The following is a 115,343-nucleotide window of genomic DNA, read 5'->3' on the forward strand; positions in this document are numbered from 1 at the left end:
GTGTAGAAGGTGTTAGCCCTTACATCAATTTTACGGGGTTACTTGAACGTGGTGCAAATTTAAAAGCAATTCAAGTCATGGGGGTTTCACGAGAAACTCAGCCACAAGTCAGTGCGTTACCTCAGTTCATTCTCAATGATGCTTGGCAACATTTTGATGCAGGCAAACAATCAATTATTTTAGGCCAAGGTGTGGCGGATGCATTGAATGTGAAGGTTGGGGACTGGGTAACAATCATGATCCCAAATACCGATGCTAGCTTGAAAATTCAGCAGCCTAAGCGTATTCGTGTACAGGTGACGGGTATTTTTAAACTTAGTGGTTTGCTCGATCACCAGTTAGCACTCGTTCCACTCGCAGATGCACAGGAATATCTCGACTATGGGGATGGTGTGACAGGGTTTGAAATCAAAGCAACAGACCCATTTATTGCCGATCAAGTCGTTTATGATGCAGGCTTGAAAACAATGCATCATGTCGTCGTAAAAAGTTGGATAGGCGATTATGGCTATATGTATAATGATATTCAAATGGTTAGAAGTATCATGTACTTAGCTATGATATTGGTGATTGGCGTTGCGTGTTTTAATATTGTTTCTACCCTTGTTATGGCAGTTAAAGATAAAAGTAGTGATATCGCTGTATTGCGCACCTTAGGGGCAAAAGATAGGCAAATTCGTGCTATTTTCTTATGGTATGGTTTGTTGGGCGGCCTTGTTGGTTCATTGATTGGCGTTGTGCTTGGGGTCGTCATATCATTAAATCTAACACCCATGATTAAGGTGGTAGAGGCTATTGTTGGCCATCCAATTTTATCGGGTGATGTTTATTTTATTGACTTTTTACCTTCTGAATTGCATGTCATGGATGTGGTTTATGTTTTAATTACAACCATTGTATTGAGCTTACTAGCTAGTTGGTATCCTGCTCGTAGGGCAAGCAAATTAGACCCTGCACGTATTCTTAGCGGGCAGTAGCTATTAGTAGGGTTATAGGGTTAGAGAGCCAATGGTTTTTAGGAGACGATTCTAAAAACTTATTGGCTCTTCCTATGATTACTGCGCAGCTAAAAACATCTGCTTATAACTACGAGTTTCCACCATTTCTTCTGTAAACCCATATTGCTTGGCGGTCGCCATCAATTTTTGATATAGAGCTTCAAGTAAATCCTGCTCATCTGTCATAATGGCAAATTCAGCAAACCAGCCGATCCCACTAAGGTGGTCAATTGTAATGTGGATGTCATTCAGGAAATAAATGCTTCTTATTTTAGTTGTGGTTAAGTAGCAATGATATCCCAGTGTCGTTAACATGTTTTGTACATGGCGGCAGTCATCAATATTAATGGCTTTGCATTCAGAAGCCCCAGGCCCTTTAACTATCCATAATTTTATGCCTGATGGCACCATTTCACGTACACACATACTGACGCCATTGTCAGCTAGTGGTAGATGCGGGTTTTCATAGAAACAATCTGTTTCTGTATTATTTTCCGTAAAGGGTTCAGCCAAGTCGGCTTTTATTTTATGCAGAAAAGTATCCGGGTCCGGTAAATGAAATTTAATTTCAGCTTCATATTTACCGACAAAATGTTGGCTCATGTAAAGTTCCTTGGTACTAACCTTCAGGATAATGATGGTAACACAAAGCGGAAATCGACGAGGGAGATAAAGATGAGATTAGCGAATAGGTAAGTGCCTAGGTATTTAAATTAGGCACTTTTAGCATAAATTCTACTGGTTATTTTTTTGTCATTTTATCTAGATAACCCATAACGAATGCAGATAATACAAAGGTTAAATGGATAACGACATACCACATCAACTTGTCATTTGAGACACTTTTCAAGTCCATGAAGATTTTTAATAGGTGAATGGAGGAAATAGCAACAATGGAAGCCGCGACTTTATTTTTTAATGATGAAGCATCCATTTTACCTAGCCAGCCTAGTTTTTCACTGCTGTCAGGGATATCCATTTGGGAGACAAAGTTCTCATAACCAGAAAACATCACCATCACCAATAACCCACCGACTAATGCCATATCAATCAATGATAATAGCGTTAAAATTAAGTCAGCTTCAGGAATTGAAAGGATATTTGGCAAAATATGGTATAGCTCTTGAAAGAACTTAATGGTTAAAGCCAATAGTGTCAGTGAAAGCCCAAAATAAATAGGCGCTAAAATCCAACGTGAAGCATACATCGCTCTTTCAAAAAACTTTTCCATGAAACCCCTTTTAGTGGTGAATTAGCAACACAGTAAAATCTGCGAGGCGTATTTTAACTGCACGGAGAGTGAACGAGAAAGGTTTTTTTATTGTTTTACAGTTACGAACGTTTTATGGCGAATTTATGAAATATTAGTGTCATTTTTATGAATAAAAAGTGACAAAATCGATGCCTTTGATATTTTTATTTGCATTCAGCAAGATGATGCGTTTTAGTATGTTAACATTTAGATAATGTCATCAGTGCTGGTAAGGAAATAGTTAGTATGCCAATAAAGTATATACTTGGAGCTTGATTATTTTAAAAATTTCAAACAATCAGCGTTTATAAGTTTGTGTCGTAATGACATGATAAAAACAATTAATATTTAACATGATATAAGTTTATTGGTTATATGGATGAAAGGAAGCTTTGATGTTGCGATTTCGTTATAGGTTGAAAAAAGCTCGTAAGAATAAATGTATACGCCGTCAGCGACTTCGTAACCGGTCTTTTTATATAGATAATAGATTGGGTAATATGAAAAATGTCAATATTGTCGTTTTAACAGGAGCAGGTATTTCAGCCGAATCTGGGATCCAAACATTCCGTTCTGCGGATGGTTTATGGGAAGAGCATCGCGTTGAAGATGTGGCAACTCCTGAAGGTTTCGAACGTAACCCTAAATTAGTACAACGTTTTTATAATGAGCGACGTCGGCAGTTACAGCAAGAAAATATTAAACCTAATGCTGCTCACTATGCACTTGCACAGCTTGAAGAGATTTTTGGTGACCGTTTTTTGTTAATTACACAAAATATAGACAATTTACATGAAAGAGCGGGAAGCCAGAGGGTTATCCATATGCATGGTGAACTATTAAAAGTTCGCTGTAATTGGTCAAATCAAGTATTGGAGTGGAAAGGGGATTTATCGGTCGATGACCGCTGTCATTGTTGCCAATTCCCTCAGCCGCTGAGGCCCCATATTGTTTGGTTTGGTGAAATGCCAATTGGAATGGATTATATTTATCAATCCCTTGAATCTGCGACCATTTTTATCTCTATTGGAACCTCTGGCCATGTGTACCCTGCTGCAGGCTTTGTTCATGAAGCTAAATTACATGGGGCACATACGGTCGAACTGAATTTAGAGCCTAGCCAAGTGGAAAGTGAGTTCGATGAAAAACACTATGGTTTAGCCAGCAAAGTCGTTGTTGAATATATCAATAAGCTTATTACTGAGTTACAGGTTAAAAATACCGCGCAATAAGCTTTCAATACATAACATTATAAGGGGAAACGTATTGTTTCCTCTTATAGGTTAGACGTTTGTATCCATCATGGCTGGCATCGTAATCTCTTTGACGCAGGTTGCATTGCTCGTATTGGCGATGAAGCGTACGGCATTGACAACGTCTTGTAATGGGATCAATTGCCCATGACTTTTTTCAATGACTTCGTCAACTGGGGTAGTGAGTGGATACTCAGTCGCTAAATAACCTAAATTTATAACCGATATTGCTATTTTATCTTCCCGTAATGTTTCTCTTAACGATTGAGCTATTCCCCTGATGGCATATTTGGTAGCAGAAAAGGTGACTTCCTTGCCATTATGATTATCTAAACCCCATGTGGAACCAATCAATATAATCTTGCTATTTTTCGCTAAACGCAAATTGGGTAACAGTGCTTTTAAGTTCAATAAACAGGCGCTGATATTAGTCTGAACCATATTCAGCAGCTCTATGTCATCAGTCGATTCAAATTGGTACTCTTCACTAAAAGCGAGTTTCTCCCATATACCCACATTATAAATTAAGGTATGAATAGGTTGACTCTGAATAACAGACTTAATGGAATTCGCGCTATTAATGTCATTTAAATCAGCAGGGATCCACGTAAAATTAGTTTGCTCAAAAGGAGGTTTTGAGCGAGAAACACCGTAAATATGGTCTGTATTTTCAGGGAATCCTTCGACTAATGCCTTACCTAATCCTTTGCTAACACCATAAATTAAACATGTTTTTGACATGAATTTTCCTATAAACGAGTAAAATTTTGTTTTGTTTATTATTAGCTAGTAAATAAAATAATAAGGCTTCATATATAGCATACTATTTCAATTTAATGATTGATGATTAGTGTAGTGGATGAATGATATTTAACCAAATGGTGTGCTTTTAGGTAACAAATAAATAATAATCGAATAATTAATACAATTTGATTATTACCCTTATTTATTATAGGTATTGATTGCTGCTGTAATAGTAAACCGGTAAAAAATAGGCTAAAAAATAAATTTCATTAAAGATTTATCATAAAAAATAGTGAGCATTAACAGGAAAGCTGATTTGAGACAATAATTGAATCTGTGATCTTTCCCATAATATAGGCATTGATATTTTAGGGGGAAGGGTATGGACAAACTCTTAGAGCGGTTTTTTGAATATACCGCTTTCGATACACAATCAAAGCTAAACGCAAAAACAGTACCCAGCAGTGCAGGACAGTTAAAGTTCGCTCGTGCATTAGTTAATGAACTGAATGAGTTAGGTTTTGAAAAAATAACGCTAAGCGATCAAGGTTGCGTGATGGCTTATTTACCGTCAAACGTTGATTGGGATGTTCCTACTATTGGTTTTATTTCACATTTAGACACAGCGCCTGATTTTTCAGGTAAAAATGTGAGTCCACAAGTCCTCGAAAATTATCGAGGAGGGGATATTGCGTTAGGTATTGGTGATGAAGTGCTATCCCCTGTGATGTTTCCGGTACTCCATGAAATGATTGGTAAAACGCTGATTATGACAGATGGTAAAACTTTACTGGGTGCCGATGATAAAGCGGGTATTGCAGAAATAATCACAGCTCTCGTACGTTTAAAGGAAAAGAATATTCCTCATGGTAAAATTTGTCTTGCATTTACCCCTGATGAAGAGATAGGACGCGGGGCTCGCCATATCGATTTTAAACAATTTGATGCATTGTGGGCCTATACCGTCGATGGTGGTGGAGTTGGTGAATTAGAGTATGAAAATTTTAATGCGGCCAATGTTTCCATTAAAATTGTTGGCAATAACACTCATCCCGGTACAGCCAAAGGGGTGATGGTTAATGCATTAGGGTTAGCGAATCGAATTCATTCGATGTTACCTCCTGATGAAACACCTGAAAATACAGAAGGGTATGAAGGGTTTTATCATTTAACATCGTTAAAAGGTACAGTAGAAAAGGCCGAGTTGAATTATATTATTCGTGATTTTGACTTAGCAGGCTTTGAAGCTAGGAAGAAAAATATAATTCGAATTGCTGAAAAAGTTGGCGAAGGGCTGCACCCAAGCTGTTATATCGAACTGACACTTGATGATACCTATTATAACATGCATAAAGAGGTCATGAAGTACCCACATGTTATTGAATTAGCGAAACAAGCAATGCTTGATTGTGGCATTGAACCAGTTATTCAACCTGTCCGTGGTGGTACCGACGGTGCACAGCTTTCACATCGCGGTTTACCATGTCCAAATATTTTCACAGGTGGTTATAATTTCCATAGTAAACATGAATTTATAACACAAGAAGGTATGGAGCAGGCTGTTAGTGTGATTATGCGTATTGCGGAGCTAACGGCCATTCACGCACGGCAATCGTGATATTTTATGAGAAGTAAGAGAGGTTGTTGACAAAGTGGGATAAAAGCGTGGTTTTTCCCACTTTGTGTTATCAGCCGAAAATCAATAAATTGATTTTCCTAATTTATTTTCAAAACCTATTCGACTTGTCGCCAAACATAATATGTTTGTCAGCACTCTTACTGTTGTTATTGAAATAATACAGAAATACCACTAAGTGCCAGTAAAACTCCCATGACTAAATTAAACCGCTTTAATGTCTTAGGTTGTTTTAGCCTTTCTCTTAATTTACTACCAAACATAGCCCAGATAGCAACACATGGCCAATTGATGGCTGCAAATATGACAGCGACTTGCAACATTGATAAATAAGGTGAAATTGTATTGGTATACATCGCCATTCCAGAGACTGCCATCATCCAGGCTTTAGGATTTATCCATTGAAATAATGCTGCTTCTAAGAAAGTTAGTGGTTTAATTTCTTGGTTATTTGTCTGTGCAATTGAATGGCTAATAGTGGTTTTCCATGCAAGCCAGAACAAATAAATAATTCCAAAATATTTTAATATCGAATAAACCATAGGGGATGATTGAATCAATGCGCCCACCCCTAGCCCTACTGCCACTAACATAATAAGAAAACCAATTGATACTCCAAATGAATGAGGTAATGTTTTTCTAAATCCAAAATTAATACCTGAAGCAAGTAACATAATATTATTTGGGCCTGGAGTTATGGATGTCACAAAGGAAAACAATGATAAAGCCAAAAGAGTTTCTATGTTCATGTTGTTATCATCTTTAAAAGGGACAATTAACGCTGTGCGTGACTGGCGACGGTGAAGTCAAAACAGTTTAAAATTGAATCAAATAATGTGCTTTATCTTTGCGTGCTTACGGGCAAGAAGGGGACATATTGCGAGTAGGTGCTAGCGGGATATAATATATATTAAAATAAATAATTTAGTTATTAATAATGATGTGTTAATTGTAGTCAGCGGTTTTCAATTGATGGTCAGGAGGGCGCTGCCATATCATACTAATAATATTATTTTTAATAAAAGACCCATAATGAATGGGCCTTTTTCACAAATATAAATTTAATATTATCAGTACCGATTAATCATCAAAATACCAATATCCATTATTAACGAGCGCAGTAAGCAGTGCGATGAAATTAACATCATCAATGGCATCAGCTAAATTTTCGCTATTAACGGCATCATAGCGGCATAAACTATCAGCGGCCTCATAACACTCAGTTTCCAAGCATTCACCATTAACAAAAAATTGGTCGCCAACGCGTAATGCTCTGAGACCATTTAATTTGTATAAGGTTTCTTGCTGAGTTTTTAGCAAATCATAGATTTCTTCTTGCTCATAAGGCGGTTCAGGTGGCGCAATGTCTAACTCGTGGCGTGATTGGGAGATAAACTCACCTAACCATTTGCGAAAGAGCTCAGGGTCATTAATGAGTGATTCCATCATCTCACGCAGCTTAATTTGTTCACCTTGCAAGATCTCCGCGGGGTTATCACGGAATGATAAATCAGGGTCACTATAGCGGTAGCTGCCTAAATCGTTAGAAATTAAGTGATCGGCAAAGCTACTGATTAATTCACGAGTATTTGGTGCACGAAAGCCAACCGAGTAATTTAATGAAGGTTCAATGGCGTAGCCTTCATGTGGGAACCCAGGTGGAATGTACAAAATATCGCCGGGTTCCATTTCTTCGTCTATGATGGCATCGAAAGGTTGTACTTGCAGTAAGTCAGGGTGCGGGCAATGTTGTTTCATTGGGATTTTTTCGCCCACGCGCCAACGACGGCGGCCTTCACCTTGAATAATAAATACATCGTATTGGTCGAGGTGAGGACCTACACCACCGCCGGGGACCGAGTAGGAGATCATTAAATCGTCCATTCGCCAGTCTGAAAGTACACGGAATGGTTTCATCAACGCAGAGCTTGGGTGATGCCAATGGTCAACAGCCTGAACTAAAATAGACCAATTTTCTTCACCGAGATGGTCATAGCTTTCAAATGGGCCATGGCCAACTTGCCAAATCCCTTCTTTATGGCTAACTAAACGGCTATCAACCTCATCTTCCATCGCCAAACCTGCAAGTTCGTCAGGCGAGATAGGGTCAATAAAATTTGCAAACCCTTTTTTGATAAGCAGTGGGCGCTTCTGCCAGTGACTGTCGAGGAAACTTTGCCAGTCGAGATTTAGTTTGTAATCCATCTTATTGTCCCTTGGAGCTGCTAAATATAGCTAATCAGTTTATTGCAATATACCCGGTCTCAATACTACAAAATGACCTATATGTGTAATGGTATGATGTTAAATAAACTTTATGAGAAACATATAGTAAAGGTTTATCTTGAGAGTAAACCAATCAGTTACCCTAAATTACTTTTCATAAAACACTTCACAAATAGTATACCGGAAATGGTTTGTAAAATAGGGGGTAAACGGACACATATCACAGATTAACTATCTTCAATCATAGATTGCTGCCTAAATGTGACGGATAAACGCGCTCCGCCAAGAGGGCTGTCACTAATTATGATTTCCCCGTCATATTGGTCGATAATATCCACTGCAATAGATAAGCCTAAACCTTGACCTGGGCGAAGGGTGTCTGCGCGTTGCCCTCGAACGAAGATCAAACTACGTTTGCTTTCAGGCACCCCTGGGCCGTCATCATCGACAACTAATGTTAAGCTATCAGCACCTACAACAGCACTAACTTCAACAAATTCAAGGCAATACTTACACGCATTTTCCATGATATTACCCATCACTTCCATAAAATCATTGGGTTGACCCAGCCATGTTGTTTCAGGAGAAACATTAACCGTTATAGAAACCCCTTTGTGCTGATAAACTTTATGTAGGGCACTTGCAAGGCTATCTAGTATTGATGGGACAGATGAAATTTCACGTAGCATCATGTTTTCATCACCTTGCGTTGATGCGCGGTGTAAATAATAACCCACCTGTTGAGAAATACGGCCAATTTGTTCAAGCATGATAGGCTCTGCTTGTTCAATGTTCATTTGTTTGCCTGAACGAAGTAGCCGCAATGTTGACTGTAAAACAGCTAAAGGTGTCTTTAAACTGTGTGTTAAATCAGAAAGTGTGGTGCGATATTTACTGTAGCGTTTTCGTTCATTCGTTAACAAAATATTAAGGTTGCGTACTAGGCCGCGAAGCTCATACGGTGGGTTCTCATCCAGAGTATCCCGTTCACCTTTTTCTAGGCTACTGAGTTGTGATACTAATGATTTAATTGGCCGTAGACTCCAATAAGCAGCTAGCCATAATAACGGGATGACTAAGATTAAATTAGCCAGCAAAACATAACCAAACCACTCCCAAACTAACCCGGTATTTTGTAAGTCTTGTGGTAGAGTATCTACAACGACTATGGTGAGTGGGGGCAGGTTTTCACTTGCTGCATATTGGTTGACGGACACGGAATGAGTCAGCGGTTCGTCATCGTTATCCATGTCATCTAACTTTGTATTGAATTCGGGGTTATCGTCTAGGAGTTGGCGGGTTTCACGAATATCCGTATCAATTTCATATAAGCCCTCTTTTTTTAGCCAATCATTACGGATCAGCCGTTCAACGCTAGGCACATCACGTTGGCGCCATAGCACAAGCCCTTGTTCATCATAAATAATAACCAAAGTTGGGTTATTCAAAGTAAAATTTGGTGGGACTCGGATGTCAATTTTATTATTTTGCCATTGGGCTAGGCTATAAATTAAGTTACTTTGGCTACGTAATAAGGTGTAAGTCGTTTTATCAAAACTAATTAAATACCCCAAAATCGCAACAATACCATAGGATAAAGTGAGCGCTAAGATTACCGCTGATGTTGCACAAAGAAAACGTGCTCGTAGCGAAAGGGGTTTGAACTTAAATTTACTTAGCCACATATTAGCCATTCACATCAAAACGATAGCCTTGACCGCGTACAGTAACAATTACATCATCACTATGGAATTGTTGAATTTTTTTGCGTAATCGGCCCATTAAAACATCGATAGTATGACTTTCTCTAAGTTCGGCATCTGGATAAAGCTGGCGCATTAGCGAGTCTTTGCTAACCACTTTTCCATTATTGCGGAGCAGTGTTTCAATAATGGTGTATTCAAAAGCCGTTAATTTGACGGTTTCACCATTAACTGTAAATTCTTTACGTGAGAGGTCAATAACGAAATTACCTAATTCGAGAACTTGTGAAGCGAGACCGCTATTTCTGCGCATTAAAGCTTGCATACGGGCGACCAGCTCTTCTAGCTGGAAAGGTTTCGTCACGTAGTCATCTGCACCACTGTTTAGCGCTTGTACTTTTTCTTGCCAACTCTCCCGAGCCGTCAATACTAAAAGTGGAATATTGACGTGCTCACCACGCCAGCGTTTTATCATGGAAAGCCCGTCTTCATCAGGTAAGCCCAAATCGACAACCGCGATATCTGGACAACTTTCGTGTAAAAAATAGTCAGCTTCTTTTGCGTCTTCAGCGGAGTCAACCTGATGACCCAGATCTTTAAGCTGTACGGTTAAATGGTGGCGAAGTAACGCATTGTCTTCGACAATAAGAATACGCATCGGAAACCCTCACATTGAAAAGAGATAGCTACAACTGATTCAAATAGTAGCACTAGTAACGCTATGGTAAAAAGAGTTCTGAATAACGACAAGAGATTAAGTAAATATAAATCAAACGAACCGGAAAAATAGTTTATTTTCACTAAGGCGCAGATATGAGGTGTTGATTGTGTAAATATGTGAAGAAATATAGTTGATAAAAAAATGAATATGACCTAGTTATATTTTTGTCTGCAAATAAAATTTAGAATTCTTAATAATCAATGCATTAATTCTTTTTAGGAACACGTTGAATATAACGTAAAGAGATGAATTGAACAATTAACGCGCAGATAATTGCTATGGTATAGGCAGCGAACAAATTAAATTTAGGTAACACGAGGCTTAAACTATAGAAGAAAACCGCAAAGCTGAATAGCCCCGCTACGAGTCCTCTCATAACTCGCTGAGCTGCTTGCGCGTTTATCATAATATATGAAAATACAGCTAATATTGACGCCATAAAAGGATATGAGGCTAAAACACCACTTGCTCCTGCACCAATAAATGGCGCAATTAAAGTCACCCCCACCACCAGCACGGCAATTAATAACATTCTCGCTGGCAAATCCCATCTGGGAGGAGATAGTTTTTTAAAATTCACGGGTACATTAGGTATAAAAATCATTGCTATCATCATAATTAGGATATCAATGATGAATAACATTGATTGAGAAAGCTGACTGACTTGTAAAATATAAGCGGTCACACTAAATGTGAGTGTCGCTATAATGAGAGCTTTGCAACAGCCATATGCAACTAAAAAATAAAACACGACCGCAAAACAAGCCTGCGCAGCCGTTGCTGATAATGAGCCTAAAGTTGCTTGCGTGGCAAATTCTGTGCCATATTCGAGAGCAAGGAAAAAAGAGATAGGGCCAGAGGTCAACGGTAAGCCGACAATAAGGCCGCCAATGGATTCACCCCATCGGCGAGCAGCAAGGCTTGCTGTTAGTAATAAAAGTGGCGTGATAACGACTTTGAAAACGAATAGTTCCATTATCTATAGCCGCCTTAGTTTATAATACATATATAGGTAATAAATAGTTCGGATAGTGCAACTAACCAATTAATAATAGAACGATATGTTAAAGTAAGAACTGATTTAGCGGTGTGATATTAGTATCACTAATACGAGAAAAAATCGAAAAGATTAAGTAAAAAGGGCGACTTAGAAGCCGCCCATTTTGAAAATATTGAGACTATTTTAGTTCATCAATAAAAGTGACAGCGTAACCGATATAGTTAGCCGGCGTCATTTCTTTTAACCGCGATTTTTCGTGTTCTGGCAAATCTAAACCATCAATAAATTGTTTCATCCCTTCAGCGGTAACGCGTTTGCCACGGGTCAATTCTTTGAGTTTTTCATATGGTTTTTCAATACCATAGCGGCGCATTACAGTTTGAATAGGCTCAGCTAATACTTCCCAGTTTTGGTCTAATTCATCCAGTAAATGCTGTTCATTAACTTCTAATTTGTTTAAGCCTTTCATGGTTGATTGATAAGCAATCAATGCATAACCTAGGCCGACACCGAGATTACGTAATACAGTCGAGTCCGTTAAGTCACGCTGCCAGCGAGAAACAGGGAGCTTGCTCGCTAAATGACCTAAGACGGCATTTGCTAACCCTAAGTTACCTTCAGAGTTTTCAAAATCAATCGGGTTCACTTTGTGTGGCATGGTAGAAGAGCCAATTTCACCAGCGATTGTTTTTTGTTTGAAGTGATTTAATGCGATGTAGCCCCAAATATCACGGTCGAAATCTAACACGATAGTGTTAAAACGAGCGACACAATCAAATAACTCAGCAATATAATCATGAGGTTCAATTTGCGTGGTGAATGGGTTCCATTGGATGCCTAAAGACGTAACGAAGGTTTCGCTAAATTCGTGCCAGTTAACTTCAGGGTAAGCGACCATGTGTGCATTATAGTTACCAACTGCGCCATTGATTTTACCTAAAATTTCAACTTGTTGCAGCTGACGGAATTGGCGTTCCAAACGATAAGCAACGTTGGCAAACTCTTTACCAATGGTGGAAGGCGTTGCAGGTTGGCCGTGAGTACGCGATAGCAACGGCAAATTGCGGTACTCATGAGCCATTGTTTTGATTTTATCAATAATTTGACGCCATTGTGGCAGTAATACTTCTTCGCGAGCAGTTTTCAGCATTAATGCGTGCGAAAGGTTATTAATATCTTCTGAAGTACAAGCGAAGTGGATAAATTCAGAAACTGCATGAAGAGCAGGGATGTTGGCTACTTTTTCTTTTAGGAAATATTCTACAGCTTTCACATCATGGTTGGTTGTGCGTTCAATTTCTTTGATACGCATTGCGTCTTTTTCACAGAAGTTCGCGACAATTTCATCTAAGTAAGCGATTGCGTCAGCGTCAAATGAAGGAACTTCTTTGATTTGAGCGGTTGCAGCCAGTTTTTGTAGCCAGCGAACTTCAACTTGTACGCGAAATTTCAGTAAACCAAACTCACTAAAAATAGTGCGTAACGCGCTGACTTTATCACCGTAACGGCCGTCAATCGGGGATACAGCGGTCAGTGAGGATAATTCCATTGGTAGCAACTCCAGATTTAAAGGTGAGACAAAATATCTTTCGCCTGATTAGCCAGACGATTGCGAGAGAACATGAGTTGGATACGACTTCCACCAACTTGTTGCCAAAGCACTGCGCAGCGAATACCTGCGAGCAAAGTGGCTCTAACTTTTGCTTGAACGAGTGTATTTTTGAGAATGTCTGGGGAACCAGTGACTTGAATTCGAGGCCCAGCAGGGCTGACCACGTCGACGTAAATACCCGCAAGTGCGTTAAACACACCTTCAGAGAGCGGTTCAAAATAGTCAGCTTGGCGCTCAAATTGCTCAATACGTTGACCAAGTTGGTTCATCGCTTCTTGATTTTTATTAAGACGGCGCTCAAGTACCATAATACTTAACATATAACGTGTCATTTCAGCGGATAAACCACTGTTACCGCCTGTTAACATGCCTAACATGGCATTGAGACCAGTCTTTAAATTTTCGGCATCATTACCAAATACATCCAAAGTTGATTTTGGATTCATATTGGTGAGGCAATTGACCATGGTTTCAGTGTCTTTCTCGAGACAAACACCTTCATGTGCGAGTTTTTGAACCATCGCGCTTGCTTGGCAGATACCCGCTAAAGCAAGCGTAATGTCGTAATAGTTTTTTGCCACATTTACTCCTGAATACGGGCTTCAATAATACCGCCACCGAGACAGACTTCATCGATATAAAATACGGCGGATTGACCTGGAGTGACAGCCGCGACTGGGTAGTCAAATGCAACTTCAATGCGATCATCACTTAATGGGGTTATTGTACAAGGGATATCCGCTTGACGATAACGTGTTTTTACTACACAACGTAGTGGTTCAGTCATTGTTTTACGGTCAACCCAATGTAATTGCTGAGCAATTAACCCAACAGACATTAACCTAGGGTGTTCATGGCCTTGAGCAACGATAAGAATATTATTTTCAACGTCTTTATCGACAACATACCAAGGTTCTTCAGAGCCCTCTTTTGTACCACCGATACCTAAACCTTTACGCTGACCTAAGGTGTGGTACATCAAACCTTCATGTTGACCAATTGTTTCGCCATCGACAGTGACGATAGGGCCGGGTTGAGCAGGTAAGTAGCGGCCTAAAAAGTCGCGAAACTTACGCTCACCAATGAAACAAATCCCTGTGGAGTCCTTTTTTTTCGCAGTAACTAAGCCAATTTCTTCGGCAATACGGCGTACTTCAGGTTTTTCGAGCTCACCAACTGGAAAAAGGCTTTTAGCGACTTGCTCGTGACTCAGGGTATATAAAAAATAACTTTGGTCTTTGTTGCCATCTAAGCCACGTAATAATTGGCTTTTACCATCGATATCACGGCGACGTACATAATGACCAGTGGCAATGTAATCTGCGCCTAAATCTTCAGCAGCAAATTCTAAGAAAGCTTTAAATTTGATTTCTTTGTTGCAGAGAATATCTGGGTTCGGTGTGCGACCAGCTTTATATTCAGTTAAAAAATGTTCGAAGACATTGTCCCAATATTCAGCAGCGAAATTAATGGTATGAAGTTCAATACCCAGTTTGTCACACACGGCTTGCGCATCGGCAAGGTCAGCCGCAGCTGAGCAATATTCTGTGTCGTCATCTTCTTCCCAATTCTTCATAAACAGACCAGCAACCTGATACCCTTGTTGCTGTAGCAAGTAAGCGGATACAGAGGAGTCAACACCACCGGACATACCGACGATGACTTTTTTTTGGCTGTTATCTGACATGGTACTATTATTTGACATGGAAATATCTCACTGCGGAAAAATCAAGCCCCATACTTTAGCATGTTGTTCCCGCATTACACCAGAGTTAGAGGGGAATATTATTGCTTGGTGAAATCTTCACCAAGCAGAAGTTTAGTGCTTAGCGATAATGATCGCCGTAAGCAGTTAAGATGTCGAGAGGATAATGTTTTCCTGTGAGAAAACAGCGTAAACTTTCAGCCACTAATGGTGAACGCAGGCAGTTGCTATCTAAAATTTCTTTGGCGGTCAGCCAGTGGCATTCGCTAATATCACTGTCTTGTGGCTGTGTTTCACAAATGGATTCAAGTTCTACGGCGAACAAAAAGCGGATAAACTGGGTTTTATCTGGGGCAATCCATTGGTGAATTTTAATTAATTGTGTTGGTGTGGCTTTGATTCCAGTTTCTTCTAGTAATTCACGTTCGGCGGCTTGCAAAATCGTCTCACCAGCTTCTAAGTGCCCAGCGGGTTGATTCCAAGTGGGTTTGTCGTTTATCCACTCTTCCACGACTAAAAATTTGCCTTGAGCATGCACAACAGTTGCTACAGTCACATTAGGTTTAAACAACAGTTATCTCCTTCCATTCGCCAACTGAAAGATTTCCCAAATTAAATTCACCAATCTGATAGCGAATTAGCCTAAGTGTTGGAAAACCTATATTTGCCGTCATACGACGGACTTGCCGATTACGTCCTTCATATAAGGTGATTTTTAACCAACTGGTCGGGATATTTTTACGTTCCCGTATAGGCGGGTTTCTTTGCCATAGCCATTCTGGTTCATCAACTAGTTCGATCCCTGCGGGGAGCGTTGGACCATCATTTAATGTTAATCCTCGCCGAAATTTTAGCAATGCATCTTCGCTGGGAATACCCTCTACTTGAGCATAGTATATTTTCCCTGTTTTTTTCTGTGGTTGCGTTAAACGGGCCTGTAGTTTTCCATCATTAGTTAAAATTAATAAGCCTTCACTGTCCCTATCAAGGCGTCCTGCTGCGTATACATCGGTGATTGGAATATATTTTTTTAATGTATCGCGGCCTTGTTCATCAGTAAATTGAGGTAAAACATCAAAGGGTTTGTTAAATAAAATGATTTTAGTTGGTGTTTGCGAACTAACCGAAATCCGCTTAGCTCTATGCTTTAACGCAGTAGAGGTTGGCGAGTAACGATTTTTTTTCGGAACTGATTTTTTGTTCGGTCTGTTCATGGTCATTCAATGAGAATTTATTGGTTTTAATTTATGGCGATTTATTCCATCTAGTGTAGGAGATTTAGCGGTTTGATCCTAGAACGTATTTTTCATGGTGATGTAATATTTAATTAACAACTTTAAAAACATTTAAATCAATAAAAACAATTTTTCATTTAAAAATAAGTACATATGAGTTTGTTTGGATGACGATAGTGTGAGCGGAACGTGTTTTTAATTTGAGTTAACTTGCTAGTATTATTTGTTGTTAGGAAATTATTTTAACAAAAGTTAAGTCATTCGCTCAAATGCGTCGTTGACAACTTTTCGTCGTGGTTTGATTTATTTCTAATAATGGAATGCTTAAATTAATTTATTGATTTAACAGTGTTTATAAATAGTTATTTGATTAACTTACAAGATAAAACAGTACGTTAAATGCGATCGGCATTGAAGCTTAGATGAGTAATCATTGGCGTTCGACGCAGATTGAAGTAGTATTGACACGTCTCTTACAAAAAATTAACAAGCAAAATACGCAAGTGAAAGGAGAGGTTAATGGAAAGCAAAGTAGTAGTTCCGGCAGAAGGCGCTAAAATTACCATTGATGCAAAAGGCAAGCTAAACGTTCCGAACAACCCAATTATCCCTTATATCGAAGGTGACGGCATTGGTATCGATGTTACACCAGCAATGTTAAAAGTGGTTGATGCGGCAGTTAAAAAAGCCTACAACGGTGAGCGCAAAATTTCTTGGATGGAAGTTTACACCGGTGAAAAATCTACACAAATTTATGGTAAAGATGTTTGGTTACCAGAAGAAACCCTCGATTTAATCCGTGATTACCGTGTTTCAATTAAAGGTCCTTTAACAACTCCTGTTGGTGGTGGTATTCGTTCCTTGAACGTTGCACTACGTCAACAACTTGACCTGTATATCTGTTTACGTCCTGTTCGCTACTACAAAGGCACGCCAAGCCCAGTTAAACAACCCGAATTGACGGATATGGTTATTTTCCGTGAAAACTCTGAAGATATCTATGCGGGTATTGAGTGGAAAGCGGGTAGTGCAGAAGCAGACAAAGTTATTAAATTCCTGAAAGATGAAATGGGTGTGACTAAAATCCGTTTCCCACAAGACTGTGGTATTGGTATTAAACCTTGTTCAGAAGAAGGCACAAAGCGTTTAGTTCGTGCAGCAATTGAATATGCTATTGATAACGGCCGTGATTCAGTGACTTTAGTTCATAAAGGTAACATTATGAAATTCACTGAAGGTGCATTTAAAGATTGGGGATACCAATTAGCACAAGAGGAATTCGGCGGTGAATTATTAGATGGCGGCCCATGGGTTAAAATTAAAAACCCTAAAACAGGCAAAGATATCATTGTTAAAGATGTTATTGCAGATGCTTTCTTACAACAAATCCTGCTGCGCCCAGCTGAATATGATGTTATCGCGTGTATGAACCTAAATGGTGACTACATTTCTGATGCATTAGCAGCACAAGTCGGTGGTATCGGTATTGCACCAGGTGCGAATATTGGTTCTGAATGCGCATTATTTGAAGCAACGCATGGTACTGCACCTAAATATGCAGGCCAAGACAAAGTTAACCCAGGCTCTATCATCCTTTCTGCTGAGATGATGCTGCGCCACATGGGTTGGACTGAAGCGGCTGACCTAATCGTTAAAGGTATGGAAGGCGCAATCGAAGCTAAGACTGTAACCTATGACTTCGAACGTCAATTAGAAGGCGCTAAATTACTGAAATGTAGCGAATTCGGTGACGCAATCATTAAACACATGTAATTTATTACGTAGTGTGATTAATAACGGGAGCCTAAAAACTCCCGTTTTATTTTGCCTAGAAAAATTCTTCTGCAAAACCACTGCAAAACAGGCTACAAAATAATCGTTATTTTAAAGCTAAAACCTGCCAATTTTTCCCTCAGTCATCATTATATTTATCAGCCATCGCTTGGCTCTTATGGCCAAGAAGTTTCTGGATATTGATACCTTGTTCTCGATAGAGTCTTTCCGATAAAGAACGTTGTTCATGAAATGAAGGTGCTGATCTTTCTGGCCATGTTAACCCGCATTTATTCTGTTGAAATTGCACCAGGTAAACCGGCATTACAGATTGAAATGACGGATAAAAAGCCGAGTGCATCGTTTAAAACACCGTCTTATGACAATGTTAAGCCAGAATCGGTTATTCCGAGTGTAACGTCTGAGATATATCAGGGGATTGTTGATTTTGGTGGCGATCATGCGCCAATTTATATTTCAATATCGAAGAATCCAACGACTGCACAAGAAAAACAACTGATTGAGGAAGCTAACCGAGATTGGCGTGCTTTATATCCAGCTGAAGCTGCAGAATTAGATTGGAAGCAAGCAAGTAGCGAGTTATCACAAGCAGATGTAGATGCTCGGACACTCAGACAGCAAAAAGAGAACTCGATAAAACTAAAAGCTCTCCGGAAGGCGGTGCTTTAACTGATGTGAGTAAAAATCCTTTACAAATTAAACAGTCAAGTCAGGTAATTTCTAGCGTATTTGGTATTGAATATATTGAAAAAATTGATAATCAAAAAGCATTGTCATATTTACTCAATCGTAATCCTGAAGATTATGTTATTAACATTTTGAGTATTGCTAGCGTATATGGATATGAGACTGATGATGGTAGCGAACCTGAAGTTCTAATTGATGATCCGGAAATTTATGAGTCTATTGTAGAGCGTTTCACATTAGCAAAAGAGCGACTTTTAGACGCTGAAAAAGCAATTAAAGAAGCAGAGAGAAAGCTGGGCATAGCTTTAGAGAAAAAGAAAAAAGCCGAAGCTAAAGAAAAGAAAGCGAAGCGTAAAAAGCCTGGCACTGCTACAGGAAAAGGCAAAAAAGTTAGCGATAAATGGCTTAATGATGCCAGTAAAGAAAATGGTGCTCCTATTCCTGAGCAAGTAGCTAATAAATTACGAGGTAAGAAATTCAACAGTTTTGATGAGTTCAGGAAGGCCATCTGGGATGAGATATCAAAATTTCCAGAATTGATTAAAAACCTTAGTAAGAATAATAAAACTCTTGTTTCTAAAGGATACTCGCCTTTTGCTAGGAAAAAAGATCAAGTTGGTGGTAGAAAGGTACATGAGTTGCACCATGACAACCCAATTAGTGAAGGGGGAGAAGTCTATAACATGGACAATTTAAGAGTTACGACCCCGAAAAGACATATTGATATCCATAGAGGTAAATAAGAATGGAACTAAAAAATAATATTACTGATTATACAGAATCTGAATTTTTAAAGTTATTAACAATTATTTGTAATGCAGATACAGCAAGTGAGGAAGAACAAATTAAGTTTGTGACTCACTTTGAAAAAGTAACAGAGCATCCAAGCGGAAGTGATCTTATTTACTACCCAGAGGATGGAGCCGATGATTCTCCAGTCGGAATTTTAAAAACAGTCAAAGAATGGCGGGCTAAAAATGGCAAGCCTAGTTTCAAAAAAGGCTAAGAACTACTGCTAATGGAATAGCTGAACATAAAGCATCAATGATTTAAGGATGAATCATTGATGCTTATCCTCTTGCCATTTCAGGTTATGGATTTGCTTAACATCAAAAATAAAGCGGCCGTATTTAATGATATTCAACTGATGGAGTCAAAAGTTTTAGAATTGATCCATAAAAATAGAGCGAAAGCTGAACCACCATGTTCAAGACGCTTATAGACTCTTATAAACGCTTATAAATGTCTATATGACATACAACTGGGCTTGTTAAGTTAGCTTAAACACTTTAATATGATCGCAGCTATCTTAAGCATATTGCTTAATTACCCGTCAAAATGTCATTAATCTAAACTAACAAGGGGGGCTATATGAGAACTGAACATACCAGATCTGTACAAACAATTAGCCATGCAACAGAACTTGTTAATACATTTTTTGATGATAATACTGAAAAGTTTTTCTCTGTTCGTCGCCTTAGTATGAGAAAGGATCCGAATAGACAGTTGTTTATTGTTACTATCGAAAATGATAACAAAAGCGATGAATATGAAATTGTTCCTTTTGCTGAGTTATCATATCGCCAAAAAAAGATTAATATAGTCGTTGACCCTAGCACGCAATATCCAGAACTAAATCAAAGCATAACTGATGTGATTGAAAAAATTAAATCTTCAATTCTTGGTTACATGTCAAATTATCAGAAGTTGTCTGTCCATTAATAAGATAGTGAGAATGGAATGGCTCCAAACTTTACCAGTAGTTACTCAAAGGATCTGAATAGAAAGCCAGAATGTGAAAGAGAAGATGAGATAGAGTCTTTCCATTATCTTACTGTTGAGGGCGATTTACTAAAAATCACGGAATACGCTCTTACTGGCAGCGAGTTTCATTATTACTCTAAAATTGTCGCATTAGGTTGTACTACTGAAGGTTTTTATGCAGACCATGCTGAGTTTTTGAGAAGTCACCGATTTTCTGATGAACATATCATTGGTGAGCTGCTTGAGTTAGGAATGCACGCGGAAGAAGATGATACTTTAATTGGGCGTGTTGCTTATAATGACTTCACTTTTTTTGATGGTTCAGCGATAAAGACAGGCAAGCAAATTAGGGGCGTGGCTATTCTTGATGATTATCAGGCTGGTGGCGTAGCTCGTAATGTTTATAAGTGCTTGTTACTGAAGCATGAATATATAGTATGTGATAACTTACAAACTATAGGTGGTGGTTCGTTGTGGGTGTCTGGCATGACCAGTATTGGTGAAGTAAGGATCTATGATACCATCCAAAAAAAATTCATTGATGTGCTATCAAAGGCTGGCTGTGGGTACAACGGTATAATCCCGTGGAGTGCAGAAGGCTTATCTCAAGCGGATATCGCTAAATGGGAGCCTAGGAAGTTATCAATGGACTCTTGCCATCATATAGTAAACATTATCAGCAAAAATAGAATTTACAATATTGACTAATGTATTAACAGCTAAACCCACTTCGGTGGGTTTTTTATTGCCTAAGTAGAGGGGCCTCACCCACAGACCTTATTTCTTCGGGCATGGCCATGCACTAATAAATGAATCCACTACCTGATGACTTGCTTGCTTGTTACGAGCTTCAGGTGAATTTTTTAGGTGCTTGGCCGCAACATCCATAGCTTGGTTCAAAGTAACACTACGTGGTGGGCAGAAAAGAATGCCTGAACCAAGGTCAAATGTTCCCGCAATATAGCCCGAGTACATACCCGATTTAACAACATCGTTAGCATCTAACAGAGTGTCATTCATTAGACGCTCCCTTGCTTGACTATATTCATGCACAGAATTCCCACCCCAAAGGTAATTTTGAGCAAAAAGTGGCATAGGGATTAGTAGGAGAAGTAAAAGTTTTTTCATTAGAAGTCTCAGAGAATAATTAATATTTTAGTGTTTTGGTAGGGCGCAAAATATCATATTTTCTTATGCTTTAAAAATGACAAGTCTAGCTGGCCTAATTCAGCGGTTTTTATTGCCTGAACTCTGCATCTATCCTAGAATTTACGTACTTAACTTAAATATGGTGATGTATGAAAAAGGGATTGGTGGTATTGCTTTTAGGTCTAGCTTCGTTTAGCTCATTTGTCAGCATTGCGAGTGTTGGCGCTAATAAACGGCCTGAAATTACAGAAGATGATGTAGTGCCAGATATGGCGGCAAGTATTAATCGACAGAAAGCACTTCTATATGGTGCGTTTGAAAAACATGGCAACATACGTACTTGTAAGCGTTTAGTTGATAACATGGTTGCTTCGGCAGTTTTTTTGTTATGAGCATCGATTAAGGATATATCCAAGACTCGGGTTTATCATAAATACCACATTCATCATCCATTACTTTAGCATGTAGTTTTTTGGCGATTTCTAGCATTTTTATATAGAGGGCAGTTTCAGGCCATGTGGTATAAACTCTACCGTTATCCCACTCAAGCCAAGGCTCATCATAGGTGCTATTTCCGAGCCATATTGCATTAAATTCACCGTTAATAGCATTTATTTTTAGCTCTGGGTCTTGCTCAACAAGAGCTAGCCACTCATCGCTACTGATTGGATTGCTTTCACTATCAAACCAGCATTCAGCACGAGTAATATGAAATTCAACGCCCATACAGTCATCCTTATTAAATTGGTGAAAATAAAATATCACTTAAATACATAATCTGAAAGTGTGCTTTGCTTCAATTTGCATCCTCGCTAGGCTAACATTACTGAAACTAATTGATGGGATGGTGAGATGAAAGGATACGTAGTTGCTAGTTTGCTAATGATGACGTGCTTTGGTTCTGTTGCTGAAAATAATAAAGATACCGCTCCATTCGGGTTTAAATGGCAAACATCGGTAGATGAAGTCAAAGAAAGTATTTCTGGCAATTACATCATTGTTAGTGAGGAAGTTAGTTGCCCAATAAGCCAGTTAAGACTAATTAAGGCTGATGAAGAATACACAGGCAGTTGGGTGTATGAATTAGGGTTCTTTACTCCAAGATCAGGCGATAAGTTCATAGGATTGAACGAGGTTAGCTATAGCAAATCATCAAAAGATAAAAAAACTATTGATGAGGATTTTAAAAATGTACGGGCTGAGCTCACAACCCGCTATAAAGAAAAAGACAACGAGAACAACACATCAGATGAAATGTCATTCACCTATAATAGTCCTTATGTAACTGGTTTACTTGCATACGAGGATGGCTATGCAGGTTGGCAGGTAACCGCGATTGTACTAAACACACCGACTTTAGATAGAAAAGAGTGGGCCGAGGTGTACGATAAAGCAAAATCTGAGTGCTTTAAGTAGTAAGATAAATAGTTAGTGTTAATTTCTGTCTAGCCCGTCCTTGGGCTAATTTCATTGCATTACCCAGCGATCATTGACCCAACTGGCAGGGCTGTCTTCAATATTTACAACCCAATCAGTTGAAGGTAGCAACGAAGTTAACTGTGAAAGTGCGTCAAGCCAATACTCAATTGATTCCATCAGTATACCCCAGCAGTGATACCAGGGATATTATCAATGCAGCAATGCGTGGGTTAAATACTATTTGGCGTGACGGTTACCGGTATTATAAAGCAGGCATCATACTATCTGATTTTACCGATTCAGATATTACTCAGTTTGATATGTTTTCAACACAAAAACCATTTCGTAATAATGATGAGCTAATGAAAACATTAGATGCCATTAATAAGAGCGGGCAGGGTAAAGTGTGGTTTGCTAGTAAGGGCGGCGATAGCGGATACAAAATGAAAAGAGAAATGTTATCGCCTGCTTACACAACAAACTTTGATAAATTGCCAATGGTTAAAAGCTAAGAAATGGGCTGAGCGTTTTAAATGTATTGCTGAATAAATAAAAGAAAGCAGGGAGAAGAGCTGTGAAACACAAACAATATGGACTTTGCTTTTTGGCCTGACACAACTGGGACACAGAGCCAAATTGAATATAATTTTCTGCTCTGCCTTAACAATAGACATAGCTTGTATCCTTTGTAATCCAGTTTATAGGGAACAGATCAATACATTTGTTCAATGTAAAGAAGAAGCCCCGGTATTTCCAAAAAATACCGGGAGTCTGTTGTTACCTGGCGATGAGCGCAAACGCACCCCAGCCAAAGTATTCCCGCGTGTAAGTCACGTGACGTTTCGGCGAAACCGTTAGCTCGGCCCTGACTTCTGCGGCAAAGTCGTCGTCAGGGTTAGCTTCCAACCAGCGGCGCATGGTCAGCCATTTCGCGGCCTCATACCGGTCCCAGCCTTCTTGGTCTGCCAGCACCATTTCCACTACGTCATAGCCGAGGCCGTCGAAAGCGCGGATAAGTTCAGGTAACGTCAGGAAATCAGCTATTGCGTTAACGCCACAGGCCTGAGCTATCTCTTCCGCTGCTGGTAGCTGACGCCAGTAGGGTTCGCCGATAAGCATGAATCCGCCCGGCTTCAAGCTCTGAGCCAGCAGCCCGACGGTCCCAGCAAACCCACCAGCAATCCATGTCGCCCCGATGCAGGCGACAACGTCGAATTTCTCCTCTGCAACATACCCAGTGGCGTCGTTATGTATGAACTGAACCCGGCTGTTGACGCCGAGTTCTTCCGCGCGGCGTTTAGCCTGTTCGCTGAACAACTGGCTCATGTCGATACCGACACCGATAATGGCGTGATCCCGGGCCCAGGTACAAAGCATTTCCCCCGAGCCACTGCCAAGGTCAAGAATGCGAGTATCTGGCTTCATGCGTAGTACACGGCCCAGCGTGGCGTACTTCTCTTCGGTGAACGGGTTGTGGATGCGATGTTCGCTTTCACTTATGGTAAAAATACGTGGGATATCCAATGCTGAATTCCTTTTATTGTGTTGAGTATTAAGAGGAAGTTCCTCTAAGTTTTTTGCTTTTTCAGCCAGAAGAGCAAATAGCTTCTCTTCAAATGTCTCGCTGACTGGCCAGTCGTCGCTTTCAGGAGGAGGAAGCAGGGTAAATCCGACATTATCGAGCAAGCTACGTACTCGTCATCACGCCAGGTCGTCATTTGGCAGCCGAAACGGGTGGTATGACCGTTTGCTTCAGTCATTCCCTGACGTTTAACTTTTTCGAAAGTATGGACTTCAGTGAGCAGCCGACCACCAGACTCCAGCCGTAGTGCGCAGCGGCTGATGATGGCGCACGCATCCGCTGTGCTGAACACATTCCGTTCCCCAAACGTCATCATGATGAAATAGAGCGACCTATAAGGGTATTGATATCCATTATGCTCTCCTTAGCGGTTATCAAGCTGTGCACGAACATTATTCAGCCCGGTGGTGTTGATGCGGTACGGCTGACCGTTGACGGACTTGATAAGTTTTTTGGCTTTGAGTTTTTTGAAAGTGGAGAGGGTGCAGTCGGTGAGCAGCAGCCCTTCACGGGTGTAGCATTCAACGGCGGTGATGCGACCAGACGCATCGCGGACGTGCGCGATACGACCACCTTTAGCGAGAACGTGTAAGGTACGTTGTTCCTGACGGGATAAATTCATACTGGAAAACCTGTTTAATCATCATGTGCAAAACTCGCAAACACACTGCGGTGTTCGCATTCGATTTCGGCGCATTGATAATCAGTTCGGCCTGAAAAGGTCGATAAACTGATTATCGGATGATTACATTCTCCAGCATCAAAGCCTCGGGTTGAGTTGAAAGGTATTTACAGGGTTAATGTTAACACACAATTTAAATATGGGTATGTACAGTACAATAAAGTGTGATTTACTTCATCAAATTCCTTTTTTAACTTTGGCATGCTCCACCGTTCATTCACATAGAATGCTGTTAGCAATGTCTGTTCCTCGAACAGAGCAGCACCATGAGTTCTGTTTATGGTTAGTTTAGTGCCAGAAGATGAATCCTAAGTTTTACTCAACTTAATGGCTTAGTTTCAAGTCTAAGAATAGAGAAAATTATGGGAGGAAGGTTAAAAGGCTAGCAGGAGCAAGCCTTCTAACGCGGGAGATATTGTTTAATTTCTCAGATAAACATTTAAAAATACGTTTATATGTATATTAAATATTTTAGATATGATTATTAGATGATCTGCATAAATTGAAGTATTTCCACTTTCATATTCGTTATAATGGCTGTCTGTAATATTTAGACTATCTGCCATTTCATGAGTTGATATTTTTTTATTTACTCTAATGTTTCTTATATATTCACCAAGGTTCTTATTTCTTTGTGTGGTTTTTTTCATTATTATCTTTCTATCTATTATATTGGTGTTAGCGCAGTATTTTATTTAAATTTATTTACAGATAAAGGTATTGATTTCTACGTGGCAATGAATTTGAATATAAACGCAATCCTAAATTAATAATTTCGCCATCACTCTCTAATTCTTTTAATAAAGAAACAAAGAAGGATTCGACACTAATATTTAATTTTATTAAAAATAGTAAAATTAGGCTGAATGATATAGTATTAATACCATTTTCGTAGCGTGAAACCTGCTGTTGGCTGACATGAAGTAATTTGCTTATGTCTTCTCCTGTCAGGTCATTTTCAATGCGTTTTTGTCGTAAATAATTTCCAATTAAGATGTTTACTTTGCTATTTAAAATAGCACGATCCATATTAACCTCTATAGTGAGTAAGAATTTTCTGAGATAAAAATTAGTCAAATAATAATATTAAGTACAATCGTTTATAACGCTTGATGGAATATTTTTCATCGGTATAAACGATTGATGCGAAAAAATCAATCGTTTGATTTTATTTTTGTTTAGGCTTAATTTCATGATAAATAACAATTAATTTGATATTTCTTGTTTTTAAAATATTACAAGACAAATGAAGTGGCAATTGCGAATACACGCAATAAGAGTATTTTTGGTTTCATTTTTTATGGTATCTTGAATATTAACTTCAATGATTAAATTATGCTTATTGTTTAGTATTTTATTTATTTTGTATTTACATTCGATTTTTCTTATTTAATTTATACATATAATAATATTATTATTTACAATGTTGTATCATTTTTGAAATAAAATATTATCAATTGAAATATTTTGTTACAATATAACTGGTTTACTAGTGATAAAACAATCTGGAAAATTTTCTTATGTGCTGATTTTATCGTAAATAATAATGTGCTTATATTAAATCTAGCCGCAATTATTTAGAGTATCGGCAGTGATTTTATATACTTGAGGAGATTAATTATGGAGGTTAAATTTTCACTTTATGTTTCAGTATGAAACTATTTCTTGAGGGATACAATGTTGGAATTCATACAGCTATACTGCTTTTTAGTAATATATAACGTATAACTATATGCAGATACTGTGTAACCCGAAGTCACGCTTTTTGAAAAAAAAGGTAGTGAACTAGAAGAAATGCAATAGTGAGGATGGCTGATATGGGTGAAGCTCATTAATGAACTGGAGTGATAACATGAACCGAAGTGAATTGGTTGATTATATTCAGCATAATTATGGCGTGGATCCTGAGACCCCTTGGGGGAAGTTCCCTGAGTATATTGTTTTTAGGAGAAGAAATAACGCAAAATGGTTTGCAGTTATTATGCGCATTTCATCAAATAAATTAGATACAAATAAAAATGAAGAGATGGTTAATATCGTCAACCTTAAAGCTCCCCCTGAACTCATTGGCTCATTGCGGTTAAAAGACGATATTTATCCGGCATATCATATGAATAAAGAGCATTGGATTACGATAAAGCTACCAGGGAGCCTTACCGATAGTGAACTCAAAGAGTTAATCGAAGATAGTTATAAGTTAACAGCATAACAGTTTATTATCTTGCTAGATTACCCCATCCTTAGGAAAAGTTTCTATACTAGCTAGTTAAGCTTTTTAGCAATGATAAATAATCGAGGAAATGGCATTAAAATATAGCCATTATCTTGTTTTGGGTAAGTTTTTGTTAATAATTCATGATAACGTGCGAGAAATTGCTCTTTTTGCTTTTCATTTAAGTTTTCAAGGTAAGGCCTTAACCCTGTTGCTCTTAACCAATCAATGATTGAACCAATAGATGGCATGACATGGTAATAAGTTGTTTGCCATATATCAACAGAGCAGGTAGTAGCTGAAAGCAAATCATAATATTCAGTTATTGATAAAAGTGCTGTTCTATATACCGCAGAAATGGATTGCTCATTGGCTACTTTGCGCATTAAAGCATGCGTGGGTTCATTCCAATTATTTGGCATCTGAATGGCTAAAATACCGCCACTTTGTAGTTGGTTAACTAGGTGAGGAAATAATACCTTGTGATCAGGTAACCATTGTAAGGATGCATTGGCAAATATAAGGTCCTGCTTGGTTTCAGGAACCCAGGTTGCGATGTTCGCTTCTGTAAACTGGCAATCAGGAAGATTCTTTCTCGCTTCAACTAACATAGCGGGAGAATTATCAACTCCCATTATTCTTGCTAATGGATACATTTCACGAAGTATCTGAGTTGAATTACCGGGCCCACAACCTAAATCAGTTAAATTACATGCGTTAGAGACATGAATATGACTGAGTAAGTCGTATGATGGACGAGTTCTTTCCCGCTTAAATTGTAGGTACAAGTCTGGGTTCCAATCTTGCATGTGTGAGCCTCATTGTATTATTAGATAATTAAATCATAACCTATGGCTGAGCATATTGTATTTCTGGCTAAATATGAATTATTTGCGTACCCATCAGAACAGCTTGACCACCAACTTCTACCTGAATAATATTTTTTGTTTGCGAGTTAATTGTTACTTGAATTAATGACGGGCATCCCATTGCACGACCTTGTTCAAACAAAAAATGAGTTTCATTTGGTAAAACATAATTGACCAAATAGCAGCCAAGGGCTCCGCTAGCACTGCCTGTTGCTGATTCTTCATTTATTCCGTAGAGCGGTGCGAAATTTCGACAATGTGCTGTGGTCGAAGAGTTATGGTTTAGCTCAAATACATGAAAACCGATAGCTTTGAATTCACGACTTAGCCTTGCTATTGCCTCATAATTAGGCTGTAGCAAATCTAAATGACCAGTTTTAACTGGAATAATAATGTCGGGTAACCCTGTTGAAACTATCATGATAGGTAAGCCTGTTTCAGCAATAACTTCGTTAGTTATGCCAAGGGCTGTTGCTACTTCATTGATACTGGGCCCATTGCGTAAGGTTGGTAGTGTTTGCTCCATAACGATGTTATTTGGGCTAACAGACACGCTCAGAATACCTGCTTTGGTTTTTTGAGTGTAAAGCCCATCAGTAAGTTGCTTAAGTGAAGCTAAAGTAGAAAACACAGCTAATGTGGCATGACCACAAAAATCAACTTCACCTTCAGCAGTATAGAAATCTACTATAAAATCAGTTTCTTCGCCGTTATAGACAAATGCAGTTTCTGAAAAACCGACCTGCCGCGCAATAGCAATTTTTTGTGAAGTGCTGAGTTTTGGCGGGTTGAGGACAACACCTGCTGGGTTACCACCAGAATTATTTTGTGTGAAAGAATTGACAAGGTATACCAGGATAGCTTGCTCAACTGAATCGGTATTTTTATTTTGCATGGGGATCTTATTGATTGGTTAAAATTTAACAAGAAGTATAGACAATATATTAGCATTAACTCATTGTATAATAGAATAAATATAAAAAATCTATTGAGATAACATGATAGCGATGCAGAACTCAATATTATAAAGAGTTAAGTTGAAGTTGATTGAATATTTGATATAAGTTGGGTGATTTATTTTGATGCAGGTGAAAATAATTGAAATATATGCTGCATAAAATTATGCGGAAGAAATATACAAAACCCTTCAATACCCAGATGAATAGTAAAAAATTTTATTTATATGGCAATAAAACTTATTATTACCTAAGCTAGGTAATAAGTCTCAACCATTAGAGCAATGTTCAAAGCTATGTTTAAGTTGTTTAATAGCATATTTTTCTATGTCTCTTAAACTCATATTCATGGTATCCAACCCTTTGATATCCATTTTAAGTGTATGAGTGGAGTTGTCGTCACCGATCAAAGTTATATGCAAGCCTGTAACTTTTGTATTTTCTTCTAATATATTTACTTGAGTTAGATTAAATCGCATAAAAGTACCTTTTATGTAAATTATAATTATTAATTAATTTACTCTAATTGCATGTTTATTTCCTTTACAAATAGTTAAAAATTGTAACTGTCATTATTCTTAAAATTATCATAATAAATATATAAATTTCTCACGATTTATTACTTAAGTTTAAGTTATGGAGACGTCACCACCTATAGTATCCATAATAGATGCCTATTCCGTTGAATAATCGTCCGATTTATTCAATAAGATCTAGTGGGTAGCAAAATGAGGAAAATATCACAGGTTATTGAAGGGCGTTGTTTCTAAGGTATGCCATCATTTAGCAAAAAAAGCCCCTGCAAGCAGGGGTATCTAATGGAAATGTATATTTATAGTTATTGTTATAAGGTGCCTGTTGTTTAGATAGGCTATCAGATAATACCAGTGATTAAGGATTAATCCAAATCAGAGTAAGCATAAAATTAAAATAAATGTTTTACAGGGGGGCTTGCGTTTGAAATTACTAAGCAACTAATTGTTTTTTAATATTAATTTCTTTTTTTAGAACCTAATTCCAAGTGAGTGTAACTACATGATATCTAATGCTTATGATTAACTTATTGAGAATAATACATAAATCAAACTAAAGTTGGCGAGATGAATGTAAGGTTTTGACTGAATACAAAAACATAATAAGAGTAAAAACGAGTATTATTTTATAGATTATCTCACGGACAAATGGGAAATTATTGAAGTATAGTAAAGGAATATAATTAAAAAGATAATTAAATCGGTTTTGACTTGAAATATAAAATATTACTCCCATAACAGTTATAAATAATCTTTTTAATGTAAGGGATAAAAGATGACTAATGCACAGTGGGTAATACAAGCATTAAATGCGGTATTGGGTGAGAATATTGGTTCATTGCCTGTGGCTAAACAGTATTTTTCGGATAAATATATTCAAGTTGTTGATGGAAAACAAATTGATTTTAATGAATTTATTACACATTTGCAGGTATTGAAAGAAGCCACTGAGTCGATTGTTATTACTATTAAATCTATCGCAGAGGGGGATGGATGTGTTCATACTCAACATCTGGCAAAAGCCACTAAAAAAGATGGTTCAGTAAGTGAATTTGAGGTATTTGCTTGTTTTCAAATAGAAGATGGAAAAATTACCCGTTGCGAAGAATTAACAAGAATGGTTAAAGGTAATAATACTGATGAAAATTTAGGCTCAAGAACCTAAATCTTTATTGCTTGTACAATACTGAATACTACTATTGTAGGTAAAACCTATATTAAAACAAGGCTTTACCTTACTTATATTCTATCTTATATTAACTTGGGTAAATTAACTGTAATCCAGTACCAACTTCTTGTACTGGTGCATATTTTGCCAAATGTATTTTTGCGTTGAGATCTGTACAGTGGCATGGGTGTATAAATTTTATATCCTGCTGGTTAAAGTAATTACCTGTTTTTTCCAAAATTTCTTTTGATGCTTGCTGTAAATGAAACCCACCTATGACAGTGACAATATTATTTATGCCAGTTACATGCTTTGCATATTCAGTAATATTACAAATTCCAGAATGAGAGCAACCCGTTATTACAATTAGGCCTTCAGACGTTTTAATTGCAAGTGCTGAGTCATCAAACACATAGTCATCAATGATATTATGATTGAAGTCGAGTGTAGTACCAATTGGCTCTTTTCCCTCAAAACTATTGAGTCTAGGAATTTGGCCTAAAAAAATTATATTTTCAGAAAGATAGTATGGTTTTGTCGCTTCTATACAATGAAAATAAGAAGCTAAAATGTCTTTAGATGTATTTGTCCCGATGACTTTAGATTGAAATTTTTTGGGAATTAGCGCATCCGGATGGTATATCAGGTGTTTAGTTTCAGGTGCTTCAATGTTACGGCGGTCAAAGTGTTGAATTAGGTGACCTAAGCCCCATGTATGATCATTGTGGCCGTGAGAAAGTACCAGGTCAGTAATATCGGCAAGATCAATATGTAAAATATTCGCATTATCAATAAATATATCTGAATAACCTGTATCGAATAATATTTTTTTATCATCAGCTTCGATATAGTAGCAAACACCGGGTTCACCACAAAAATAACTATCAATCAGGGTATTATTATCTACAAGAACAGTAATTTTTATTGTCATCATGAGCTCATGTTTAATAGAAGTAATCGTAATCTGTTGTATCAGATAAACAGTAACAAATTACTAAATGGCGATAAAATATAATTATAAAAAATGAGGAAATGAGAGGAATATGAGAAAATTATAAAAAAGGTCGGAGGCGACTATCGAGAGTCAACCTCCTAAATAAATTGCGATATAAGCTTATACATTGCTAGGCAAATTTTTTTACTTCTTTACTTCTTGTTGAATTTCATCACCTGTTTCATGGGGATTGGTTGGCTCTGTATGAAAAATAGACATAATATCTTCTAATAGATCTGATTGAGCTTCTAAAGCTTTTAAGGATGATTGCAACTCACGAGTCATAGCTGCATTCGCTTGAGTGGTGTTATCTAATTCATTGATTGCTAGATGTATTTGACTCACCCCATGGGTTTGTTCATTTGAGGCAAGCGCAACACTTTGGATCATTTCATTGATATTAGATGTGTCTTGTGCAATTGAAACGATATTGTCATTTGCATCCGCTGCTAATTGGAAACAGTGGTTAATCTTATCATTTGAATTATTAATCAATAGCTTGATTTCTTTGGATGCTTGAGTACAACTAATTGATAATTCGCGCACTTCATTTGCGACGACCGCAAACCCTTTGCCATGTTCACCCACTCTGGCAGCTTCTACAGCGGCATTCAATGCTAATAAATTAGTTTGAAAAGCAATATTATCAATGGTTGAAGTGATTTTACTGATTTCTTTTGAAAAATCGACGATATCATCCATATTTTCTACAACATCAGAAATAAGTTCATTGCTTTTTTCAATGGTTACACTTGTCTCTGACATCAATTGGCACGATTGGTTGGTGTGAGCTGTATTTAATTTAAAAGATGAATCAAGTTCTTCGACACTGGCTGCGGTTTCGACAATTGCCGCGGCTTGTTGATCTGCTCGAATAGAAAGGTCGTGATTCATCTGGGTGATATCTCCAAGCTCAACTTTTATATGATGAGTGTTGTCATAGATATTTTTAACGATATCAATCAGCTTACTTTGCATATTAGATACATGCTGTTTAAGTAATTTAATTTCATATAAACCTTTGTTATCAAAGGTATGATATAGAACGCCATGGCTAACTTTCTCAATACCATCAATAACTTGGTTTAGTGGGCGAATAAAGAAAAGCTGTAGAATAAATCGAATAAATAGAGTCACGAGGATAACGATTGAGATAGTAACGATTAAGCCAATCAAACTTTGCTTATACAATTGCTCACTTGCAAGAGCAATATCATGATAATTACTATTTAACTGTTGATGATAATTAACGTAGTTTTTCTCAAATGTATCTTGAAACCCTTGAGTAGGTTGGTTTAAAAAGTCATATGTTTTTCCTTGAACTAAAAATACAGAAAGTTCATTCAATGCAGCATATAACGCTCTATATGATTTTTCTAGTTCAGCAAATTCATCACCGTTTTTATAGATTGAGGTGGATGTGAATGCATCCCAATAGTTTCCTGTTTCTGTTATTTTTTTATGATAAAACTCGATGAGGCTATCTATGTCAGTGTTTGATGTTTTCATCTTGTTGATAACCAATAAATGACGAGAGCTAGCGCGATTCAATGTGTTTCTTGCTTGTAATAAAGATTGCCACGTATTATTCAGTTGTGTTTGTTCATTATAAATAGTGTCGAGTTTGAATAATGTCTCTTGATATTGCTTTAAAGAACTAAAGAAAAACCAACAGGTTGAAAGAAGAAGGACGATAAGCAGGCCTGAAATAAACCAGACTAGAGTTGTCGTTTTAAAACCAGAAAAAGAGAATTTAGGTGAACTAAAATTAATTTTTTTTAAATTACCAGACATCATTGATTATTTCCTTTCATACCATCGAGTAGTATGTTTGAACGCATACTAAGTACGACTTCTAAACATAACGTGATTAACCATGAGCAAATCGAAGCTGTCCGATAGCTAAAAAGTTATATGTAGTCACGCGGAAGCATCAGGCGTAGGGACTAAATGAATGTATCGGCACTAACTCTGGATACTTTATATCCAACAATTTGACTTAGCTCATAAAATTGAAAGTAATTAAGGGGTTTTACTGATCGAGAGAGAATGGGAGGAAATAATTGTTGTACATTGCTACCTAGAATACAGTTAATTTACGAATTATTTGTGATAATAATAGTCAACCTTTAAAACTTTGGCTTTGAGTGCGGTATGCTTTCTTTATTCTTTAAATGCCTTTTAGGCGCTTTAGCTGTATTGATTATTGCACTGTTTTCGCGTAGTAAAATTTACTATATTGCAGGTTTAGTTCCATTATTTCCTACATTTGCATTAATTGCACATGTTATCGTTGTACAGGAACAAGGCACAGAAGCACTAAGAAAAACGGCATTGTTTGGGCTGTGGTCACTCATCCCTTATGCAATGTATTTATTAACGGTATATTTGCTAGCAACGAAAATGACGGCTTGGGGAAGTTTAAGTATTGCAACTGTTATTTGGATAATAACAGCAGCAATATTGGTTTATATATGGCAACTCACTCAATAAATAACATAGGGAGAAATAATTAACTGTAAATAATGATAAAAATAAACTATCACGATAAGCTGATAGCTTAAGCTTTATGGGTTATAGTCGCAAAAATCTAAGTATTAACTATAATGATAAGCAGTGTTTTCCATTGAGTTTTACAGTTAAAATGTTATTAAGAACCTTGGTATTATTATTAGTTGCTGGTTGCGCGTATATTGCAGGAATTATGACTGAAATTAAACTTGATCCTGAGTTAGATACTGAAGGTCGAGTGAAAAGTTCTGTCGAAGATTTTCTTGCTTACCCCTCAGCTGCAAATTATAAAAATGTTCAATACTATGTATTGACCAAAAGTGAAGAGGGGGATGAAACTGGCTATTATTGTGGCGAAGTCTTTGGTTTTGAAAATGAATTACCCCATGGCTATAAAAGGTTTATCGTTAGACTCCATAAAAATAGGGCTGGCAAGGTAATGATATCCATTCCTTTTGTAGAAAAAACAGATGATATTATTCCCGCAGAGCAATTTGAATCTGTGTGGGACAGGTATTGTAAAAGAAGCTAATTTAATATAGCTCGTTGAGTGACAAACAAAACGAGCACCAATAATATTAATTTGTTTTAACTGCCATCGTTGCTAGGAATGTGGGCAGATAATTATCAACGACAAATCGTGGATTAGGTTGCCAGTCTTCTTTAAAGCCAGTGATATAAAAGCCTACCTTTATTTGCCCTCCAATAAGATCTGTTAATGAGTGACCGAACACAAAAGCTTCTCGCCTTGCTTGCTTTTGCGCTATTTGCTCTGTTGATAGGGTTGATAGCTCGGAGTACGGCATAGTATGACTTGGTTTTATTATGCCTTGCTCATCATATCGCTTATCACGTTCTCCAATGAAAACAACAGGATTAAAAAAACTGGATAACAGTCGTCCATTTGGTTTTAAAACACGGTAGCATTCTTGCCAGACCGGGTTAACATCTGGAATATACAGGTTAGAAATAGGGTGAAATATTATATCAAATGATTCATTCGCAAACATGTGTAATGAGCGCATATCACCTTGAACAATCTCTAATGTTAAATTATCCCTTTCTGCCACCATTTTGTCTTGCTCAAGCTGTTTTTGAGAAAAGTCAAAAACAGTCACATTCGCCCCTGCGGCAGCGAGTACTGGAGCTTGTTGTCCTCCAGCAGAGGCTAAGCAGAGAATTTTTTTATCTTTTACATCACCTAACCAAGCGTCATCAACAGGAGTTGGAGTTAGATGAACCTGCCACTTTCCTTTTTTAGCTTCATTGATAGTTTTGGAATCAACGGGGGTTGACCAAGCAAGTTGCGATTCTGCTTGTTTATCCCATGCTTTTTGGTTGGCACTCATGAAATCTGTCATAAAAAGACCTTCTGCATACAATAATTTGTCACAGTGTAGCAAAAAATGAGCAAATTGAAATGAAAATGTACCAGTTAGTACATAATTAATTTCCTACCATTAAATGATATGAGGTGCCATTAAATTCAAAATTAGTGACATTACTCATTCCTATCTTCTTATGTGCAAAAAGGGACCTAAGATTATCTGCATTGATAAATGCAATAGGCTTTCCTTGGTTATACGAACATACGCTATCAAAAAGGATCTTTAGAATATTTTTTCCTCTATAATTTCTATCAATACAAACAGGGCCATAGAACCAATTATTCTGTATAATTTCCGTATGCTGTTTAATGATCAAATGTGCTATAGCGGGTAGGGATGAAGAATGAGGATCAAAGCTAAATACGACTGCAATAATTTTATTTCCATCTCTGGCTATAACAGTAGTTAGACTCCCTGAAAACATAGCGTTGACTTTAGCTTGAGGATATTCACCGAGTAACCCACCTTGTTGGGATTCAGAATTAGATTGCAATAATTGAGCCACAGCAGGACAATCTGATTGTGTCATTAATTCATATTTAATATTCATTATTCCCTCGTAATGATTGCTAAATACGTTTAAATTTATGATATGAAGAGTAGCGGGATTTGTGGGAGCACATTGTAATGTGTTACTTCTAACCCCATAATATCGGTTATTTATTCTTTGTCTATTGAATCAGTATGTTAACTAAATTTTATCCAGTATTTTTACTTGTTATTTCAAATGTATTTATGATGTTTGCTTGGTATGGACATTTAAAATTTACAACAAAGCCACTGTATGTTGTTATTTTCTTTAGCTGGTTAATTGCATTGGTTGAATACTGTTTTGCGGTGCCAGCTAATCGGTTAGGGCATCAGTACTACAGTGCAGCTGAATTAAAAACAATGCAAGAGGTGATAACACTCTGTGTTTTTGTTCTTTTTTCGGTGTTGTATTTAGGTGAAAGTTTTACCATTAATCATTTAATAGGTTTTATTCTCATTTTTGCGGGGGCCTTTTTTATATTTAAGGGGCCATTTTAACAAAAAGAGCAGTTTGAGCTGCTCTTTTTGGATTTGACTTAATTTATACCCATCCTTTTTCATGGAATTGTTTCAGTATTACAACAAATTGCTGCATTTCCTCGGGGGTTCCTAGCGTTAATCTATTCCAGCCAACCGCTGGTGGAAATTCACGACCTACCATGACATGAGCATCAGCCATACGTTGTTGATAGGTTTTTACGTCCCCTTTAACTTTATGGAAAATAAAATTAGCCTGTGATGGAGCATATTCCAGCCCGATTTCGTTTAATGCTTTTTCTACGATTTTTCTCGATATATCGTTGGATTTTAGGCTGTATTGAATAAATGATTTATCCTTTAGTGATGCAATCGCAGCAACCGCACCTGCTGTATTAGTATTATCAATAGATAAAAACGCATCTACAGCAGCAATAATTTCGGGGGTTGCGACCCCATAGCCGACTCTTAAGCCTGCTAAGGCAAAAATTTTAGAGAAGGTACGTGTGACAATCAGGTTGTTTTGACCTTTTTTGACTAATTCAATAGCACTTGTAAAGTTCGGGTCTTCAACAAACTCAGCGTAAGCTTCATCAACGATAAAAAATGTGTTGTCAGAGTCTTTACTCAGCCACTTATCAAGCTGGCTATAAGGCGTGATCATTGCCGTCGGATTATTTGGGTTACAAATATAGACCATTGATAAACCATCAAAGTCATTAGCGGCTTGTTCCATTTTTGCTAAGTCAAATGATAAATCGGTTTTTAAAGGAATTTTCGTTATCGTCACCCCTAATGGTAGGGAGTATAGCTCTGCATAATTGAATGTTGGGTCAGGTGTGACGAGCTGAATATTGATACCCCGTTTCTTCGCTTTATTTGCCAACATCGCGACAGTGGCTTGAATGGTTTCAGATGAACCATTGCCTATACTAATGTTCTCATCGGATAAACTGTAGAGCTCACCAATATTCTTCTGTAATTCAGCACGAGCATCATCAGGGTAGCGGAATGCATTAGGTAATGCCTTAATGATAGCTTCTTTAGCCTTTTCGGACATCCCTAATGAGTTTTCATTGAAATTCAATAGTAATGGGTGTTTTTCACTCGGTAAGACAATGTTACTATTTTGTGCAACCGCATGATTAAACAATGAATTAAGCGCAAGCCCACCAGCCACTAATGAGCTGGATTTAAGAAATGAACGACGATCCATAGTTATTCCCTGAAATTATTATTTTTGAATGTATTAGATTACTCATAATTATCTCAAAGTAAATAATTATATAGATAAAATGACTTTTTATTCACTTGATTGTTTGGGTTAACTATTTCAAATCATTGCATAGGAAATTCAATATTATCTATTTAATTGATATTAAAAGATAAAATTTTTTAGCTCGGGAGTGACTAGAATAATAAGTAATTGTGTTATGAATTAAATTCGTTATATAATAATTTATATGATGATTATTTGGCTATAAATAATAGGAACAATAATGAAGCTATACATGTTTTATGTGGGTGGTAACGCAGGCAAATCTAATATTGAAGTACATGATGTTCAGTTTGTGGCAGCAGAGCAACCTACAGATGCTTGGCCGACATTAAGAGAAAATTGGTTTGGTGATAAAGACAAGATCCATATTGATGGCTATGCAGTGATTAATTGGGCAGATGGGTTTGAAATAGAATTACGAAAAGAACCCTCAACAAGTGAATATCGCCTTTATTTTGTTAATGTAGGTGGATATATTCCAAGCAACCTTGCGGAATTACATGAGTTTGATTTATTCGTTGCTAAAACTGCACATGAGGCTAAACAAAAAGCACTTCAGGCGCTATTAACAAATAGTCAGCAACAACATAAAGATAATTTGAAAGATGTGGATGATTGCTTATTACTACAACAAGTTGGTGATTTTTATATACATCTAACTGAAAATAAAAATGGAAATCACTTTATTCCTCAGTGGCAAGGTTACCAGCCAATCGGAATATAAAATAATACCAAGGGTAGTGTTATTCTACCCTTGGTAAAAATTACTGGCCTTGTACAGGGGTATTAGGCGTAATTTCTACAACTGCAACTTTAACCATATATTGTTTACCATTTTCTCCTTTAGGAGCATCTGCAGCAATTTTTTTCAGTGTTTCATCTGGCTGAGCTGTTTGAATTGATGTTGAATACTGCATCATACCACGGTGACGATTTGCATAATTAGAGTGACGATAATTATCACAAGGTCTATCATTATATTGGTGTTGATTTTGGTACCCACCACGGTGCCATGAACCATTCCCATCCCCTGGGTAAGCAAATGTTGAAAAACTGATAGCGATTAAACTTGCACTAAGAATTAATGGCTTTAATATATTCATGTGATATCTCCTTTAGAATATTTATTAATTATCATTCTGCCATTCTAATTATGTAATTCAATTACATTTACTTATCTAAATGAATAAACCATAATTCAGTCACTTTATATTCATTATTTCTTCACAATGAAAATAGTTTGTTAATGAAATGAGAGTGAGGTTAAATTATAATTCTCTGTTGGTTTTGTTTTATTGTTTTTCATTGAAAAACTTAGCGAGTTTACTGATTGATATAATTGATGCAACGGCAATATCTTTATTATAATCATCACATAATACTAACAGTCTATCGATGGCGGCTTCTTGTTCAATTGAACAAATATAATCACCTAATGCATTTATTGCAGCTATTTTAACATCATTGTTATTGCCATGAGTTAAGTTAACGAGATTTTTAACGATCTTTTCTTTCATAAAAATAGATTAAATTAGTCTAACAGTATAGAGGTTAGTATAAAACTAGCTAACAAAATAAAAAATGTTTTTTTTATTAATGTTAAGTTAATAGATATAAATTGAATCAATAGTGATAGGAAGGTTTTAGAATAGTTTTCAATATTAAATTTCGAGTTTTATGAGAAAATAGCAATTGGTTAGAGGGAATATCAAATAGTAGAGCCAAAAGCTCAAATTGTTTATTCAAACTGATATAATCCATTTATACTAGTTCGATTTATCATAAAGTAGAAAGGGTGATGCGTTGAAGCGTATAAAAACAAAATTACTGATTGTACTGCTATTGGCTTTAGGAGTATTTGCATACCATTCTTATACGAGTATTGGTGATTCAGATGTTAAAAATGAAGCACAAAGCTTGGTGGAAAAGAAATTCGGCAACTCATCAGCAGTTGAGTTTAGTGATGTTGAAATAGTACAAAAAAATGAGTTTAAGGAAGGGGAGAGTTATCGAGTTTGTGGCTTATACCATTTATCTTCCCAAGACGACGCTCTGCCATTTGTTGCGAATGTGATTGTTAAGGAAGGGAGTTTTTCTGAACATGGGCAGCTGATTATTAGTGAAACACCAGAGTTAAAATTTTCCATTGAACAGTTGTGTGTTAAAAAACAAGCTCATTGATAAAAAAGCGCTCAAAGTAAAAGTTGAGCGCTTTTTTGTTTTCTAGAAAAATTAAATGATTAAGATTTATTCAAAAGAAGTTCAGTTTGAATTTTACAAGCTGAAACAGAATCATTTAATGATTTATTGAAGTCAGCTTCATTAGCAAATTTAGATTTATTGCTACGTACGGTATCAATCGCTGAAGTTAGATTTTTGCGGAGGTCTGACTCAACAGTGGCTAATTGCTTGAGATCGACATTTTCACTTTTCAGTTTAGCAATGGTTTCTTGGGTTAATTCACTGCTAGTTTTGTCAGTGCTGTATGCTTCACTTAGTGCTTGACCTGTGATTTCACAATAATCGTTGGCTATCTCACTAATATTTAATGGGGCATTATCAGCCATAACAAGGGCTGGGGCCAGGCAAAAAGCCAGTAATAAACGCTTCATAGTCATACCTCTATTTTGCACACAATGAATAATAACTCTATCTGGTATTAGAGAAATACTATAGCAGATTAGACCTAAAACGGGGGATGTCGAATGGGTTTTAGCATGATTTCATAAAAAAGAGCCAGTATAAATACTGGCCGCTATAATTAGCAAAAGCAATGTAAATGAAAATTACGTTATATACATTACCATATAACGATGTGAGGTAAAGCGATTTCCACTTATTTTGGTGAAAGTTAAGATTAAGTATGATCTTGATCAGAGTTTGGATAAATATTGGAAGAGCGTTATTGAAATATAGGAGAGTTAAAACAACCAGCTAGCGATCATGCAGACCACTGCTGGTTCTATTCATAACCTCACAGAGAGCTTATTGTTTTAACCAATGACCATGTTTTAATACATCTTCGACAAGTTCATGTAAAACAATATGTGCTTCGTTATCATCATGAAAGCCTTTAGTTTGAAAGGTTGTTGGGCCATTATCATGAGTAATCAATAGATAACTACCAGGGTAGACTTCTAAAACGCGAGCTTTCAGTTCTGCAATGAAGGATTCATATGATTTTTCAGGGAGCTGAGAAAGTGGGTCATCAGATAACTTAATATTAATTTCCATGCGTTAACCTCTTGTTTATAAATTTAATTAAGCTCAGTTTATTGTTAAGTGAAAGCATAAGCAATAATCTAATTATGATGATTGCAATTTGATTTATTTTGGCGCTGTGAATTAACGTTATTCATTGAGTCAATATTCCAAATAGCAAGTGAGTTAAATATAGTTAATATGATAAATGTTTTAGTTAGAGGATAAGCTAATTAAAATTGACGATGTGAAATAAATAATAGGCTTTTATTTGTTTAAGTGACTATTTGATTAAAATAAATACTATAATTCAATCATTTGATTGGTTTTTTGTTAAATAATAAATGATTTTATCATGCTTAGATTTTTCAATATGTTACATGTATTTTTTTGTAAATGTCTAACTTGTTTTTATTAAAACGTAATGTAGTTAATGATTGTTCAAGCGAAAATCAATTTACATTAAAGATAAAAAAATATAATTTCTGATAATCATATTAAGATGATTTGGCTTTTGTAAGCTGAACTCCTTTTTCTGGAGTTATATTTTAAATGTGAGGTTTTGATTTTCGATTAACTATTTATTAATCGTTCTAATAAAAAAGGAGTGTAATTTGATAGAATTTATAAACTCATTAACTAATTTTATTTGGGGTTCTTTACTTATTTATTTATTACTGGGTGCCGGCCTGTATTTTACTCTTCGATCAGGGTTTATTCAAATTAGGCATTTTGGTCATATGTTTAGTGTCTTAAAAAATAGTAAACAGTCCGATAGTGCGGGTATCTCATCTTTTCAGGCATTATGTACAAGTTTAGCCGCTAGGGTCGGCACAGGAAATTTAACCGGAGTTGCAATTGCGCTAACAGCAGGTGGGCCAGGCGCTATTTTTTGGATGTGGGTCGTCGCTGTACTCGGAATGGCTACGTCTTTTATTGAGTGTACTCTCGCACAGTTATACAAAACCAAAGATGATAAAGGAAACTATCGAGGTGGGCCTTCATATTATATGCAGAAAGGCTTAAACCAACGCTGGATGGGCGTATTATTTTCCATTTTCCTGATTATTGCCTTTGGTTTAGTATTTAATGCAGTACAAGCTAATTCTATTGCTCAAGCAACCGCAGTCGCCTTTGATTTCAATCCAATTTATGTTGGCATTGGCTTAGTTTTATTAAGCGGAGTTATTATTTTTGGTGGATTGAAATCCATTGCGAAAGTTGCTGAATTAGTTGTTCCAGTTATGGCGTTAGCTTATTTGTTATTAGCTTTTTGGGTTGTTGGGCACCATATTGAACGATTACCTGAAGTTTTTATGCTGATAATTCGAAATGCATTTGGCCTGCAAGAGGCTGCGGGTGGGGCTGTCGGTTATGGTGTTGCCCAGGCAATGACACAAGGAATTCAACGGGGGTTATTCTCTAACGAAGCTGGGATGGGGTCTGCACCAAATGCAGCGGCATCTGCGGCACCTTATCCACCACATCCTGCGTCTCAAGGGTATGTACAGATGCTTGGTGTATTTATGGACACCATCGTTATTTGCAGTGCGACCGCCATTATTATTTTATCATCTGGCGTTCTAGAAAGTGGAATGGATAACATTAATGGGATTGAATTGACACAGCTTGCTCTTTCTTCTGCTGTTGGCAGCTGGGGAAGTACGTTCATTGCAATTGCTATCTTCTTTTTTGCATTTACATCAATCATTGCTAATTATGCTTATGCCGAAAGTAATATGATTTTTCTAGAGAATAATCATACGGCTGGGTTATTTATTTTTCGTTTAGCTGCGTTGGGTATGGTGATGTTTGGTGCGCTCGCTGAAATGCCATTTATTTGGAAACTCGCAGACTTATCGATGGGCTTAATGGCGATAACTAATCTAATTGCGATCCTTTTATTATCGGGTATCGCTTTCAAACTTGCTAAAGATTATAACCAGCAGTTAGTTGCAGGCAAAATACCGACTTTTGATATCAATCAACACCCTGAATTAAAGAAACAGTTTGAGGAAGGGATATGGGAAAAAGAAGAAGTTGATAAGTGGGTTGAGAAAGAAACATCTCGCTAATACAAAACATTTTAAGCATAAAATTCTTAGGTGATAGCCTGAGAATTTTTTTTATGAAATATTATCAATGCGTAATAAGAATAAGCGCTTGCATTATAATTATTTGAGCTATAAGGTTTTTTAAGGTGATAAAATAAATGTATTATTACAATAAATACCAATTTCGAAACTAAATAGCTGAGAAAATTATGAAATTGAATCAGTATGCCGCAACGCTGTATGGGGTTATATCAATCTTGTTGTGGAGCACAATGGTAGGGCTGATCCGTAGTGTAAGTGAAAACTTTGGGCCTGTGGGTGGTGCTGCATTAGTGTATACAGTCGGTTCGCTTGTATTGGTACTCGTTATGGGGATACCAAAAATAACGAAATATCCTAAACGCTATTTGCTTTGGGGAACGGTGTTATTTGTTAGCTATGAAATCTGTTTTGTTTTGGCGTTAGGATTAGCTAATAACCGGCAACAAGCTATTGAACTTGGTATGGTGAATTATTTGTGGCCAAGTTTTACTATCGCACTTGCTGTGTTTTTTAACCGCCAGCGTTTCACTTTATTATTAGGATTAGGGTTGGTTTTAGCTTTTATGGGGTTGATCTGGGTAATTTCAGGCAATCAGCCATTGTCGGTGCAAACTATTTTGGCAAATATACAAAGTAACCCACTTTGTTATTTTTTAGCTTTTATTGGAGCCATTGTTTGGTCATTTTATAGTAATGTTACCAAGCGTATTTCTGGTGGTCACAATGGCATGGTATTATTTTTCATCATGACTTCTATTGGGTTATGGATTTTGTATTTTTTTAGTACGCCAACAGCGTTTATTATCAATAGCGAAAGCCTGTTGTTATTACTCGTTGCCTCTATTGCGACTGGTGGGGCGAATGCATTATGGACATTTGCGGTTATCAAGGGCAATGTGGCTTTTCTAGGGACGCTTTCTTATTTCACTCCAGTTATATCGACAGCATTCGCGTCTATGTTGTTAAGTACTGCATTAACGTTAAGTTTTTGGCAAGGTGTGTTAATGGTGACAATGGGGTCGGTGATTTGCTTTTTAGCGACTAGGCAAAAACCAATACACGGTTAAAAATGGCAGCGCATACTGGTGTAAGCGCTGCAACGGAAAATATACTGAAGTGAAATTTTTTGCGGGCTTATACATTAATAAACTTATTAATGGCGACAGCAACACCATCTTCATCATTGGTTGTGGTGACAAATTTAACCATTTGGCGAATTGGCTCTAAAGCATTGCCCATTGCGACAGAAACACTGGCGTATTGCAGCATTTGAATATCATTGTTTTGGTCTCCAATACTCATGACTTTGTCCGGTGTAATGCCTAGTTTTTCACAGATACATTCTAACGCTGCGCCTTTACTTGAGGTTTTATTTGATACCTCAAGGAAATATGGGCTTGTTCGAGTTAAAGAGTAATTATCAAAGACATTCTCTGGAATATAGCTGATACCCATATCTAATTTTTCTGGATGGTCAATTATCATAAACTTAGTAAATTCCAGAGAAGAGTCCATTTCATTAACGGGGCAATAGATAAGCGGAGTGTGGGTTAGATAAGCATCTGCCACCGTATAGTGACTAATATGGCGGTTTGCCGTGAACATGCTGTTATCCGCAAGAGCATGCATGTGGACCCCAACATTTCTAGCCAGTTCCTCAAAATATTGGAAGTCAGCGAAATCTAACAAATTTTCTGCCAGATGACTGCCATCATTGGCTTGGTGAATGACACTACCATTATTACTAATACAGTAGTTATCCGCTGTATTTAAATCTAATTCCCGCAGGTAGGGGGATATACCCGAAAATGGCCTACCGGAGGCTAAAATAATATGGACACCTTTTTGCTTAGCTTGTGTGATGGCCTCTTTTACTACGGGAGATATTTGGTGTTGGGAGTTAAGTAATGTGCCATCTAAATCAATGGCGACCAGTTTGATTGACATCCAATGCCTCCTAAAATTCGTGCTTTCTGCCAATACCTTACTCCAATTATTCGGAATGTAAATTATACAAATAGTTATAATTTTTACGCGTACTAGAATAATGAGTATTTGATGTGAAATTGAACAGAATATAACGCAGGAACTCTGTTCAATAGTCAAAGGTTGAAATGACAATGTTTTATAGCATTAGTGTGTGAATCAATAGATTAATGCGGCTAAAATATTCTCACTCATAATTATGAATCAAATGAAGCGGTTGCTTAACATCTAATTGGATTTGGTCATTCTGTCTAAAATCAAATGGCGTAATGCCATATTCCTTACGAAACATATAGGTAAAGTGGGACTGTGACCCAAAACCAAAATCCAGTGCGATATCGAAAATAGACTGGTTGCTGTTGCGCAGTAAGTTAACCGCACCAGCAAGACGGCGTTGGCGGATGTATTTACCCAGTGAAATCCCTGTGACTTCTTTAAAAATTTTTTGCATATGCCAAAGTGAATAGCCTGAATAAGCCGCGAGCTCTTCTAAGTGGATCACGCGCCCTAAGTGTTCTTCTATCCATTTACTCAAAGCATAAACAAGTGCTAAGTGGTTATCTTGTGGCATCTCAAATGTTTTCTAGTTTTACGGTAGCAGAAGTATACACAACTTCATTTCATCATGACAAAGGCTGCTTGTGCGGTATTTCCTATTTTTAGGATAAAAAAAGCACAATCAGAATAAGTTAATGGTCAATAGCACCTAAAATGAGCGAAATTTTTGTAAAAAGAGGTCAATTGCATATTTTCCTCAAATTTAAGGCTCGAAATTAGAGTACCATTTATTTTATAAACGCATTACGTGCAATGCCATAAGTGATATCAATCATAAAATGGCAGTACCTTAGTATTGTAATCATTTGAAAAATAAAATCATCATAGAAATATGAAGGAATTATCGGTGTTTGGTCGTAAATTAATTATTGTTATAAGTGCAATCTTGGCCTGTATTTTTCTCTATCTTTTAGCGATGGATAGCCTGTGCGACCAAGGTGGAGAGGACTTTATTTTTGGTATTTGTCGTGTAACTGACTTGTTACCATTTTGAATTTGCTTTTTAATGCACAATCCATGATATTGAGTTGGGGTAACTATCCTGCGGTATCATTTTGTTATGTGATGAAAAAAAATAACTAATAGCACCAGCTTCTGGTTCGTAGAATAGGGTAAAAACAGCGCCAGAAGAATGTAGTGTTAATAAGAAAATTCAAATAAACTTGTGTCATTATCATTAGTTTGGGCGATAAAAAGCAAGTAAGAGGACGAAAGGGTAAAGTTATGGCGCAACAGCAACAGACGCTAAAGCGGGGATTAAAAAATAGGCATATCCAATTGATTGCTTTGGGAGGCGCTGTTGGTACAGGGTTATTCCTCGGAATAGCAACAACCATACAAATGGCAGGGCCATCAGTTTTACTTGGCTATGCATTGTGTGGGTTTATTGCTTTTCTTATCATGCGCCAGTTGGGAGAAATGATTGTTCAGGAACCGGTCGCGGGTTCATTTAGCCATTTTGCATTTAAGTATTGGGGTGGTTTTGCGGGCTTCCTCTCAGGGTGGAATTACTGGGTTATGTTTATCCTTGTTGGGATGACAGAACTGACGGCCGCAGGTAAATATATGCAACACTGGTGGCCTGAGCTCCCGATATGGGTTTCTGCCGCGGTGTTTTTTATTGCGGTAAATGCCGTTAACTTGGTTAATGTTCGCTCTTATGGGGAAACTGAATTCTGGTTTGCATTGATTAAAGTTATTGCTGTCGTAGCTATGATTATTTTTGGTTGCTACTTACTACTTAGCGGTCATGGTGGCTCACAAGCGAAAGTGAGTAACTTATGGGAGTATGGCGGTTTCTTTGCTAATGGTTTTAATGGGCTAATAATGGCTTTGGCTATTATTATGTTTTCATTTGGGGGCTTAGAGCTAGTCGGTATTACGGCCGCAGAGGCAGAAGACCCAGATAAAAGCATTCCAAAAGCGATAAACCAAGTTGTGTACCGTATCTTGATTTTTTATATTGGTTCGTTAGCTGTATTGTTAGCGTTGTACCCTTGGGTTGACCTTGATGGCAAAACAAGCCCATTTGTATTAATTTTCCACGAATTAGGGGATTTACTGGTTGCTAATTCGTTGAACGTTGTCATTTTGATCGCTGCGTTGTCTGTTTATAACAGCGGGGCTTATGCGACAAGCCGTATGTTGTATGGTTTGGCACAACAAAGTAATGCACCTAAATTTCTTGCAAAAGTGAATAAAGGTGGCGTTCCAGTCATGGCATTATTAGTTTCAGGTATTGCGACTTCTGGCGGGATTTTAATTAACTTTGTGATGGAAGGTAAAGCTTTCGAATTATTAATGTCATTGGTTGTGACGACGTTAGTTCTGAACTGGATTATGATTTGTGTTTCAAATTTGAAGTTCAGAGCGGCAATGAACAAACAAGGTGTTGAAACGAAATTTAAAAGCATTTGGTATCCATTTGGGAACTATCTATGCTTAGCATTTTTGCTGTTAATTTTAGGGATTATCCTGACAATGGACGGCTTGCGCATCTCGGTATTAATTATGCCATTATGGATAGCGGTTCTATGGGTTGGGTACCAGTTCTCAGGGGCTAAAAAGCAAGATTTAGCTAAAAGCCAACAGCTGAGCTAAATTTGATTTTCTGATAATAAAAAGGTCGGTGGGAATATCCCACCGGCCTTTTTATACAGTAATGAAGTACTTAAATTACCATTGCCAACGTAACCAAGCGAATAATACGTTACCGTTATTATAAGTTCCCGGAATATAAGTGGCTTGTAGCGAAAGTTTGTCATATTCCACTGATACCAGAGGAAGCGGTGCTGGGATCGGAATATAGTACATATCCTTGCGGGCAGTAACACTGAGAGTGAAGCCAGCTCCCATGCGAAAACCATCAATGTCCCCGGGGATCCACATTTTTTGGAATGCATAACCACCAATTGGTTCCCAATCATTATGTGAATCTTTAAATGCCATTGCATAGATAGCATGCCAGTCATTGTCTTCATCATAACGATATTTACCAAAGCCCAGACCCCAAGGGCGCTCGTTATATTCATCTGTTTTTTTCTTGTCGTACATTGCACGGTTGTGCCAAGTCACAGCGGGAACGTATAGCTCATATTTGTCTGAGTCCCATGTGGTACTGACATTACTTTTAAATGTATCCCATAAATTTTCCGATTGCTCTTGTGCAACGGCAGGCGATGATATGCAGATTGAGGCGCTCATGAGTAGCGATGCACCTACGGCCAACTGTATGTTTTTATAAACTCTCATTGTAAATCCAGTTCTGTATCGCAGATATAAAAATGATGATTAGCTCGCTAATGATTATCAGATTAGCATTATTATTATAATTTTGAGCGAAATTATTTTAATTAAGATGTACAGAATATAACAGTATTTATTACATAGTTAAGGATAATAATTGGCTGGTCATGGTAGAACCGTTTAATTTTGCCTGTTTTTAAGTAGGATAACCGATAGATAAATTGGATGTTAACTTATCAGATTGGTTATTGAATAGGCTAATTCTCCTAAAAATAACCAATAATAATAGATAAGGTATTTCATTTTCTTATTAATAAAGCCGTTATTTGATAAGAAAAAATGAAAGAGAATTTTTTAATCAAGAATAAGAGAAAACATTGTGTCACTCATTATTGTTGTATTTAACGTTTTGTAATAAAAAGATATTTTTAACAATTTAGGTGATTACGACTAGTAATGTTGATAGAGCAGACATTTATGAAAAATAGCGTGCAAACAAATCTAAAAAGTATGATGCACGTCAAATAATGACTTGTCTCAATGGGATGAAATGAGTGTTATAGGCGGCAGGTATAAGCTGCTGCATGTCAACACGGGTAGGAGCGAGTACTTAAAGGTTTATAGCATATACATTGCTGTGCGTAACCTTGGCTTCTAACTAACAAAGGAACATCACCATGATGAAACGCCAAGAACCACTGACTGAATATCAAGCAAAATGCTTGGCTATCGCTACAGACAAAATATTATCACCAAAACAAAAAGCCAATTTTTTAGCGATAGAGGCCGATAGTAATATTCCTTACCTTGCGATGAGCCAACCCCTAGCGGATGCGTTAAATGAACGTGTTATTTGTGATATGTATGAAGGAAATGCACCGTATAAGCCACGTTATGTATTGCCCGATTATGTAAAATACCTCAAGCAAGGTTCAAAATACTTAGAGTTAGCCCCTGCTGAGGACTTTGATGACGCCCTTAATCATCTGATGATTTTGTACCACCACGTCCCTTCGGTAACCAATTTCCCTGTGTTTTTAGGGTATTTAGATAAAGTCCTCATGCCATACGTGGGTGAGTTGACAGAAGAACAACTGTATCCAAAACTAAAAAGATTCTGGGTGCAGTTAGACCGAACTCTACCTGATGCTTTTATGCATGCCAATATTGGGCCTGATGACAACGTTATTTGCCGTTTGATTTTACGTATTGATGCAGAACTGAAACAAGTCGCACCTAACCTGACATTTGTCTATCACCCACAACGCACACCAGAGTCGCTTTTCTTACAAGCGATTGAGAATATTTGTGAATGTAGTAAGCCACATATTGCAAATGATATTGTTCATAGTGCGGCATTCGATAAACAAGGTTACGGTATTGTCAGTTGTTATAATGCATTACCTGTTGCGGGTGGCGGAAGCACTTTAGTTCGTATTAATTTGCGCGAAGTTGCGTTACGCAGTCAAAATTCAGCTGATTTTTTAAATGTGCAATTGAAAAAGTATTGTGAGTTACAAATGGAACTCATTGAAACACGTAGCGCATTTTTATATGAGGAATCTAATTTCTTCCAAACCAGTTTTCTTGTTCAAGAGGGGTTAATTGAGCCAGAACGCTTTGCACCGATGTTTGGTATTTATGGTTTAGCAGAGGCCGTGAATATCTTGATGGAAAAAGATGGCGTGAAAGGCCAGTACCAAGCGAATTCACCAGCTTTACCATTGTCTTATCAAATTAGTGAACAATTGGCAGACTTTGTAGAAACAACACCGGTTAAATATGGCTATAAAAACCGAGCTATGCTTCATGCGCAATCTGGGATTAGCTCAGACATAGGAACGACGCCGGGGGCTCGTATTCCATATGGTGAAGAACCCGATCCTGTGTCGCATATTCAAGCCGTTGCACCTCATCACAAACACTATTTATCTGGGATCAGTGACATTTTAACCATCGATGAAACGATTAAACAAAACCCGCAAGCATTAATGCAATTGTGCAAAGGGGCGTTTAGTTGTGGGATGCGCGAATTTACCGCAAACGTGGCAAGTAATGATTTAGTCCGTGTCACTGGCTATATGGTGCGTTTGTCAGATATCGAAAAATACAAAGAACAAGGTTCTAGAAGCAATACTACCTGGTTAGGTGAAGAAGCGACTAAGAACTGTAAAATTACAGCCCGTCAGCAGCGAGTCATCAGCAATGAGCAATCGATGCGCTACGCTGAATAAGGTTATTCCTTTTTCCTGCGTAGATGGGCCGGGCAATCGACATGTTATCTTTTTGCAAGGTTGCAATTTACGTTGTTTGAATTGCCATAATCCATATACCATGGCGCTCTGTGACCATTGTGGGGACTGCGTTTTAACCTGTCCTCACAATGGGTTATCATTTGTTGATGGTAAGGTTATATGGGATAGCGATGCCTGCCAGCTCTGTGACACTTGTTTACAAACGTGCACTAAGAATTCAAGCCCAATGACAGTGTCGTTAAGTGTTAATGATGCTATCAATGACTTGAAAAAAAATGTTGTCTTTCTGAATGGTATAACCATTAGTGGCGGGGAAGCAACAACACAATTACCTTTTATTATTGGATTATTTAAAGCGATTAAAGACACACCGGAACTGAAACATTTAACCTGCTTTATTGACAGTAATGGCCATCTTGCTTCTGCGGGGTGGAGTAAGGTAATTGAGTATACTGATGGCGTAATGATTGACTTAAAATCATGGAGCGATGAGTGTGCCTTAAGATTAACTGGGAAAGATAACCAACGTGTATTTCAATCAATTCAATTTCTGGCACAAGCGGGAAAATTGTATGAATTGCGTTTATTATATATTCCTCAGCAAACAGATTATCTAGAACATATTGATAAACTGGCTGATTTCTTAAATCAACTTCCTGCAAAAACACGAATAAAAGTTAATGCTTTTCAGCAACATGGCGTAAAAAATGAAGCGGCTAACTGGCCTGCGGCAACCCAAACGGAAGTAGAGACATTTGTCCAGCTATTAAAACAGCGAGGTGTCGGTAATATTCATTTGCCTAATGTGTACTTATAAGTCACGTTAATTTTTCCTGTGTAATATATTTCCCCTTTTTATCTAAGTCATTAAAATTCATTCACTAACCGCTGGTATTTGTTAAATGATATGAGACAATCAAGGTGGTTTTATTGTTTGATTTAAAATGATTTCAGTAAACCTCGCTTATCAATCTATTCAAATGCTTTAGCCGAAAAGGGGAATCACTCATGAGGATCAATGCGTTAACCATAGCCGGAACAGACCCATCGGGTGGGGCGGGTATTCAGGCGGATTTAAAAACTTTCTCTGCGTTAGAGGCTTATGGTACGAGTGTGATGACGGCATTGGTGGCTCAAAATACCCGAGGCGTGCAATCCGTCCAAGACTTACCCCCTGAATTTGTGGCGGCACAATTAGACTCTGTTCTCAGTGATGTGCGAATTGATAGCGCAAAAATCGGCATGTTATTTAACCAAAGTAATATCGCAGTTGTGGCGAAGGCGCTGAAGCAATATCCAATTCCGTATGTGGTATTGGATACTGTAATGGTGGCTAAAAGTGGCGACCCGTTACTATTACCCGATGCGGTTGATGCACTGCGCCAACAATTATTGCCCCTCGTTTCTATAATTACACCGAATCTCCCTGAAGCCGCGGTATTACTAGACGAAAAAGTTGCACAAACAGAAAGCCAAATGTTGACTCAGGGGTATAAATTACTTGAAAAAGGTTGCCAAGCGGTGTTGATGAAAGGCGGGCACCTAAGTGATGCTGAAAGCCCTGATTGGTTAATCACACCTGAAGGTGAATGGCGCTTTACCTCTATTCGCGTAAATACTAAAAATACCCATGGTACTGGGTGTACTTTGTCAGCGGCTTTGGCTGCTCTGCGCCCTCGTTGCTCTGATTGGCAAGAAGCGGTTACGCAGGCTAAAGCCTATTTACAAGCTGCGTTAGAGCAAGCGGACAGTTTAGAAGTTGGCAAGGGGATTGGCCCAGTACACCACTTCCATGCATGGTGGTAGCCTGTAATGATTGAAAGCCCGAACACTAGGGCTTTCTCGTTATATTTTAAGCTAATAAGTTACATTGAGGCGGCAACCGGCACTGAATAGCATTCGGCTGCACTGCGAACGTAAAGGTATCTCCCGATAATGGCTCACCATCAAGGTTTAAGATCATATCGTGAGGAGATGAAATTTTTACCCATGATAATTGCCTTTCGACCAAGTGCTCGTTTTTATCGTCTGAAAATAGGTTTGCTAAAAATGCGGGTATGACATCCCTTGCAGGAATAATCAGTAAATTTAATGCGCCATCATTAATCAGTGCTTGCGGTGTCAGTTGTTGTCCTCCGCCCGCTTGGCGGCCGTTTCCGACAGCGATGACCAACGTTTCACCTTCCCAACTAAAGTTTTCGCCCTCAATGCGGCAAATATCCGTTTTCAGCGTATCAGGGCGCAATAAGCCATTTATCACGTAAGCGGCACCGCCCAATGCTGATTTCAGTGCTTCAGGCGTTTCGGTGGTAATACGCGTCCCAAAGCCGCCAGTTGCCATATTGAGAAAATAATATTGCTTATTGACTTGCGCAATATCAATGGGAACTGCTTTACCTTTTAATGAGAGAGCAAGGGCGGCTTCAATATCCAGTGGAATATTCGCGCTGGTGGCAAAATCATTTGCCGTTCCCATCGGGAGAATTCCTAAAGTAGGGCGAGAGTCACTCGGGAACTTCATCAAGGTACTGGCAACCGCATTTACTGTGCCGTCACCTCCTGCGGCAATGATGGTATCAACGCCGTGTTTTATTGCCTGAGAAATAAAATAATAAGTATCATCCAATTCCCACGGAATACGGACTTGAATTTGATGGCCTTCATTACGTAAGTGAGTAATGGCCTTTCGCAGCTCAGCGTGATTGGCTTGTTTACCATTAAGGATAATCATGGCTGACTGATATTGATTCATATATACCCATCCATTCGGCTTAACATATGGCAAATATTCGTTAAAATGAGTATAAATGGATTTATAAGATATTGATGAGCTTATTTTAGATTTTTTACAGTAATAGCGTTAACAAGAGAAATGAAATAGAAATTGCAGATAAAAGAAATGGCTAGCTCAAGGGAGATTGAGCCAGCCAAGGAGGTGGTTCCTAGTCTTATTTTATGACTTTCTAGTTCTTCGTTTTCAAGAGTGACTATACGATATTGAATAGCCAATTGATGTGATCTGTTGCATAAAATTGGATATTCAGTGCACTTTTCAATGTAAATGTCAATAACGCGAATGATTCTCATATAAGAAAAAGCATATAAAGTGAAATAATATCATATTATAGATAAAAAAAAGCCAAAATATCAAAACGTTAAACGATGAGATTTTGGCTTTTAGCGAACAAACTATTTAAAAAACACGGAGTGGCGGTTAGCCTGCAATTTACTTTTCTGCCTGAGTTTGGTGAGGTGCGCGGGTCGTTGTTCCTGCTAAGTTACGGATCAACAAACCAAAATTAACATCGACATCCTCAGGGATTGGCAGGTAAACCACATGGCCGTTACCGGGTGCAACATCAATCGCTTCACCTTTGCGGTTTGCTAATGAGTCCAAAGTAAAGACAATATTACCCGCCGGGGTCATCATCTCTAAGCTATCCCCAACGCTAAATTTATTTTTTACATCAACCTCAGCCATACCATTGACACGTTTACCTGTGAATTCACCCACAAATTGCTGAGTTTCAGAAACAGAATAGCCATATTCATAGGTTTGGTAGGCATCGTGAGTGTGGCGACGCAAGAAACCTTCAGTGTAACCACGGTGTGCTAACCCTTCTAAAGTAGATAACAACGTTGGGTCAAAGGGTTTTCCTGCGACAGCATCGTCAATCGCACGTCTATAGACTTGTGCAGTACGAGCACAGTAATAAAACGATTTTGTGCGGCCTTCAATTTTTAATGAGTGAACACCCATTTTTGTTAGGTTTTCAACGTGTTCGATTGCACGTAAATCTTTAGAGTTCATGATATAAGTGCCATGTTCGTCTTCAAAGGCCGTCATATATTCGCCTGGACGTTTAGCTTCTTCTATCATAAAGACTTTATCTGTTGGCGCGCCCGCACCTAGGGTTGGTGCCACATTTTGTACAGGGATAGGTTCATGCACATGGACAATATTACCCACATCATCTTCTTTACCTTCTTGTACGTTATATTCCCAGCGGCAAGCATTGGTGCAAGTCCCTTGATTTGGGTCGCGTTTATTAATATAACCGGAAAGTAAACAACGGCCGGAATAGGCCATACAAAGGGCACCATGGACAAAGACTTCAAGCTCGATTTCCGGTACTTGTTGACGAATTTCAGCAATTTCTTCGAGGGATAATTCGCGAGATAAGATCACTCGTGTTAAGCCCATTTGTTTCCAGAACTTCACCGATGCCCAGTTAACTGCATTGGCCTGCACAGATAAATGAATATCCATCTCAGGAAACGCTTCACGAACCATCATAATAAGGCCAGGGTCAGACATGATCAGAGCATCTGGGCCCATTTCAATGACGGGGGTTAAATCACGAATAAAGGTTTTTAATTTCGCATTATGAGGGGCAATATTCACCACCACATAAAACTTTTTACCCAACTCATGGGCTTCCTGAATGCCTTTAGCTAAGTTTTCGTGATTAAATTCGTTATTTCGTACGCGTAAGCTGTAACGAGGCTGTCCTGCATAAACGGCGTCTGCGCCATACGCGAAGGCGTAGCGCATATTTTTTAATGAACCGGCAGGAGACAAAAGCTCTGGTGTAAACATGGTTATTCTCTATCTGATGTCAAGTCAGCACTCACTCATACGAGAGAGTGTTTTTAAGGGATGAGGATTTTACTCCTATTTGATAAAAAAACCAAATATCCCACAAGAATAGTATGTCTATTGATTGCTTAATATTCATCCCAACGGTAGCCGAGGCCATATATTGAACGAATAAAGGTTTTTTCGTTATCGAGGGACTCTAATTTACGGCGTAAATTTTTGACGTGACTATCAATTGTACGGTCCGTTACTACGCGGTGGTCGTCATATAAGATATCCAGTAACTGGTCGCGAGAAAACACCATACCTGCATTATCAGACATAAACTTGAGTAGCCGAAATTCAGCGGGCGTGAGTTCAAGTAACTGTGAGCCATAGCGTACTTGAAATGCATTCTCATCAATAATAAGCTTGGTTTGATTATTGCTATTAGTTTGGCTATTGCTAGTTGTCATATTTGGCTGGCAACGGCGTAAAATCGTTTTGACTCGAGCCACGACTTCTCGCGGGCTAAAAGGCTTACAAATATAGTCGTCAGCCCCAATTTCTAACCCTAATAAACGGTCAATTTCTTCGGTTTTTGCTGTCACCATAATAATGGGAACATCACTGAATTTTCGTAGTTCACGACATACTGAAATGCCGTCCATACCGGGTAACATTAAATCTAATAAAATGAGTGCAGGTTGATGTTGTTTAACATAGTCGATTACTTGGTCACCCCGTGCAATTAATGCGGGTTGATAATTTGCAGCTTGTAAGTAATCGAACAGCAGTTGGCCTAGCTTGGGTTCATCTTCCACAACCAAAATAGGGGTATTGCTCTGTTCAGTCATGATCATAAACCTTTGTCTTTTAATTGAATCGGTAAATTAATGGTAATTTTGACACCACCTAATGGTGACGGTGCTGCGGAAATTGTCCCATGGTGAGCCTCAACAATATTATAGCAAATGGCCAACCCTAAACCTGAACCGCCACTGGCGCGATTACGAGAACCTTCAGCACGGTAAAAACGTTCAAATAAATGTTGGCATTGCTCAGCAGACAGCCCCGGGGCGCTATCTTGCCAAATTATACTGAGCTGGTTGTGGTCTTGTGTGACTTGAATGGCAATTTTACCTTGTGGGTCCGTATAGCGTAAGCTGTTTTCCATTAAGTTATAGAATAACTGAGTGATGCGGTCAGGGTCTGCAAACACGTTGCCTTGTGCAATAAATTGCCGTTCAACTGAAAGTTGTTGGTCTTCTAACCGCCAGCGAGCTTGGCCTATCGCCATTTCAATTAAAGGAATGATATCGGTAAGTTGCATACGATAGACCAATGAGCCTCTATCCGATAACGAGAGCTGGTGGAGGTCATTAACCAGCTTAATTAAAGTTTGGGTTTCATTCAGTAGGGAATTGATTGTTTCGGGAGTGGCTTGCCGGACGCCATCTTGCACCGCTTCTAATTCGCCTCGCAGAACTGACAACGGCGTGCGGAGCTCATGGGAAATATCCGCCATATAATCACGCCGCATTTGTTCGTTTTTTTCAAGGGTAGAGGCCAGATGGTTAAAATCTTTAGCCAGTTGCCCAAGTTCATCGCGGCCAGACTCAGGAACCCGCGTGGCAAAATCACCATTGGCGAGCCGGTTAGTGCCTTCGAGTAACCGCTTGATGGGTTTCAAAAAACTACGGGCAAGGAACAATGTGGCAATCAGAGCCACAAATAAAGACAGCCCAGCGATGATCCAACTGGTATACATTTGTTTGGTATCAAAACGGCGGTCAAGGGCGCTGCTGATTCCCGTTTCATAGCTGGCAACGAGCCAACCGACGGTTTCACCATTGCTAGTAACAATAGGCTCACGGAGAACTTTGCTCGGTAGGGGCGTGTCTTGCCCGAAAATTAGCCGGTCTTGTGTATCATAAACCCAAAAAATGGTTCGCCAGCGCTGTCGCATCGGGCCACGATGCTGTTGATGTTCTACAGAGCGCAGAATGCGAAAGAAAATGCGATCATTACCAATCAAAAACCGCCAATTGCCCATTTCTTCATATTGTTCCGCAAGGGCGGAAGAAACCTGCTCAACGCGTTGTTGGTCATTTTCTTTAATATAGTCAATAAAGCCATGTTGAAAACTCATGCGCACGCCTTGGTGCATAATTAGCACTAGCAATAAGCATGTCGCAAAAATAGCTAAAAAAAGCCGAGTACTAACGCTATTTAACCTAAGCTTCATGGTTATTCTCCACAATCTTATGCGTTAATGACTTTTTGCGCTGCCAACGTTGCCTTAAGCTATCAAAACTTAAATACACAACAGGAGTGGTAAATAAAGTCAGCAATTGGCTCATTATTAAGCCACCGACAATGGTGATCCCGAGAGGTTGACGTAGTTCTGCTCCATCACCACTACCTAACATTAACGGTAACGCACCAAAAATGGCGGCGAGTGTCGTCATTAAAATAGGGCGAAAACGTAATAAACTGGCACGGAAAATGGCTTCTTGAGCGGTTAAACCCGCTGTTCTTTGTGCTTGAATAGCAAAATCCACCATAATAATGGCGTTCTTCTTGACGATCCCAATTAATAGCATGATGCCGATTAAAGCGATTAAACTAAATGGTGTGTCAAATAACTCAAGGGCTAATAATGCACCGACACCAGCAGAAGGCAAAGTTGATAAAATTGTCAGTGGGTGAATATAACTTTCATATAGAATCCCAAGAACTAAATAGACAGTCACAATAGCGGCTAAAATCAAAAATAATTGTGACTTCAAAGTTTCTTGGAATATTTGTGCCGTTCCTGCAAAAGACCCTCGCACTGTAGATGGCACGCCAAGCGCAGTCATGGTTTTTTCTATTTCGACGATGGCATCATTTAAGGTATAACCGTCAGCGACATTAAATGCGATAGTGGATGAAGCTGATAGCCCCTGGTGGTTCACGCTTAATGGCGCATTCGCCGGCTGCCAACGAGCAAAATAAGACAGCGGGATAGCATCGCCATCTTTATTGATAACAAACATTTTGTCGAGGGAACTGACATCTTGCGTATATTCAGGGGCAACTTCCATCACCACTTTATATTGGTTCATCGCTTCATAAATAGTGGAAACTTGGCGTTGACCAAATGCATTGTTAAGCAAACTGTTAGCTTCACGGACATCGATACCTAGCTGGGCCATTAAGTCCCTATCGTAGGTGATCGCCATTTCTGCGCCTTTGTCTTCCTTATCTGAGTTCACATCTGTCAGCTGTGGCAATTCACCGAGTGCTTTACGAATGGCGGGTTCCCAGTCACGCAATGCAGAAAGCTCATCCGCAAGCAGCGTAAACTGATAGCTGGCATTGGCTTGTCGACCTCCCACACGAATATCTTGTACTGGCATCATAAACAGGTTAGCCCCTGGCTCATTGGCTAATTTCATGCGTAACCGATTAATGACTTCAGCTGAACTTTCAGTACGTTCACCCAGTGGTTTTAATGAGATATACATAAAACCGCTGTTTACCCGGCTACCGCCAGTAAAACCGGTGACATTATCCGTCGCTGGGTCGGCTTTAACTTGCTGCATAAAACGGGTCATTTTTTCTTTCATTGACTGGAATGAAATACTTTGGTCTGCGCGAACAAAGCCCAGCACACGGCCAGTATCTTGTTCAGGAAAGAAAGTTTTCGGAACGGTAATATACAGATAAACGTTTAAGCCGATTGTGGCAAATAGCACCGCGAGAACACTACGGCGATGTTCGAGTACCCATTTTAAAGCGATGCCATAACTTTCTTGCAAGCGCAGCAACACACGTCCAAACCCGCGATGTTTGGCTTTGACGTTGCGAGGACGTTTCTTCAGTAAGTAAGCACACATCATAGGGGTGAGCGTTAATGAGATCACCAAAGAAATACCGATAGCGGTTGCAAGGGTAATGGCAAATTCGCGGAATAAACGGCCGACCAGTCCATCCATAAGCAGTAGTGGAATAAAAACAGCCACTAAGGAAATACTCATGGAAACGACGGTAAAGCCGACTTCATGCACGCCTTTAACCGCCGCAATAAACGGTTTTTTACCATTTTCGATATGACGCGAGATATTTTCTAATACGACAATGGCATCATCAACCACAAAGCCCGTCGCAACCGTTAATGCCATCAATGACAAGTTATTTAAACTAAAGCCACATAAATACATGGCCGTAAAAGTCCCAATCAATGAGACAGGGACAGCAACGGCAGGGATCAAAGTAGCGCGACCTGAGCGTAAGAACAGCAGCACCACGAGGATCACCAAGGCAACGGCAATCAGTAGAGCACGTTCCACTTCGGCTAGAGACGCGCGAATGGTCGGTGTTCTGTCTTGTGCCACTTTTAAATCAATAGCGGCAGGGATCATGTCATTGAATTCAGGCAATTCAGCACGAATACGGTTCACTGTTTCAATAATATTGGCGCCAGCTTCACGACGAATGACAATCAAAATAGCCGGTTTACCGTCTGCCATACCGGCAGCGCGTACGTTTTCAATGGAATCTTTAACATTGGCGACATCGCTGAGCTTTACAGCATTGCCTTGGCTGTAATGAACAATAATTGGTCGATAATCGGCTGCTTTTTTTAACTCATCATTAGTCTGTACTTGATAACGTTTTTCGTCATCATTGATATAGCCTTGCGGTTGGCGAACGTTAGCACTACTAATGGCTGAGCGCACGGCATCAAGGGAAACCCCTTGGTTAAATAGGGCGGTTGGGTTGAGCTCAACCCGTACGGCAGGGAGCGAGCCGCCACCAACTGAAACTTCACTAACCCCTTCAATTTGCGCAATTCGCTGGGCTAAACGGGTAGATGCAATATCATAAATTTCGCCAGTACCCATGGTCTCTGAGGTCATGGTTAAAATCATAATTGGCGCATCAGACGGATTAGACTTGTAATAACGTGGACGGCTTGGCATACCGCTGGGCAGCAGGTTTTGTGCCGCATTAATCGCAGCTTGCACTTCCCGAGCCGCGTTATTAATGTCTTTGTCGAGATTAAACTCAAGGGTAATAGTGGTTCGCCCAAGCGCACTGCTTGAGGTCATTTCGCTGATCCCAGCAATACTGCCTAAAGAGCGTTCAAGAGGTGTCGCAACGGAGGACGCCATGGTTTCGGGTGACGCCCCGGGAAGTGACGCTGTCACGTTAATCACAGGGTAATCTACTTGAGGCAACGGAGAAACCGGTAAAAATAGAAAGCTCAGGGCACCACACAAAGTAATCGCAACGCTAATCAGCGTCGTTGCTACCGGGCGGCTAATAAATAGAGCAAAGAAACGCTTCATTATGACACCTGTGCCTTCTTCGCTTGGCGACGGTCTTTAAAATAATGAGAAAGACGGTCGAACAATAAGTAAATAACCGGTGTGGTAAATAAGGTAAGGATTTGGCTCATAATTAAGCCACCAACCATACAAATTCCTAATGGTTGGCGTAATTCTGCACCGACACCTGTACTTAGCATTAATGGCAAGGCTCCTAGTAATGCCGCCATGGTGGTCATTAAAATTGGGCGAAAACGCAGTAGGCAAGCTTGGTAGATGGCATCATAAGGGGACATTCCCTGTTCACGCTCTGCAGCAAGGGCAAAGTCAATCATCATAATGGCGTTCTTTTTCACGATACCAATTAATAAGATGATGCCGATGACTGCAATAACATCAAGGTCTTTTCCTGCCATCATTAAAGCAAGTAATGCGCCAACCCCCGCAGTCGGTAAGGTGGATAAAATCGTAATCGGGTGGATAAAGCTCTCATATAAAATGCCTAATACGATATACATCGCCACAATTGCGGCTGCAATTAACCAGATAGTGCTGCTTAGTGCAGCTTCAAAGGCTAAAGTCGCCCCTTGGAATTGTGTGGTAATGGATTTTGGCATAGCAATTTGTGATTCGGCCAATTTCACGGCATTGACGGCTGACTCAAGCGAAGCGCCATCCGCCACATTAAACGAGAATGTCACCGCGGGAAATTGGTCGAGGTGATTAATTGCTAATGGCCCATTACCTTCTTGAATATTTACCAAGGTGCTTAGTGGCACAATGGCTCCATCAGTGCCTTTTAGACGAATATCATTCAGCGCATCCATACCATCACGGGTTTGTGTGTCATGCTCTAATATCACACGATATTGATTTGACTGTGTGTATATGGTCGAAACCATTCTCTGCCCAAATGCATTATATAAAGCGTTATCAATGGCTGACATTGTGATACCAAAACGGCTTGCGGTATCACGGTTAACATTCACATAGGCGACTAACCCTTTATTTTGCCAGTCACTACTGACATCGGTGAGTTCAGGTTGTTGCTCTAGGGCATCTAACAAGCGTGGAACCCAAGTGGTTAATTCCTCTAGTGAACCGGCCTGTAACGTAAATTGATACTGTGTGCGTGCAACTTGCGTATCGATGGTGAGATCTTGCATAGGCTGCAGATATAAATTCACCCCAGCAATGTTATCCACGGATTGCTGTAGACGATCAATAATCGCCACCACTCTATCTTCACGCTCATCAAGGGGCTTTAAGGTAATTTGGAGACGCGCATTGTTTAATGTTGGGTTGCTACCATCAACCCCCACATAAGTGGTGACATTATCAACCGCAGGGTCTGCCAATAATTTTGACGCAACTTCCTGTTGCTTTTGCGCCATGGCCGCAAAAGAAATAGATTGACGGCTTTCAATTGACCCTTGAATAATTCCACTGTCTTGCAAAGGGAAAAAACCTTTTGGGATCCACATATACAGCAAAACAGTCAGCACCATGGTGCCTAGCGCTACAGAAAGTGTTAACCATTGGTGATTAAGAATACGTTTTAACCAAATTGCGTATCCAGCAACCATACGGTCAAAGAAACGCTCACACGCTAGTTCAAAACGGTTATGTTTATGTTGCGACTCTGGTTTTAATAAACGCGCACACATCATTGGCGTTAACGTCAAAGAGACGACAGCGGAGATCAAAATAGCCACGGCTAGGGTAATGGCAAATTCGCGGAATAACCGGCCGACAATATCCCCCATAAATAACAGCGGGATTAATACTGCAACTAAAGAAAAGGTGAGGGAGATAATGGTAAACCCGATTTCCCCCGCCCCTTTGAGTGCAGCGACCAGAGGCTTATCGCCTTTTTCTAAGTAGCGGGAAATATTTTCAATCACCACTATCGCATCATCGACCACAAAACCTGTGGCGATGGTTAATGCCATTAGGGTGAGGTTATTGACAGAAAAACCACAAAAATACATGACTGCAAAGGTACCAACGAGCGACAGCGGTACGGCAATGCCCGGTATTAAGGTGGCAATTCCATTGCGTAAAAACAAATAAATCACCATCACCACGAGGGCGATGGCTAACATTAACTCAAACTGTACATCATTAACGGACGCTCGAATAGTACTGGTTCTATCGGTTAAAATATCGACATTAACCGATTTAGGTAAGCTTTCAATTAATTCGGGTAACAGCGTACGAATGGTATCTGTGGTTTCAATGACGTTAGCACCGGGCTGCCGCTGCACATTGATCACAATCGCCTGTTCATTATTTGCCCATGCCCCTAAATAGGCATTTTCGGCACCTTGTGCAATCGTTGCAATGTCGCCTAAACGTACAGGCGCACCATTTTGGAAGGCCACAATAAGCTGACGATAGTCGTCAAGTGACTTCATTTGGTCGTTAGCAGAAAGCGTCACCGCTCGCGTTGGCCCATCGAAACTCCCTTTTGCGGAGTTGACGTTAGCATTGTTGATGGCTAGGCGGATGGTTTCGCTATCCAGCCCTTTGGCTGCCATGGCTTGTGGGTTTAAATTCACGCGAACAGCAGGGCGTTGACCACCGGCTAAGGTGACTAAACCCACTCCATTAACTTGGGATATTTTCTGGGCAATTCGCGTTTCAATAATATCCTGTACCTGCGTTAATGGCATCGCATCAGAGGTGACCGCTAAGGTGAGTACAGGCGGGTCAGCAGGGTTTACCTTATTATAAATCGGAGGATAGGGTAAATCCGAAGGCAGTAAACTACTGGCGGAATTAATCGCTGCTTGGACTTCTTGTTCGGCAACCTCTAGAGGCAACGTTAATTGGAACATCAGTGTTATAACTGATGCTCCTCCTGAACTTTGCGATGACATCTGTTTAAGACCCGACATTTGCCCAAACTGGGTTTCCAAAGGCGCAGTCACTGCAGAGGTCATCACATCGGGGCTGGCTCCCGGGTAAAGGGTAACAACTTGAATCGTCGGATAATCGACTTCGGGCAGGGCTGAAACAGGTAAGAAGCGATAGCCGATGATCCCTGCAAGTAATATAGCCACCATGAATAATGTGGTAGCCACAGGGCGCAAAATAAATAAACGAGAAGGCCCACCGCCTTTTAACATTTCAGGCTGCATTACGCTTTCTCCGCGCTATTGGCTTTACCTTTGCGGGGCTCTTTTTTGGCGATGCTTTCAGCGGTAACGACTTCGACAGTTGTGCCATCGGTGAGTTTATCAACACCATCGGTGATGACTTTGGTATTTGCTGCGAGCCCACTTTCAATAACGACTTGTTGGCTATCTTGCATCCCCACGGTCACATTGTGTTTGCTGACTTTATTATCATCACTCAATACCCAAACATAGTGACCTTCGTTGCCCATTTGCAGTGCAGCGGTTGGGATCACCACGGCATTTTGCAGCGTTTCAACTTGCATTTTTACGTTAACAAATTGATTAGGGAAAAGTTTTTCTTCTTCATTGGTAAAGCGCGCTTTTATTTTAAGAGTGCCGGTCGCAGCATCAATTTGGTTATCAGTACTGAGTAGCTCACCGCTTGCGATTAGCGCGATATTGTTTCTGTCCCAAGCTTCAATCAATACTTTTTCACCGGAAGATTGTGCTTGCTGGATCGCGGGAATATCACCTTCAGGTAAAGCAAACAAGACATCTGCGGGTTGAGTTTGTGTGATAACAACAAGAGGGGTTGAGGTTCCTGAAGAGATAAAGTTTCCGACATCAACTTGTTTTAAACCAACCCGCCCTGAGATGGGGGCAGTAATTTTACTGTAGGTTAATTGCAGTTTGGCATTATCAACAGCCGCTTGGTCGACTTTAATACTGCCTTGTGCCTGTAATACCGCCGCTTTTTGGTTATCTAGCTCTTGTTGTGAAATCACTTTAGTGCCAGCAAGCTTTTGATAACGCGCTAAATCTAATTGCGCATTAGCTAACGTTGCTTTGTCTTTAGCTAATTGCCCCTCAGCTTGTGATAGCTGAACTTCAAATGGGCGAGGGTCAATCTGTGCCAATAAATCTCCCTTATTGACATATTGCCCTTCGGTAAAATACAGCTGCATTAACTGGCCTTCAACACGGCTGGTTACAGTGACAACATTTGCCGCTTGCACTGTGCCTAAGCCTGATAAAAATCGTGGAACGACTTTTTGTTCAGCAACGGCAAACTGCACAGGGGCTAACACACGTGGTGGGCGGCCCATCGCGCTTCGCTGTGAGTTTGGTTTTGCTACGGTACCAGTAGATTGTGTATCTGATTGTTTTTCTTGATGATAAAAGTACCAAGAAACGCCAGCTACCGCAATAATGGCAATAAAAATGGCAGAGCGAATAAAAGGTTTACGTTGTTTTTGTTTATTCATTTTGGGTAATTCGCTTAACTCAAAAAAAGTGGATGAGATCCGTCAGGCTGTATACTAAAAAACTAACAAAAAAGAGTCAGTTAGACATATTAGTAGTTTAACGTGATAGGTACAAAGAAAAATGGAGGAAATATGAATAAGTGTCAATTTCTGTACTTGTATACTTCAGTGCTTGTAAAGGGGGAGAGCGGGGGAATAATTTTGTATCAATTAAGATTGCCCCCCGAGTAAATAGGGGGCAATCGATTTTATAAACTAGAAGCTTTTAAGACCGCAGATTTTTCGTTTGAAGGCTCTGAATTGACAGTCCAACCTTTCCAAGATAGAGGAATGAAGGCTACAGCAACCGCTAATAATGAGACACCAGCAACATAATAGGCAGGTGCCATGTGAGATTGCTGCAACCAAGCACCAGTTAATATTGGTGTTAAACCACCAAAAATTGCATAAGCCACATTGTAAGCGAATGACAGGCCAGAATAGCGAATTTCAGGTGGAAATGCGCGTGTACTGATAATTGGAGTGGTTGCAATCGCGCCAACAAAGAAGCCCATCAAGCCATAGTTAAAAATTAACGTACTCGCCGCAATATCACTGGATAATGACGAATAGAAGTAAATTGCCGTTACGGCTAATCCACCCCATGATAAAGTCATTGAGGTACGTGTACCGGTTTTATCGCCTAACCAGCCCCAGAAGATACAGCCTAATGTTAAGGTCAATGTCGCCGCGCAGTTAGCTTGCAATGCCACATTCCTATCAATGTTATAGATCCCTTTTAACACCACATCTGGTGTCATCAAAATGGTGACAACGATAGCGGTTGATAATGACCACGTCAGTGCCGCAGTGATCATACAAGCTTGTTTATGAGACTTAATGACGGTTTTGACGGGTAATTCTTGTGACAAGGCCTTTTTGGCTGCCAGTTCTTTAAATATCGGGGTTTCTTGTAAAAAACGACGTAAATACACAGAGATAAACCCAAAAACACCACCAAGAATAAAGGGAATACGCCATGCAAAATCATGAATTTCAGTTGTGGTATAAGAGCGCTCAATAATAATTGCGACGATAGAGCCTAATAAAATACCACCGGTGATCCCAGAAGTCAGTGTACCGACACCTAAACCATAACGTTGTTTTGGTGTATGTTCTGCAATAAATACCCATGCACCTGGCATTTCACCACCAATCGCGGCACCTTGCATAATACGCATTAACAGCAGTAATAATGGAGCAGCAGCGCCAATGGTTTCATAAGTAGGTAAGAAACCAATAACAAACGTTGGGAATGCCATTAAGAAAATACTGAGGGTAAACATTTTCTTGCGGCCAATTTTATCCCCGAAGTGAGCCATGATAATGCCACCAAGAGGGCGAGCAAGGTAACCTGCTGCAAATAGACCCAGTGTTGCCATTAGCGCGAGAAATTCGTTATCCCCTGGGAAAAATAGTTGGGAAATAATTTTTGCGTAAAAAACAAAGATAACGAAGTCATAAAACTCAAGAGTTCCCCCTAAAGAGGATAAGCCTAATGTTTTATAGTCTTCTTTGCCCAAAGGTCTCGCAGAGGGCTGGCTGGCGGTTTGCGGTGTCATTATAGTTTCCTTCTAACTACCTGTAATACTAAATTGCATAAATTCAAAATAATAAGCATTGACTCATAATAATGAGCTAATCATTTTTATTGGTGCAGATAAGAGGTATAAAACGTTGGATGGGTATAACTTAGTTTAATACACAGTATCTTTCTTGCATGAGTATATTTATAGCAGGAAATTCTATATTCTGTAAACCTCAACCCTAAAAACAAGAATGACATTCCAATTAGTTTTGATTTGTTAGCGTATTGATTTGGTGTGATGATAAATAACCTTATATGATGTTAATAATATGAATTTTGCAGAATATCGTATATTTAAATTAGTGAGTTATAGCGTTAATTATATTTAATTTAATAAATTCTTACTGAATTATGGTAAGTAAATATTACCTAGATATTATTCGTTATAATTAACTTTATTAATCTAGATAAACTAAATAACTATAAAATCATTTAATTAATAGATAAATAAAAGGGTTGTTTGCGGGATTTTGGTTTTTTAGCTGGGCTTTGCTGTCGGAGGGAGTGTTTTGTAAATTGCACGCGCCTAATCTAAGAGTAGGACGCGTGCAAAGCGAATTTAAACGAGGAATAGAGTGGCTAAGCCAAGGAAAATAAAGAAACCGCCTGTATCTGTGATAGCGGTGATCATCACGCTAGAACCGATAGCAGGGTCCTTGCCCAGTTTTAGCATAATGAGTGGAATAACCACGCCCATAATAGCCGCCATCAGTAGGTTCAAGATCATCGCTAATGTCATGACTGCACCCATAGCGATATCGCCATAAAGGAAGTAAGTGACGACACCCATAATTCCTCCCCATACAACCCCATTAATAAAGGCGACACCAAGCTCCCTTAACATTAAGAAAGAGAAACTATTGTTTTGTATCTGGTGCAGGGCAATGGCACGAACAATCATGGTAATGGTTTGGTTTCCCGTATTACCGCCAATTCCTGCCACAATAGGCATTAATGTGGCAAGGGCGACTAATTGGGAAATCGTATCTTCAAAAACCCCAATAACACGAGAAGCCACAAAAGCGGTACATAGGTTAATGGCTAGCCATGTCCAACGGGTTTTAACGGCTTGGCCGACAGGGGCGAAAACGTCTTCTTCAGGGCTTAACCCCCCCATACGACGAATACTGTTATCGTTTTCTTCACTAATGTTATCAACGATATCTTCAACCGTCAGGCGGCCCATTAGTAGGCCGTTGTTATCAACAACAGCCGCAGAAATTAAGTCATAACGTTCGAACGCACTCGCTGCGTCTTCGCCTTTTTCATCAGGCAAGAAGGTCACTGTGTCAGTCTTCATGACATCGGCCACTATTTTTTCAGGGGATTGCGTTAAAATAGTGGTTAGAGGTAATTCACCTTGTAAATAATTACTGTTATCGACAACGAAAATTTTGTCGGTCGCTTCTGGGATCTTGCCCCGTTGGCGTAAATAACGTTGAACCGTTTTTAGCGTCACATTTGGGCGTACGGTGACGAATTCAAAATCCATCATTTGACCGACGCTATCTTTCGCATATTGTAAAACTTCGCGAATACGGCTTCGCAGGCTAGGTTCTAAATAGGTGAGGAGCCGACGCATGGTGTCACGAGGTAAATGCTCAGCAATATAGGCTTGTTCGTCAACATGCAAGTTGGCAACGGCGCGCAGTAGTTCTCTGTCAGACATATCCTTAATTAGGCTATCCCAAACAGAAACCGAGGCCTCAACTAACACTTCACCACGTTCGTTATTATCAACAAGACGCCATAACGCGAGACGCTCATCATAAGGGAGCATTTCTAAGATATCGGCGATATCCGCAGTGTGTAAATCAAGTAGCAATTCTTTTACAAGACTAATTTTTTCACTAATTGCTTTGTCATCAATACTGACGTGTTGATCATTTTCAACAAGCGCATGGACGAACTCTTCGTCATCTAAAAATAGCGTCAGGATTTGCTGGCGAATATGTGCCAGTTTTTGAGAGTGCGGGTTGACTGTTGGCGCCGCATCGGTTGAGAAAGCAGATTGTGACATTTTAATCCTTAAAGCAATAGCAGCGCAAAAGCGCTTTTTATGAATTCGTCTGCGAGCGGACGAAATTTATTATCATTATTGTCGCCTATTTAAATAATATATCAAATAGTTGAGTCAAATAAGCGGTGATTTTCAAGTCATCAATGATGAATAATAAGAACAAATCACTACAATAATGGCCGCAAATTACTCATTTTCTGCGCAAATAGTTAACGACCAACCGGGAACATCTTCCCAATAGCCACTTTCCTTTTCTAAATCTAATAACATCAATGCATTTTGCACGAGATATTCAGATGGTAAATAGATAGTCCAGTGCCCATCATCCGTTTCTATCCGTAACGAAGAAGGGATTGTTGTAGATTGGCGTTGATTATTTAACAAAATGGCTAGCCGCAAAATTTGGATAAGCGGCATAAATTGTTTTCTTTTAAATAAATTAAATTTAGGGATATCGTCATACTTAATAGCCCTACGATGATTACGTACTAATGTTGCCAGTAATAGTTGCTGTTCTTGGTTGAAACCCGGTAAGTTAGTGTTTTGCAAAATATAAGCAGAATGGCGGTGCATACCACTATGATTAATACTTAAGCCAACTTCATGGAGCATAACCGCCCATATTAAAATGGATTCTAACTGTGGATTGAGTTGTTTAGGGTTTTGCTGCCCCCATTGGAAATAGAGTTCTTCCATCGTTTTTAATACACGTTTCGCTTGCTCTCTATCAATATTATAATGCTCAGCAAGGCTTAATGCAGTACGTTGACGGATATCTTGATGGCGGAAGCGGCCTTCCATTTCATATAAAACACCTTCACGTAATGCACCGTCAGATAAACGTAACTCTTTAATTTCTAATGAATCAAAGACGGCAAGTAAAATGGCTAAACCTGGGACAAATACGTGCTTACGTTCATTAGAGAGGCCGAGTATATTTAGTGCGCTAAATGACTTATATTTTAATGCCATTTGCTTGATTTCGATAAGGCGTTCACGGGTGATAATACCGTCTTTATAGCCTAATTCTTGTATTACACTATGAGCAGCTTTGATGGTGCCCGAGGCACCCATCGCGACGTCCCAAGTTTGTTTCTTAAATAAAATCGCAGTGCTTTCTAATTTTAAGCAAGCCCCTAGGTAGGCGCGATTAAAAAATTCAGGGTTGATTTCTTCATTTGGGAAGTAAGTGCGAGCAAAGCTCACACAACCCATACGGCGGCTTTCAATCAAAAGCGGTTCAAACTTCTCACCAATGACTAACTCAGTTGAACCACCACCGATATCAAGTACTAATTTGCGGCCTTTTTCGGGTTGGGTGTGTTCAACGCCCATAAAAATCAATCGAGCCTCTTCTTGGCCTGAAATGATTTCAATAGGATAGGGCATGATTTCTTTTGCGCGTTGCAAAAATAGTTTCACATTCGTTGCGACACGTAATGAGTGTGTGCCAACAATACACACGTTCTCAGGGGAAAATCCTTGTAACCGTTCGGCAAACAACGCGAGGCAGGCAAGGCCCCGTTCCATGGCTTCTTCACTTAATTCATTGGTATCACTTAAGCCATCAGCAAGGTGAACACGTTTTTTCAAGCGAGTGAGAACTTGCAATGCACCGTTGACAATACGAGCAATGACCATATGAAAACTATTGGAGCCTAAATCTATAGCCGCAATTTCTTGTGGTCTCGGTGTTGAGGCGTTGGTTATTGGCATATTTTTAAGCTCTTGTATCAGGTGTTTCGATTGATTTTAAATAATCATACACAGCAAGCTGGGCTTGGATTTTTCGTTTATTTCCGCGGGGAACATAATGATTACTTAAATCTTTGTCAACATAACGTGCTTTTACGGTATCGCTAAATTGCAGCTCTAAAATATCCAATACCCGTTGTTTTAAATGCGGGTCGACTAAACTAACGGCAACTTCAATGCGGTAGTCAATATTGCGCGTCATCCAGTCAGCGGAGGAAATAAAGACTTTTTCGTCACCCGCATTGGTGAAAACATAGACACGGTCATGCTCAAGAAAACGGTCAACAATGCTGGTTACTTGAATATTTTCACTATAGCCGACTTGACCCGCCACTAAAGAGCACATTCCTCTGACTAATAAACGAATTTTGACACCTGCATTGGAGGCATCATACAGTTTGTCGGTCAATTCTTTGTCGACTAGATTATTAATTTTTAATGTGATGCCACTTGGCCGTTCAGCGAGTGCATTTTCGATTTCTTGGTCAATTAAGGCCATTAAACGAATCCGTGTATTTTGTGGAGACACCATTAAATTATCGAAAGTCACTGGGCGATAGGGGTTTTCAATAAAACTAAATACCCGACGAACTTCGTTGGTGATCAGCTCATTTGCTGTGAGTAGCGAGTAATCGGTATAAAGCCGAGCGGTTTTTTCATTAAAATTACCCGTACCAATGTGAGCGTAGCGAACGATTTGCCCTTCTTCCATACGCGAGATAATAAACAATTTCGCGTGGATTTTAAGCCCTGGCGCGGAGAAAATAACATGCACGCCAGCTTCGGTTAACCGTTTTGCCCAATGAATATTGGCGGCTTCATCGAATCGAGCTTGTAACTCAACGACCACTGTGACTTTTTTTCCATTATGGGCAGCATGAATGACGGAATCGATAATGCGTGAGTCTTTCGCAACACGGTAAATATTAATTTTTATCGACAATACATTCGGGTCAAAAGACGCTTGGCGCAATAATTCTAAAGTATGTTCAAAGGTATAGTAGGGATAATATAACAGCACATCGCGTTCACGAATGGCATCAAAACCGTTACGGAAATTATCAAACCAGCGGTGACGCAGCCTTGGTAGTGGCTTGTTTAATAAATTTTTATTTCCCTCATTAGGGAAGTTAATAAAATCTTTAAAGTTGTGATAGCGACCGCCAGCAATCACAGAGTCATCACTGGATAACCCCAGCTTTTCACGTAAAAGAGCAACCATTTCGTCAGGCATATCACGTTGATAGACAAAACGGACGGGCTCTGCGGTTAAACGCTGTTTTAATGTGGACGACATTATCTCAAGTAAGCTCGATTCCATCTCTGTTGCGATGTCATACTCTGCATCACGCGTCATTTTCATCGAATAAGCATTAAGCTTATCGTAATCAAAGAAGCCTTTAAAAATTTCATCCAGTGTATAGCGAAGGATATTATCAATTAGGATCATTGACTTGCGACGCTTTGGCATTTCCGGCGGTAAGTTAACAAACCGAGGCACTTTATCGGATGGAATTTCCAATAGCGCATACTGAATGTGATTGCCATTGATGATTTCAACGGCAAGGTACGTGTAGTCATCTTTTAGAAACTCAACCAGATTGGTGTCAGGATTAATTAATATTGGCGTAATATGCTGGCGCAGGTTCTGCCGGAAATATTGACGTAACCAAATCTGTTGGCGAGGCGAAATTTGACGTTCGTTAATCAAGAATATTTGATTGCGTGCCATTTCTAATAGCAAATCATTATAGAGAATATCGAACTCTTGTTCTTGTTTGGCAACTCTTGACTGAATTCTCTTTAACAAGTGGCGAGCACCGCTTGCCGAACCCCGTTCTTCATTAATTAAAATACGGCGTTTAACGTCGGCGAAGCGGACTTTATAAAACTCGTCTAAATTATTGGAATAAATACCCAAAAAACGCATTCGTTCAATAAGAGGGTTACGCTTGTCGGCTGCTTCTTGTAAAACACGCTCGTTAAAAGACAGCCAGCTTAACTCTTTTTCATGATAGAGACGTTCTTGGGACATTCTAACTCCATATTAGACTCTTGTTACTTTGTGGCTATGATACCAGTCAGTTAGCTAAATGTGTTGTTTAATTGCTTTATCTTGGGTAATAACACTTTCTGGATTAGCAGATTGCTGTTTCATCGTAAAATATTGCTGCTGAAAAATACACATACGGATAGCGGTGTGATAACGGCCATTGACAAAGAACTCGTCGATCAGTTCGCCTTCAGTATGGAAGCCTAGTTTATTATAAATATGGATAGCTTTGACATTTTCTTTATCAACAATAAGATAAAGTTTATATAAGTTTAGTACAGAAAACGCGTAGTCCATTGCTAATTGCGCAGCGCGACTCGCATAGCCATGCCCTTGATGGCTCGGTGCAATGATAATCTGAAATTCAGAGCGTCGGTGAATATAATCAATCTCTACCAATTCGACTAGGCCCACTTTCTCACTGTCATTTTCAACGATAAAGCGGCGTTCAGACTGGTCATGAATATGTTTATCGTAAAGATCGCTTAATTCAACAAAAGCTTCGTAAGGTTCTTCAAACCAATAACGCATAACACTGGCATTATTATCAAGCTGGTGAATGAATGCTAAATCTTCACGTTCAAGTGGGCGCAACCTAAACGGATGAACTTGCCCGGTTGTCATAAAAATACCTCTATTTAGTTAGGAAAAATGTGTTGTTCTTCGATTACAAGGATAACATTTATTTACGATAAAATAATGACACAGCACAGAGAGATGATCACCTTGTTGAAAAATAATTCATTTTACTTAGGGGGACGCTGTTTAACTCAATACCGTTCTATGTTATTTCCATGTGAAATACGACGAAAAAAGGGTGGATATCCACCCTTAAGTTTATATTTTTCGCTGCCACGAAGGTTACTCGTTAGCATAACCTTGTTGCGGTAAAATTTGGTTATCTAACACAGCGTTACCTTTTTGCATTGTTAATCGGCCACTGATGAACCATTCAACAACTAATGGGTAAATCGCATGTTCTTGAGCTTTAACCCGCTCGATAATATCTTCTTCGCTATCTTGTTCAAAGATAGGCACTTTGGCTTGTAAAATAACCGGCCCGCCATCCAGCTCTTCGGTAACGAAATGCACCGATGTGCCATGTTCTTTATCCCCATTTTCCAGCGCCTTACGGTGTGTATGTAAACCGGGGTATTTAGGCAGCAAAGAAGGGTGGATATTGAGTAATTTTCCAGCAAAGTGGTTGACGAATTGGGCTGATAAGATACGCATAAAACCCGCTAATACGACTAAATCAGGCTGGAATTGGTCAACCTGCGCGAGTAATGCAGCATCATATGCTTGGCGGTCAGTATATTGTTTCGCATCTAAATAACAGGCTGGGATCCCAGCCTGTTGTGCTCGAACAAGCCCATAAGCATTGGCTTGGTTGCTGATAACAGCAACAATTTGAGCGCCAATTGCCCCAGAGCGACAGCTATCAATTAATGATTGCAAATTACTGCCACTGCCAGAAATGAGGACAACTATTTTTTTCATTAGCGGATCACAACCTGCTCTTCACCCGCAGGTAATGCACCAATTGTACCGATTTGCCATGCGTTTTCACCAAGCTTGTTCAACAGAGCAAGTGCATTTTCGACTTCTTGCTGTGGCAGAGCAATAATAATCCCCACACCACAATTGAAGGTACGGTACATTTCATGGGTACTAACATCACCAGCTTGCTTTAGCCAATTAAAGACTGCGGGCCATTGCCAGCTGCTGCCGTCAATAATCGCTTGTGTGTTGTCAGGTAGTACGCGAGGAATATTTTCCCAGAAACCCCCACCGGTTATGTGTGCAATGGCGTGGATATCGCTATTTGCGATCAGCTCTAATACATTTTTAACGTAAATGCGTGTTGGTTCCAATAAGTGATCAGCTAAAGGTTTTCCATCTAATAGCGTTTCTTCAGGGTTGGTTTGACTGACTTCAAGGATTTTGCGAACCAGCGAATAACCATTTGAATGAGGGCCGCTAGAGGCTAAAGCAATTAAGGCATCCCCAGCACTCACTTTGCTGCCATCGATGATTTCTGAGCGCTCAACAACACCCACACAGAAACCCGCCACATCGTAGTCTTCACCATGGTACATACCAGGCATTTCAGCGGTTTCACCGCCAACTAATGCGCAACCAGATTGTTTACAGCCTTCTGCGATACCTGTAATCACGCTAGTAGCGGTATCCACATCCAGTTTACCGGTTGCATAATAATCAAGGAAGAATAGAGGCTCTGCGCCTTGAACAATCAGGTCATTGACACACATAGCGACGAGGTCAATCCCAATGGAGTCATGACGTTTTAAATCCATTGCTAAGCGTAATTTGGTACCGACACCGTCAGTGCCTGAGACTAAAACAGGTTCACGGTATTTTTGCGGTAGGGAACATAATGCACCGAATCCCCCAAGACCTCCCATGACTTCTGGGCGGCGGGTTTCTTTTACGACACCTTTAATACGTTCAACCAAGGCGTTACCCGCATCAATATCAACACCGGCATCTTTATAGCTGAGAGAGGTTTTATCAGTCACTACGGCCCCCAAGGCAATTACATTTTTGAGAAAAATAACATCATTGACATTATTCTAACAGGCTAGGCAAACGTTTGCGATAGCTTTGTGTTGGAAATTTTTTTAGTACTCGTGATTCAAAAAAGGGGATTGCTAAGAAGCCGTACAGAAAAATAATAAATGATTTTATTTAAATCAAATTTGCGGTTTAGCCAATTTCAACTTAACTGAGATGAGGTATAATTCTAAAAAAATTGTGTTAATCGTTGTTGTTTTGACCAAAATCAAGCGTTATCTAGTGGCAACCAAAGCTAAAAGAGGTATAATCCGGCGATTTTTTTGTCCGCCGCCGTCTTAAATAGTAGGAGAAACCCATGAAGATCGTTGAGGTAAAACACCCTCTCGTTAAACATAAACTCGGCCTGATGCGAGATCATGATATAAGCACAAAACGCTTTCGTGAACTGGCCTCAGAGGTTGGTAGCCTACTGACTTATGAAGCAACTGCTGACCTTGAAACTGAAAAAGTGACTATCGATGGTTGGTGTGGTCCTGTAGAAATAGAACAAATTAAAGGTAAGAAAATCACTGTAGTACCAATTCTCCGTGCTGGTATTGGTATGATGAATGGTGTATTAGATAGTATTCCAAGTGCACGTATCAGTGTGGTGGGTGTTTATCGTGATGAAGAAACACTGCAGCCTGTCCCTTATTTCCAAAAACTCGCATCTAACATTGAAGAACGTATGGCATTAGTGGTTGACCCAATGTTAGCGACGGGTGGCTCAATGATTGCCACTATTGATTTATTAAAAAATGCGGGTTGTACCTCGATTAAAATCTTAGTCCTTGTTGCAGCGCCAGAAGGTTTAAAAGCGTTGGAAGCTGCGCATCCAGATGTTGAATTATATACCGCTTCAATTGATGAGTATTTAAATGAAGAGGGGTATATCGTTCCGGGTCTCGGTGACGCGGGCGACAAGATATTTGGTACTAAATAATGATAAGCCGACTGAGAAGTCGGCTTTTTTTTGATTAATTGTAGAGACTCACTGCTTATTCAGTGATTAGCCATTTCGCTAAAAGAGGATAAAGTCACATGACTCGTCGCACCATCAGTGTTGAAGAAAGACCACCATTATTACAAACTATCCCACTGAGCCTTCAACACCTGTTTGCTATGTTTGGCGCAACCGTTATCGTACCGATTCTGTTTGGTGTAAACCCCGCGACAATTTTGCTGTTTAATGGAATAGGAACGCTGCTGTACTTATTTATTTGTAAAGGGCAAATTCCGGCTTATTTAGGTTCAAGTTTTGCATTCATTTCCCCTGTGTTGATTTTATTACCATTAGGTTATGAATTGGCACTTGGCGGCTTTATCATTTGTGGCGTGTTGTTCTGTATAGTTGCGCTGATTGTTAAAGTTGCAGGAAGAGGGTGGATCAACGTTATGTTTCCCCCAGCGGCAATGGGGGCAATCGTAGCTGTAATTGGTTTAGAGCTTGCTCAAACCGCTGCAGGTATGGCAGGGCTATTACCTAAAGATGGCGCAGTGGTTGATTCGAACACGTTAATTATTTCCCTGACCACATTATCAGTCACTATTCTCTGCGCGGTCGTTTTCCGTGGGTTTTTATCTATAATTCCAATTTTGATTGGCTTTTTAGCGGGTTATGCATTGTCCTATTTTATGGGAATTGTGGACTTTACCCCGGTTATTGAAGCGCCATGGTTTGCTATCCCAACATTTTATACACCACGCTTCGAATGGTTTGCTATTTTAACCATTTTACCTGCGGCCTTAGTGGTTATCGCTGAGCACGTAGGGCACTTAGTGGTCACGGCGAATATTGTTGAGCGTGACTTAATGAAATCGCCAGGTTTACATCGCTCCATGTTTGCGAATGGGTTCTCGACGGTGATTTCAGGTTTCTTTGGCTCGACACCGAATACGACTTATGGTGAAAATATTGGGGTAATGGCAATTACCAAGGTATACAGCACATGGGTGATTGGCGGAGCTGCAATTATTGCTATTTTATTATCTTGTGTTGGTAAATTAGCTGCTGCTATCCAATTAGTGCCGGTTCCTGTCATGGGCGGGGTTTCACTCTTATTATACGGGGTAATTGGTGCATCAGGTATTCGTGTGTTGATTGATTCAAAAGTTGATTATAACAAGCCACAGAATTTGATTTTAACCTCAGTGATTTTAATTATTGGTGTTAGTGGTGCGGTTATCCATATCGGTCAAGCGGAACTTAAAGGTATGGCACTGGCGACGATTGTCGGGATATTTATGGCATTATTGTTCCGTTTTATAACGTTTGTTAGGCCTGAAAAGCAATTTGTAACATCTGAAGTGCAAGAGCTTGATAGCAATAAAAAATAAGCCATGTGATTTTCCCCATTGCCGTTCGGTTGATCGAGCGGCATTTGCTCACCGTTCTTATTCATCTATCCGTGTTTTTTATGGTAAACTGCTAGATGAAAATTGATTTGTACAGCCAGAGGCGCTTCTGAACACACCATCACAGCTTTCATTACCACTATATCTGCCAGATGATGAAACCTTTGCAAGCTTTTATGCAGGGGAAAATGGGGCGTTGCTGTCTGCTATTCAGTCTGCTATTAATCAACCACACGGTAGTTATATCTATTATTGGTCGCGAGAAGGTGGTGGAAAAAGCCATTTATTGCATGCGGCTTGTGCTGAACTGTCTGAACAAGGCATTGCAGTAGGCTATGTCCCTTTAGATAAACGTGCATATTTTGTCCCTGAAGTACTAGACGGTATGGAGCATTTATCACTCGTTTGTATTGATAATATTCAGTGCATCGCGGGTGATGAAGAGTGGGAAATGGCGATTTTCAATTTATATAATCGTATTTTGGAGATTGGCCGAACTTGTTTATTAATCACTGGAGATAGGCCACCTCGGCAAATCGAACTGAAATTACCTGATTTAGCCTCTCGCCTTGATTGGGGACAAATTTATAAACTGCATCCACTGAGCGACGAAGATAAAATTTGGGCACTGCAATTACGTGCTCGTATTCGTGGTTTCGAATTACCGGAAGATGTGTGCCGTTTCGTATTAAAACGTTTAGATAGAAAAATGGGAACCTTGTTTGATATCTTAAACAAACTTGACCACGCATCCATCGTTGCTCAGCGCAAATTAACGATCCCTTTCGTAAAAGATATTCTAAAACTTTAGTAGACTAAACGAGTTGGCAGCCGCATAGCTGCCAAAATAGTGACTATAAGATTTCACAGACTTGCTCAGGCGGGCGGCCTAAGCGTGCTTTATCACCATTAACAACGATAGGGCGTTCAATCAACTTAGGGTTCTCATGCATCGCTTTAATGAGTTGGTCCTGAGTTAAGCTGTCATCGTTTAAATTCAATTCCTTATACAGCTCTTCTTTGGTGCGCATTAATTGACGAGCATCTTTAAAGCCTAACATTTTAAGGAGTTTTTTGATCTCAGCTACCGTTGGGGGTGTTTTTAAATACTCGACCACCGTGGGAGTGATACCCTTATCAGTTAAAAGGGCTAGGGTTTCACGACTTTTAGAACAACGAGGGTTGTGGTAAATCTTAATCGAATTCGTCATTATTTTAACTCCTTACGGTTTTGCATTTTTGTCACGTAATTGTAGTTTTCTAAGCGCATCAATGCGAGCGTCATAACGCTGTTGTTCATAGCTGCCTAAACGGCTTTGACGGCTAGCATCGCTGAGATAATTAATCGCAGTGTCATAATTACCCCGTAATGCCATTCCTTCTGCGTAAGCGGCGAGTTCTTCTGTACGTTTACCTTGCTTTGCAGACGCTTCGGCCAGTAAATCCCAGCCAATCGGGTCATCAGGGTAATCAAACGTATATTTATTCAACAAGGTTGTTGCTTCTTTATATTGATGATTATTAATTAATGCGTTGGCAAGGTTAACAATGAAAACAGTATTTTTCGGTGTTTTTTTCAATGCGTTTTGTAAACGCGAAACTGCTCTAGCAACTTGATTTTGTTCGATATCGACATCCGTCATACTATCAATAAACCAAGGGTTATCAGGTTGTTTCGCTAATAGCTCTGTCAGGATTTTACCTGCTTCTGCATATTTTTTGTCCTGAGAAAGAAGTAACGCTTTACCATATTGTGCCGCAATTTGCTCTTGTGCAGAACCTTTCCCGTAATTTTCAATAATTTGGTCTAAGGCATGTTTTTGCTCGGTGCTATACATGGCCAAAATACGAACGCGAGCTAACATAAAATCCAGTGATGATGGCACACTCACTTTAGGATATTGATTAGAGCGGTTTCTTGCATCCGCTAAACGGCTATCCGGTAAGGGGTGCGTTAATAGGATTTCAGGGGGCTTCGACATATAACGAGTTTGGTCTGACATCGTTTGCATAAAATCAGCCATGGCGTGTGGGTCAAAGCCAGAGCGCCTTAATGTCTGCAAGCCAATACGGTCAGCTTCTTGTTCATTGGCTTGGGTAAAGCTGATCATACCTTGTTGAACCCCAGCCATTGTTCCTGTTAAAGCGGCAAAACCGGCTTGAGGATTCGCCATCACTAACAGTAAAGAACCAATGGTCCCTGCAATCGCGAGAGGAGTGGTGCTTTTCTGGTCTTCCATCATTCGCGCAAGGTGTCTTTGCGTGACGTGAGATATTTCGTGAGCCATGACTGATGCGAGCTGGCTTTCATTTTGGCTGTACCGAAATAATGCGGAATGCAGCACGACATTACCCCCAAAATAGGCATATGCGTTAATATTGGGGTTATTGACTAAATAGAACTTAAACGGTGTTTTAACTGAGTCGGCATTTTTTACTAAGCGCATGCCAAGTTTGTTAACATACTGAGTTAACAGTGGGTCATAAATAAGAGGGGTACTGGCTCGTATTTGGCGTGTGATTGCGTCTCCCATAATAATTTCTTGGTTGATGCTAAGAGTGCCTCCCGCCGTCGTTCCTATATCGGGTAAGGTATCTTCAATTGCGCTATAAGCAGGTAAAACTGCACCGTTCATTAGCGCAGCGATCATGAAAGCCAATAATGGATATTTTAAAGTTTTCTTCATGAAACGTGAGTATCCCATACAACATTTAAATTTAGGGTAAGTACCGACTTTATTTCGGGTATGTTTAAGTAAGGCACCTAAAAACGCGAAAAGTTTAAAACACATGATAGCAAAAGCTATCGTAAAATCTGTTCTTCGGTATAATTTTCGTTACTTTAGGAACTGTCCTTTGCACTAATTCCCCCAGGAGCAATAAATGCTGGAATTGTTTTTACAGTGGTATCGTCGGCGTTTTGCTGATCCACAAGCCATAGCCCTCTTTACATTACTCGTATCGGGGTTTGTGATCATCTTCTTTTTCAGCAGTATACTGGCTCCATTGCTGGCGGCAATTGCTTTAGCTTATTTACTTGAATGGCCAACCAATTTATTACAGCGTATAGGGTTATCTCGTTCAGTTGCTGTCGGTATTATTTTGACCTTATTCGCTGGAATAAGTGCCATGGTTATTTTAATTATTGCGCCGACGGCATGGCAGCAAGGGATTAATTTGATGGCCGATCTACCAAATATGGTTAACCGTTTCAATGAATTCGCACAGAAATTACCAGAGCAATACCCCGCATTAGTGGATGTTGGCATTATTGATATGATGGCAGATAACCTTCGTAGCCGCATGTCGGGTATTGCGGACTCAGTGGTTAAAGCGTCAGTTGCATCATTAATTGGTATTTTTACTTTGGCGGTTTACTTAGTTCTAGTGCCTTTGATGACATTTTTTCTTTTAAAAGATAAAGAACGTATCAGCAAAAGCTTTCTTAAGTTATTACCCAAAAATCGTTTGTTAGTGGGCAAAGTTTGGGTCGAAATGAATGAACAAATCACCAACTACTTACGAGGGAAAGTAACAGAAATGGTGATTGTTGGGGTGGCGACCTATTTATGTTTTGCTTATTTTGACTTGCGCTATTCCGTATTGTTATCGGTGCTTGTCGGAGTAGCGGTATTAATCCCTTATATTGGTGCGGTAGCGGCCACGATCCCAGTGGTTATTGTTGCGCTCTTTCAGTTCGGTATCGGCAGTGAATTTTGGTACCTAATGTTAGTTTACTTAGTGATCCAAGGTTTGGATAGCAACGTTGTTGTGCCTTTATTGTTTTCTGAAGCGGTAAATTTGCATCCACTAGTGATTATTTTATCTGTTGTGATATTTGGTGGGTTATGGGGCTTTTGGGGCGTATTTTTTGCAATCCCATTAGCAACACTGATTAAAGCGGTCATTCACGTATGGCCGGAAGAGCCAACGGAATCACAAAACTAGGTTAGGAATAGTGCTGTATGGGGGCATACAGCACTAAGATGTGGCGATTAAGCGTGTGTATTAATGTAATCAAGCACGATTTCGTGGTGGTTACTGGTTTTAAAATTGTCAAAGACGTGTTCTATTTTCCCAGTAGGGTCAACGAGGAAGCTAATACGATGAATCCCATCATAGGTTTTCCCCATGAATTGTTTTTCACCCCAAACCCCAAATTGCTCACATACTTGGTGGTCTTCATCTGATAATAAAGTGAAGTTCAACATCTCTTTTTCAGCGAAACGAGACAGTTTCTCTGGTTTGTCTGTGCTAATACCTAATACTTCGACACCTTTCGCTTTAAGTGTATCCATTTCATCACGTAGACCACACGCTTGAACAGTACAACCAGGGGTCATCGCTTTAGGATAAAAGTAAACTAATACGCGCTGACCCTGATAATCAGAAAGATTGATGAGCTCACCATCTTGGTCAGGAAGGCTAAATTGAGGCGCCTTATCACCGGCTTTCAATGGGTTCATTACATATATCTCCGTTAACTTTGCATGTTGGGGTTGTTAACAATACTTATGTTGCCTTTAGCATTTAGCATTGTACACAGTTGTTGAAATTTATTTTTTATGATTATGCCATTATCGTCCAACGGGTCGTGTGCAGTAATCTGAATCTCCAGTTGAGCGGGCATATCATTATTGGCTGGTTGTGTTTTAGAAACAAGCTCTGCGATATTACACTGCGAGGTTGTGAATAAATTTGTGAATTGCTCGACAATACGGGGTGCATCGTCAACAACAACATTCACTGTTACTGTCGATGGGTAATAGGTTGTTTGAACACTCTGGGTTCTTTTCATTACGATGAGCAAATCGAGCTCGGCGCCCTTAGGTGGCAATGTCGCCTCTAAAAGGGTGATAGCATTCCAACTGCCTGAAAGCATCATAATGAAGGTAAATTCCTTGCCAAACATCGCTAAGCGACTATCTTCAATATTACAATCACACTCGCTGACTAGCCGTGTAATAGTATTCACAATGCCCGGACGATCTGTTCCCAGCGCAGTAATGACAAGAAATTGCTGTTCAGTCTTAGGCAAAGTCTATTCCTTAGTATTTTAATTATGTCAGTTAAACATTTGATTAGAATATAGCAGTAAAATTCTAGCACTAAAAACTGACTGACTATGAAGGTAAGGAAACCATAAAAAAGACAATCTGCCAAGAGGGGAAATAGACTCTTGCGAGAAATATCAGTGAATTATTACTTCTATTTAAGTTAATGTGCTCGGCATTAACAAAATTCATTAAATTCTTGCTGTTGGGTGGTTTTCTTCTTTGAAATGAAAAAGTAACATGGTAGTTCAATTATTGAGGGGGTATCGCTATGGCTAATGGAAACGCAAATTATAAAGATTTTTTAACGGGAAGCATTGTTGCAGTTATCACACCAATGGATTCGGCGGGGCGTTTAGATAAAGCCAGCTTAAAAAAATTGGTGGATTATCATGTTGAAAGCGGAACAACTGCGATTGTTTCTGTTGGTACAACTGGCGAATCAGCAACCTTAACGCACAAAGAACATGTGGATGTCGTAAAAGCGACACTTGAATTAGCGGATGGCCGTATTCCTATTATTGCAGGAGCAGGCGCAAATGCGACAGCTGAAGCTATTTCGCTGACAAATGAGTTTGAAAACAGTGGTGTAGTTGCTTGCCTGACGGTAACACCTTATTATAATAGACCTTCTCAGGAAGGGTTATATCAACACTTTAAAGCAATTTCAGAAAACACGAGCTTGCCACAGATTCTTTATAATGTACCATCACGGACTGGCTGTGATATGTTGCCTGAAACCGTTGGGCGTTTAGCAAAACTGGCGAATATTGTTGCAATTAAAGAAGCAACAGGGAACTTAGCTAGGGTTCATCAAATCAAAGAACTGGTTGATGATAATTTTGTACTGTTAACAGGTGATGACGCAACAGCACTTGATTTCATGCAACTGGGTGGTCAAGGCGTTATTTCAGTCACATCCAACGTTGCGGCACCACAGATGGTAAAAATGTGTGACTTAGCGCTTGCAGGCAAATATACTGAGGCGCGTGAATTAAATAAAAAACTGATGGGGCTTCATCTTCAGTTATTTGTTGAACCAAATCCAATTCCAGCGAAATGGGGCTGTCATCGCTTAGGCCTGATTGCAGATGGTACATTACGGTTGCCAATGACACCGTTAACCACCTCGGGCCAGCAAAAAGTTGAGGAAGCCTTGAAACTCGCTGGGTTACTGTAAAATTTAGGGAATTTTAATGGCAACATTATTGCAAAAATCGAAGGTTATGAAGGTTGCTGGCCTGTCACTTGTCGTGTTACTGGCAGCCTGCTCCAGCGATCAGCGCTATAAACGTCAGGTCAGTGGTGATGAGGAATATCTCAATGCTGCGCCATTGAAAGTGTTGAATGTGCCACAAGGGCTGACATTACCAGAACAAAATGGTGAGTATGATATCCCTAAAGCCACATCAACAGGGGCAATAGGGAAAGCGTTAGACATTCGTCCGCCAGTACTGACAATTTCGCAATTAGCGGGTTCTCGTACAGAGGATAGCGCTCAAGCAAGTCGTTTGTTGCTAGAAAATACACCTGAAAATAGTGCACTTTGGTCACAAGTTACGATGATCTTAGAGCAAAGAGGTATTCCAGTTTCATCTAAAGATGATGGTTCTCGCTCAATTGAAACCGATTGGATCAAATGGGATCGTGCAGATGAAAACGTACCGATTGAGAGTCGCCATAAAGTAACAGTGCAACCAGAAAATGGTATGATGGCGTTAACGGTAACCAGCTTAGGCTTACGTCAAGGTGGTGAGACCATTACCGATGTTGTCGAAACTCAACGTTATAACAAACTGTTATTGAATGAATTAACCGATAACTTATATACGTTGCGTGATACTTCAAACAAAAATAGCATCCAAAATGCTTATGGTATCATTGATGTTCAAACAGGTAGTGATGATACTGGCTTACCTTTAGTTGTTGTTCGTGCGCCATTTGATGCAGTATGGGAACGCTTACCACACACCTTAGAAAGTGTTGGCATGAAAGTGGGTGACCGTACACGTTCAAGTGGTTCTGTGATGGTGACTTATAAAGGTTTAAGCAGTTCAGAATGGCAGGCGTTGGGCATTGATGACCCAACTGTGCCAGAAGCGGATTATAAAGTGCAGGTCGGTGATTTAAATAACCGTAGTACACTGCAATTTATCACCACCAAAGGTGTTCCTTTAACACAAAAACAAAATGATGAAATGGTTGCTGCACTGAAAGCGGCGTTTAGTAAAGCACCAGCCAAAAAGCAATAATTCAACATTTTTAGATGACGAATTAAACCGTAGCTTAAATACAAGCTGCGGTTTTTTTTATTTAAATTGGATGGGTTTGTATTGGGGTAAAGATATTAAGCTTCATACGCATAGGCTGGTGGTTATCAGCTCTGTATTTTGTTTATTTAATGCTTATCGTAACCTATATGCTTAGTTAATTATTAATTAGCATTCCATCAGTTTCAATTTTCCTTCTCTGGAAGGCTAATTTTATCTTTCATGTTTTCACTTAAAACAAATGGACAAAAAATCAGTATTTATGGTTAAGTAATCGTTTGCGTCCGCTCCGGAATTTTATTATCATGATTAGCAGTCAATTATAAAATATTGAATATCAGCTAGTTAGCGTTTTATATGGTGAATTTCAGTAACTGACTGAAACAGAGCAGAAAATTAACAATGAATAGGCCATTTGAATGGTTTTTGTTCTTCTGTTACTTATCTGAATCTGCTGTGCAGGTTGATTTTTGTTTAGTTTAATCACATCCCTGGAGTGTGTAAGATGCAAAAGAAAGCTGAGTTGTATCGTGGTAAGGCAAAAACAGTCTATACCACAGAGGATCCTGATCTACTGGTTCTGGAGTTCCGTAATGATACATCAGCACTCGATGGTGAGCGTATCGAGCAGTTTGACCGTAAAGGTATGGTAAATAACAAGTTTAACCATTTCATTATGAGCAAATTAGAAGCAGCCGGTATTCCAACGCAAATGGAAGCATTATTGTCTGACACAGAAGCTCTAGTGAAAAAGTTAGATATGGTGCCGGTTGAGTGTGTGATCCGCAACCGTGCAGCGGGTTCACTGGTAAAACGCTTAGGTGTTGAAGAAGGCATGGTGTTAAACCCGCCTTTATTTGACTTATTCTTAAAGGACGATGCCAAGCACGACCCGATGGTGAATGAATCGTACTGTGAGACTTTTGGTTGGGTGAGTAAAGAAAATTTGGCTAAAATGCGTGAGCTAAGCTACAAAGCCAATGAAGTGCTCAGTAAAATTTTTGCAGATGCAGGGTTAATTTTAGTCGATTTTAAACTGGAGTTCGGCTTGTATAAAGGCCAGGTTGTCTTAGGTGATGAGTTTTCCCCAGACGGTAGCCGTTTATGGGACAAAGAAACACTGAATAAAATGGATAAAGACCGTTTTCGTCAGAGCCTTGGTGGTTTAATTGAAGCTTACGAAGAGGTCGCCCGCCGTATTGGCGTGCAGTTAGATTAATTAATTTCCTATAATTTGAATGAGATTTTAGCCTGCATTGCAGGCTATTTTTTTAGTTATTAATCGGGCGTGACTGTTGGTTAATAAAATGTGTGATCCATGATGAAAGAGTGGTATCAGTAGTATTTATTTGTAGTTGCTGACTAAGTGATATCAATGTCGGTGCGGGAAGTGGGCTTTCAACTTGTAACTCTGGATGACCTAATACTTCCAGTGGTTGACCATCAGCGATTAGATTACCATTTGATAGATGTATTACACGTTGAAAATGGCGGGCGACAAAATCAAGATCGTGGCTAATAGAAACGACGCTTACCCCTTTTTCGCGTTGCAAGGTTAGCCAATGTTCAAATTTGCGCAGCCAAAAAGCGTCGAAGTCACGGCTTGGCTCATCAAGTAGCAATAGTTTAGGTGAAACAGCCTCTAAGCAGGCAACAGCAACCATCCTGCGTTGGCCTGCATGTAAATCTAAAGGGTGTTTATCCGCCACATCGGATAAGTGGCAAATTTCAAGTGCTTGCTGTACTCGCGCTTGAATATCACGTTTATGATGTTTTTGGCGTTTTAAACCAAAAGCAATTTCATCACGTACACAACTATGAAAAATTTGTTTCTCAGCTTCTTGGAATAAGATCCCAATATGGTTAGCTCTTTGTGGGGAGGAAAGAAGATTAAGCGGGAGGCGATCAAGCCGAATATCACCTTGTGTTGGGCGCAATAACCCCGCTAAAAGGCGCAATAGCGTTGATTTACCTGCACCATTATCCCCAACTACAGCGACCCATTCACCAGGGCGAATAGATAGAGATAAAGATTGTATGTTATCAATAGTTGAACTTGGCCAACGATAACTCAGGTTTTCAAGCTGTAACATATCGCTCCTTAAACATCTGTAGCAATTGTGCTTCATCGTGGGGAATATTTCCTTGCCAATACCCTAATTTGAGCAGTTCACCTACCGCACGCCAAGCATCTGGCATATTGATTGTTTCAATGGCATCAAGAAAAACATCATTTAAACCACCTGTTGCGACCATTTTCCCAGCCTCTAAAAAGGTTTTACCCGTACTCAGCAAAAGGAATGAGTCACAGAAACTGGTGGCTGGTAATAAGTTGCGCTCAAAAAAAATAATGCTACAGCTTGTTTGTTCTGTATAGCGTTGTAATTGCGTTAAGATGCGTTGTGTTGCACTCGGTGTGAGCCGACTAAAGGCTTCATCAAGTAACAGGAGTTTGGGTTGCATCGCTAATGCGCTTGCTAACACCACTCGTTGCGCTTCACCGCCTGACAAGGTTGCAGGATGGCGCGTTCGCAGTGCCCCACAAAACGTCAGTTCAATGGCAAGCTCAACTCGCTCACTAATTTCGTCGGGTGTTAAACCGAGGTTCTCAGGCCCGAACGCAATTTCCTGTTCAACGGTAAACGCGCAGCCTGAAAGTTGTAATTGGGGGGATTGCTGAACTAGTTGGCGTGATATAGACACCTGAACCACGGAGTTGTCAGCTAAGGGCGCTCGTAATATCTCTGCGGTTCCTTCGATTTTCCCCTGAATGAGGTCATTGTGCCAACCGGCGAGTATTTGCGCTAATGTGCTTTTTCCGCTGCCGTTACCGCCAAATATGCATAGCCATTGGCCTGCGTTTAGCTGAAGATCAATCGGCCCTAATAGGGACTGCTCCGCACCTTGTGGAATGAAGCGCATTTGTTGTAGATTTACCACCACAGAGAGAGACCACCTTCAATGAAAATTAACAGAACTAACCCATATCTAAGTACTGCTTGGAGTGAGCTATCTCTAGGCGGGTTTAATGTGGTGCGTTTGGCACAATAACGAAAACCACGCATATCTAACGCGGCTCCACGAATGCTTAGTTCACTTAAGGTATTACTGGCAAGTGGAAATAATAGGGCAGGTAACGATATAACACGTTGCCAAAAGCGCCCATCAAGAGGAACGCCTCTCGCTAATTGTGCTTCACGGATAGTGTTCAATTGCTGGCGAAATTGTTCTGCAAGTAATAACGGGCCCGCGAGTAGGTATGCAAAACTTGCAGGTAAACGGCTTGCAAACAAAGCACGAATGAAACGTTCAGTCGGTACATACTGCAGCCAAAGTTGAGAAGCGCTAATAATCGTTAATAACTTAAACCACAATGCCAACGCAAATTCAGGGCGGCTATTTTTTAATGTGGCTCCGGTTAATAGCTGAGCTAGCCAGCCACCATGAATTAACCAAAGCCCTGCCGCCATGGGAAGCATAATCCACGCAACTATTTTCCATCGGTGGCGTGCGGGCCGCCAAAATAATAAAACACCAAATGTGCTGCAACCTAGCAGAATTAATGGCCAGCTCAATGGTAAGAAAAGCGAGCTTACACTGAGCCAAAACCAAATTGTCAGCGAGGTAAATGGATGCATTTAACGGACCTTAGCCATATTTGGATAATTACGTTGGACACGTTCTGGTAATTGTCGAACCAATAACCAAGCAATAATGGCTGATGCGACTTTATCTGCAATATTGGCGCCTAATACTGTAATTGCCACCGATTCTAATAAGTTATCGCCAACAGCATGAAAATACGCGACAAAAAAGTCAGCGCCGCTACCGGTTGTTCCTGCAAACAAGTAAGTGCGAATGGGAACAGCAACGATCATCAACGCAAAAGTAATGACAACACCGGATAAAATCACTCTTGGTAAGGTGCGAAAACCACCTGCGCGAGCTAATAACCCAGCACTCAGGCCAATCATCATCGCGACAGGGGCGAAAGCCGCTGCAATTGGGCCGCTGAGTAAACCCCATAATAGATTTGTTAATAATCCACTCAATAGTGCAACCCAAGGGCCTGCTAATAATGCACAAATTAATGTTCCTATAGAATCTAGGAATATCGGCAGTTTTAACATTGAGCTTAATTGGCCAATAACCATATTAATAGCAATAGAAAAAACAATTAAAGTCAGTGTACGACTAGAAATAATCGACGTTTTACTCATGACAAAGTCATTCCTTACAGAAATGGAATAATAAAATTAGCGAGAAGTGATGATAAGCTCTTCATAACCAGACAAAGGGCAAGGTTCACGAGTGAAATTAACTTTTTCAAGTTCCCCAATAATCAGCTCTAATGTTGTTCTAACAGTACAACCCGGCATCATATGGCCACCGAGAACTTTCCCTTCTTCATCAGAGACAGACAAATGCAGGTGTTCGCCGTTAGCATCTAAAGTGCCAATTAATGAAACAATTTCGAATTTGCCTGTTGTGTGAAACGTGTTCTCTTGTCCTGCAAAACGCAGTGCGACATGAGTTAAGCTGCCGACGCTACTGGCAATAAATGCAGCTTGTAGGCTGTGTTGCTCAATTTTTCGTTTTAATGCTAAAAGCGCATCTTCTCCAGGCACTAAGCGGATAGCAATAAAACGAGCGTTTGAAAAGGGGGATAAAGATTGGTTCATATTGTTAATCCTAATCATTGTGCTTGCGCAGAGCGTCGCACAACCATGTAAATCATTAAAATTATAAATAATGCTAAGTTATGATTTTTCTGTATTAATTATTGGTGATTATTATACGTAATTGAGATGGATTGTCTGGTTGTAAAGGTATTTAGGACTATCTTCAGCAAAAGGCACCACAAGTTGGTTTTTATGATGATAAATATAAAAAAAATGCAGAAATAAAAAAATAAACAGTGATGAATATTCCGAATATTTAGCTTAAGTTTTGGTGGCGATGGAAGTTATCTGTATTGCCATGCTAATTTTATGTACAATTCGGCTTGTCACCGTGAAATATGCTAAGAAGACCTCTTTTGAAAAGTATTAAATAGATAATAAAGAACAGCTAAAATGTCGCACTTGAGTTAATAAATTGTGCGGAAATAGTAAGGCTTTTTATTAATGAAAATATCGTTACCGTAAAAATAAAAAGAGTTGGCGTTAATATTTGCTTCTTTGATGATGAGCCAATAACATGTTTTTAAATCAGTCTATTTGCTGCTAATAAATTATAATTATGCGTTTTACAGGGATAAATCTATGAGTCATGTTGATCCAACATTAATCATTTTACTGGTATTAGCCGGGTTAGGTATCATTAGTCATAATATGACAGTCACTCTTGCGATGTTATTTTTATTGGTGGTCAGAATAACACCATTGAATAATTATTTTCCATGGGTTGAAAAATATGGCTTAACCATTGGGATACTTATCTTAACTATCGGTGTTATGGCGCCAATTGCGAGCGGTAAAATAACGGCAAATGAAGTATTGAGCTCATTTTTGAATTGGAAATCGATTCTTGCAATTGTCATCGGGATCGCCGTTTCTTGGTTAGGTAGCCGAGGTGTCACATTAATGTCCCATCAACCTTCTACTGTTGCAGGCTTACTTGTTGGAACTGTTATTGGTGTTGCTTTATTCCGTGGTGTTCCTGTAGGGCCTTTAATTGCTGCCGGGATCTTGTCACTATTAATTGGTAAATCATAGTATTACGATGGTGAAATTGCTTCCTGTTATTATCGAACAGCTACATATGGTTGGCATGCGTCGTCTTATGGTTCTTTCTGGTGACAGTGCGTGGGTGGAACAGCAACTCAACGAATTTCAGACAGCCATTGATGGCGACTGGTTAACCATTTCAGCGAATTTGCCACAAGGGGTTTCCCCAGAGAATGCACATCTATTATTGGGGCGTGAATTTTTACATGGCATCTTTGATGCGCGTAAAGGTTTTCATAGTGAAGCCCTAGCCATGCTTGCTGGCACGTTAAAAGCAGGGAGCTTGTTAGTTTTATGTACTGCACCTCAAACTGAGTGGGCGACAAATGCTGATCTAGACAGCCTACGTTGGAATGAACAATTGGGGCTCATTCCAACACCGAATTTTGTTCACCATCTGCAACGGACTTTCCAAACATCTTCCGATATTTTATTTTATAAACAAGGAGATGAGCCTGATTTTTCATTACTAAATAACAAACCATTATGGCAAGCACCGACAGGCCAGCCAACAGAACAGCAGCAACAAATAATTAGCCAATTATTAAAAGCAAAACATGGCATTTGGGGCTTGATAGCCCCGAGAGGGCGCGGAAAATCTGCAATAGCTGGGATGTTAATAAAACAATTTATGGGAGAGTGTTGGTGTTGTGCTCCCGCCAAAGTGGCGACGGAAGTTTTAAGTCGGCATGCAGGACAAAAGATTAATTTTTGGTCCCCTGATAGCCTATTAGCGTACTGCCGCAGCAATGAAAAAATAACAGCAGATTGGCTAGTCATCGATGAAGCTTCTGCTATTCCTAATTATATATTACGTGAGCTGGTGGGGTATTTTCCTCGAGTTCTATTAACTACGACAGTCGATGGTTATGAAGGTACTGGGCGCGGTTTTACGTTAAAATTTTGTGCAAGTTTAGCTCATTTCACTTTACTGCAACTTGATAACCCAATGCGCTATGCGGCTAATGATCCCTTAGAATTGTGGGTCAATGAGGCTTTATTGCTGCAAGAACCCACCACTCAAACGGTTCTTGCTGGAAATACTGAATATAAAGCGTTAACTCAGGCATCATTAGCGGAAAATAATGAGCAATTAAAAGCGTTTTATGGCTTATTGATGAGTGCACATTATCGAACGTCACCATTAGATTTACGACGACTATTGGATGCCCAGCAACAACATTTTATGGTGGCAAAAGCCGAGTCTGATGATTGTACCTATTTAGGTGCATTATGGATGGTAGATGAAGGACAGTTAACCGAATCATTGAGCTGGCAAATATGGGCTGGGCTTCGTCGACCAAGAGGAAATTTAGTTGTCCAATCTTTAGCAGCTCATAGTTATTTCCCCATTGCGGCACAATGGCTATCTCGCCGAGTGATGCGTATTGCCGTTGATGCGAACTACCGTAGGCGCCAAATTGGTTTAACGCTTTTAGAAAAACAGAAAGCAATTGCTACAGAGCAAGGGTTAGATTTTTTATCTGTTAGTTTTGGATTAACACCAGACTTAGTCGCATTTTGGCAAAAAGCGGGCTTTCGGTTAATACGAATAGGTTCGCATAAAGAAGCCAGTAGTGGCTGTTTTACCGCGATGGCTATTTTACCTATTTCAAACCGTGCATACCAACTTTGTGAACAAAGCGAATCCCGATTAAAACGTGACCTATATTGGCGCAGTGATTTACAAGAGTTTGCGTTCGAAACGGATCCACAGCAGCAACTAGTGACAGATGATTGGATAGAACTGATCGGTTTTAGTGAGTTTAAGCGCCCAATTTCGGCGAGTACAAGTGCAATTATGCGTTTATTGAGGGAAGAAACAAACGGGCTTCCTCTCCTCAGACGGCATTTTGTATTATGTGAACCTATCTCCAAGATTTGCGCGGATGTCGGTATTACAGGGCAAAAGCAATGGTTAAAACGAGTAAGAGAAGAGGTTGGTATACAGGTAAAACAATACCAACCAGCACTTTTAGCTGAAATAAAGCAGAAAATTACTTCTTCTTGTCTTTAGGCCAATCGTCTTCATCATCCCAAAGATGGTTATTATCCTGATGCGGAGGGATTTCAGGCTTGTTATCTAAAAATTTTTTGGGGTCCAATTTCATCATTTCTTTGACTGAATTCCAGATAATACCTACCAATAAGAGTAAAATTATCCACCAGTAGTCGGCTAACCATTGCATATTCACCTTCCATTCGTCATTCTTTGAGCTGTCTGTGCGTTGATATCGCTCAGTTACCCTAGTACATACTAGTGTATGCCTCTATTGTGTTTTTTTGCATCTTTTCATCGAAACTAAATGATATAAAGAAAAATAAATATCTATCATTGAAACCTCAAAGATTCCTGAGAAAGAAAGCTATGGGAACAATAATCATTCCAATCGGCAAAAGCGACTTTTCATTAAGCGTGTTTACCATTAGAGTATACCATTGATATTATTATGAGTTACCACAGATTTTATGCGGCTTTTACCATTTGATTTATTTATTAGGGAGGGGGAGTAATTTTGAAAAAATTGTTCCTCATAGTTATTGGATGGTTAGCTGTTGCGCTGGCTTTTGCTGGCGTTATTCTTCCTGTTTTGCCGACTACGCCTTTCTTGTTATTAGCGGCATGGTGTTTTTCTCGTTCATCTCCACGCTTTCACCATTGGTTATTATATCGCTCTTGGTTTGGGGGATATATCCGTCACTGGCAAAAGCATAAAGGACTACCGAAAGGGGCAAAACCAAAAGCAATTGTATTGATAATACTCACTTTTTCACTATCAATCTGGGTTGTTAGCTATTTATGGTTAAAAATTGGTTTATTGGCACTGTTGTGTTGGCTGCTTATTTTTATGTATCGGCTTCCAGTTGTTGATGAACAAATTGCCACGAAAAAGAAAAAAGCCCCATAAATTATGTAGCGTAATCTATGAGGCGTGATAGAAGTTGCTCTGTTAGCTTAGAAATTATTCAGGAGCTTTAATATAGCGTTCGAATACATAATCTAAGTTACTGTTTAGCCAGTTTTTTCCGCAAATATCCTCTTGTAGGAGAACTTGTTTAATGACTTCTGGCGTTAAAAGCTGTTCAGCTTCATGGGATAAAGGCCAGTAGCTAATATGCCAAGGTTCATAGGCAACCCCTGCATTTTTTGCAGTGAAAGGGCGATAAAAATCAAATGTCGCCATGTTATCCGTCAGCCAGTGGTTCAGTTCAGCAAAATAGCCACCAGTTTCATATTCCCAAGGCTCTAACTGTAACGTTTGCCCTGAAGGAATACGTAATGGGTCATAAACATCTATTTCGGTTCCCCAATGGTGGCGGCTTGCACCGGGTAATGCAGACCAATGTAAAATAGCTTCACAAAGCTCGCCTTCAGAAAGCGTTGTAATATCTAAAGGTTGGCTTTGTGCATCAAGAACAGGGCGGAGACCGGTAAATTTTTCATTCCAAATTAACTGTTGACGTGAAAAATCACGAAATGCACTTGCCGATTGTAACTTGAACCCTGACTTTACAGCCACTTGTTGCATGGCTAAAAATGCTTTGGTGGCATTGAACTGTAGGCGATGAGAACCGCCAAGTGTCACTAAATGGTCAGTTGAGCGGCCTGTTAACATGGCAATAGTGATCATAATAACAATAACCCCATGACCCGTTCATAAATTAAGGCCAGCTGTTGCAAGTCTTTGACGCTAACGCATTCGTCAACTTTATGTATGGTGGCATTCAGTGGGCCGAGCTCAATAACTTGAGTCCCCATTTGGGCGATAAAACGGCCATCGGAGGTTCCACCGCTTGTGGATAACTCTGCATTAAGACCAGTTAATTCATGAATTGCTTGCAAAGTTGCAGTGACAAGTTCTTGTTTTTCAGTTAAAAATGGTTGCCCAGATAATGACCACTCTATTTTATATGTTAAGCCATGGCGTTCTAGCATGCTAGTGACCCTGTCACGTATTTGTGTGTCGGTCAATTCGGTGCTAAAACGAAAATTAAATTGAACAAATAACTCACCAGGGATCACATTACTTGCCCCAGTACCTGCATGGATATTAGCAATTTGCATGGTGGTGGCAGGGAAGAACTCATTGCCGTTATCCCAGATAGTTGAAGTGAGCTCTTGTAAAAAAGCGGTTGAACGGTGCACCGGGTTGTCCGCTAAATGGGGATAAGCAACGTGTCCTTGTGTACCCAAAATAGTTAAATTCGCTGTAATAGAGCCTCTTCGACCATTCTTTATGATGTCGCCTAATTGTGATTGGCTTGACGGCTCACCGACTAAACAGTAATCAACGCGTTCATTACGTGCCATCAATGTTTCGACCACTTTGACCGTGCCATCTAGCGCATCGGCTTCTTCATCTGATGTGATTAAAAAGGCCAAACGCCCTTGATGTTGAGGGTGCTTTTTGACAAAGCGCTCTGCGGCGACAACCATTGCTGCGACTGAGCCTTTCATATCAGCAGCACCGCGACCATACAAATGTTGATTGATAATTGTCGGGTTAAAAGGGGGTGTTTGCCAATTTTCACTATTGCCTGCTGGTACGACATCGGTATGGCCTGCAAATGCGAGGGTTGGGCCTTGAGTACCTCGATGTGCCCAAAAATTTAATGTGTTACCAAAATGCATTGGTTCAACGGTAAAACCGAGTTGGTTTAAACGCTCAGTCAGTATCGCTTGGCAACCTTGGTCATCAGGGCTGATAGAAGGGCGTGAGATCAGTTCTTTGGCAAGTTGAATAACTGGGCAATCCATCATAACCGCCTGATTATCGAATGAAGTTTTGGTAGTCATTTGCGCTAAACCCAACTAAGTAACGGTTGTCTGGAGAAACAAGTACGGGTCTTTTGACCATGGCGGGCTCTGCAATTAGCACTTTTTTCGCGCTATTTGAGTCAACCACTGCATTTTTTTCATCATCAGTCAGTTTACGCCAAGTTGTTCCTCGTTTATTTACTAACACTTCCCAATCAATATGTTCCATAAAGGTAGAAAGTAATTCATCGCTAATACCATCAGCACGATAATCATGAAACTGATAGTTAACTCCATTGTCTTCTAAGTAACGGCGTGCTTTTTTAATGGTGTCACAGTTTTTAATTCCGTACATGATATAAGGAGAGTTAGATGTATTGGGCATATGATTTTCCTCAAAAAACTAGCGATAATCCATACATAATGAGGCAAAAATCGCTTAGGATCTAGCCCAAATGTGAGAAATATATAATAAACTTATAATTAAATTATTCGTAATTTAGCTTTGTTAATTAATATAATTAGAAAAAATTATCTTGAACGCATATAAATTAAGCTAGCTTCAAGACGAGAGCGAACACGTAATTTTTTAAGAATATTTCTAATGTGAACTTTAACCGTTTCTTCAGAAATAAAAAGTAAATTAGATATTTCACGGTTTTTTAAACCCACAGCCATTTCATGTAAAATTTCAGATTCTCGCCGTGTCAGTGATGAGAGTGGGTCATTATAATTATGACGAGAAATAAGATGCTGATATATTTTTTCACTGAAAACTAATTGCCCTCTAGAGGCTTTCTTCATACTATAAAATAACATGTCAAGCTCACTGCTTTTTAATAAATACCCTTGTGCTCCTGCATCAATAGCGCCATATATATCTGTTTTAATTGTTGAAGCAGATAACACTAATAAGTAGCTATTATTGCAGTGCTTACGAAGTAATCGTATCGTTTCAAATGTTTTAATACCTTGAATATTGGTATCTATAATAATTAGATTAGGCTGTAGCTGCCTTGCAATGCTTAAGGCCTCGTAACAACAAGAGGACTCTGCTGTGACAATAAAGTGCGTATCGGTATTTATGAGCTGGCGCAATCCCAAGCGTATAAGAGGGTGCTCATCAACAATCATTACGGTATATTTAGACATAGAGGGTTCCTTTTTCATGTCTTAAAATTCAAGGTCTAGTTTGATACTTTCCATAAAATAGACAGTTTAATTTTGATATATTTATTATATTTAATTGGAGTATTAATAATTGTAAAATCAGTATGGGGAATTCTTAATGTTACTTCTTTGCTTAATATATTATATCCCTCGCTAATAATAATAAGATACTTGTTGATAATACATTAAAATTAGAAAATTCATATCTAATATTTAAATCAATATTAAACGGAGAAGGTATTTAAGATAGGGTTCATAATGTGATTAATTTTTTATATATATTAACCTCATAAAACTAATAATAAATTATTTTTAGTTAATATCTTAAAAATTAGAGAGGTGTTTCGATATAGTAAAATATAATCAATGTGATTACGTTTTACTCTAGCGGTGACCTAACTCTATTGTAACTGAAAGATTTTTCTGGAAATTGCCAGTATGATCATGATTTGCTAGAGAGATGTGTTTATACTGTTATCGCTCTTACCTTACTTATTTTGAAAGGACTTGACGATGGATGACAAATTAAAACAAAGTGCTCTTGATTTTCATGAGTTTCCACATCCTGGGAAAATTACGGTTACCCCAACTAAACCACTAACAACCCAGAGAGATCTCGCATTAGCATACTCACCAGGTGTTGCAGTGCCATGTCTTGAAATTGCAGATGACCCACTTAAAGCTTATCGTTACACCGCTAAAGGTAACCTTGTCGGGGTCGTGTCTAATGGTACGGCTGTCCTTGGGTTAGGTAATATCGGTGCTTTAGCTGGTAAACCTGTCATGGAAGGAAAAGGTGTACTATTTAAAAAGTTTTCTGGTGTTGATGTCTTTGATATTGAAGTTGATGAAACAGACCCAGACAAGTTAGTTGATATCATTGCGTCTCTTGAGCCGACTTTTGGCGGTATTAATTTAGAAGATATCAAAGCACCAGAATGCTTTTATATTGAACAAAAACTTCGTGAGCGGATGAAAATCCCTGTATTCCATGATGACCAACACGGTACCGCAATCATCTGTACTGCCGCTGTTATCAATGGCTTACGTATTGTTAAAAAAGATATTGGTGATGTGCGTCTGGTGGTTTCTGGCGCAGGGGCGGCATCAATCGCTTGTATGAATTTATTAGTCGCGTTGGGGTTGAAACGCGAACATATCACCGTTTGTGATTCAAAAGGAGTGATTTACAAAGGCCGTGACGAACGCATGGATGTCACCAAAGCCGCGTATGCAATTGAAGATAACGGCCAACGTACTTTGGCTGATGCGATTCCTAATGCAGATATTTTCTTAGGCTGTTCAGGTCCACGTCTTTTAACGCCAGAAATGGTGAAAACCATGGCAAAAGATCCTCTAATCTTAGCATTGGCTAATCCTGAACCCGAAATTTTACCACCTTTGGCAAAAGAAGTTCGCCCTGATGCCATCATCTGTACTGGTCGTTCTGATTACCCAAATCAGGTTAATAACGTATTATGTTTCCCATTCATTTTCCGTGGTGCGCTAGATGTTGGCGCAACAACGATTAATGAAGAAATGAAACTGGCTTGTGTATATGCCATTGCAGACCTTGCATTGGCTGAGCAAAGCGAAGAAGTGGCTTCTGCGTATGGCAACCAAGATTTATTCTTTGGCCCTGAATATATTATTCCGAAACCATTTGACCCGCGTTTGATTGTGAAAATTGCGCCAGCAGTGGCAAAAGCAGCTATGGATTCAGGGGTAGCAACGCGTCCAATTGAAGACTTTGATGCCTATATCGAAAAATTAAATCAATTTGTTTATAAAACAAATTTATTCATGAAACCTATTTTCTCTCAAGCTAAGACGGCGAAAAAACGCATTGTATTAGCAGAAGGGGAAGAAGAGCGTGTATTGCATGCGACTCAAGAACTAGTGTCTTTAGGTTTAGCTTTCCCAATTTTAGTTGGGCGCCCAAGTGTGATTGAAATGCGTATTCAAAAACTCGGCCTACATATTGAGTTAGGTAAAGATTTTGAAGTGGTTAATAACGAAAACGACCCGCGTTATAAAGAATATTGGCAAGAATACTACCAAATCATGAAACGTCGTGGTATTTCCCAAGAAATGGCGCGCCGTGCGGTGATTAATAACCCAACCTTAATTGGTGGGATCATGGTGTTGCGTGGCGAAGCCGACGGGATGATTTGTGGTACGGTGGGCAGTTATGGCGAACACTATGAAGTTGTTAAAGATTTATTTGGTTTCCGCGAGGGTGTTCATGCAGCAGGTGCAATGAATGCATTGTTATTACCAACGGGTAATACGTTTATCGCAGACACTTATGTCAATGAAGACCCTTCACCGGAAGAGCTAACTGAAATCACGTTAATGGCAGCGGATACAGTAAGACGCTTTGGTATTGAGCCAAAAGTGGCTCTGTTATCGCGTTCTAGCTTTGGTTCTTCAGATTGCGCATCTGCACAAAAAATGCGTGATACGCTAACGATGATCAAAGCACGTGACCCACATTTGGAAATTGATGGTGAAATGCATGCGGATGCCGCATTAATTGAATCTATCCGTAAAGATGTGATGCCTGATAGCCCATTAAAAGGTTCAGCAAATTTATTAATTATGCCAAATATGGAAGCAGCACGTATTAGTTATAATTTACTGCGTGTCACAAGCTCTGATGGTGTGACTGTAGGGCCTGTGTTAATGGGGGTTGCGAAACCTGTGCATATATTAACACCAATTGCTTCGGTACGTCGTATCGTGAATATGGTGGCATTGGCAGTGGTTGAAGCACAAACAAATCCACTCTAAGGGTTAATATTAATTAATTTGTGTTAAAGGCTTCTATGGTTTCATAGGAGCCTTTTTGTTGAAAATGATTCTCATTATCTGTATCTTGTGAGCTTGACTACATAAGATGGAAAGCATAATGATTTCAATTAGATTGACCTCTCGAATAGCCACTTTAATGGTTGGGTTATTTTTTCTTATTGGTTGTACACAAAAAATTGAGCCAACAAACGTACAATTGGATAGCCAGCTAACAGCAAGCGACCAAATTATTGACTTAGCAACAGGTAAGTCTTTAACACCTCAGCAATTAGTTGAGCAGCTTGCTCAATCTCCACGTGTGATTGTTGGAGAAAAGCATGATAACCACTATCATCACCAAATTGAGCAATGGCTTGTACAAGAGATGCCAAAAATACGGCCTCAAGGTGCGGTTTTACTCGAAATGCTGACACCGTCACAGCAAAAAGGTGTGAGTCGGGTACAGGCACAGATGCAGAGTAATCCTTATATTCGTGACGAAAAGTTACAGTCCGCCATAAAATGGAACAGTGGTTGGCCTTGGGAACAGTATGGGGCTTTAATCCGTCATTTGCTAAGCTCACCTTATCCATTACTTTCTGCAAACCTAGATAAAGAAGAGGTGCTTTCCGCCTACGCTAACCCATCATCAATAATGGGGCAGTATTCGACTCAGCCTATTGTTCAAGAACTCATCAGTAAAACGATTGAAAGCTCTCATGGTGGGGAACTTACAGCGGAACAAGTGGTAAAAATGACCTTTATACAGCAGTTGCGTGACCGCCGTATGGCAGAGTCGTTATTAAATGCACCTACACCCGCGCTCTTATTTGCAGGTGGCTATCATGCAACAAGAGCTATTGGGGTACCTTTACATGTACAAGACCTCGCACCTGACGAATCAGTCAAAGTGTTAATTATTTCAGAGAGAGGGGAAGAAATAGACCATTTACATGCTGATTTTGTTTGGTATACACCTAAATGATGACTAAATAATAGCAACCTAATGATTTCAAAAAAGTTAATTTTGTGAAGTATTCTTTATTTTCATTAAGAAATGATTTCCATTTTCATTTGTTATTAATTATCATTTGCGTTTGTGTGAAGATACATAAGTACATAAGATAAAAATGAGTATAACAACATTTGAAAATGAGTATTTAAAGCGAACGACGAAGATGAGTGGGTGGTTCGCATTGGCAATTGCTCTTCATGTCGCTGTGGTTGGGGGCTATATATGGGTAACTTATAATCAACAATGGGAAGAGCTATTGCCTCCACCATCAGTGGTGATGGAAATTTCGATAGAGTCGCAAGCCGAACAATTGACAGAAGTTAACATTGGTCAATTACAAGAGTTAGCGGTGGCAAGTCAGGCACATGAGGCTCCATCAGAAGAGAAAATTATCCCACCATTAGCCATCAATGAGCAGGCAGAAGTGCAAGTGGCTAATACGGTGAGTACAAAGCGAAATGTTGAAGTAAAAAAACAAAAACATGAAAAGCAGGTGGTTGAACAAAAACAAGCGACTGATTCAAAAGCCAATGATGCCCCTGTCACCAGTGATGCAGCAGCGCCATTACAGACTCAGAAAATTGCCGCAGAATTTAATAGCCAATCACAATCGATAGAGAACGCGAAAAGGCTGTGGGAAGCACAAGTATTGGGGAAATTAAATAAATACAAGCGTTTCCCTGAAGATGCCGTAAGGCGAGGGCGAGTTGGTCAATCAGCAGTAACATTTACGGTTGACCCACAAGGTTTTTTACTTGATAGCGAGCTGGTGAGTTCATCTGGAACGCGATCGTTGGATAGAGAAGCCTTGCAGGTTTTATCAAGAGCGGCACCTTTACCTGAACCACCTACTGAAATTTTAATCAACGGGCGGGTAACAGTCAGGATCCCTATTGATTTTACTCTTAATGAAAAATAGATTGGATGAATTATGCGTAATAAACTTACTGAGTTTTGTCTTATTACATTACTTGGTTTATATGCAGCAACCAGTGCTGCGGAGGATAGAATGTCAGCACCAATAGCCAAAAAACAACCACATACAATGACTACTCACGGAGATGTCCGTGTTGATAACTATTATTGGTTAAGGGATGACCAACGTGAGTCTCCAGAAATTATCGAATACTTAACGCAAGAAAATGACTATACAAAGCAACAATTAGAGAAAGGTGAGTCGTTAAAAAAAGAGATTTACGATGAACTCTTTTCGCGTATGAAGCAGGACGATGAGTCAGTTCCCTATAATTATAATGGTTATACTTACCGCTCACGAGTGGTTGCGGGAAAAAATTATTCTATCTATGAAAGACGTCCGGTAAATAGTCAGGGTGAATGGGTTGTATTAGTTGACGGTAATGAACGTGCCGAAGGCACAGAATATTATCGTATGGGCGCGTTAGCTATTTCGCCAGATAATACCACGCTTGCCATTGCCGAAGATCGTCAAGGGCGTAATGAATTTGCAGTGTCATTTCGAAAAATTGATGAGAGCGAGTGGCAAGAGAATGTATTAACCAATACATCAGGGAATATTGTTTGGGCTAATGATAACCAAACGCTATTCTATGTGAATAAGGACAAGCAAACATTGCTTCCTTATCAAGTGGTTAGGCACCAATACGGTACACAGCAAACTCAAGACAAACTGGTGTATGAAGAAAAGGATGATACTTTTTACGTTAGTTTAGCGAAATCGACGTCAAAAGATTTTATTTTAATAGGTATCACGAGTACTGAAACTTCTGAATATCGGTTAATTGATGCAAATCAGCCACAAAATGATGCTAAAATCTTAAAACCACGTCAAGTTGGGGTTGAGTACTATCCTGATCATTTCAATGGTAAATTTTACATTCGCTCTAATCACCAGCACCCATTATTTGGTTTATATATTGCAGACAATATTTCAGCGCCGTGGGTAAGCTTTATTGCACCACGTGATGGGGTTGATCTTGAAGGTTTTGCGTTATTTAATAACTGGTTAGTGGTAGAAGAGCGCCAAAACGGCTTAATAAATATACGCCAAATCAGTTGGTTAACGCATAAAGAAAACCAAGTGAGCTTTGATGACCCAACTTACATGGCGTGGATTGGGAATAACCCTGAGCCTGATACGGACACATTACGCTACGGCTACTCATCAATGACCACACCGTCTTCAGTATATGAAATTAATATGCTGACTCAAGAAAAACAGCTTTTAAAACAAGAAGAAGTTAAAGATTTTAATAAGCAAAATTACCAAAGTGAGCGTATTTGGGTCACTGCACAAGATGGGGTAAAAGTCCCTGTTTCCTTAGTTTACCGTAAAGATCTTTTCAAACATGGTCAAAATCCATTGTTAGTCTATGGTTATGGCGCTTATGGATATGGCATAGACCCTTCTTTTAGTTCATCTCGTTTGTCTTTATTGGATCGCGGTTTTATTTACGCGATTGCACATATTCGTGGTGGTGGTGACTTAGGTAAAAATTGGTACATACAAGGCAAAACAATCCACAAAATGAATACATTTACTGACTTTATTGATGCAACCAAAGGGTTATTATCAGAAGGTTATGGTAAAGCAGGGCATGTGTATGCCATGGGGGGCAGTGCGGGTGGCTTATTAATGGGAGCGGTGGTGAATATGGCGCCTGACTTATACGAGGGTGTTGTTTCCGCTGTTCCATTTGTAGATGTGGTAACCACAATGTTAGACCCATCAATTCCTCTGACTACTGGGGAATACGACGAGTGGGGTAACCCTGAAAATGAAGAGGATTACTGGCGAATTAAAGCGTATAGCCCTTATGACAATATCAAAGCACAACATTACCCACATATTTTAGTGACGACAGGGTTACATGATTCCCAAGTTCAATACTGGGAACCTGCAAAATGGGTGGCTAAATTGCGAGATATTAAACAAGGTAATTCATTATTATTATTAGAAACGAATATGAATGCGGGCCATGGCGGTAAATCAGGGCGTTTTAATGCACTCGATGATATTGCCCAAGAATATAGCTTTATTCTTATGCTTGAAAATAAAGACAAATATTTTCCATATTTAAAATAATAATTAACCTATAAAATTTAGGTGATTTTAGGCCAGCAACAAGATTAATCACATTGTTGCTGAGCCTTTTCACAGGCACTATTTGGCCTGTGCTAGCGGTGTGAGCGTATGACACTCAGTACGTTTACAGGAATGGTTTAATGAATAATAAAACAATAATTATGGTAGCTGGCATTATTGCCACTAGCTACCAAGGGATCGCTTTGGCTGAAAATACACAGCAGCAAAATAAGCAGAAAGAAGGTGTGGTTAATTTTAGCCAATTAAAAGTTTCAGGTGCGCAGAAACAAACCCCACTAGTCAAAGCATTAGAAAAACCAGGTGCTTATAGTGCGGTTGGTACAGAAAATAAATTGCAGTCGATGGATAAAATTATTCGCACCATGCCCGGTACCTATACTCAAATGGATGCCAGCCAAGGTACGGTTAACGTCAATATTCGTGGGCTGAGTGGTTTTGGTCGCGTGAATATGATGGTTGATGGTATTACACAAAGTTATTATGGTATCTCACCGAGCAAATATACCCACGGTATGCAGCCGAGTAATGATTTTGGTTCATTAATTGATCCAAACTTTATTGTCTCAGTGGAAGTGGAGAAAGGGCAGTTGAATGGCAGTAATAGCATTAATGCTTTAGCCGGAAGTGCGAATTTCCGCACTATCGGAATTGATGACGTCATTTTTAACGACAATTTATACGGACTGCGTAGTAAAGCTAACTGGGGGGATAATGGTCTCGGTTATAACGGAATGGTTGCCGTTGCGGGTAAAACGCAATTACAGGATGATGGTTACTTTGGTGGTTTAATTGCAATTAGTGGTCATAATATTCCCGGAAGTTATAAGAATGGAGACGGCTTTGACAGTGATGAATTTGCCACAGATCCCTCATTCAAACAAAAGCCACAATCTCAATTGGCAAAGTTGAAATATAAACCTAATGATCGTCATGAATTGGAATTCAGTGGGCGTTTTTTGCAAAATAAACTTACCAGCAGAAAGATTAATAGTGAGGACTATTATCTAAAATATAAATACACTCCATTAAATGAATTAATTGACGTAGAAATACTGGCAAGCCATGGCAATAATGAACAAAAATTTCAAGGTGATCCTATTGGTGGAGCCTTTAAAAATGCCATATCTAAAAATAAATCTGATAGTATAAATTTATCCAATACTAGCCATTTTTCTTATGGAGATGTGGATTATAAATGGCAAGTAGGTTCGAAATTAATGAAAACCAAATACAGTAAGGAAGCGCAATCGGTTGAAGACCCAAATACCCAGATAAACAATCCATTTTCACCAAGCGGAACACAAGATATTGCCAGCGTATATACTCAGTTTGAAGCGAAGTACGATATCTATACAGCGATATTTGACCTTAATTACCTCAATTATAGCGTGAAAGGTTATAAGCCTGCGTGTGATGAAACCGAAAAATGTTTCCCCCAAGAAGCCAGTAATCTGAACATTAAAGATAGTGGGATTAACCCAGGTATATTGTTATCCGCTCAAATCATTCCTGAATTCCAGCCCTTTGTTAGTTACGCACATTCCATGCGTGCACCGAATTCACAAGAAGCTTTTTTCTCCTCAAATGGTGGCCAGACGATGAATCCATTTCTTAAGGGTGAAAAATCAAAAACTTGGCAGGTTGGGTTTAATAGCTTAAAACCTGATTTAGTGGTAGATGGTGACCAATTCAATCTGAAAGCATTGTGGTTTCATACCCAAGTTAAAGATTATATCACGAGTAAAGCTTTTGTACTTTGTCGTTCCAATCCACAGGATGAATTTGATTGGTGTTTAGTTAATGATGATGTATGGGATAAAGAGAATCCGCCAATATATCAGCGAGCAGAAATGTATGTGAATGACCATCGAGATGTAAATTTACGAGGGTATGAATTGCAAGCCAACTATGATGCAGGTGTATTTTATTCAATGGTTTCATATACCAAAGAGTCAGGAAAACAGCCGGTTTCTATTAATAGCACCTCCTTATTTAGTGCAGGGGATTTCACTCAATTACCTGACTATTACCTAACATTAGACTCAGGCGTACGCTTCTTTGATGAAAAACTGACACTCGGTTCAACGATCACATGGACTGGCCCCTCCAAACGGATTAGCCCAGTTCCAGATGGCGACCAAAATGGTGATGCTATGACGGAGAAATATGAGAAACAACCAACCATTATTGATGTATATGCAGATTATGAAATTAATAAAAACGTTAAATTGATGATGACTATTAACAATGTGACGAATAAAAACTATACCGATGCATTAAATCGCGCAAATTCAGGTGCAATTATGCAAGAGAGAGGACGGAATAATGAAACTGGTAGAGGGCGTACTTATATGATTGGTGGGCAGGTACGTTTCTAACCAGTATATAAATTTACAACCACTTATCCCGTTATTTTAATCGAGATAAGTGGTTAAAATAATCACTTCGATACTCTTTTGGTTTTAACTTTCTCAATGTGGGTAATTTGGCTTTCAACCCAGCCATCATTAAGGCGTGTTTTCAGTGGTTGCCCTAATTTTACTTGGCTGGTTTTTTTCAACACGGTGCCTTCTGCTGTCTCACTAATACTAAAGCCGCGAGCAAGTGTTGCCAATGGGCTGACAGCTTCCATTTTCGAACACGCGACAGCAAAACGTTGACGATAGCTATTGACCAAACTCGTGATCATATTTTGCAAATGATATTGTGTTTGTTGCAACTGACGTTGTTGTTTTTGCAACTGAGGGCGTAAATCATTTTGTAGCAAACGGCGATTAACTCTTTCGAATTTAGCCGTCGAATTTTGTAGTTGCCGAGTCATCGACTGTGCTAGCTTTTGTTGCAATAAATTAAGTTGATTATATTGCCGTGCCAAACGTAATTGCGGGTGCTGTTGTTGTAAACGGTGATGCAAACGAGCAAATCTTTGTTGTTGGCCTGCCACGTAATAATCCATTGCCATTTCAAGGTGTTGCTGTGCAGATTTTAACTGCCGCAGCATTTCTAGCTGGTTACGGCTAACAAGCTCGGCTGCCGCAGATGGGGTTGGTGCTCTTACGTCCGCTACATAGTCCGCAATCGTCACATCGGTTTCATGACCAACAGCACTAATTATAGGCAGTTGACTAGCAAAAATAGCTCTAGCAACGATTTCTTCATTAAATGCCCACAAATCTTCAAGGGAGCCCCCACCGCGACCGACAATTAACACATCACATTCTTGACGCAAATTTGCTAGCTCAATCATTCGAGCAATTTGCGCTGGTGCCAATTCACCTTGAACTGCCGTTGGGTAGATAATGATAGGTAGAGAAGGGTCCCGGCGGCGTAAAATATTTAAAATATCATGTAGGGCTGCACCGGTTGCTGATGTAATGATACCGACAGATTTAGCAGGGCTAGGCAGCGGTTTTTTATGAATAATATCAAATAAGCCTTGTGCGCTTAGCGTTTGTTTTAATAGCTCAAAACGCTGTTGCAGTAAGCCCTCACCGGCTGGCTGCATACTTTCAAGAATTAATTGGTAGTCACCTCGAGGCTCATATAAGGTCACTGTCGCTCGAACTAAAACTTGCTGGCCATTTTGTGGGCGAAAAGTGACTCGTGCATTTTGCCCACGGAACATTGCCGCACGCACTTGAGCCCGGTCATCTTTTAAGGTTAAGTACCAATGACCTGAACTTGGTTGTGAAAAATTGGAAATTTCAGCGGTTAACCAAATACGGCCCATTTGGTTATCAAGAAGTTCTCGAACAGTCTGGTTAAGCTTGCTAACCGAGTAAATTGCGTTATTTTGTGAAGTCGACATGTGAGCCAGATCAAATTTTAAAACAATGACTTAATCGATAGATACTAACGCAGTTATAGGAGTTATCAAGTTTTTTTTCAAAAAAACGCTGGAAGCAACCGTTTTCGGTGTGTATAATGCCGCGGCAATATTTTATACCTTTCCATAACGCTGCCTGGTGGGATATTGCCTATGTTACGCATTAAAAAAGAAGCACTTACTTTCGACGACGTTTTACTCGTTCCTGCACACTCAACCGTATTACCGAATACCGCAGATTTATCAACTCAACTGACTGCAAACATCCGCCTGAACATTCCTATGCTTTCTGCAGCCATGGATACTGTCACTGAATCTGACCTTGCTATTGCATTAGCACAAGAAGGTGGCATTGGTTTCATCCATAAAAACATGACTATTGAGCGCCAAGCGGAAGAAGTTCGCCGCGTGAAAAAGCATGAAAGTGGTGTCGTCACTGACCCTGTGACAGTAACGCCTGATACTACCATTCGTGAAGTGCAAGAAATGGCTGAGCGCAATGGTTTTGCAGGTTACCCAGTAGTTGCAAACGACAACTCATTAGTTGGTATTATTACTGGCCGCGATGTTCGTTTCGTGACGGATTTAGACCAGCCTGTTACTGCTGTGATGACGCCAAAAGAACGTTTAGTCACCGTGAAAGAAGGCGAAGCACGTGAAATTGTTTTACAAAAAATGCATGAAAAACGTGTAGAAAAAGCCTTAGTAATCGACGATAACTTTCATTTGTTGGGGATGATCACCGTTAAAGACTTCCAAAAAGCAGAACGTAAGCCAAACGCGTGTAAAGACGAGCAAGGCCGTTTGCGTGTTGGTGCTGCTGTTGGTGCTGGTGCAGGAAATGAAGAGCGTGTTGACGCGCTGGTGGCTGCTGGTGTTGACGTTTTATTAATTGATTCATCACATGGTCATTCAGAAGGCGTATTACAACGTATTCGTGAAACCCGCCAAAAATACCCTGATTTACAAATCATTGGCGGTAACGTTGCAACCGCGGAAGGGGCGAAAGCGCTGGCTGATGCAGGTGTTAGCGCCGTTAAAGTCGGTATTGGCCCTGGTTCAATTTGTACAACTCGTATCGTAACTGGTGTGGGTGTACCACAAATTACGGCTATTGCAGAAGCGGCAGAAGCTCTGGAAGGTACGGGTATTCCTGTTATCGCGGATGGGGGTATTCGCTTCTCAGGTGATATCTCTAAAGCTATCGCGGCAGGCGCAGCCTGTGTGATGGTTGGCTCAATGTTCGCAGGAACTGAAGAGTCTCCGGGAGAAACTATTTTATTCCAAGGCCGTACTTACAAAGCATATCGTGGCATGGGCTCACTGGGTGCGATGTCTAAAGGTTCGTCAGATCGTTACTTCCAATCTGATAATGCAGCAGACAAATTAGTGCCAGAAGGTATTGAAGGCCGCGTAGCATACAAAGGTCGCCTAAAAGAAATCATTCATCAACAAATGGGGGGCTTACGCTCCTGTATGGGCCTGACGGGCTGTGGTACTATTGATACATTAAGAACAAAAGCAGAATTTGTTCGCATCAGTGGAGCCGGTATCCAAGAAAGCCACGTTCATGATGTTACTATCACGAAAGAATCTCCAAACTACCGTTTGGGGCAATAATCGATAAAGTTTCTCAGGGTGGCGCATTCATTTGATTGCGTCACCGATTCTTATTTTTGACTTGAATTTTTGGAATTCTCCTCAAATGACAACAAATATCCATAAACATCGCATTCTTATTCTTGATTTCGGCTCGCAATATACACAGCTGATCGCCCGTCGTATTCGTGAAATTGGCGTTTACTGTGAACTCTGGGCGTGGGACGTTACAGAAGAACAAATTCGAGGATTTAATCCAAACGGTATTATACTTTCTGGCGGGCCAGAAAGTACGACTGAGTCAGATAGCCCACGAGCTCCTGATTACGTATTTAATGCAGGTGTTCCTGTATTAGGTATTTGTTATGGCATGCAAACCATGTCAATGCAGTTGGGTGGTGCAGTTGAAGTCTCTGGTGAACGTGAGTTCGGTTATGCCAATGTCGAAATCACTGAGCAATGTGAATTATTCCGTGATATTCATGACTCTCTGAACGAAGCTGGCAAACCAGTACTTGATGTCTGGATGAGCCATGGTGATAAAGTTACAGCTATCCCTGCTGATTTTAAAACTATCGCCAGCACGCCAAGCTGCCCATATGCCATCATGGCAAATGAAGAGAAGAAATTCTACGGTGTTCAATTCCACCCAGAAGTGACTCACACTCACCAAGGCCTAAATATTTTAACGCGTTTTGTGAAAGATATTTGCCAATGTGAAGCCCTGTGGACACCAGCGGCAATTATCGAAGACACAGTAGCGCGTTTAAAAGAGCAAATTGGTGATGACCATGTACTGCTCGCATTATCGGGTGGTGTTGATTCATCGGTTACGGCATTGCTATTAAACCGTGCAATTGGTAAACGTTTAACCTGTGTGTTCGTTGATAACGGTTTATTGCGTTTAAACGAAGCAGACCAAGTAATGGAAATGTTCGCAGGTAAATTTGACCTGAACATCATCCATGCAAAAGCTGAAGATCGCTTCTTAAATGCATTAGCTGGGATCAGCGATCCAGAAGCTAAACGTAAGAAAATTGGCCACGTATTTATCGAAGTATTTGATGAAGAGTCATCTAAGCTGCCTAATATTAAATGGTTGGCTCAAGGGACGATTTACCCAGACGTTATCGAATCAGCAGCATCAGCAACTGGCAAAGCGCACGTTATCAAGTCTCACCATAACGTAGGTGGTCTGCCGGATGACATGAAACTTGGTTTAGTTGAGCCATTAAAAGAATTGTTTAAAGATGAAGTCCGTAAAATTGGTCTCGAATTAGGCCTCCCGTACGATATGCTGTATCGCCACCCATTCCCAGGCCCAGGTTTAGGGGTTCGTGTGTTAGGTGAAGTGAAGAAAGAGTACTGTGACTTATTACGTCGTGCAGATGCTATCTTTATTGAAGAACTGCACAAAGCAGATTTATATCATAAAGTTAGCCAAGCATTTACCGTATTCTTACCTGTCCGCTCTGTTGGCGTCATGGGTGATGGCCGTAAATATGACTGGGTTGTTTCACTGCGTGCAGTTGAAACCATCGACTTTATGACCGCTCATTGGGCACATTTACCTTATGACTTCTTAGGCCGCGTTTCAAACCGCATCATTAATGAAGTCGATGGTATTTCCCGCGTCGTTTATGATATCAGCGGCAAACCACCTGCGACTATTGAGTGGGAATAATCCCCCAATAAGAATTAGCTGGCACTGGCTGGCAAAATAACAACTTAAGCCCATGTAAAAGTGGGCTTTTTTGTTTTTTAGTCTTTAATAGCATTCGATTTAATTGAGCAAATTAGTGAACACTTAAATTTGAAGTGCAGAAAGGATTATTGCTTCCATTTTTTCAGGGGTAGTGAATGGTGCGAAGCGTTTGAGCGGTTTACCGTCACGCCCGACCAAGAATTTAGTAAAGTTCCACTTGATCCGCCCACCCATTAGACCTGGTAGCTCGTTTTTCAGGTAACGGAATATCGGGTGAGCAGAGCTCCCATTAACGTCGACTTTTTCGAATATTGGAAAGCTCACTTCGTAGTTAATAAAGCAGGTCTGCGCGATTTCCTCAGCGCTACCGGGTTCTTGTTTGCCAAACTGATTACAGGGGAAACCAAGCACCACAAAGCCCTGAGGAGCATATTTCTTGTAGAGTGATTCTAAACCGTTGTATTGTGGTGTAAAACCACAATGACTGGCGGTATTAACGACGAGAACCACCTTATCAGCGTAGTCTTTCATAGAGATAAGTTGCCCGCCGAGACTTGTCGCTGCTAATTGATGAAAGGGGGCCATAGTAGGATCCTTAGAATAGAGCTAATCGACATAAGCCAATATAGCCGCTGATTGTGTGGTAGGTCTGAAGTCTTTTACCTGGCTATCTTGGCAAATTTTAAAGGTAAAAACAACATACTGGCTGTTCTCCCATTGATTGAAATATTAGATATTAGCCCTTTGCTTTAATCCCGCTATAAACATTCGCTGGCTAAATAATGGTATCAGCCCGTGTCAAAGTGGAGGGAGCTTATGGCATCAGCAACCTCTCATGTTCCTTTGCAACTAACTCATTCAAAAAATCAGCGACAACCCTGATCCTTCGTGAGTGAGCGAGATCAGAGTGAATGACTAGCCAAATAGGTTGGTCACAGCCTATATTATCTTGTAGGCAAATAAGTCCCATCTTTTGGGCAATGAAATGCGGCAAAACAGCCATGCCAATACCCGCTTGGACTGCGCTAAATTGTGCTGACATCGTACTGGTAGTGAGCCGGCAAGCTCTTCCTCTTAGCGTTCTTTCTAACCATTGTGCTGATTGGAGGTGCTGCTGTGCTTCCGACCAACCGATAAAATCATCTTGTTCTAGAGAGCTCAATCTGTTTGGATTTGGTCTACGCTGTAAATAACTCTCTGAGGCGTAAAGGCCAAACCCCAATGTGCCTAATTTACGAATACGCACATTACCGCGTTCAGGCCTAACCATACGCAGTGCAATATCCGCATCACGCCTGTGTAAATTCACTGTCGACACCCCAGTTACAATTTCAATTGTGAGATTAGGGTTCACGTTGGTTAGTGAAGGCAGAGCAGGGATGATTAGATGATCGGCTAAGCCTTGAGCGGTAGCTAAACAAACATGGCCCATCACGCTTTCGCTTTTTCTCCGTGCGGCATTGCCAAATGCATAACCCGCCTGTTCTAAGGCTTCAGCCTGAGAAATTAATGCATTTCCTTCATCGGTAAGCTTGTAACCAAGCTGGTCTCGAGTGAATAGCCGAACATGTAATGCCTCTTCTAGGCGTTCTAAACGCCGAGATGTGGTTGCAATTCCAAGTTTCAATGCTTTAGATGCAGCACTTAGCGTGCCTTCTCGAGCAATCGCTAAAAATACTCTGACATCATCCCAATTTGAATGCTGTCTATCGTTTTGTTTTCCATTATTGGAAAATAGATTGCTTTCATTAGTCATATAAATCTCCATTTATGGAAAATATACTGAAAAACATAAAATAAACCAAGGGAGAGCGATAATGAAAAAACGTATTTTGGGTAATGGACTTGAAGTCTCGGCAATTGGACTCGGTTGTATGGGGATGAGCGAGTTCTATGGGCCGCAAGATGATCAGGCTGCCATGGTTGTGCTACAAAAAGCTATCGAACTAGGCTGTACGATGCTGGATACTGCGGATACTTATGGCAATTTTCATAACGAAGAGTTGATTGGGCATTTTCTTAAACAAGTCGGTTCTGATGTTAAAATCGCGACAAAGTGCGGTATTGTTCGCCGACCAGGTGAATATGAGAGAAGGATTGATAATAGTCCAGAATATATACGCAGCGCCTGTGAAAGCTCTCTTCGTCGATTAGGTGTTGAATGTATTGATTTGTATTATATCCATCGTCTAGATCCCTCTGCATCAATAGAGACGACAATGCACACGCTGGCGGGGTTAGTTGCTGAAGGGAAAATTGCTCACATTGGGTTGTCTGAGGTGAGTGCGGCAACCCTTAGAAGGGCACACGCAGTTTATCCTGTTACTGCAATCCAAACTGAGTATTCGCTTTGGACGCGTGATGTTGAAACGGAAATATTGCCAACTTGCCAAGAATTAGGGATTGGTTTTGTACCTTATTCCCCGTTAGGACGTGGATTCTTAACAGGGCGCTTTAATGCCGAAAGTAGGTTCGAGAGCGATGATGCACGTAATACGCTACCGCGTTTCACATCAGAGAACCTTAGAGCTAATCGCACATTAGCTGACTTTATCGTGCAGATGGCAAGTAACAAGTCATGTTCACCTGCTCAAATTTCACTGGCCTGGTTGCTAGCTCAAGGAGATAACATTGTACCAATACCAGGAACGAATAAAGTTAAACACCTTGAAGATAACTTTGCTGCCGCTGATATTGACCTAACATCGGAGGATTTACTGCAAATAACACAAGCGCTAGAAAGCTTTCAACCTGTGGGTTCCCGTTATACTGCTGAAGGAATGAAAGGTGTTAATGTGTAAGGTAAGCATCATTTTGTAGAGTAATAGAGTTGCCCTGTGCTGTCATATTCTGTGAATGTTATTTGGCAACAATAATTGAGGTATCAGTTTTTTACTGGTGCCTTTTTTTATTAGTACCAAAGACGTTAGAAAAAATAGGTATACCATTATAGGAATTTATTTAGGAAAAGGGGCCTCTATGTATGGGGTTAGATACTTTTGTATCTTACAACTGCTTTATCGAGGGTAAAGCAACAGAGCTTCCCGTTCCTAGGGAATAGGTCATGAAGATGATGAGAGATATTTTTATTGTCAAAGCTTACCCGTAAAAAAGCGCCTGTAATTTACAGACGCTTTTGCTTTTCACTCAATTCTAAAATTAGAACTGATACACTAACCCTAAACCAAGTACGTTATCGGTATTCACTTTGTAGTGGTCAGTAAAATCATTATCGTTTAACAAGTTGATTTTATAGTCGATGACAGCACTTAGGTTTTTATTAAAGTCATAAGCTGAGCCGATGGCGATATAATTTACTAATTCTTTATCTCCAAAGCTGCCTAAGTTTTTACCTTTGGAATAGTTATAGCCAATTGATGGGGTTAAACCGAAGTCAAAAGAATATAGGGCAACCACTTCCAAGTTCTGAGTTTTATTTGCTACTGACTCCATATTATCATTACCAAAACGGCTCATATTAAGCGTTTGGCCATACATGACTGCGAAATAGAGATCTTCGTATTCAAATTTTCCCCCTACGTTCCAAGCTTCAGCGCGTTTACCAGTCGCACTGCTAGTTGTGGCATCTTTTTGCTTTGGTGTACGGGAAGATGAGGAGTAACCACCACCGAGGGAAATACCATAACCTAATTCATAAGCTGTAGATAAACCAAAACCATCGCCGTTATCGGTTAATTCATCACCGGATGACAGGTTTTGTTCGCCATTTTTCCCCTGATATTGTAATGCAAAGCTTAAACCATCAATGTAACCAAAGGCATTATTATTGCGATAAGTGAGTAAATTACGGTTACGGCTTAGCATGTAGTTATCTTCTTGATCCATCGTATCCGCTCCCCAGAGAGGTAATACGTCTGTCCAAGCATTGGTATCATAAATAACACCATAATTGCGGCCATAATCAAGGGAGCCGTAATCTGCAAATTTTAAGCCTGCATAAGCTAAACGATTACTATTTTCTTCAGTTGATTCTGATTGGTTAGTTTTAGTTTCCCATTCAAAACGTCCAAAACCAATGAGTTGGTCGGTGATTTGTGTGTCACCTTTTAGCCCCAGTCTGACACGTGAGTCATCACCATCTTCGCCACTACGGCTTTTGGCAATATGATGGCGAACATCGATTTGCCCATACACATCAAGCTTATTACCATCTTTATTGTACATTTCAGCGGAGTTAGCAACATTAGCAGTAAGTAGTGTTGGAATAATGAGTGCGAGTAATTTGTACTTCATAACATAGCCTTATGGATTGAGTGATATTTAGCAATAGTTCCTAATTGATAGTTATTATCATTTAAGCATTTTAATTCGCCAAATAAAAAATGTAACAAAATTAAATATTAGTGAAACAATACGGCTAACTTATTAAATAATAAAAATAATTTAATTTATGGTGATTTCAACCAAATGTTTTATTTTTAGAAAATCAAAATCAATGTGATGAAAGAGTTATGTTTATGTATAAGTGATTTTTTATGCATAAATCGTGAATTATTACTTGTTTGAAATGCTAAGGTTGGTATTATTTAAAACCTATACAAATTTTGTCTATATCAACCCAGAACCCTAAAAATAATATCTTGGTAGAAATCACTAGATATAAGGAATAATAAGTGGCTTTACGTTTGAAGTATCTGGCATTACTCCCTTTATTAGTTGCTGCGACAGCTTGTCAGCAACCAAATAATATCAAAACACCAGTAGAAACTTATGCGACACAAAACC

109 protein-coding genes and 4 pseudogenes (2 of these 113 running past the window's edge) are annotated in these 115,343 nt (G+C 39.7%); 45 read left to right on the plus strand and 68 right to left on the minus strand.

The annotated features are described in order from the left end of the window. Positions 1-977: the 3' portion of a lipoprotein-releasing ABC transporter permease subunit LolE gene (gene lolE / locus PR834_RS00805; RefSeq protein ID WP_096863869.1), read on the plus strand. The gene continues 271 nt to the left of window position 1, outside the view; 977 of the gene's 1,248 nt are visible here — the last part of the coding sequence; its start codon lies off the left edge, out of view; its stop codon occupies positions 975-977. 78 nt (positions 978-1,055) lie between these two features. Here lolE and PR834_RS00810 read toward each other — a convergent pair whose 3' ends face one another. Then, positions 1,056-1,601, minus strand: a complete 546-nt coding sequence (locus tag PR834_RS00810) for a class IV adenylate cyclase (RefSeq protein WP_004253319.1) — start codon at positions 1,599-1,601, stop codon at positions 1,056-1,058. Positions 1,602-1,740: 139 nt separating this feature from the next. Continuing rightward, positions 1,741-2,229, minus strand: coding sequence for a TIGR00645 family protein (locus PR834_RS00815; protein ID WP_094960443.1), 489 nt, complete (start codon positions 2,227-2,229; stop codon positions 1,741-1,743). A 419-nt stretch (positions 2,230-2,648) separates the two neighbouring features. Between PR834_RS00815 and cobB the strand changes: the two genes are divergently transcribed. Further along, a complete protein-coding gene (cobB, locus tag PR834_RS00820; RefSeq protein ID WP_036958103.1) occupies positions 2,649-3,482 on the plus strand; it encodes a Sir2 family NAD+-dependent deacetylase in 834 nt (277 codons plus the stop codon). A gap of 51 nt (positions 3,483-3,533) precedes the next feature. Here the strand turns inward: cobB and PR834_RS00825 are convergent, their stop codons facing one another. Then, positions 3,534-4,244: an SDR family oxidoreductase gene (locus PR834_RS00825; protein WP_004253328.1), complete on the minus strand. Its 711-nt coding sequence runs from the start codon at positions 4,242-4,244 to the stop codon at positions 3,534-3,536. Between the two features lie 385 nt (positions 4,245-4,629). Between PR834_RS00825 and pepT the strand changes: the two genes are divergently transcribed. After that, on the plus strand, positions 4,630-5,865 hold the full coding sequence (gene pepT, locus PR834_RS00830; RefSeq protein WP_004253330.1) for a peptidase T: 1,236 nt from the start codon (positions 4,630-4,632) through the stop codon (positions 5,863-5,865). 167 nt (positions 5,866-6,032) lie between these two features. Here pepT and PR834_RS00835 read toward each other — a convergent pair whose 3' ends face one another. The 10 genes from PR834_RS00835 to rluE form a co-directional block, all read right to left on the minus strand. Next, positions 6,033-6,632 (minus strand): LysE family translocator, encoded by a 600-nt coding sequence (locus tag PR834_RS00835; protein WP_004253335.1) that lies wholly within the window; start codon positions 6,630-6,632, stop codon positions 6,033-6,035. Positions 6,633-6,963: 331 nt separating this feature from the next. Then, a complete protein-coding gene (locus PR834_RS00840; protein WP_004253337.1) occupies positions 6,964-8,088 on the minus strand; it encodes a ribosomal protein uL16 3-hydroxylase in 1,125 nt (374 codons plus the stop codon). Positions 8,089-8,336: 248 nt separating this feature from the next. Then, positions 8,337-9,794, minus strand: a complete 1,458-nt coding sequence (gene phoQ / locus PR834_RS00845) for a two-component system sensor histidine kinase PhoQ (RefSeq protein WP_172412197.1) — start codon at positions 9,792-9,794, stop codon at positions 8,337-8,339. Between the two features lies 1 nt (position 9,795). After that, positions 9,796-10,470 carry a two-component system response regulator PhoP gene (phoP, locus tag PR834_RS00850; protein ID WP_004253350.1) on the minus strand — a complete coding sequence of 225 codons (675 nt, stop codon included), beginning with the start codon at positions 10,468-10,470 and terminating at the stop codon, positions 9,796-9,798. Positions 10,471-10,738: 268 nt separating this feature from the next. Next, a complete protein-coding gene (locus PR834_RS00855; RefSeq protein WP_004253353.1) occupies positions 10,739-11,509 on the minus strand; it encodes a hypothetical protein in 771 nt (256 codons plus the stop codon). Between the two features lie 202 nt (positions 11,510-11,711). Continuing rightward, positions 11,712-13,082: an adenylosuccinate lyase gene (purB, locus tag PR834_RS00860; RefSeq protein ID WP_004253356.1), complete on the minus strand. Its 1,371-nt coding sequence runs from the start codon at positions 13,080-13,082 to the stop codon at positions 11,712-11,714. A gap of 17 nt (positions 13,083-13,099) precedes the next feature. Continuing rightward, complete coding sequence (gene hflD / locus PR834_RS00865; protein WP_004253359.1) at positions 13,100-13,726, minus strand: high frequency lysogenization protein HflD; 627 nt, start codon at positions 13,724-13,726, stop codon at positions 13,100-13,102. Positions 13,727-13,728: 2 nt separating this feature from the next. Continuing rightward, positions 13,729-14,832, minus strand: a complete 1,104-nt coding sequence (gene mnmA, locus PR834_RS00870; RefSeq protein WP_140172584.1) for a tRNA 2-thiouridine(34) synthase MnmA — start codon at positions 14,830-14,832, stop codon at positions 13,729-13,731. Between the two features lie 139 nt (positions 14,833-14,971). Then, positions 14,972-15,421 carry an NUDIX hydrolase gene (locus PR834_RS00875; RefSeq protein ID WP_110591826.1) on the minus strand — a complete coding sequence of 150 codons (450 nt, stop codon included), beginning with the start codon at positions 15,419-15,421 and terminating at the stop codon, positions 14,972-14,974. Beyond that, a complete protein-coding gene (rluE, locus tag PR834_RS00880) occupies positions 15,414-16,064 on the minus strand; it encodes a 23S rRNA pseudouridine(2457) synthase RluE (RefSeq protein ID WP_141395901.1) in 651 nt (216 codons plus the stop codon). The genes PR834_RS00875 and rluE overlap by 8 nt, the downstream gene beginning before the upstream one ends. Positions 16,065-16,604: 540 nt before the next feature. Between rluE and icd the strand changes: the two genes are divergently transcribed. Continuing rightward, positions 16,605-17,858, plus strand: a complete 1,254-nt coding sequence (icd, locus tag PR834_RS00885) for an NADP-dependent isocitrate dehydrogenase (protein WP_004253371.1) — start codon at positions 16,605-16,607, stop codon at positions 17,856-17,858. Positions 17,859-17,997: 139 nt separating this feature from the next. Here the strand turns inward: icd and PR834_RS00890 are convergent. Then, positions 17,998-18,156 (minus strand): annotated as a pseudogene (locus tag PR834_RS00890) (integrase); the annotation flags it as partial. 38 nt (positions 18,157-18,194) lie between these two features. On the opposite strand from PR834_RS00890, the gene PR834_RS00895 reads away from it, so the two are divergent. From PR834_RS00895 to PR834_RS00915, 5 genes are all read left to right on the plus strand, one after another. Next, a complete protein-coding gene (locus tag PR834_RS00895) occupies positions 18,195-18,548 on the plus strand; it encodes a colicin-like bacteriocin tRNase domain-containing protein (protein WP_231137162.1) in 354 nt (117 codons plus the stop codon). 5 nt (positions 18,549-18,553) lie between these two features. After that, complete coding sequence (locus tag PR834_RS00900) at positions 18,554-19,309, plus strand: HNH endonuclease signature motif containing protein (protein ID WP_180312629.1); 756 nt, start codon at positions 18,554-18,556, stop codon at positions 19,307-19,309. A gap of 2 nt (positions 19,310-19,311) precedes the next feature. After that, complete coding sequence (locus PR834_RS00905; RefSeq protein ID WP_094960452.1) at positions 19,312-19,572, plus strand: bacteriocin immunity protein; 261 nt, start codon at positions 19,312-19,314, stop codon at positions 19,570-19,572. 365 nt (positions 19,573-19,937) lie between these two features. Next, on the plus strand, positions 19,938-20,288 hold the full coding sequence (locus PR834_RS00910) for a hypothetical protein (protein ID WP_004253374.1): 351 nt from the start codon (positions 19,938-19,940) through the stop codon (positions 20,286-20,288). Between the two features lie 18 nt (positions 20,289-20,306). Beyond that, on the plus strand, positions 20,307-21,038 hold the full coding sequence (locus PR834_RS00915) for a hypothetical protein (protein WP_136135175.1): 732 nt from the start codon (positions 20,307-20,309) through the stop codon (positions 21,036-21,038). Between the two features lie 69 nt (positions 21,039-21,107). Here the strand turns inward: PR834_RS00915 and PR834_RS00920 are convergent, their stop codons facing one another. After that, positions 21,108-21,350: a Rap1a/Tai family immunity protein gene (locus PR834_RS00920; protein ID WP_036957627.1), complete on the minus strand. Its 243-nt coding sequence runs from the start codon at positions 21,348-21,350 to the stop codon at positions 21,108-21,110. Between the two features lie 278 nt (positions 21,351-21,628). Between PR834_RS00920 and PR834_RS00925 the strand changes: the two genes are divergently transcribed. Further along, entirely contained in the window at positions 21,629-21,871 is a 243-nt protein-coding gene (locus PR834_RS00925) for a hypothetical protein (RefSeq protein ID WP_196731917.1), read from the plus strand. Positions 21,872-21,878: 7 nt separating this feature from the next. On the opposite strand, the gene PR834_RS00930 is transcribed toward PR834_RS00925, so the two are convergent. Beyond that, on the minus strand, positions 21,879-22,205 hold the full coding sequence (locus tag PR834_RS00930) for a hypothetical protein (protein WP_136135173.1): 327 nt from the start codon (positions 22,203-22,205) through the stop codon (positions 21,879-21,881). 126 nt (positions 22,206-22,331) lie between these two features. Here PR834_RS00930 and PR834_RS00935 point away from each other — a divergent pair, with 126 nt between their 5' ends. Further along, positions 22,332-22,895 carry a hypothetical protein gene (locus PR834_RS00935; RefSeq protein ID WP_136135172.1) on the plus strand — a complete coding sequence of 188 codons (564 nt, stop codon included), beginning with the start codon at positions 22,332-22,334 and terminating at the stop codon, positions 22,893-22,895. 51 nt (positions 22,896-22,946) lie between these two features. Here the strand turns inward: PR834_RS00935 and PR834_RS00940 are convergent, their stop codons facing one another. Then, positions 22,947-23,075, minus strand: a complete 129-nt coding sequence (locus PR834_RS00940; RefSeq protein ID WP_257474425.1) for a hypothetical protein — start codon at positions 23,073-23,075, stop codon at positions 22,947-22,949. On the opposite strand from PR834_RS00940, the gene PR834_RS00945 reads away from it, so the two are divergent. Continuing rightward, a complete protein-coding gene (locus PR834_RS00945) occupies positions 23,045-23,410 on the plus strand; it encodes a DUF4113 domain-containing protein (RefSeq protein WP_336298116.1) in 366 nt (121 codons plus the stop codon). The two genes, PR834_RS00940 and PR834_RS00945, sit on opposite strands and share 31 nt — an antisense overlap. 265 nt (positions 23,411-23,675) lie before the next feature. Here the strand turns inward: PR834_RS00945 and PR834_RS00950 are convergent. The 4 genes and pseudogenes from PR834_RS00950 to PR834_RS00965 form a co-directional block, all read right to left on the minus strand. Beyond that, positions 23,676-24,823, minus strand: a pseudogene (locus tag PR834_RS00950) (SAM-dependent methyltransferase); the annotation flags it as partial. A gap of 21 nt (positions 24,824-24,844) precedes the next feature. Continuing rightward, positions 24,845-25,102 (minus strand): YjhX family toxin, encoded by a 258-nt coding sequence (locus PR834_RS00955; RefSeq protein ID WP_071585852.1) that lies wholly within the window; start codon positions 25,100-25,102, stop codon positions 24,845-24,847. Between the two features lie 479 nt (positions 25,103-25,581). Further along, positions 25,582-25,812, minus strand: a complete 231-nt coding sequence (locus PR834_RS00960; protein ID WP_096863878.1) for a helix-turn-helix domain-containing protein — start codon at positions 25,810-25,812, stop codon at positions 25,582-25,584. A 55-nt stretch (positions 25,813-25,867) separates the two neighbouring features. Continuing rightward, the gene (locus tag PR834_RS00965) at positions 25,868-26,191 is read right to left on the minus strand and encodes a helix-turn-helix domain-containing protein (protein WP_004253408.1); all 324 of its coding nucleotides are present in this window, start codon (positions 26,189-26,191) and stop codon (positions 25,868-25,870) included. An 823-nt stretch (positions 26,192-27,014) separates the two neighbouring features. On the opposite strand from PR834_RS00965, the gene PR834_RS00970 reads away from it, so the two are divergent. Beyond that, positions 27,015-27,371, plus strand: a complete 357-nt coding sequence (locus tag PR834_RS00970) for an MmcQ/YjbR family DNA-binding protein (protein WP_165119709.1) — start codon at positions 27,015-27,017, stop codon at positions 27,369-27,371. 53 nt (positions 27,372-27,424) lie between these two features. Here PR834_RS00970 and tam read toward each other — a convergent pair whose 3' ends face one another. The 3 genes from tam to PR834_RS00985 all read right to left on the minus strand — a co-directional run bounded on the left by tam (position 27,425) and on the right by PR834_RS00985 (position 29,678). Further along, on the minus strand, positions 27,425-28,183 hold the full coding sequence (gene tam, locus PR834_RS00975) for a trans-aconitate 2-methyltransferase (RefSeq protein WP_262960343.1): 759 nt from the start codon (positions 28,181-28,183) through the stop codon (positions 27,425-27,427). A gap of 67 nt (positions 28,184-28,250) precedes the next feature. Continuing rightward, complete coding sequence (locus PR834_RS00980; RefSeq protein WP_004253418.1) at positions 28,251-29,138, minus strand: PhzF family phenazine biosynthesis protein; 888 nt, start codon at positions 29,136-29,138, stop codon at positions 28,251-28,253. Between the two features lie 330 nt (positions 29,139-29,468). Next, on the minus strand, positions 29,469-29,678 hold the full coding sequence (locus PR834_RS00985) for a hypothetical protein (protein WP_094960461.1): 210 nt from the start codon (positions 29,676-29,678) through the stop codon (positions 29,469-29,471). Positions 29,679-30,507: 829 nt separating this feature from the next. Between PR834_RS00985 and PR834_RS00990 the strand changes: the two genes are divergently transcribed. Next, complete coding sequence (locus PR834_RS00990) at positions 30,508-30,897, plus strand: nuclear transport factor 2 family protein (protein WP_262960342.1); 390 nt, start codon at positions 30,508-30,510, stop codon at positions 30,895-30,897. A gap of 91 nt (positions 30,898-30,988) precedes the next feature. Here PR834_RS00990 and PR834_RS00995 read toward each other — a convergent pair whose 3' ends face one another. Together PR834_RS00995 and PR834_RS01000 are read right to left on the minus strand one after the other, a co-directional pair. Beyond that, the gene (locus PR834_RS00995; RefSeq protein ID WP_036957636.1) at positions 30,989-31,831 is read right to left on the minus strand and encodes an MBL fold metallo-hydrolase; all 843 of its coding nucleotides are present in this window, start codon (positions 31,829-31,831) and stop codon (positions 30,989-30,991) included. Positions 31,832-32,038: 207 nt separating this feature from the next. Next, complete coding sequence (locus PR834_RS01000; protein WP_112308353.1) at positions 32,039-33,691, minus strand: methyl-accepting chemotaxis protein; 1,653 nt, start codon at positions 33,689-33,691, stop codon at positions 32,039-32,041. A gap of 357 nt (positions 33,692-34,048) precedes the next feature. Between PR834_RS01000 and PR834_RS01005 the strand changes: the two genes are divergently transcribed. After that, positions 34,049-34,387 carry a GlpM family protein gene (locus PR834_RS01005; protein WP_004253427.1) on the plus strand — a complete coding sequence of 113 codons (339 nt, stop codon included), beginning with the start codon at positions 34,049-34,051 and terminating at the stop codon, positions 34,385-34,387. A gap of 76 nt (positions 34,388-34,463) precedes the next feature. Then, positions 34,464-34,937, plus strand: a complete 474-nt coding sequence (locus tag PR834_RS01010; RefSeq protein ID WP_227528966.1) for a hypothetical protein — start codon at positions 34,464-34,466, stop codon at positions 34,935-34,937. 46 nt (positions 34,938-34,983) lie between these two features. Here PR834_RS01010 and PR834_RS01015 read toward each other — a convergent pair whose 3' ends face one another. After that, positions 34,984-35,766 (minus strand): class I SAM-dependent methyltransferase, encoded by a 783-nt coding sequence (locus PR834_RS01015; RefSeq protein ID WP_110591812.1) that lies wholly within the window; start codon positions 35,764-35,766, stop codon positions 34,984-34,986. Between the two features lie 85 nt (positions 35,767-35,851). Further along, on the minus strand, positions 35,852-36,343 hold the full coding sequence (locus PR834_RS01020; protein WP_110591811.1) for an N-acetyltransferase: 492 nt from the start codon (positions 36,341-36,343) through the stop codon (positions 35,852-35,854). Between the two features lie 134 nt (positions 36,344-36,477). Between PR834_RS01020 and PR834_RS01025 the strand changes: the two genes are divergently transcribed. Then, positions 36,478-36,822 (plus strand): DMT family protein, encoded by a 345-nt coding sequence (locus PR834_RS01025; RefSeq protein ID WP_094960466.1) that lies wholly within the window; start codon positions 36,478-36,480, stop codon positions 36,820-36,822. A gap of 43 nt (positions 36,823-36,865) precedes the next feature. Here PR834_RS01025 and PR834_RS01030 read toward each other — a convergent pair whose 3' ends face one another. After that, a complete protein-coding gene (locus PR834_RS01030) occupies positions 36,866-38,017 on the minus strand; it encodes a pyridoxal phosphate-dependent aminotransferase (RefSeq protein ID WP_272536318.1) in 1,152 nt (383 codons plus the stop codon). Positions 38,018-38,300: 283 nt separating this feature from the next. Here PR834_RS01030 and PR834_RS01035 point away from each other — a divergent pair, with 283 nt between their 5' ends. Next, a complete protein-coding gene (locus PR834_RS01035) occupies positions 38,301-38,804 on the plus strand; it encodes a DUF1543 domain-containing protein (RefSeq protein WP_004253444.1) in 504 nt (167 codons plus the stop codon). A gap of 40 nt (positions 38,805-38,844) precedes the next feature. On the opposite strand, the gene PR834_RS01040 is transcribed toward PR834_RS01035, so the two are convergent. Further along, positions 38,845-39,183, minus strand: coding sequence for a hypothetical protein (locus PR834_RS01040; protein WP_004253447.1), 339 nt, complete (start codon positions 39,181-39,183; stop codon positions 38,845-38,847). A gap of 189 nt (positions 39,184-39,372) precedes the next feature. Further along, positions 39,373-39,597, minus strand: coding sequence for a hypothetical protein (locus PR834_RS01045; RefSeq protein ID WP_094960468.1), 225 nt, complete (start codon positions 39,595-39,597; stop codon positions 39,373-39,375). Positions 39,598-39,883: 286 nt separating this feature from the next. Here PR834_RS01045 and PR834_RS01050 point away from each other — a divergent pair, with 286 nt between their 5' ends. Beyond that, positions 39,884-40,261, plus strand: a complete 378-nt coding sequence (locus PR834_RS01050; RefSeq protein WP_272536319.1) for a hypothetical protein — start codon at positions 39,884-39,886, stop codon at positions 40,259-40,261. A 59-nt stretch (positions 40,262-40,320) separates the two neighbouring features. Here PR834_RS01050 and PR834_RS01055 read toward each other — a convergent pair whose 3' ends face one another. Both PR834_RS01055 and PR834_RS01060 read right to left on the minus strand, forming a co-directional pair. Next, the gene (locus PR834_RS01055; RefSeq protein WP_036957640.1) at positions 40,321-40,692 is read right to left on the minus strand and encodes a hypothetical protein; all 372 of its coding nucleotides are present in this window, start codon (positions 40,690-40,692) and stop codon (positions 40,321-40,323) included. Positions 40,693-41,065: 373 nt separating this feature from the next. Further along, the gene (locus PR834_RS01060) at positions 41,066-41,314 is read right to left on the minus strand and encodes a DinI-like family protein (RefSeq protein WP_004253462.1); all 249 of its coding nucleotides are present in this window, start codon (positions 41,312-41,314) and stop codon (positions 41,066-41,068) included. Positions 41,315-41,895: 581 nt separating this feature from the next. Here PR834_RS01060 and PR834_RS01065 point away from each other — a divergent pair. Continuing rightward, positions 41,896-43,356 carry an alanine/glycine:cation symporter family protein gene (locus PR834_RS01065; RefSeq protein ID WP_094960470.1) on the plus strand — a complete coding sequence of 487 codons (1,461 nt, stop codon included), beginning with the start codon at positions 41,896-41,898 and terminating at the stop codon, positions 43,354-43,356. Positions 43,357-43,544: 188 nt separating this feature from the next. Further along, entirely contained in the window at positions 43,545-44,444 is a 900-nt protein-coding gene (gene yddG / locus PR834_RS01070; RefSeq protein ID WP_094960471.1) for an aromatic amino acid DMT transporter YddG, read from the plus strand. 67 nt (positions 44,445-44,511) lie between these two features. Here yddG and yidA read toward each other — a convergent pair whose 3' ends face one another. Beyond that, a complete protein-coding gene (gene yidA / locus PR834_RS01075; RefSeq protein ID WP_004253474.1) occupies positions 44,512-45,324 on the minus strand; it encodes a sugar-phosphatase in 813 nt (270 codons plus the stop codon). Between the two features lie 226 nt (positions 45,325-45,550). Then, a complete protein-coding gene (locus tag PR834_RS01080; protein WP_004253477.1) occupies positions 45,551-45,934 on the minus strand; it encodes a helix-turn-helix domain-containing protein in 384 nt (127 codons plus the stop codon). A 333-nt stretch (positions 45,935-46,267) separates the two neighbouring features. Between PR834_RS01080 and mgrB the strand changes: the two genes are divergently transcribed. Together mgrB and PR834_RS01090 are read left to right on the plus strand one after the other, a co-directional pair. Continuing rightward, complete coding sequence (gene mgrB / locus PR834_RS01085) at positions 46,268-46,414, plus strand: PhoP/PhoQ regulator MgrB (RefSeq protein WP_004253482.1); 147 nt, start codon at positions 46,268-46,270, stop codon at positions 46,412-46,414. Positions 46,415-46,644: 230 nt separating this feature from the next. Further along, positions 46,645-48,021 carry an amino acid permease gene (locus PR834_RS01090; protein ID WP_036957645.1) on the plus strand — a complete coding sequence of 459 codons (1,377 nt, stop codon included), beginning with the start codon at positions 46,645-46,647 and terminating at the stop codon, positions 48,019-48,021. Between the two features lie 75 nt (positions 48,022-48,096). On the opposite strand, the gene pagP is transcribed toward PR834_RS01090, so the two are convergent. Beyond that, the gene (pagP, locus tag PR834_RS01095) at positions 48,097-48,672 is read right to left on the minus strand and encodes a lipid IV(A) palmitoyltransferase PagP (RefSeq protein ID WP_094960472.1); all 576 of its coding nucleotides are present in this window, start codon (positions 48,670-48,672) and stop codon (positions 48,097-48,099) included. 671 nt (positions 48,673-49,343) lie between these two features. Between pagP and PR834_RS01100 the strand changes: the two genes are divergently transcribed. From PR834_RS01100 to thiD, 3 genes are all read left to right on the plus strand, one after another. Next, positions 49,344-50,900: a YjjI family glycine radical enzyme gene (locus PR834_RS01100; protein ID WP_112308354.1), complete on the plus strand. Its 1,557-nt coding sequence runs from the start codon at positions 49,344-49,346 to the stop codon at positions 50,898-50,900. Continuing rightward, a complete protein-coding gene (locus tag PR834_RS01105) occupies positions 50,872-51,738 on the plus strand; it encodes a YjjW family glycine radical enzyme activase (protein WP_272536320.1) in 867 nt (288 codons plus the stop codon). Before PR834_RS01100 ends, PR834_RS01105 begins: the two co-directional genes overlap by 29 nt. 191 nt (positions 51,739-51,929) lie before the next feature. Further along, positions 51,930-52,727: a bifunctional hydroxymethylpyrimidine kinase/phosphomethylpyrimidine kinase gene (gene thiD / locus PR834_RS01110; protein ID WP_004253495.1), complete on the plus strand. Its 798-nt coding sequence runs from the start codon at positions 51,930-51,932 to the stop codon at positions 52,725-52,727. A 46-nt stretch (positions 52,728-52,773) separates the two neighbouring features. Here thiD and yegS read toward each other — a convergent pair whose 3' ends face one another. From yegS to purM, 14 genes and pseudogenes are all read right to left on the minus strand, one after another. Beyond that, positions 52,774-53,673, minus strand: a complete 900-nt coding sequence (yegS, locus tag PR834_RS01115; RefSeq protein ID WP_004253508.1) for a lipid kinase YegS — start codon at positions 53,671-53,673, stop codon at positions 52,774-52,776. Between the two features lie 474 nt (positions 53,674-54,147). After that, positions 54,148-55,521 (minus strand): prephenate-dependent tRNA uridine(34) hydroxylase TrhP, encoded by a 1,374-nt coding sequence (trhP, locus tag PR834_RS01120; RefSeq protein WP_272536321.1) that lies wholly within the window; start codon positions 55,519-55,521, stop codon positions 54,148-54,150. 128 nt (positions 55,522-55,649) lie between these two features. Next, complete coding sequence (baeR, locus tag PR834_RS01125; RefSeq protein ID WP_172767103.1) at positions 55,650-56,357, minus strand: two-component system response regulator BaeR; 708 nt, start codon at positions 56,355-56,357, stop codon at positions 55,650-55,652. Between the two features lie 2 nt (positions 56,358-56,359). Continuing rightward, a complete protein-coding gene (baeS, locus tag PR834_RS01130; RefSeq protein ID WP_004253515.1) occupies positions 56,360-57,748 on the minus strand; it encodes a two-component system sensor histidine kinase BaeS in 1,389 nt (462 codons plus the stop codon). Then, on the minus strand, positions 57,738-60,839 hold the full coding sequence (gene mdtC / locus PR834_RS01135) for a multidrug efflux RND transporter permease subunit MdtC (RefSeq protein ID WP_112308356.1): 3,102 nt from the start codon (positions 60,837-60,839) through the stop codon (positions 57,738-57,740). Before mdtC ends, baeS begins: the two co-directional genes overlap by 11 nt. After that, the gene (locus PR834_RS01140) at positions 60,839-63,961 is read right to left on the minus strand and encodes an MdtB/MuxB family multidrug efflux RND transporter permease subunit (RefSeq protein ID WP_110591802.1); all 3,123 of its coding nucleotides are present in this window, start codon (positions 63,959-63,961) and stop codon (positions 60,839-60,841) included. Before PR834_RS01140 ends, mdtC begins: the two co-directional genes overlap by 1 nt. Beyond that, positions 63,961-65,205, minus strand: a complete 1,245-nt coding sequence (locus PR834_RS01145) for an MdtA/MuxA family multidrug efflux RND transporter periplasmic adaptor subunit (RefSeq protein ID WP_094960479.1) — start codon at positions 65,203-65,205, stop codon at positions 63,961-63,963. Before PR834_RS01145 ends, PR834_RS01140 begins: the two co-directional genes overlap by 1 nt. A gap of 248 nt (positions 65,206-65,453) precedes the next feature. Beyond that, positions 65,454-66,806 carry an MFS transporter gene (locus PR834_RS01150; RefSeq protein WP_181488035.1) on the minus strand — a complete coding sequence of 451 codons (1,353 nt, stop codon included), beginning with the start codon at positions 66,804-66,806 and terminating at the stop codon, positions 65,454-65,456. A gap of 585 nt (positions 66,807-67,391) precedes the next feature. Beyond that, positions 67,392-68,678 (minus strand): annotated as a pseudogene (mgtE, locus tag PR834_RS01155) (magnesium transporter); the annotation flags it as partial. A gap of 360 nt (positions 68,679-69,038) precedes the next feature. After that, positions 69,039-70,568, minus strand: a complete 1,530-nt coding sequence (locus tag PR834_RS01160) for an exopolyphosphatase (protein ID WP_094960482.1) — start codon at positions 70,566-70,568, stop codon at positions 69,039-69,041. A 4-nt stretch (positions 70,569-70,572) separates the two neighbouring features. Beyond that, positions 70,573-72,642, minus strand: coding sequence for a polyphosphate kinase 1 (gene ppk1 / locus PR834_RS01165; protein ID WP_004253537.1), 2,070 nt, complete (start codon positions 72,640-72,642; stop codon positions 70,573-70,575). Positions 72,643-72,696: 54 nt separating this feature from the next. Then, positions 72,697-73,284 (minus strand): spermidine N1-acetyltransferase, encoded by a 588-nt coding sequence (gene speG, locus PR834_RS01170; protein WP_004253538.1) that lies wholly within the window; start codon positions 73,282-73,284, stop codon positions 72,697-72,699. 237 nt (positions 73,285-73,521) lie between these two features. Further along, a complete protein-coding gene (gene purN / locus PR834_RS01175; protein ID WP_096863895.1) occupies positions 73,522-74,160 on the minus strand; it encodes a phosphoribosylglycinamide formyltransferase in 639 nt (212 codons plus the stop codon). Next, positions 74,160-75,200, minus strand: a complete 1,041-nt coding sequence (gene purM, locus PR834_RS01180) for a phosphoribosylformylglycinamidine cyclo-ligase (protein WP_272536322.1) — start codon at positions 75,198-75,200, stop codon at positions 74,160-74,162. The genes purN and purM overlap by 1 nt, the downstream gene beginning before the upstream one ends. Before the next feature lie 353 nt (positions 75,201-75,553). Between purM and upp the strand changes: the two genes are divergently transcribed. The 3 genes from upp (at position 75,554) to hda (ending at position 78,403) form a co-directional block, all read left to right on the plus strand. Continuing rightward, a complete protein-coding gene (gene upp / locus PR834_RS01185; RefSeq protein ID WP_004253541.1) occupies positions 75,554-76,180 on the plus strand; it encodes a uracil phosphoribosyltransferase in 627 nt (208 codons plus the stop codon). 98 nt (positions 76,181-76,278) lie between these two features. Beyond that, the gene (uraA, locus tag PR834_RS01190; RefSeq protein WP_004253542.1) at positions 76,279-77,574 is read left to right on the plus strand and encodes a uracil permease; all 1,296 of its coding nucleotides are present in this window, start codon (positions 76,279-76,281) and stop codon (positions 77,572-77,574) included. Positions 77,575-77,701: 127 nt separating this feature from the next. Continuing rightward, entirely contained in the window at positions 77,702-78,403 is a 702-nt protein-coding gene (hda, locus tag PR834_RS01195) for a DnaA inactivator Hda (protein ID WP_036957653.1), read from the plus strand. 43 nt (positions 78,404-78,446) lie between these two features. On the opposite strand, the gene arsC is transcribed toward hda, so the two are convergent. Both arsC and PR834_RS01205 read right to left on the minus strand, forming a co-directional pair. Next, a complete protein-coding gene (gene arsC / locus PR834_RS01200; RefSeq protein WP_187710363.1) occupies positions 78,447-78,803 on the minus strand; it encodes an arsenate reductase (glutaredoxin) in 357 nt (118 codons plus the stop codon). Between the two features lie 12 nt (positions 78,804-78,815). Then, positions 78,816-80,279 carry a beta-barrel assembly-enhancing protease gene (locus tag PR834_RS01205; RefSeq protein ID WP_036958108.1) on the minus strand — a complete coding sequence of 488 codons (1,464 nt, stop codon included), beginning with the start codon at positions 80,277-80,279 and terminating at the stop codon, positions 78,816-78,818. Positions 80,280-80,475: 196 nt separating this feature from the next. Here PR834_RS01205 and PR834_RS01210 point away from each other — a divergent pair, with 196 nt between their 5' ends. Next, positions 80,476-81,540 carry an AI-2E family transporter gene (locus PR834_RS01210; RefSeq protein ID WP_004253547.1) on the plus strand — a complete coding sequence of 355 codons (1,065 nt, stop codon included), beginning with the start codon at positions 80,476-80,478 and terminating at the stop codon, positions 81,538-81,540. Positions 81,541-81,587: 47 nt separating this feature from the next. Here the strand turns inward: PR834_RS01210 and bcp are convergent, their stop codons facing one another. Further along, on the minus strand, positions 81,588-82,058 hold the full coding sequence (bcp, locus tag PR834_RS01215; protein WP_004253548.1) for a thioredoxin-dependent thiol peroxidase: 471 nt from the start codon (positions 82,056-82,058) through the stop codon (positions 81,588-81,590). A 14-nt stretch (positions 82,059-82,072) separates the two neighbouring features. Beyond that, positions 82,073-82,630 carry a glycine cleavage system transcriptional repressor gene (locus PR834_RS01220; RefSeq protein ID WP_004253549.1) on the minus strand — a complete coding sequence of 186 codons (558 nt, stop codon included), beginning with the start codon at positions 82,628-82,630 and terminating at the stop codon, positions 82,073-82,075. 287 nt (positions 82,631-82,917) lie between these two features. On the opposite strand from PR834_RS01220, the gene dapA reads away from it, so the two are divergent. The 3 genes from dapA to purC all read left to right on the plus strand — a co-directional run bounded on the left by dapA (position 82,918) and on the right by purC (position 86,135). Continuing rightward, complete coding sequence (gene dapA, locus PR834_RS01225; protein WP_004253550.1) at positions 82,918-83,826, plus strand: 4-hydroxy-tetrahydrodipicolinate synthase; 909 nt, start codon at positions 82,918-82,920, stop codon at positions 83,824-83,826. 16 nt (positions 83,827-83,842) lie between these two features. Next, positions 83,843-84,898, plus strand: a complete 1,056-nt coding sequence (gene bamC / locus PR834_RS01230; RefSeq protein ID WP_094960486.1) for an outer membrane protein assembly factor BamC — start codon at positions 83,843-83,845, stop codon at positions 84,896-84,898. A 523-nt stretch (positions 84,899-85,421) separates the two neighbouring features. Then, positions 85,422-86,135: a phosphoribosylaminoimidazolesuccinocarboxamide synthase gene (gene purC / locus PR834_RS01235; protein WP_004911363.1), complete on the plus strand. Its 714-nt coding sequence runs from the start codon at positions 85,422-85,424 to the stop codon at positions 86,133-86,135. Positions 86,136-86,187: 52 nt separating this feature from the next. Here purC and PR834_RS01240 read toward each other — a convergent pair. The 5 genes and pseudogenes from PR834_RS01240 to PR834_RS01260 all read right to left on the minus strand — a co-directional run. After that, positions 86,188-86,937 (minus strand): annotated as a pseudogene (locus tag PR834_RS01240) (energy-coupling factor ABC transporter ATP-binding protein); the annotation flags it as partial. Between the two features lie 58 nt (positions 86,938-86,995). Then, entirely contained in the window at positions 86,996-87,859 is an 864-nt protein-coding gene (locus PR834_RS01245) for an energy-coupling factor ABC transporter ATP-binding protein (protein WP_272536324.1), read from the minus strand. Further along, a complete protein-coding gene (locus PR834_RS01250; RefSeq protein WP_094960489.1) occupies positions 87,850-88,554 on the minus strand; it encodes an energy-coupling factor transporter transmembrane component T in 705 nt (234 codons plus the stop codon). Before PR834_RS01250 ends, PR834_RS01245 begins: the two co-directional genes overlap by 10 nt. Next, positions 88,555-89,136, minus strand: a complete 582-nt coding sequence (locus tag PR834_RS01255; RefSeq protein WP_036957659.1) for a membrane protein — start codon at positions 89,134-89,136, stop codon at positions 88,555-88,557. A 36-nt stretch (positions 89,137-89,172) separates the two neighbouring features. Further along, positions 89,173-89,598, minus strand: coding sequence for a PPC domain-containing DNA-binding protein (locus tag PR834_RS01260; RefSeq protein ID WP_036957661.1), 426 nt, complete (start codon positions 89,596-89,598; stop codon positions 89,173-89,175). A 582-nt stretch (positions 89,599-90,180) separates the two neighbouring features. Here PR834_RS01260 and PR834_RS01265 point away from each other — a divergent pair. Continuing rightward, positions 90,181-90,633 (plus strand): DUF441 domain-containing protein, encoded by a 453-nt coding sequence (locus PR834_RS01265; protein WP_004253572.1) that lies wholly within the window; start codon positions 90,181-90,183, stop codon positions 90,631-90,633. Between the two features lie 7 nt (positions 90,634-90,640). Beyond that, positions 90,641-92,662 carry a tRNA(Met) cytidine acetyltransferase TmcA gene (locus tag PR834_RS01270; RefSeq protein WP_272536325.1) on the plus strand — a complete coding sequence of 674 codons (2,022 nt, stop codon included), beginning with the start codon at positions 90,641-90,643 and terminating at the stop codon, positions 92,660-92,662. On the opposite strand, the gene PR834_RS01275 is transcribed toward PR834_RS01270, so the two are convergent. Next, the gene (locus tag PR834_RS01275; protein ID WP_004253577.1) at positions 92,643-92,834 is read right to left on the minus strand and encodes a YpfN family protein; all 192 of its coding nucleotides are present in this window, start codon (positions 92,832-92,834) and stop codon (positions 92,643-92,645) included. The two genes, PR834_RS01270 and PR834_RS01275, sit on opposite strands and share 20 nt — an antisense overlap. A gap of 327 nt (positions 92,835-93,161) precedes the next feature. Between PR834_RS01275 and PR834_RS01280 the strand changes: the two genes are divergently transcribed. Beyond that, positions 93,162-93,554 (plus strand): DUF454 family protein, encoded by a 393-nt coding sequence (locus PR834_RS01280; RefSeq protein WP_094960491.1) that lies wholly within the window; start codon positions 93,162-93,164, stop codon positions 93,552-93,554. A gap of 54 nt (positions 93,555-93,608) precedes the next feature. Here PR834_RS01280 and PR834_RS01285 read toward each other — a convergent pair whose 3' ends face one another. The 4 genes from PR834_RS01285 to PR834_RS01300 form a co-directional block, all read right to left on the minus strand. Next, on the minus strand, positions 93,609-94,277 hold the full coding sequence (locus PR834_RS01285; protein ID WP_172767111.1) for a M15 family metallopeptidase: 669 nt from the start codon (positions 94,275-94,277) through the stop codon (positions 93,609-93,611). Next, positions 94,274-95,404 carry a succinyl-diaminopimelate desuccinylase gene (dapE, locus tag PR834_RS01290; protein WP_272536341.1) on the minus strand — a complete coding sequence of 377 codons (1,131 nt, stop codon included), beginning with the start codon at positions 95,402-95,404 and terminating at the stop codon, positions 94,274-94,276. The genes PR834_RS01285 and dapE overlap by 4 nt, the downstream gene beginning before the upstream one ends. A gap of 13 nt (positions 95,405-95,417) precedes the next feature. Further along, entirely contained in the window at positions 95,418-95,789 is a 372-nt protein-coding gene (locus PR834_RS01295; RefSeq protein ID WP_164565255.1) for an ArsC family reductase, read from the minus strand. Between the two features lie 146 nt (positions 95,790-95,935). Further along, complete coding sequence (locus PR834_RS01300) at positions 95,936-96,556, minus strand: LuxR C-terminal-related transcriptional regulator (protein ID WP_036957668.1); 621 nt, start codon at positions 96,554-96,556, stop codon at positions 95,936-95,938. 531 nt (positions 96,557-97,087) lie between these two features. Between PR834_RS01300 and maeB the strand changes: the two genes are divergently transcribed. The 5 genes from maeB (at position 97,088) to PR834_RS01325 (ending at position 105,845) form a co-directional block, all read left to right on the plus strand. After that, the gene (gene maeB / locus PR834_RS01305) at positions 97,088-99,367 is read left to right on the plus strand and encodes an NADP-dependent oxaloacetate-decarboxylating malate dehydrogenase (RefSeq protein ID WP_004253593.1); all 2,280 of its coding nucleotides are present in this window, start codon (positions 97,088-97,090) and stop codon (positions 99,365-99,367) included. A 118-nt stretch (positions 99,368-99,485) separates the two neighbouring features. Further along, positions 99,486-100,352: a ChaN family lipoprotein gene (locus tag PR834_RS01310; protein ID WP_228677085.1), complete on the plus strand. Its 867-nt coding sequence runs from the start codon at positions 99,486-99,488 to the stop codon at positions 100,350-100,352. Positions 100,353-100,497: 145 nt separating this feature from the next. After that, the gene (locus PR834_RS01315; RefSeq protein ID WP_112307942.1) at positions 100,498-101,301 is read left to right on the plus strand and encodes an energy transducer TonB family protein; all 804 of its coding nucleotides are present in this window, start codon (positions 100,498-100,500) and stop codon (positions 101,299-101,301) included. A 12-nt stretch (positions 101,302-101,313) separates the two neighbouring features. Then, positions 101,314-103,446 carry a S9 family peptidase gene (locus PR834_RS01320; protein WP_262960333.1) on the plus strand — a complete coding sequence of 711 codons (2,133 nt, stop codon included), beginning with the start codon at positions 101,314-101,316 and terminating at the stop codon, positions 103,444-103,446. A 140-nt stretch (positions 103,447-103,586) separates the two neighbouring features. After that, the gene (locus PR834_RS01325; protein ID WP_272536326.1) at positions 103,587-105,845 is read left to right on the plus strand and encodes a TonB-dependent receptor domain-containing protein; all 2,259 of its coding nucleotides are present in this window, start codon (positions 103,587-103,589) and stop codon (positions 105,843-105,845) included. A gap of 62 nt (positions 105,846-105,907) precedes the next feature. Here PR834_RS01325 and xseA read toward each other — a convergent pair whose 3' ends face one another. Beyond that, the gene (xseA, locus tag PR834_RS01330; protein ID WP_272536327.1) at positions 105,908-107,275 is read right to left on the minus strand and encodes an exodeoxyribonuclease VII large subunit; all 1,368 of its coding nucleotides are present in this window, start codon (positions 107,273-107,275) and stop codon (positions 105,908-105,910) included. A 171-nt stretch (positions 107,276-107,446) separates the two neighbouring features. On the opposite strand from xseA, the gene guaB reads away from it, so the two are divergent. Beyond that, positions 107,447-108,913: an IMP dehydrogenase gene (gene guaB / locus PR834_RS01335; protein WP_272536328.1), complete on the plus strand. Its 1,467-nt coding sequence runs from the start codon at positions 107,447-107,449 to the stop codon at positions 108,911-108,913. A gap of 85 nt (positions 108,914-108,998) precedes the next feature. Beyond that, the gene (gene guaA, locus PR834_RS01340) at positions 108,999-110,576 is read left to right on the plus strand and encodes a glutamine-hydrolyzing GMP synthase (RefSeq protein WP_136135441.1); all 1,578 of its coding nucleotides are present in this window, start codon (positions 108,999-109,001) and stop codon (positions 110,574-110,576) included. A 123-nt stretch (positions 110,577-110,699) separates the two neighbouring features. Here guaA and PR834_RS01345 read toward each other — a convergent pair whose 3' ends face one another. Then, positions 110,700-111,182, minus strand: coding sequence for a glutathione peroxidase (locus tag PR834_RS01345; protein WP_110591788.1), 483 nt, complete (start codon positions 111,180-111,182; stop codon positions 110,700-110,702). Positions 111,183-111,411: 229 nt separating this feature from the next. Then, the gene (locus PR834_RS01350; protein WP_196731933.1) at positions 111,412-112,353 is read right to left on the minus strand and encodes a LysR family transcriptional regulator; all 942 of its coding nucleotides are present in this window, start codon (positions 112,351-112,353) and stop codon (positions 111,412-111,414) included. A gap of 61 nt (positions 112,354-112,414) precedes the next feature. On the opposite strand from PR834_RS01350, the gene PR834_RS01355 reads away from it, so the two are divergent. After that, entirely contained in the window at positions 112,415-113,398 is a 984-nt protein-coding gene (locus tag PR834_RS01355; protein WP_004253824.1) for an aldo/keto reductase, read from the plus strand. 358 nt (positions 113,399-113,756) lie between these two features. Here PR834_RS01355 and PR834_RS01360 read toward each other — a convergent pair whose 3' ends face one another. Continuing rightward, positions 113,757-114,851 (minus strand): porin, encoded by a 1,095-nt coding sequence (locus PR834_RS01360; protein WP_004253827.1) that lies wholly within the window; start codon positions 114,849-114,851, stop codon positions 113,757-113,759. Positions 114,852-115,231: 380 nt separating this feature from the next. Here PR834_RS01360 and alr point away from each other — a divergent pair, with 380 nt between their 5' ends. Then, positions 115,232-115,343 carry the start of an alanine racemase gene (alr, locus tag PR834_RS01365; RefSeq protein WP_004253830.1) on the plus strand. It continues 1,118 nt past the right edge of the window, so only the first 112 of its 1,230 coding nucleotides appear in the window; it begins with the start codon at positions 115,232-115,234; the stop codon falls past the right edge of the window.

It is taken from the genome of Providencia sp. PROV182, from assembly GCF_028480325.1.
Lineage (GTDB): Bacteria > Pseudomonadota > Gammaproteobacteria > Enterobacterales > Enterobacteriaceae > Providencia > Providencia hangzhouensis.

What these genes read in the sequence shown, in the direction of transcription:
- yddG (WP_094960471.1), top strand. Translation starts at nt 43,545, where the DNA reads ATGAAATTGAATCAGTATGCCGCAACGCTGTATGGGGTTATATCAATC.
- PR834_RS01025 (WP_094960466.1), top strand. Translation starts at nt 36,478, where the DNA reads ATGTTAACTAAATTTTATCCAGTATTTTTACTTGTTATTTCAAATGTA.
- PR834_RS01060 (WP_004253462.1), bottom strand. Translation starts at nt 41,314, where the DNA reads ATGGAAATTAATATTAAGTTATCTGATGACCCACTTTCTCAGCTCCCT.
- PR834_RS01105 (WP_272536320.1), top strand. Translation starts at nt 50,872, where the DNA reads ATGAGCAATCGATGCGCTACGCTGAATAAGGTTATTCCTTTTTCCTGC.
- PR834_RS01260 (WP_036957661.1), bottom strand. Translation starts at nt 89,598, where the DNA reads ATGAACCAATCTTTATCCCCCTTTTCAAACGCTCGTTTTATTGCTATC.
- bcp (WP_004253548.1), bottom strand. Translation starts at nt 82,058, where the DNA reads ATGAACCCATTGAAAGCCGGTGATAAGGCGCCTCAATTTAGCCTTCCT.
- PR834_RS01210 (WP_004253547.1), top strand. Translation starts at nt 80,476, where the DNA reads ATGCTGGAATTGTTTTTACAGTGGTATCGTCGGCGTTTTGCTGATCCA.
- PR834_RS00960 (WP_096863878.1), bottom strand. Translation starts at nt 25,812, where the DNA reads ATGAAAAAAACCACACAAAGAAATAAGAACCTTGGTGAATATATAAGA.
- PR834_RS01355 (WP_004253824.1), top strand. Translation starts at nt 112,415, where the DNA reads ATGAAAAAACGTATTTTGGGTAATGGACTTGAAGTCTCGGCAATTGGA.
- PR834_RS01055 (WP_036957640.1), bottom strand. Translation starts at nt 40,692, where the DNA reads ATGAAGCGTTTATTACTGGCTTTTTGCCTGGCCCCAGCCCTTGTTATG.
- PR834_RS00990 (WP_262960342.1), top strand. Translation starts at nt 30,508, where the DNA reads ATGACTAATGCACAGTGGGTAATACAAGCATTAAATGCGGTATTGGGT.
- PR834_RS01020 (WP_110591811.1), bottom strand. Translation starts at nt 36,343, where the DNA reads ATGAATATTAAATATGAATTAATGACACAATCAGATTGTCCTGCTGTG.
- dapA (WP_004253550.1), top strand. Translation starts at nt 82,918, where the DNA reads ATGGCTAATGGAAACGCAAATTATAAAGATTTTTTAACGGGAAGCATT.
- PR834_RS01045 (WP_094960468.1), bottom strand. Translation starts at nt 39,597, where the DNA reads ATGAAAGAAAAGATCGTTAAAAATCTCGTTAACTTAACTCATGGCAAT.
- yidA (WP_004253474.1), bottom strand. Translation starts at nt 45,324, where the DNA reads ATGTCAATCAAACTGGTCGCCATTGATTTAGATGGCACATTACTTAAC.
- guaB (WP_272536328.1), top strand. Translation starts at nt 107,447, where the DNA reads ATGTTACGCATTAAAAAAGAAGCACTTACTTTCGACGACGTTTTACTC.
- PR834_RS01315 (WP_112307942.1), top strand. Translation starts at nt 100,498, where the DNA reads ATGAGTATAACAACATTTGAAAATGAGTATTTAAAGCGAACGACGAAG.
- purC (WP_004911363.1), top strand. Translation starts at nt 85,422, where the DNA reads ATGCAAAAGAAAGCTGAGTTGTATCGTGGTAAGGCAAAAACAGTCTAT.
- PR834_RS01145 (WP_094960479.1), bottom strand. Translation starts at nt 65,205, where the DNA reads ATGAATAAACAAAAACAACGTAAACCTTTTATTCGCTCTGCCATTTTT.
- dapE (WP_272536341.1), bottom strand. Translation starts at nt 95,404, where the DNA reads ATGGATTGCCCAGTTATTCAACTTGCCAAAGAACTGATCTCACGCCCT.
- PR834_RS01080 (WP_004253477.1), bottom strand. Translation starts at nt 45,934, where the DNA reads ATGCCACAAGATAACCACTTAGCACTTGTTTATGCTTTGAGTAAATGG.
- baeS (WP_004253515.1), bottom strand. Translation starts at nt 57,748, where the DNA reads ATGAAGCTTAGGTTAAATAGCGTTAGTACTCGGCTTTTTTTAGCTATT.
- PR834_RS01270 (WP_272536325.1), top strand. Translation starts at nt 90,641, where the DNA reads ATGGTGAAATTGCTTCCTGTTATTATCGAACAGCTACATATGGTTGGC.
- PR834_RS01300 (WP_036957668.1), bottom strand. Translation starts at nt 96,556, where the DNA reads ATGTCTAAATATACCGTAATGATTGTTGATGAGCACCCTCTTATACGC.
- PR834_RS00930 (WP_136135173.1), bottom strand. Translation starts at nt 22,205, where the DNA reads ATGGGCGTTGAATTTCATATTACTCGTGCTGAATGCTGGTTTGATAGT.
- PR834_RS00855 (WP_004253353.1), bottom strand. Translation starts at nt 11,509, where the DNA reads ATGGAACTATTCGTTTTCAAAGTCGTTATCACGCCACTTTTATTACTA.
- mnmA (WP_140172584.1), bottom strand. Translation starts at nt 14,832, where the DNA reads ATGTCAGATAACAGCCAAAAAAAAGTCATCGTCGGTATGTCCGGTGGT.
- PR834_RS01030 (WP_272536318.1), bottom strand. Translation starts at nt 38,017, where the DNA reads ATGGATCGTCGTTCATTTCTTAAATCCAGCTCATTAGTGGCTGGTGGG.
- phoQ (WP_172412197.1), bottom strand. Translation starts at nt 9,794, where the DNA reads ATGTGGCTAAGTAAATTTAAGTTCAAACCCCTTTCGCTACGAGCACGT.
- PR834_RS01005 (WP_004253427.1), top strand. Translation starts at nt 34,049, where the DNA reads ATGCTTTCTTTATTCTTTAAATGCCTTTTAGGCGCTTTAGCTGTATTG.
- PR834_RS00970 (WP_165119709.1), top strand. Translation starts at nt 27,015, where the DNA reads ATGAACCGAAGTGAATTGGTTGATTATATTCAGCATAATTATGGCGTG.
- PR834_RS01150 (WP_181488035.1), bottom strand. Translation starts at nt 66,806, where the DNA reads ATGACACCGCAAACCGCCAGCCAGCCCTCTGCGAGACCTTTGGGCAAA.
- PR834_RS00955 (WP_071585852.1), bottom strand. Translation starts at nt 25,102, where the DNA reads ATGAATTTATCCCGTCAGGAACAACGTACCTTACACGTTCTCGCTAAA.
- PR834_RS01310 (WP_228677085.1), top strand. Translation starts at nt 99,486, where the DNA reads ATGATTTCAATTAGATTGACCTCTCGAATAGCCACTTTAATGGTTGGG.
- PR834_RS01360 (WP_004253827.1), bottom strand. Translation starts at nt 114,851, where the DNA reads ATGAAGTACAAATTACTCGCACTCATTATTCCAACACTACTTACTGCT.
- tam (WP_262960343.1), bottom strand. Translation starts at nt 28,183, where the DNA reads ATGCAAGATTGGAACCCAGACTTGTACCTACAATTTAAGCGGGAAAGA.
- yegS (WP_004253508.1), bottom strand. Translation starts at nt 53,673, where the DNA reads ATGAATCAATATCAGTCAGCCATGATTATCCTTAATGGTAAACAAGCC.
- PR834_RS01000 (WP_112308353.1), bottom strand. Translation starts at nt 33,691, where the DNA reads ATGATGTCTGGTAATTTAAAAAAAATTAATTTTAGTTCACCTAAATTC.
- thiD (WP_004253495.1), top strand. Translation starts at nt 51,930, where the DNA reads ATGAGGATCAATGCGTTAACCATAGCCGGAACAGACCCATCGGGTGGG.
- PR834_RS01265 (WP_004253572.1), top strand. Translation starts at nt 90,181, where the DNA reads ATGAGTCATGTTGATCCAACATTAATCATTTTACTGGTATTAGCCGGG.
- PR834_RS01345 (WP_110591788.1), bottom strand. Translation starts at nt 111,182, where the DNA reads ATGGCCCCCTTTCATCAATTAGCAGCGACAAGTCTCGGCGGGCAACTT.
- PR834_RS00965 (WP_004253408.1), bottom strand. Translation starts at nt 26,191, where the DNA reads ATGGATCGTGCTATTTTAAATAGCAAAGTAAACATCTTAATTGGAAAT.
- PR834_RS00815 (WP_094960443.1), bottom strand. Translation starts at nt 2,229, where the DNA reads ATGGAAAAGTTTTTTGAAAGAGCGATGTATGCTTCACGTTGGATTTTA.
- PR834_RS00840 (WP_004253337.1), bottom strand. Translation starts at nt 8,088, where the DNA reads ATGGATTACAAACTAAATCTCGACTGGCAAAGTTTCCTCGACAGTCAC.
- upp (WP_004253541.1), top strand. Translation starts at nt 75,554, where the DNA reads ATGAAGATCGTTGAGGTAAAACACCCTCTCGTTAAACATAAACTCGGC.
- PR834_RS00925 (WP_196731917.1), top strand. Translation starts at nt 21,629, where the DNA reads ATGAAAAAGGGATTGGTGGTATTGCTTTTAGGTCTAGCTTCGTTTAGC.
- pagP (WP_094960472.1), bottom strand. Translation starts at nt 48,672, where the DNA reads ATGAGAGTTTATAAAAACATACAGTTGGCCGTAGGTGCATCGCTACTC.
- PR834_RS01015 (WP_110591812.1), bottom strand. Translation starts at nt 35,766, where the DNA reads ATGACAGATTTCATGAGTGCCAACCAAAAAGCATGGGATAAACAAGCA.
- PR834_RS01255 (WP_036957659.1), bottom strand. Translation starts at nt 89,136, where the DNA reads ATGAGTAAAACGTCGATTATTTCTAGTCGTACACTGACTTTAATTGTT.
- phoP (WP_004253350.1), bottom strand. Translation starts at nt 10,470, where the DNA reads ATGCGTATTCTTATTGTCGAAGACAATGCGTTACTTCGCCACCATTTA.
- PR834_RS00910 (WP_004253374.1), top strand. Translation starts at nt 19,938, where the DNA reads ATGAGAACTGAACATACCAGATCTGTACAAACAATTAGCCATGCAACA.
- PR834_RS01035 (WP_004253444.1), top strand. Translation starts at nt 38,301, where the DNA reads ATGAAGCTATACATGTTTTATGTGGGTGGTAACGCAGGCAAATCTAAT.
- PR834_RS00980 (WP_004253418.1), bottom strand. Translation starts at nt 29,138, where the DNA reads ATGCAAAATAAAAATACCGATTCAGTTGAGCAAGCTATCCTGGTATAC.
- icd (WP_004253371.1), top strand. Translation starts at nt 16,605, where the DNA reads ATGGAAAGCAAAGTAGTAGTTCCGGCAGAAGGCGCTAAAATTACCATT.
- PR834_RS00920 (WP_036957627.1), bottom strand. Translation starts at nt 21,350, where the DNA reads ATGAATGACACTCTGTTAGATGCTAACGATGTTGTTAAATCGGGTATG.
- PR834_RS01010 (WP_227528966.1), top strand. Translation starts at nt 34,464, where the DNA reads ATGGGTTATAGTCGCAAAAATCTAAGTATTAACTATAATGATAAGCAG.
- ppk1 (WP_004253537.1), bottom strand. Translation starts at nt 72,642, where the DNA reads ATGTCCCAAGAACGTCTCTATCATGAAAAAGAGTTAAGCTGGCTGTCT.
- trhP (WP_272536321.1), bottom strand. Translation starts at nt 55,521, where the DNA reads ATGTTTACACCAGAGCTTTTGTCTCCTGCCGGTTCATTAAAAAATATG.
- PR834_RS00915 (WP_136135175.1), top strand. Translation starts at nt 20,307, where the DNA reads ATGGCTCCAAACTTTACCAGTAGTTACTCAAAGGATCTGAATAGAAAG.
- PR834_RS00985 (WP_094960461.1), bottom strand. Translation starts at nt 29,678, where the DNA reads ATGCGATTTAATCTAACTCAAGTAAATATATTAGAAGAAAATACAAAA.
- PR834_RS00835 (WP_004253335.1), bottom strand. Translation starts at nt 6,632, where the DNA reads ATGAACATAGAAACTCTTTTGGCTTTATCATTGTTTTCCTTTGTGACA.
- mdtC (WP_112308356.1), bottom strand. Translation starts at nt 60,839, where the DNA reads ATGAAGCGTTTCTTTGCTCTATTTATTAGCCGCCCGGTAGCAACGACG.
- PR834_RS00935 (WP_136135172.1), top strand. Translation starts at nt 22,332, where the DNA reads ATGAAAGGATACGTAGTTGCTAGTTTGCTAATGATGACGTGCTTTGGT.
- PR834_RS01325 (WP_272536326.1), top strand. Translation starts at nt 103,587, where the DNA reads ATGAATAATAAAACAATAATTATGGTAGCTGGCATTATTGCCACTAGC.
- maeB (WP_004253593.1), top strand. Translation starts at nt 97,088, where the DNA reads ATGGATGACAAATTAAAACAAAGTGCTCTTGATTTTCATGAGTTTCCA.
- PR834_RS01160 (WP_094960482.1), bottom strand. Translation starts at nt 70,568, where the DNA reads ATGCCAATAACCAACGCCTCAACACCGAGACCACAAGAAATTGCGGCT.
- PR834_RS00825 (WP_004253328.1), bottom strand. Translation starts at nt 4,244, where the DNA reads ATGTCAAAAACATGTTTAATTTATGGTGTTAGCAAAGGATTAGGTAAG.
- PR834_RS01250 (WP_094960489.1), bottom strand. Translation starts at nt 88,554, where the DNA reads ATGCATCCATTTACCTCGCTGACAATTTGGTTTTGGCTCAGTGTAAGC.
- PR834_RS01350 (WP_196731933.1), bottom strand. Translation starts at nt 112,353, where the DNA reads ATGACTAATGAAAGCAATCTATTTTCCAATAATGGAAAACAAAACGAT.
- PR834_RS01205 (WP_036958108.1), bottom strand. Translation starts at nt 80,279, where the DNA reads ATGAAGAAAACTTTAAAATATCCATTATTGGCTTTCATGATCGCTGCG.
- bamC (WP_094960486.1), top strand. Translation starts at nt 83,843, where the DNA reads ATGGCAACATTATTGCAAAAATCGAAGGTTATGAAGGTTGCTGGCCTG.
- PR834_RS01320 (WP_262960333.1), top strand. Translation starts at nt 101,314, where the DNA reads ATGCGTAATAAACTTACTGAGTTTTGTCTTATTACATTACTTGGTTTA.
- PR834_RS01295 (WP_164565255.1), bottom strand. Translation starts at nt 95,789, where the DNA reads ATGCCCAATACATCTAACTCTCCTTATATCATGTACGGAATTAAAAAC.
- baeR (WP_172767103.1), bottom strand. Translation starts at nt 56,357, where the DNA reads ATGACTGAACAGAGCAATACCCCTATTTTGGTTGTGGAAGATGAACCC.
- PR834_RS00895 (WP_231137162.1), top strand. Translation starts at nt 18,195, where the DNA reads ATGACGGATAAAAAGCCGAGTGCATCGTTTAAAACACCGTCTTATGAC.
- PR834_RS01040 (WP_004253447.1), bottom strand. Translation starts at nt 39,183, where the DNA reads ATGAATATATTAAAGCCATTAATTCTTAGTGCAAGTTTAATCGCTATC.
- PR834_RS00995 (WP_036957636.1), bottom strand. Translation starts at nt 31,831, where the DNA reads ATGACAATAAAAATTACTGTTCTTGTAGATAATAATACCCTGATTGAT.
- PR834_RS01285 (WP_172767111.1), bottom strand. Translation starts at nt 94,277, where the DNA reads ATGATCACTATTGCCATGTTAACAGGCCGCTCAACTGACCATTTAGTG.
- arsC (WP_187710363.1), bottom strand. Translation starts at nt 78,803, where the DNA reads ATGACGAATTCGATTAAGATTTACCACAACCCTCGTTGTTCTAAAAGT.
- purB (WP_004253356.1), bottom strand. Translation starts at nt 13,082, where the DNA reads ATGGAATTATCCTCACTGACCGCTGTATCCCCGATTGACGGCCGTTAC.
- PR834_RS00940 (WP_257474425.1), bottom strand. Translation starts at nt 23,075, where the DNA reads ATGGAATCAATTGAGTATTGGCTTGACGCACTTTCACAGTTAACTTCG.
- rluE (WP_141395901.1), bottom strand. Translation starts at nt 16,064, where the DNA reads ATGAACAGACCGAACAAAAAATCAGTTCCGAAAAAAAATCGTTACTCG.
- xseA (WP_272536327.1), bottom strand. Translation starts at nt 107,275, where the DNA reads ATGTCGACTTCACAAAATAACGCAATTTACTCGGTTAGCAAGCTTAAC.
- speG (WP_004253538.1), bottom strand. Translation starts at nt 73,284, where the DNA reads ATGACAACCGGGCAAGTTCATCCGTTTAGGTTGCGCCCACTTGAACGT.
- PR834_RS01275 (WP_004253577.1), bottom strand. Translation starts at nt 92,834, where the DNA reads ATGCAATGGTTAGCCGACTACTGGTGGATAATTTTACTCTTATTGGTA.
- PR834_RS01100 (WP_112308354.1), top strand. Translation starts at nt 49,344, where the DNA reads ATGATGAAACGCCAAGAACCACTGACTGAATATCAAGCAAAATGCTTG.
- purN (WP_096863895.1), bottom strand. Translation starts at nt 74,160, where the DNA reads ATGAAAAAAATAGTTGTCCTCATTTCTGGCAGTGGCAGTAATTTGCAA.
- guaA (WP_136135441.1), top strand. Translation starts at nt 108,999, where the DNA reads ATGACAACAAATATCCATAAACATCGCATTCTTATTCTTGATTTCGGC.
- PR834_RS00905 (WP_094960452.1), top strand. Translation starts at nt 19,312, where the DNA reads ATGGAACTAAAAAATAATATTACTGATTATACAGAATCTGAATTTTTA.
- PR834_RS00810 (WP_004253319.1), bottom strand. Translation starts at nt 1,601, where the DNA reads ATGAGCCAACATTTTGTCGGTAAATATGAAGCTGAAATTAAATTTCAT.
- uraA (WP_004253542.1), top strand. Translation starts at nt 76,279, where the DNA reads ATGACTCGTCGCACCATCAGTGTTGAAGAAAGACCACCATTATTACAA.
- pepT (WP_004253330.1), top strand. Translation starts at nt 4,630, where the DNA reads ATGGACAAACTCTTAGAGCGGTTTTTTGAATATACCGCTTTCGATACA.
- PR834_RS01090 (WP_036957645.1), top strand. Translation starts at nt 46,645, where the DNA reads ATGGCGCAACAGCAACAGACGCTAAAGCGGGGATTAAAAAATAGGCAT.
- PR834_RS01140 (WP_110591802.1), bottom strand. Translation starts at nt 63,961, where the DNA reads ATGCAGCCTGAAATGTTAAAAGGCGGTGGGCCTTCTCGTTTATTTATT.